The following is a 111,465-nucleotide window of genomic DNA, read 5'->3' as shown; positions in this document are numbered from 1 at the left end:
GCCGATGCCGGGGGAGCGCCGCGCGAGCGCGAAATCGGGATCGCGCAGGCGGCGCACGAGGTCGGCGACGACGGCCTGGACCTCGGGCCGGGTCGCGCGGCCGGCTCTTACTTCCGGAGACGCCGTCCGGGACGAAGGTCAGGCGCCCTGCCGGGTCCTCGGCTCAGCGCAGCCCCCCGGCTCACGGTAAAGCCGACCGGGGCCGAAGCAACGCCGCATGCGTCGACCCGGGCCATGTATCCGTAGCCCATCACCCCTGCTGCCTGATTCTTCGCGCGCCAAGCTGGGTGTTCTAGGTTGCGGATACGACGGATCAGGAAAATCACAGTTCGCATGATCTGTCGTCGCTGGGCGGGCTCCGCCTAGGGCGGCGGCCGAAGGGCCCGTGCCGGGAGTTCGCGGGCTATGAGATCCTCGACCTCGGCCCGGTTCGGGGCCGGTCTGGGGGCCATGATCGCGGCGGTGCCGTCCGGCAGCGCGGCATCCGTGATGTAGCGCGGGGCCTGTCCCTCGCCCGGCGGCACCGGAACCGGTACCGCGGGGGCTGCCGCGCCGGGCCCCGGCACGAGGTAGCGCTGCGTCTCGCCGGATTGCTCGGAGGCCATGCGGCGCGTCGAGGTCTCCGGCCGCTTCTCCGCGACGGGCCGTTCCATCGGGCCGGGCGGACGGAGCACGGTCTCCGATCCCGGCGCAGTGTCGCGGGGCGTCCCGGTCGGCCGGGCGACCGCCTCGCGCCGCCGCGGCGGCGAAGGCCGGCGGGCGATCGTCTCCGGCTGGAGGCGGGGCGCATCGGCGGGGTTGGCGAAGAGCCGCATCGACTCCACTGAGCGGGTCAGGTCGGCGAGGGTGGTCGTCGCCGTGCGGCAGAGCTTGATCCGCACCGAGGCGGCGGGTGCCGCGGACTCACTGCCGAACAGGGCGGACGGCCGCTTCCGCGCCGCCTCGCCGCCGAGATCGATCCACTGCCAGGCGTAGAGGCAGTCGTTGCCCACGGCGAGGCCCACCGGACCGTGGGCGTTGCGGTGCGCCTGGGTCACCACCCGCATGGTCTCGCCGGGGAAGCGCGCCCGCAACTCCGCCGCGACCCCCGTCCGGCTCGGCTTGGCCATGGCGAGGGCGGGACCGGAGCCCCCCTCCCCGCTGCGAACGCTCACCTCGGCGACCCCGCGCGGATCGTCTCGGAAGGTGATCCGCTGGGCATAGCCGTCGCGGTACGAGTTCTGCGCCACGTCGGAGACGGGGCCGGCGCCCGGCAGGTCGAGCGCCGCGCGACCGGGACGGGCGGCGGCGGGTAGCGCAGGCAGGATCACCAGCGCCGCCAGCGCCGCCGCAGTTCCGGAATGCCGTATCCGACTCATGGCTGCTGCCCGGCGTTGGAGCCGGCCTCGACGAAGGTGGCGCGTTGCGATCCCGGAATGCCGAAGCGGTCGGATTCCCGGCTCGAGCGGGTCTGGCCGTTGGCGCCGGCGGCCTGCTGGTCCTGCCACTGGGTGCCGGCGGGCGGATCGGACAGGGTGGAGGCCTGGGTCATGCCGTTGTAGCCCGGCAGCAGGGCGAAGCCGTAGCGCTCGTAGGGCATCGTCCCGGCGCCCGGCACCCGGCGGGCGACCAGGGGCGGTGCACCCGTCGCGGGCTCGGCCAGGAAGCCGCCGGCACTGCGCTCGGGCATCTGCCGCGCCAGGGCGGCCGGCAGGTAGCGGAACGGGTTCTCGGAGGCGACGGACAGCGGGAATTCGCTGCGCAGGACCGGAAGGGGACGCACCGCGCCGTTGGCCGAGACGTCGGGCTTCGGCACGCGGCCGTAGGCGGCAGGGGCGCGGGCGGTGTTCGCGAGCACGGCCGTCGCGGCCGGGGCTGCGGGCTGGCGTGCGCCGGCCGGTGGCGCCGCCGCGACGCTGCAGGCGAGCGGCGGACCCTCCGGCCCCTCGCGGAACAGCAGGTCCACCACCTTCGGGAACAGCCCGTCGTAGCGGTTGACGATCTCGAGGTACTCGCGCGTGCGCTTCAGGCGCTGGAGCGCCAGCGCGTAGCCGAGCACCGTCGACTCGCTCGGCAGCCAGGCGATGCCGTGCTGGAACCACTCCAGGGCGGCGTCGAACTGGCAGGAATTGTACGCGTACCAGCCCAGCGCCTGAGCGCCCTCCCCGGAACTCGAGGCCAGCGTCACCTTCGCGTAGCGGTTGATCCGGTCGAGATCGATGAAGGCGGGGTTCGCCTGGGTGAGCTTGCGCTCCAGGAGCTCGATGAACAGGATGCTGTTGCCGACGTACTTGTCGCGCCAGGCATAGGCCACCTCCTCGGCCTCGCGCGTCATGCCGACCGCGCGCAGTGAATGGGCGAGCCCGTGGGCGATCATCGCGTCGCCGCCGCGGCTGATCGCGAGCTTGAACCAGTCCAGCGCCTCGCGGAACTGCTGGCGCTTGTAGGCGTACCAGCCGAGGAGACCGGTCTCGCGCGGGTCACCGGTCTTGCGGGCCTGGGCCTGGAACGCGGCGATGTCGGTGGTGGTGGGCTCGTGCGCGGCCTCGTCGTGCAGGAAGGCGACGATCCGCGCGCGCGTGATGTCGATGGCGATGCGCCGGAACTCGGAATTGCCGTCGGAATCCGTCCGTCCGAGGGCGATGAGCTGCTCGGCCGCGGCCATGGGCAGGTTCGACATGGCCTTCTGGATGGTGGCCAGGCGGGCGCCCGTGTCGTTGCTGGTATCCAAGACGGACTTGTAGAGGTTGTAGGCCTGGGGCGTGGCCTCCTCGGCCGCCAGCGCGTCGGCGACGATCCAGATGCTCTCGACGTCGCTGGGGTCGAGGGCGCTCGGATCGGCGCGGTAGAGGGCGACCACGTCGAGGTTGCGCTTGGCGCTGGCGAGTCCCTTGAGCCGGCTCCGGAACCCGGCGCGGCGCAGCTTGCGCGCCAGCTCCTCGGAGGGTTGCCAGGCCCCGTCCACCGTGCGCCGCGCCGCGATGGCGGCGTAGAGGTCGTCGAAGCGGCCCGCGGTGAAGAGATCCCAGAGGGGGGCCTCCTCGGGGGGGCTCGGCTGCAGCGTGTCGAGGTCGGTGGGCTCGGTCCAGCCCGGGTAGAGCTGCTTCAACCGCGCGGCCTCCGCCTTCATCCGGGCGGTCTGCTTCTGCGCCGCGTAGTAGCGCAGGGCGCTCTCGTCGACCATGCCGTGGGCCGCCGATCCCGTCGGGTCGACGACGATGGCGGGCGCGCGGCTGGCATCCTCGCCGCCGGGACCCTGTGCGAGGGCCGGGAGGGTGAGCGCCGCGAGGGCGACGCCCATCGGGAGGCCGAGGGGCGCGGGGCCACGGCTCCGCCGGCGCGCTAACGCTTCAAGCATGACGGTCCCCTCATCTGCGCGGCCACCATGGCCAGGAGATGCAGCGTGGTCGGATAGTAGTTCTCGTTGCCTTGCACCTGGCTGAAGCCGTCGGGGAGCGGCGTTCCCTTGACGGTACACAGCAGCAGGCTGGAGAGGGCCGCGTAGCCGCTCTCGCCGAGCCACTCGACCGTGCGCCCGTCGCTGGTGTCCACGATGGGCAGGCGCTCGCGGTCCGGCCCGGACCAGAGGGCGACGAAGGGGTCGTAATCCTCCCGCCGTCCCACATCGGCCCAGGCCATGTAGAGGGGGATCCGGATCGCGTTGTAGGAGAAGAGCGGCGGGAAGCCGTCCGCGGGACGGGGCTGGTCGCCCTTCAGGGAGATCCATTCGGTGGGTAGGTTGGCGCTGCCGAAGCGGGCGCGGCGCAGGAGCCGCAGGCCGCTGCGCGTCAGGGCGTCCCAGTCGTATTCCGGAGCCACCAGGGGCAGGCGCGCGAAGGCCGGGAAGACCCAGTAGGACAGATTGATCAGGGGACCGTCGGCACGCTCCCCCGCCGAGAAGCCCGTGACCGCCGGCAGGAGCAGCGCCCCGTTCCGGTCCTTGAACAGGATGGCGCGGCGGCCGACCTCGACGGCGATCCGCCGGGCCGCCACGCGGTAGCCGGCGTCGTCCCAGGCCTCGGCGGCCTCCGTCAGCGCCCAGGCGACCAGGATGTCGCCGTCGGTGGCGTCGTTCAGGTCCGCCACCGCCGGGCGCTTGCCCGGCTCCCAGCGCCAGGCCAGGAGGGAATCCGGACGCACCATCAGGTTGGCGCGGGTCCAGCCCCAGAGCCGCTCGAAGGTGGGCCGGTCGTTGGCCGCCACGGCGAGCAGCATGCCGTAGCCCTGTCCCTCGCTGTGGCTGATCCCGCCATTGGCGGTGTCGACCACCCGCCCGGCCTCGGTGACGAAGCGGGACCGGTAGAGGCGCCAGCCCTCCTGGTCCTTCAGGCTCCCGACGAGCGCCTGGGTCGCGCGGGCGGAATCGTCCTTGACCTGCGGCGCCGCCGGCAGGGCGATGGCGGGGGGAACGGAGCTCGGCAGGTCCGGCATGGCGGGGTCACGGGGCTGGGGATCGCGGGCCGAGCCGGCGGGCATCAGCGCGGGCCCGCCGTTGACCCGGGCATCGGGCCCGCTCTGGGCCCGGGCCTCGGGTCCGGCGGCGAAGCCGGTCGCGAGGCCCGTGGCCAGGGCGGCCGCGAGGGCTGCGCCGCGGACGGTCCTGAGCGGGCGTCTCATGCATTCCTCCGGCCGACGTTGCGGACCATGAGCGCGGTGGTCAGCCCGAGGCAGAGCGCCAGGGTCAGCGCCAGCGTCGCGTAGACGGCGGGATTCATCGAGAGCCAGCCCGCCACCACGAGCCGGAGGTTCCAGAGCGAGGGGGCCCGGGTCTCCACGATGCGGACGGTGTCGGGCTCGACCGTGTCCAGGCGGCCGTCGGCGGCATCCAGGAAGGCGAAGCGCCCGCCGATCCGCGACCAGACTTCCGGATCGATGAGGCAGGCCACGGAGGCCTTGAGCAGGAGCGGGTTCGGCGCCGTGATCAGGGTGGTGGTGTCGTCGAGGCCGATCCCGCCGCTGGACAGGGCCTGGGCCAGGATCAGCGAGGCGCGCGGCGGCACGGCGGAGGCCCGCTCCGAGGCTTCCGCATCGATCCAGGTCCGCGTCTCGCCGAGCAGGCCGCGCACCGTGCTCGAGGCCCGCTCCACCAGGCCGTCGGCGGCCTCGAGCAGGGGATGGCGCGCGCGCAGGGTCTCGTCCCACTTCGTCACGAGGTCGCCGTCGCTGGCGGCGGCCCTGCCGGCGCGGGCCCCGGCGGAGGCGTCCGGTCCGGTGCCGCGGGGCGTCACCGGGCCGGCGACGCGGAAGCTGAGATCCGGCAGGCTGCAGCGTGCCGGCACGTTGCGGCGCAGGCGGTCGAGGGTCGGGGCCGGCACCGAGCCGGACTGGCCCGCCGGACGGGCCGTCTCGGCGCGGGCCTCCCAGATCCGCCGGATCTGCTCCGGATCGAGGCCGAGCCCGGTCAGGGTCGCGGGCGCCACGGCGCGGACCGGAGCGACCACCAGGGTCGGCCCCGTCCCGCTCTGCGCCTCGGTGGCCAGCTCGAAATCGATCACCCGCCCGGCCGCGCTCGCCAGCCGCGCGGCGATCATCGCGCCGGCCGCCACCGTGTCCCGATCGAGGACGGGCAGCACGAGGCGCGGCCGCTTGCCATCCTCCAGGAAGGGGGCGCCGCCGCTGGTGGTGGCGGCGAGATCCGGGATCCGGGCGGCGCGGGCCAGGTTCGGGACGGTCACGGTGGTCCGGTCGAGGAACAGGAAGCGCTCGCGCTTCGACTCCGCCGTGCCCGCGGCGCAGGTGGCATCGCCGGGCGTCGGCACCTGGGCGGAGATCTCGACCCGGTTCAGGCCCGGCCGCCACAGGCCCAGGGGCAGCGGGATGGTGTTGTTCTCGAAGACCTCGCCCCGCGTCTGCGGCAGGGGCACGCTGGCGGCGTTGCGGCCGTTGAGGTCGACGAGGATCCGCGCCTCGGACGAGAGGCCGGACGCGTAGGCCCCCGAGAGGTTCAGGAGCATCTTGCCGTAATCGGCGGGCAGGAAGTCCGGCGGCAGCTGGACGTCGAAACGGGTGGTCAGGAGGCGTCCGGAGAATTCCCGGGTCACCACGCCGAGGGATTGCAGCGCGATCCGGTCGCCGCTCTCCAGGGGGGCGCCCCGCAGCAGGGCCGCGGCCTTCAGGCCGCGCGGCGTGCCGTAGGGCTCGGTGCCGCGGGCCAGGGTGGCGATCGCCGACTCGATCTCGTCGTAGCTGGTGCCGCTGACGACGAGGGCGGGGGCCCGGTCCTCCCGCGGCGGCAGCATCGCCAGCTTCGGACCGGTGATCGGGCCGACGGCCTCGATGTCCGGCGTGCCGCGCAGTTCCGCCGCGGTGCCGACGATGAGGTTGATCCCGGCCCGGCCGGTCATCACCGAGCCGAACTCCACCACCGGGCGGGCGATGCGCCCGACGAGGCCGATCGCCTCGATGGCGTGGAACATCCGCTCCAGGCGGGGCAGGCTCGGCTTGTCGTTGATCACGACGCGGACCGGCAGGGCGCCGCCGTCGTCGGGTTCCAGCGCGGCGAGGTCCTTCAGCTCGATGCCCGCGGCCGCCACCGGGGCCACGACGAGGCCGGAGCGCGAGGGATCGATCTGCGTCCAGAGCTCGTAGGTCGCGTCGAGGGAGCAGTCGACCCGGTGGCGCTGGCTCGCCGACAGATCGACGGCGTTGTAGCCGAGCTTGAGGCTGCCCTCGGGCAGCTCGAACTCCACCACCTTGACGGCGCCGGGCGCCTGGATGCGGGTGCGGCCGACCACGACGCCGTTGACGCTGGCGACGAGTTCCGAGGTCTCGGGCGCCACCGAGATGGCGGAGAGGTAGGACACCCGCAGGCGGGGACGCCCGCGGCTCTGCGCCTCCGTGACGTAGACGGGGAAGCGCAGGACGTCCTCCTCGCCCTCCAGGCGGAACCCGCCGGTGGTGGCCGGCAGGCGCCGGGCGGGCCCGATGGACCCCAGGGCGCCCTCCCGGGCCGCCGGGGACGGCGTCGGGGCGACGGCGGCCGCCGGCCCGCGCGCGGGCTCGCGGCGCAGGGCGTCGCCCGCGGGGGGAACCGAGAAGCGCTCGGCGGGGCCCGCACCGATGAAGCTCTGGGGCCGGGCCTCGGTGGCGCCGCCCACCAGCGCCAGCGCGAGAAGCCCGCGGGTGATCGTCGTGACACGCATGCGAACCTCCCTCACGACCGGGCGTGCAGATCGGCGCCGCGGCCGCCGCCCGCCGCTCCGCCGAGCAGGCGATCGTTCTCGAATTCCAGCATCAGGCGGACCCAGTCGGTGCCCGGCTCGCCGTCGTTGCTGCGCGCGAAGCTCGGCCGAGCCGGCAGGGGGTTCTCGGCCGGGCGTGGCCGGGCGGCCTCCGCCCCGCCGGGGCTGCCGCCGGGCAGGAGCGGCGCCCGCGGCGCGGCGCGTGGAAGGGCCGTGTCGGCCGTGGGGGCGGCCGCTGCCCGCGGGCGCGGCTTGAACAGGTAGCTGAAGGCGCGGAACGGCTCGACCAGGCCCCACCAGATCAGCTGCAGGGTGCCCGAGACGATGTTCTTGTGCCGGCGCCGGCCCTGCTGGAAGCGCAGCAGCGCGCCGGCATCGCCGTACATCAGGCTCGCGAGGCCGGCATAGCCCTGCGCGTCGAGGGGCTGGAAGCGCAGGGTCACCACCACGTCGTCGCCCGCATGGGCGATCGTCCCGACCTCGAAGGGCAGCACGCCGCCGGCGGGGGCTCCGTCGAGGGGCTGCACCGTGAGCTGGCCGGTGCGGTAGGTGCTGCCGGTGCCGAACGGCAGGACGTCGGCCCCGAACCGGACGGTGCAGCCGACGGCCGAGGCGCGGTCCACCGCCACGTCGAGGGCGCGGCCGGCCAGCATCATCCGGCCCTGCCGGTTGATCGCCAGGGAGGGGCTCGCCTCCGTGACCCGGCGCTCGGCCACCACGCCGAGGGCGGCGCCTGCCATGAGCAGGTTGAAGAAGTTCCACAGGCCGACCACGAGCATCAGGTTGGTGACGCCGGGCTCGAACAGGTAGCGGTAGAGGGCGGTGGCGCAGCCGAGCAGCAGCAGGCCGTAGACGGCGAAGAACGGCCAGGCCAGGGCGGAGAGGTGGTCCTGCTCCAGGGTCGTGCCCTTGGCGGTGACGTTGAAGGTCGGGCGCCGGGGCGAGACGATGACCGAGGCGATGGCGCGGAACAGGAACAGGCCCTGGACGTACTCGTACAGTTCGGAGACGAAGGGCCAGCGGAACTTCCCGTAGACGTAGTTCTGCATCATCAGGTTGATGACGACGTAAGTCGCCGTATAGGCGATGGATTCATCCACGCTGGCGACGAAAATCTTCAGGTCGAAGAAGATGTGCAGCAGCGGCGAGAACATGAAGATCAGCCGCGGCACGGGGAAGAACCAGAACGTCATGCTCGACAGGTAGGCGACCTTCTGGATCGCGTGCAGGCCGCCCTTGAACAGCGGGTTCTTCAGCAGAAGGATCTGGAACATGCCCTGGCACCAGCGCGAGCGCTGGCCGATGAAGGCCTCCAGGGTCTCGGGCTGCAGGCCGGCGATCAGGGGCTTGTCGACGTAGATGCTGTTCCAGCCGCGGGAATGCAGCTCGAAGGCGGTCTCGCAATCCTCCGTGATGGTGACGCCCGAGAAGCCGCCCGCCTCGTCGAGGGCGCGCCGGCGCAGGAGCGCGGCCGAGCCGCAGAAGAACGAGCCGTTCCACTTGTCGAGGCCGCGCTGCGTCACCGAATAGAACATCTCGTTCTCGGAGGGCATGCGGTCGAAGGTGCGCAGGTTGCGCTCGATCGGGTCGGGATTCAGGAAGGCGTGCGGCGTCTGCACCAGGAACAGGCGCGGGTCCTGGGCGAAGTACCCGATCGTGTCCTGCAGGAAGGAGCGGAACGGGACGTGGTCGGCATCGAGCACCACGACGATCTCGCCCTGCGAGTGCTTGAGCCCGTTGTTGAGGTTGCCCGCCTTGGCGTGCTGGTTGCGGGCGCGGGTGCGGTACTCGACCCCGAGGGAGGCGGCCAGGGCCTGGAGCTCCATCCGCCGCCGCATCGCGGCCTGCGCCTTCACCGGATCGGGATCGGCGCATTTCTGGTCGGTGCCGCCATCGTCGAGCAGCCAGACCGTCAGCTTGTCGGCGGGATAGTCGATGAGGCGGGCGGCCGCGAGGGTGACCGAGAGGATGCCCGCATCCTCGTTGTAGCTCGGTACGAAGATGTCGACGGTGGGCAGCGCGTCGAGGGCCACCGGGTCATCGGCGGCGGCCACCGGCGGGGGGGCGCGCCGGAGCGGGTCGGCGTTGATGGTCAGGCTGACGAACAGGATGAAGACGCAGTAGAGCTCGCCCAGGAGGAGCAGGAGTCCGAAGCCGAAGCTGACCGGATCGCCGACCGAGGGCAGCGTGTTCGTCACGCGCCAGAACATGTAGCGCAGCACGACGAGGCTGCCCAAGGCGAGGAAGACGAAGCGCGCCGGCTGGTTGTCGAAGAACACCCACAGCACCACCATCGCCGCCATGGCGCAGAGGCTCATGATCAGCTGGTCCTGCGTGCTGACGGGTTGGCTCAGCAGGACGAGGACGGCAGCGGCCGACGCGATCCAGGCCATCCAACGAAATGCACTTGCCACGAGCCTGCCCTTCCGCAATCGGCGTCGCCCGCGTTCTCCCGAGGCGGACCCGGGCCCAGGGGGCCTTCAGGGTCGCGGCCTGCGCGGGAACGGGACGACGCAATACCTGTGAACCACCGGAGCGATCTGCCTGCCAACGCAGTCCCGGCCACACGTCGCAGGGATTGTGCATGGCCGGGACTGAACGTGCTCAACTGTTGTAGGATGGGACATCTGAAGAAACGTGACCGACGCGCACCCGCTCGCAATCGAACCTAACAAAGTCTGAAAACGCGTCTAAAATGCCGTCCTGGCTTCGACCGTCGAATAGTATCCGCTGCCCTGGATGCGGTCCTTCACGTAGCCGACGCCGACGGCCATCTTGATCGGGCCAAAGGAAAAGCCGGTCAGATGTCCGCCGATGCGGTACTGGTTGAAGAAATTGTCGCCGAGGAACATGGCTTCGGGACCGATATAGACCCCGTCGGCGACCATGTACCCGACGCGGAAGCGCGAATAATAGGCGTTGAACTGGGTCGAGTACGAACCGTAGGCCGAGACCATCGTGTTCTCGGTCGGCCGGGCATAGAAGTTGGCCGCGAACTTCGCGCCCACGCCGGTTCCGACGACGGGATTGCCCGGATCGAGGATCGACAGCTGGTTGCTGCGCACGTTGAAGCCGACGAAGCCGGCCAGGGCCGCATCGCGCCAGATCCACTCGTAGCCGCCCGAGAGGGCGCCCTCCTGCTGGTAGCCCGTGACCCGCTGGCCCACCTTCTGCCCGGGATAGCTGTAGGTGCCGGCGACGCCCTCGACGCGCAGGCGGGGGCCGCTCTCGAGGAGCGTGCCCTCCGTGGCGATCGTGCCCGTCGCCGAGCCGAAGGCGGAGCTGTTGGAGGTGACCGCGACCGAGGCGTCGACCGCCACCGTCCAGTTGTCGTCCAGGATCACCGGCTCCGCACCGGTGTACCAGTCCGCGGCGACGACGGCGTGCGAGGGGCCCAGGATCAGGGGCAGGGTCGAGGCGAGGAGGGCGATGCGCGACATCGAGGCGGATGATCCGTTCCGTGAGGCATTCGCGCGCGATGGATGGAAATCGACGGCGTCCGCTCGCGGTAATTCATCGACCTTCGGGGTTAATTGAATCTTAACGCGGCCACGAAAGCTGGATCTCGCAAGTCGCGAGGGCCGGCGTTGTGCTTTCCTGCAGCATACGATGTGCTTGAGGGCGGCGTCTCATCCAAGACTTGCTGATCGCAATGACCATATAAAGAGCAAGCGCACAAAGAAGCGGCTGAGGATTTGCGTTGGTCCGCGACTATTCTGACAACATCCAGGCAGTTTGAAGCTCCGGATTCTCAAGACAATGCGGCCGAAGCGCGTGGTGAGTCGGGTCTGTTGCGGGTTTCGACCGCCGGCGCGCCGCCGAGACGGGATGGTTCGTCCTTGGAACCGCGGTCGCGGCCGCCGCGCGGGCCGCCGATCCGGGACCGGATTTTTTCTGAGGATGGCCCTGTGGATTGTCCGCCCGCGGCCGCGCTCGCGCCGGGGTCACCCCCGGCTTCGCGTCGCTGCCCCCTCGGGCGGGACGCGGGCCGGGCGGCCCTCAGGGGCCCTCAGGCGGCTTTGGCGGCCGGGTCGCGGGCCGCCCGGCGCATCACGGCGGCGAGGTCCCCGTAGCGGAACGGCTTCTCGATCTGCAGGAAGGCCCGGGCGCTTTCCGGCAGGTGGCCCTGCGGGCCGGCGAGGACGATGCGGATCCCCGGATGATGCTGGACCACCGTGGCGGCGAGCTGCAGGCCGCTCATCACCGGCATGCGCTGGTCGGCGACCATGACGTCGAAGCCCTCCGGCGCATCGAGGAGCGTCAGCGCATGCTCGGCGGAGCCGGCCTGGGTGACGAGGTGACCGAGGTCGGAGAGCGCCTCGGCGAAGCTCTCGCGGACCAGGGTGTCGCTGTCGACGAGCAGGACGCGCAGGCGCGGCTGGACCGCGGCCGTCTCCTCGTGGCCGGCCTCGGCGGGGGCCTCGCTGGCGGGGATCCAGATCTCGGCCAGGAAGGCGGAATCGCCGCGCCCGTCGGCCACGAGGCGGAAGCCGCCGCCGATACCGCTGAGCAGGCTCGCCACGGCGGCCGTGGAGCGCTCCTCGCCGGCCGGCTTGACCGGGGCGGGGAGCCGCGCCGGCGTCCCGCTGGCCAGGACCAGGCGCACGTAGCGGCCCGGACGCAGGGCGATCCCGTCCTCCTCGGACAGCACCCGCTCGTCGGCGCCGATCGCGAAGCCCTCGGAGCCGAGGTCGCGGACGTGGAAGGCGAGGTTCAGCAGCACGGCCTCCAGCACGGCCTCGCTGCACTGGGCGCGCGCGAGCCCGGAGCGGACCCGGAGCTTGATCGGTGCCTGGTTCAGCACGTTGGCGCTGAGGAACGGCACGAAGGCGCTCAGGGCGGTCCCGATCTCCGTCTCCTGGAGGGTGGAGTCGTCGCGGCGCACGAACCGGACCAGGCGGCGGGTCAGGCTGGAGCCGCGCTGTGCGCCTGCGAGGGCCGCCTCGACCAGGCGCACCTGGTCCGGGTTGAGGCCGTACCGGCGCTTGAGCGTGCCGAGGTTGCCGCTGATCACGGTGAGCAGGTTGTTGAAGTCGTCGACCACCCCGTCGATGACCTGGCGCAGCATGCTCTCGCCGCGCCGTTCGGTGGCCTGGGCCCTGCCGTCGGAGGGGGCTGTCCCGTCCTGCGCGCCCGTCTCCCCGCCGGCCAGGCCGGCGGGAATCTCGCGGCTCAGGGCGTGGAGGCGGGCCGCGCCGGGGGCGGAGACCTCGGCGCTGCCGCGGATGAAGCGGACGAGGAGGCGCCGCGACTCCTGGCCGTCCGTCGTGTCGGCGCGGCGCAGGACCACGTCGTGCGGGCCCTCCCCGTCCAGGGCGGCCTGCATGGTGAAGCGCATCAGGTCGCGATCCTGCGGCTTGATGCCGTCCGTCAGGTCGGTGAGTGCGACGGCCCGGTCGGAGGTGGCCGCGACGCCCGGGGCGCTGGCATCCACCCAGGTGACGTTGCCGGCGTCGGTGTCGATCTCCCAGTAGGTCCAGCCCGACATCGCCTCGAAGGTGCGCAGGCGCTCGCGCACCCGCGCCAGGGCGGTGCGGGCCTCCTGCAGGGCGCGGGCGCGGCTGCGCTCGCGGGCCGCGAGATGCTCGGCGCTCGCCCGGAACTCGGCGATCCGCGAGGGCACGATCGCCTCGCCGTCCGCTTCCGTGATCCGGGCCAGGCGCCGCGTCAGGCGCCCGGTGAGGGCGTAGGCCAGGGCCGCCGCGAGCAGGGCGGCGGCGAGCCAGAGCGCACAGAGGCGCGGGTCCGGCAGGCCGAGACCGGCGCCGCGTGATTCGGTCGTGCGGGCGACCGCGAGCCAGCCCGACGGGCCGAGGTCGCCGTAGCCGGCGCTCGGGGTGGCGTGCTCGGCGGTGCGGGTGCCCCCGTCGGCGCCCGGCCGCGGGGCGCCGCTCACCAGAGCCCGGCCGTCGGGCGCCAGGACCGTGAGGGCGAGGGTGGAATCCGGCGTGGGCTGCGCGCGCAGGATTCCACCGCGGAGATCGGCGAGCCAGCTGTCGGCCAGGCGGGCGACGAGGTACTCGGTGTTGCGGGCGCCCGATCCGGCGACGGGGATCGCGACCTCGAAGGGGACGGGGTCACGGGGTGTCGCGGAGGCCGTGACGAGGGTCGTGGAGGCGTTCCGTGCCCCGGCGAACCAGGGCTGTCCCGAGACGTCCCGGCCGATCATCTCCTCGTGGCCGGCGGCCCGGACGCGTCCGTTGGCACCGACCAGGAGGATGTCGGCATAGGCCGGGCGCAGGTCGGACCAGGCGCGCAGCACGGCCTGGGGATCGGCATCCATCAGGCCGGTGCCGGTCTGGCGAAGGGCCACGGCCGCGGTGCGCAGGTCCTGCGACACCTCGAAGAGGCTGCGGTCGAGGGCGCCGGCGAACGCCTCGGAGGTGCGGCGGACCTGGGCGGCATCCGGCCCGGAGCCGCGCGGCGGGCTGGTCAGCGCGAGGCTGCTCCAGACCATGACGGCGCTGAGCACCACGACCGTGCCGGCCTGGACGGCGGCCACGGACTTGAGAGAAACGCGATCCAATCCCAACATGCCGCTGATCGCTCCGCTGCCTGCACTTCCCGAAACGCGACACCAGACGGACGGGCCCCGCAACCTGTGGGGATAAGATGGTTAATTTTCCTTTAAATTCAGTTGGCGCGCGGCGCTGATCAAATGTTCGACCGGCGATATTGGTCGGGCCGACCGGATGGCGGCCGGACCGATCAGGGCTCCGTCTGCAGGAAACCGTGAACCGCCTGCACCACCACCGAGCCTTCGCCCACCCCGGAGGCTACGCGCTTGACCGAGCCCGCGCGCACGTCCCCGACGGCATAGAGGCCCGGGACGGTGGTGGCGTAGGGCGACGCGGCGGGTGTCCCGTCGGGTCGGAACCCCGTCGGCACGAAGCCCTTCGGGTCGAGGGTGAGGCAGTCGGCGAGCCACCCGGTGTTCGGCATGGCCCCGATCATCATGAACACGTTCCCGACGGCCCGGGTCTCACTCCGGTCGCGCGCCCGGTCGGTCCAGGTCACCCCCGTCAGGGTGTCGTCGCCGTGGAACGCGGTGATCTCGGTCCGCGCGTGCAGCGTGATCCGCGGCGACGCGGCGATCCGGCGGACGAGGTAGTCGGACATGGTCGCGGCGAGGCCCTCGGCCCGCACCAGGAGATGGACATGGGCCACGGTGCGGGACAGGAACATCGCGGCCTGCCCGGCCGAATTCCCGCCGCCGACCACGATCACCTCCGCGCCGGTGCAGAGCTGCGCCTCCATGGCGGTGGCGGCGTAGTGGATGCCCTGCCCCTCGAAATGCGCGTAGCGCGGCAGGTCGAGCCGCCGGTAGCGGGCGCCGGTTGCGGCGATGACCGCACGGGCGGGAATGGCCGTGCCGTCCTCGAGGAGCACCCGGAAGGCCGGTCCCCGGCAGTCGAGACCGGCCGCCATGCGGGAGATCGCGAGCCGCGCCCCGAACTTCTGGGCCTGGACCTGTGCCCGGCCGGCCAGCGCCTGACCGGAGATGCCGGTCGGAAAGCCGAGATAATTCTCGATCTTCGAGGACGTGCCCGCCTGCCCGCCCGGGGCCAGGCCCTCGACCACGATGGTGTCGAGCCCTTCGGAGGCGGCGTAGACCGCTGCGGCGAGGCCCGCCGGACCGGCGCCGATCACCGCGACGTCGTAGACGCGGTCCGGATCGAGCGCCTCGGTCAGACCGAGGATATCGGCCAGGTCGGCGTTGCTCGGGTTGCGCAGGACCGCTTCGCCCGGTGCGAGGACCACCGGCAGGTCGGCCTCCGTCAGGCCGAAGCCGTCGAGCGCGTCGCGCGCCGCGCCGTCGAGGGCGACGTCGAGGATGCGGTGCGGATAGGCGTTGCGGACGAGGAAGCGCTCCAGGCGCAGGGTCTCGCGCTGGTGGCCGAGGCCGATCAGGACGACCCCGCCGCGCCCATGGCGGATCAGCCCGACCCGGCGCAGGATGAAGGCCCGCATGATGATCTCGCCGATATCGGGTTCCGCGGTGACCAGCCGGCGGAAGGCCGCGCGGTCGATCCGCACCACCCGCGCGTCGCTGGCCGCACGGCCCGAGACCAGGATCTCGCGATCGTTGAACAGGTCGAGCTCGCCCGTGAACTGGCCTTCGGTATGCACGGTGAACACGGTCGCCCGACCGGCGTGGTCGGTCTCGAACATCTCGATCCGTCCGGTCCGGACGAGGAAGAAATCCACTCGCCGCTGACCGCGCGCGAAGATCACCGTGCCCGCCGGCAGGGTTTCCTCCCGGCCGTAACCGGCGACGCGCTGTGCCATCGCGTCGTCGAGGTGCGGGAAGGTCTGCGCGGCACGCTCGTCGCCGTCGGTCCCCGTCGTCAGGGCAGTGTCGCTCATGTCGGAGCACTCCGTCACGTCGTACCGGCCGTCACCGCCGAAGCGGCCGAGCGCGCGTCCCGGGGCAGCCTCCGATCCCGCTGGGGAAGCATCGCTCCCGCCCCGCCCTCCCCCGCCGTGGCGCGGTCGTGGACCGCGGGGCGCGCAGGGCCATGGCGCTCGGAGGCGACGTTCGGGGATCAGCCCTTCACGAAGGCGAGGAGGTCGGCGTTCAGGACCTCCGCATTCACCGTGAGCATGCCGTGCGCATAGCCCGGATAGGTCTTGATCGTCCCGTTGCGCAGGAGCTTGATCGACTTCAGCGCCGCATCGGCGATCGGCACGATCTGGTCGTCCTCGCCGTGCAGGACCAGTGTCGGGACGCCGATGGCCTTGAGGTCCTCGGTCTGGTCGGTCTCGGAGAAGGCCTTGATCCCGTCGTAATGGGCCTTCGCGCTGCCCATCATGCCCTGGCGCCACCAGTTCTGGACCACCCCGGGAAGCACCGTCGCGCCGTCGCGGTTGAAGCCGTAGAAGGGGCCGCCCGCGACATCGAGGAAGAACTGCGCCCGGTTCCCGGCGGTCGCGGCCCGGAAGCCGTCGAAGACCTCCCGCGGCAGGCCCTCGGGGTTGGCCTCGGTCTTCAGCATCAGGGGCGGCACCGCCGAGACCAGCACCGCCTTGGCGACGCGCCCGGCCGGTTCGCCGTGCCGCGCGACGTATCGGGCGACCTCGCCGCCCCCGGTGGAATGGCCGATATGAACGGCGTTGCGCAGATCGAGCGCCTCGACCACCGCGAAGGCGTCGGCGGCGTAGTGATCCATGTCGTGGCCGCCGGCGACCTGGGCCGAGCGGCCATGGCCGCGGCGGTCATGCGCCACGACCCGGTAGCCCTGGTGCAGGAAGAACAGCAGCTGGGCATCCCAATCGTCGGACGAGAGGGGCCAGCCGTGATGGAACATGATCGGCTGGGCGTCCTTGGGACCCCAATCCTTGAAGAAGATTGCGACGCCGTCCTGGGTGGTGACGTAGGTCATGACGCTGGCCCCGGTCTGAGAGGGAGAGATCGTCGCGGTAACGGGCGGTCCGGCTCCACGCGCATCGGGCATTCCGGCGCGTGGTCGCGGGCCGACCGCCTCAGCGGCCTTCCGAAGTGGTGAGCATCGGCCGCGTGTCCATGAAGCCGGGACCGTCGGTGCGGCCGGCCTCGCAACGACGGCCGGGGGCTACGCGGGTCGACAGCGTGGAGACGCCGATCCGGCGCCCGGTGGGGTCGTCCGCCGGGCCGGTACCGGGCAGAGGTGTCGCGGGCAGCAGCATCGGTCGCGGCTCTCGATCATCGTGACCCGATGGCGCGCCGAAGGACCAGCGACCGCGTCGGGGACGCCATGAGCTATGGCGTCCGGTGGTCGACCGGGCTTGACGATTCGCGTCGCGATTTGGACGAATGCGGCATGGCGCCGGGACCCGGACGGCGCGCCGTACCGGCGGACCGCGTTCGGCTCCGCTCCGGCTCGGTCCATCGATGGCTCCGGTGTTCTGCAGGGCGCCTTGGGCAGGGCGCCTTGGGCAGGGCGCCTTGGGCAGGGCGCCTTGGGCAGGGCGCTTTGGGCAGAGAGCCTTGGGCAGGACGATCGTCCACGCACCATCGAGTAACGCTTGGACGGGGAGACACCGGTGCATGCACCGGGTTCCGTTCGGTTCCGATCCTCCCCGAGCCTGCTGGACGGCGTCGCGACCGGAGGCGTTGCCCCTGGCATCGGGATCGGTCGCGTGCTGTAGCGCGGCTTTCGCCTGCAGGATCCTGTCCTGCGCGATCCTGTCCTCGGATGAGAGGACGGCGGACGTGGACGCTTCAAAGTCCTTCGATGCCACGGTCGTGTTGGTCGGCTTATTCTCCGATTGTGCGCGGACATCGGCCGGCGACGCAGCGCGTGGGCGTTTCTGCGGTCCGGTGTTCGGCTGGGACACGGGGGCAGGCATGCCCACCTGGGTGCCGAGTCCGCGCCCCACCAGGGCGATGGCATCGCTGCAGGGGCCACACTCCCGGGCGAATGCCGCCGTGCCCACGAGGCCGAGGACGAAGGTTTGTGCCGTCGGACGTGTCGTGACTGGAACGCATCTGTCGATGCGCCCGGAGACGAATCCGGGCGCATCGACCTGTCAGCGCATCAGGCCGCCGGTAGGCGTCCGGTGCGGACGGTTCGAATCAGTAGCCGTACCCGTAGGCCGGGTAGCCGTAGCCACCGCCGTAGCCGTAAGCGGGCGCATAGCCGTAACCGCCGCCGTAGTAACCGACCGGACGGCCATAGCCGTAACCGTAGCCGCCGTAGCTGTTCGCCACGATGGCGCCGGCCGCGAGGCCCGCGATGCCGAGGCCGATGGCCGCGCCGGGGCCGATGCCGCGACGGTAGCCGTAGCCGCGACCATAGCCCCGGTACCCGCCGTAGCCGCCCCGGAAGCCGACGCCGCGATAGCCGTAGCCCCCGTGGCCGTAACCGTAGCCGCCATGGCCGTAACCGCCACCGTAGCCCCAGCCGCGGGCCTCGGCGGGTGCCGATGCCAGCAGGCCGAGTCCGAGCAGGGCCGTCGAAGCAAGTGCGAGCTTGCGCATGCGATCTCTCCTATCGTGTGGGATGTGGGTTCATAACAGCCCGGAGCCCGGCACGTTCCGGTGCGGGCCATGGTTCAACACGTCACAGGGTCAGTAGCCGTTTCCGCCGAGATAGGCATCGTAGCCTATAGCGGGTGCAAAGCCGTGGGAAACCGTGGGTGGTCCACCCCAGGTATAGCTCTGGCCGACCGGATAATGCGCACCGTCGCCCTGAAGGTGCAGATGAGGGCTGTGCAGGGATCGCGATGCCTTGATCGCTGTAGCCTCACGTCTGAGGCTGTTCCTGAGAAGTGAACCGGCAGATGCCAAGATGCGCATAGGGGTTCCGGGCTCCGACTTGGAAGCCGAGAACCAGATCAGGACAGAACCGTTCCTTCACTTGCGCGTCAGGCGCCACGCCAGGGCGTGATCTTCGATGCTCGGGCCGGCCCGCGCGAGCGGTCCGACCGGGGACGCTGCAGGGTTCCGACGCTCCTGCCGGCCGGGACCGAGGCGCTCCCGGCTCCGTCGGAGCGCGGTGCCCTCGACAGGGCGGAGACCCTGGGTCTCAGGAGCCCGCCAGCATGCTCGTGGACTGGAACACGACGAAGACCAGCGTCAGCAGGGCTGCGGCCGCGGCGAGGTAAGTCACCGCCTTCATGAACTTGGACATGGTTTCGGAAGGCTCCATCCGGGAAAACGTTTCGGCGCGCCGCGACCCGCAGGTCGAGCCTCAGGGGGCCGCCGCGCGTGGCCAGGCCTCGCAAGGCCCGGACGCGCGCGACGGGACCCTGGTGGCGGGTCAGGCCGGACGACCGTCGGCGGCGTAGCGGTCGATGGCCGAGGGCAGCTCGCGCGAGAGCCGGGAGAGGAGCGCGCCGCGGCTCAGGCCGGTCTGCTGGGTCAGGTGGTCGAGGGTGTCCGAGCCGATGGCCCGCTCCAGGTCCGCCTCGGGGATGTCGCGGTTGGGGCCGTGGTTGACCCAGGAATTCGCCGTCTCGCCGTGGCCGCCCTTGGTGAAGTGGTCGACGAGTTCGCTCAGGCCGCTGGCGATCAGGCCGCCGACCCCGGCGGTGCCGACGCCGCCCAGAAGCCCGGCCAGACTGCCGAGGCCGCCGCCGGAGGGGGCGCTGGACGCCGTGTTCGGGATCGGCGGGACGGTGCGCTGCGGCGCGCCGGCCTCGTGGCCCTTCAGCAGCTCGGCGAGCTTGTCGCGGTTCTGGTAGCCGGCCACGGCCAGAAGGCCCAGCAGCGCGGTCATCGAGGGGTAGCCCTTGCTCATCTTTGGTCTCCGCTTGTGAGGGTGGAACGGTGGTGGGGGGTGGAAAGGGACCGGGCCGGCACCGGCCCGGACGCGCGTCGTCAGCCCGCCGCGGCGGCCTCCGTGGAGGTCGTGCGCCCGGCCAGATCGGTCGAGTCGGCGGCATACTGGCTGGCGGCGATGGTGCGCTTGACGGTGGAGCGGGCCGCATCGATGGCGATGGCGGCCGCCGACATGGTGCGGGCCTCGGTCGGGCGTTCGAGGGCGTGCTTGGCGATGTCGCCGGCCAGGTCGTCGATCTCGCGGGCGAGCTGTTCCAGGCGCGGCGCATCGGCGCTGTCCTGCGCCTCCTGCCGGATCTCCAGCAGGCGGTCGGTGGCCTCCTCGATGCGCTCGCGGCGCAGGCGCGACAGGCGCTGCCCGACCCAGGCGACGGCCGAACCGATGCCACCGCCGAGGAAAGCGACGAGGTAGATCCAGGTCTCGTAGCGCTCGACGAAGCCCTGCTGCTCGCGCTCGAAGAAGTCGACCGCACCGGGATGGATCGGCAGCCGCGCGCTCGTCGCGCCCGCCGTGCTGTCGTAGCTCGGCGCCTGCACGTAGTCGGCCGCCGGCGTCACGTTGGCCATGCCGCTGCGCATCTCGAACAGGTGCTGGGTGACGTCGGCCGCGACCGGGCGGGAGAGGCTGGTCCGGGCCATGAGGCGGTAGGAGGCGCCCACGGTATGGACATCCTCCGCCGGCACCTTCGGATTCCCGCCGAAGGTCTCGGCCGGCATCGTCACGGCCTGGAGGCGCGGCAGGCGCGCGATGATGGCGTCGGCGTTCTCCACGTCGACGAAGGCGACCTTCCCGCTCCGGCTCACCCCCTGCACGATGCCGACGATGCGCTGGGCGGTGGGCGAGGTCGGGGCGATCACCGAGACCACCGCGTCGATCCGCTTGCGGGTGAAGGCGCCGGCGAGCTCCGCCTCGGTCATCTCCACCAGGGCCACGTGGCGCGGCGGCACCGGTCCGTCGGGCTCCTTGTCGAGAAGGGTCAGGCCGTAATGCTCGACCATCGCCTTGATCAGCGCCTGGTCGGCGTCGCGATGCGCCAGGATCGCGAGGCGCTTGCGATCGAGCTGCGGGAAGCGGGTCAGCCCGGAGCCTTCCGGCGAGGCGATGATCATCGCCTGGTCGCGCAGGATCGCTAGGGTCAGCCCGTTGTCGGGCAGGTCGACATCGGGACGCACCACGGCGAGGTCGGCCCGTCCCTCCTGGAGGGCGGCGGCGCTGTCGCGCACGTCGTCGAGGGCCAGCACCTTCAGGCGGATCTCCTTGTGGCGCTTGGCGAGGGCGTCGGCATAGGCCTGGATCAGGGCCGGCTCGGTCCCGTCCCGGGGTGCCACCGCCACGGTCAGGACCGTGGCGCGGGACACCCAGTAGGCCGCCCCCGCCGCGAGACAGAGGAGGACGGTGAGCAGCAGGAACACGAGTTCCGGGCGCAGGAGAACCTTGGCGAACTTCATCGACGGTCGTTCGCTCCCTCCCGGCCCGGGGTCCGATCCCCCGCCGCGTCCTCCGGATCCGGCATGAACGAACCTACGGGCAGGAATGCCGCGCGCCGTCGTTGCCGAGGTAGGTTCCGCTGGCCGCATCGTAGGAGCGGAAGCGGCGGGCGCAGGCGGCCACGGCCTCGGCCGGCACCCCGCGCGGAGCGGCCTGGGCCTGCGAATTCGCGATCGCCCCACCGATGATCGCGCCGGCGGCGAGCCCGGCCACACCGGCCCCGACCGCCGCGCCGACGCCGGGCCCACGGCGATAGCCGTAGCCGCGACGATAGCCGTAGCCTCGACCGTAGCCGCGTCCGCCCCGCCAGCCGTGACGGTGACCGAACCGACGATACTGCACGTACGCCGTCGGCAGGTCTCCGTGCGCCAGGGCCTCGACGGCAGGGCTGTGCGTCGTCGGGGCTGCCTGGGCCGGGAGCCCGACCAGGGCCGCGGCGACGGTGGCGGCGAGGGCGAGGGTCAGCTTCATCGTGGGGTGTCTCCTGACGGATGGTGGAGGCGTGCTCGGGGTGGGCTCAGTAGCCCCGACGGTTCGGCGGGGCGGCGGAACGCCCGCCGAAGCGGCGGCTGACGTAGGCGATAACCTTCGGCAGCAGGAAGGCGGTGAGGAGCTTGCGGATCATGGGAGGGTCTCCGGTGTGGTGGGTTCAGTGCTTGCGCCGGGACAGCCAGCCTACCGCGAACGCGACGGCGGCGAGGCCGAGGAGCGCGGAGGTGCGGTTGTCGTTGGCGTAGCGCGCGGCCTGTCGGCCGTAGGTCGTGCCGCGCTTGGCCGCGTGACGGGCGAAGTCCCGGCCGTCCGAGATGAGGGTGCCGGCGCGGTCGCGGGCCTCGTCGACGTAGTGCCGTCCGTCCTCGACCAGGTCGCCGGCGCGGTCGCGCACCTCGTGGGCGAGGTGGCGGCCGTCGTCGACGAGGTCCTCGGCCCGGTCGCGGGCGCGGCCATAGGCGTACTGGGCGCCCCCGGCCACCTGGTTCACGGCGCCGCGCACCTGGCGCGCCGGATCACCGGTGAGACCGCCGACGACGGTCTGGGCACGGCCCTTGAGGTGGCGCGAGGCGCCGCGGAATTGATCGCCGTTCATGAGGAACTCCCGTGTTCGCGGATGATGGGGGTGACGGGTGCCCGGTGGGGGCGCCCGTCACCGGCGCGGATCAGCGCTTACCGGTGACCTTGTCGACCACGGAGGCGACACCGTCCTTGGCCTCGCCGACGGTGCGCTGGGCCTCGCCCTTGAGTTCCTGGGCCTTGCCTTCGACCACGAGCCTGTCGTTGCCCGTGACCTTGCCGGCGGCCTGCTTGACGTTGCCGGCGGCCTCGTTGGCGAGGCCCTTCAGCTTGTCCGTGGTGCTGCTCATGGGATGTCTCCTTGCGTTGGGAGGATTGGGATGGGTCGACCGGCCGGTCGCGGGGACCGGCCGGGACGAGGGCTCAGGCGCGGCGGGCGTCGTAGGTGTCGGCGAGGGTGTGGCGCTTGGGGGCGCCGAGGCGGCCGCCGAGGAAGCCGGCGAGCGCGCCCAGGATCAGGGCGAGCGCGCCGTAGAAGGCGCCCTGGGTGGCGGCCGACTTGGCGGCGACGGCGGCGGCCTCCGCCTTCTGCTTGGCCGTCGCGACGGTCTCGTCGTACTGCTTGCGGTAGTCCTGGATCTGCGCCTTGGCCTGCTCGACCGGGATGCCCTGGGCCTTGGCCAGGGCGTCGGCCGCGCGGGTCTCGGCCTGGGCCTTCTGGGCCGGATCCCCGGTGAACAGGGCGCGGATGGCGGCCACCGCCGCGTCCTTGGCCGCCTGCGGGTCCTGGCCGGCGGCCTGGTTGCGCACCGACTGCTCGATGCCGTCGAGGGGATTGGAGATCTTCGACAGCGACGGCGCGGCCGCCTGGGCGGCGGTCTGCACGGTGCCGCCGACGAGCGAGCCGGCCCCGCCCAGCGTGCTGGTCACGCCCGAGAAGGCGCCCCCGATCAGGCCGCCGGCGGCGGAGGTCAGGAGGTAGAGCACCACCAGGGTGGTCACCGCCCAGGAGACGAGGCCGTGCAGGCCGGCCGCGCCGGGGACGGGCTTGCCCGAGAGGCGCCCGGCGATGAGGCCGCCGGCCAGGGAGGCGAGTACGCCCGAGCCCACGAACCAGAGGCCGGCGCTCAGCGAGAGGGTCGAGGCGGCCGGGTTGTCGGCGGCGTTCGCGCCGACGCTGGACAGGCCGACGCCGACCCCGACCATGTTGAGGATGACCTGGGTCACGAGCGCGGTGACGGCGCCGGCGAAGATGGCGCCCCAGGACACCTGGTTCAGCAGCACGGTGCGGGTGTCGGCCGAGGCGGCCGGGGTCGCGAGGATGGGGGAAGTGGACACGTGACAGGTACTCCGGGTCGTCGGTCGTCCGAGATGTTCGGTCGTTCGAGGGGTCAGTCGGGGGTGGAACTCAGGAGGCGGGGGTGGAACTCAAGGGGCCGACCACGCGGTCCCGGCGCGGTCGGACCGATCGTGGACGCGGGTCAGTCGCGGCCGTGGATGAGCAGGCCGAGGCCGTAGCCCAGCAGGCCGGCCACCAGCAGGGCGGCCACGGGATGCTCGGCGATCTGGCTGGTGGCTTCGCGGCCACCCTGGCGCAGATACCGGCCCCCGTTCTCATAGGCGTCCTCGGCCCGGTCGTAGGCCTCGCGGCCGGCGCTGCGGACCGAACGCTCGGCACGCTCGTAGGTGTCGCTGGCCGCCCCCTGGGCGCGGCGGGCGCGGTCCTCGACGTCGTCGGACCCGATCAGGTCGCCGACCGTGTCGCGGACCTTGCCGCCGATGTCGCGGGCGGTGTCGGCCACCTGCTCGGCGGCCTCGCGCACGCCGTCCTTGGCCTGGCCGTAGAGGGTCTCGGCGGCGCCCTGCGCCTCGCGGGCCCGGCCCTCGAGCGAGTCCCGCTTCGAACCGGTGAGGTCGCCCACCGCGCCCTGAACCTTGCCGCCAAGCTCCTTGGCGGTCCCCGTGATGCGATCCGTGTCGACCATGCTGATGTCTCCTGTGTTCGTGTGTGCGTGGATGGGATTCGTCGCGCGGCGCGCGGGCGAAGAGTTGGGCCGGGGGCCTACTTGGCGTCGGTCCTGGCGTCGGTCCTGGCGTCGGTCCTGGCGTCGGTCCTGGCGTCGGTCCTGGCGCCGGTCCTGGTGTTGGCCTTGGCAGGGCCCCTGTCCGACTCCGGATGCGTCGCCGGGTGATCGCCGGACACCGGGGCTTCCTGCTGGGACCGACCTTCGGCCTCGACCTGCCGGTCGCCGACCAGCTTCCCGATGGCTTCCTTGACCGAGCCCTTGATCGCGTCGGGCGAAGCGGCTGCGGAGGGCTTGGTCGGGCTCATGTGATCCTCCGGAATGGAATGAGCGGCATCGCGGCGAGCCAACGGGCGGGTGGGCTGCTGCCGCGGAAGCCCGGGCCGTTCGCTGGACCTCCAGATGGTCCCGAACGAAACCCGATCAATGGTATGGATGTACCGGTAGACCAGGTTTTTCTAACCGGACACCGTCGGTCGAACCGCGGTGCCGCGTGGGCGAGGACGGCTGCGTTCCCCTGCGAGAGGTTCGCGGGCGCCGAGCATCTCCGAGGCCCGACCTGCTTCCAGGCCGGCCCTCGTCCGTCCGCGGTCATGCTGATCGACGCCGAGTGTCACCGGAACTCCCCTGGCGCATCGCGCCGCTTGCCAAGTCCCGGTCGTAACAAGTGCGTGGGATGGCAGTTCCGCGTCCGATAAGCGATTGTCTGGTATATCTGGATCATTGACGTGAATGTGATTGCCCAATCACAAGCCTCCAGCGGCTTCGGCGTCTCGAGCCTCGACCAAATCATCGTCTCTTCCAGACCAGAGGGCGATCAACCGTGCAGACCCATGTCAGAGTGCTGAGGTCCTCTTCGGACGACGAGGGATTGTCGCGTCCGATTCAGGATTTGATCGGCCGGAGACTGAACGAGATTTTTCCTTTCCCCGGTGACGTCGTGGCGGATTCCCGTCTCGGGCAGGTTCTGGTTCGGCTTCGAAGCGCCTTGTCCGCGGCGCAGGCGGGTGGACAGGTATCCGATACGTTCCAGGCCGACCTGATCGCCGCCGTTCCGCGGCTTCGCCGTTACGCCTACTCCCAATGCCAGAACGCCGCCGAGGCCGACGACCTCGTTCAGACCACCCTTCTGCGGGCCTGGGAGAACCGGGAACGGTTCGAGCCGGGGACCCGGCTGATCGCCTGGCTCTTCACGATCCTGCGGAACACCTTCTTCAACCAGCGTAAGCGGCTCCGCCGTGAGGTCGAGGACGTCGATGGGGCCTTCGCCGCAACCCTGCGCCTGGAGCCCGAACAGGAGCATCGTGTCGGCCTGATCGAGCTTCAGGCCGCCCTGAACGGCCTGACGGTCGAACACCGCGAGACGCTGCTCCTGGTGATGGTCGATGGATTGCTCTACGACGAGGCCGCGGTCGTCCTGGGGTGTCAGACCGGCACCGTGAAGAGCCGCGTCAGCCGCGCCCGCGAACGCCTGGTCAAGGCTCTGGGGGCGGCCTGAAGCGCGCGGAGCGTCCCCGTCCGTGCCCGGTCTGGCCCGGGTCCGTGATCGGCGCAGCGATCGCCCGGCCTCACACCGTCCGAAGGGGCGCGCCGGGTTCCACCGTCTTCGCGCAATCCGTCTGCTCCTTGGCGCCCTCCCCTATCCGCAGCGTGCAGTCAGCAAGCAACGCAACGGCATTTGACCAGGTAAAATCCCAGTAAAATGATGCATCTGCATCATTGAGCACGGGAATGCCGTGCATATCTCGACGTCATCGTCGAACGCCGGCGCGACGTCTGTCGCGTTCCAGGCATTCGCAACATTATGCCGGACCTCATGTGTCCCCCCGATCGGGTTCGGCATGGCCGCAGGGCCGGGCATCGCGCCACTCCGGGCGCAAGCCCGGCCCGAAGGTCCCGGTCCGGGACCGCAGCCAGGGCATCCGGTGGCGAGGCTTCGCGAGATCAGGGCACGGGAGATGATGACAGCCATGCAGGACTTGCCCCGCGATCCGGTCGTCCCCGGGTTGGGCGCCTGACCGGTCTGCCGACCCGATATCCTGCCGCGGAATCACGGGCCCATGGCGCGCATGCCATCCGGGAAGCCGTCGAGTCCGGGATGGAACGCGCGGAACTCACCGCCCTCCTGGACGGCCGGTCCGTGACGGATCTGATTCCGCCGCAGGTCGGCGAGACGGAAGCGGCCTATGCGGTCCGGGCGACGGGCGAACTGATGGTCCTCTACCTCGCCCGAGACGCGGACGAACGCTGACGCAGCCCCTTAGGGGTGGCACGAACCAGCCCCTTAGGGGTGCACGAAGAGGAGATCATGACACGCTTTTCACGGTGGCTCGCGACGCTCCTGGCGACCGCGAGCGTCTCGGCAGCCGTCGCCGCCGCGCGGTTCGACGGCAACTGGTCCGTGACCGCAACCGTCGATGACGGTGGCTGCACGGGTCCTTACCGCTATCCCATCGTCATTCGTGACGGCGTCGTCGACGATGCAGGCGGCAGCGGTGTCGACGCCTCCGGCCGGGCCGGAGCGGACGGCCGCATCGTCGGAACCATCCGCAACGGCCCGGCGAGCGTGGCCGTCGAGGGCCGGCTGCGCGTCTCGGAGGGACAAGGCGTCTGGACCCTGTCCGGACCGGTGCCCTGCTCCGGCCGCTGGACATCCCGCAAGACCGGCTGACGAGACGAACGACAGGGTTCATCTGTCTCCGGCCGGACTTTGTCGGCCACATATGGGCTCTCGTCTGCACAATGATACAATTCGTAACACATTCCATCCAATAGAGGCGCAACCGTCCTGATGGGTGATGTGTTTATAGCCTATCGCAACAGAGGAGATGTGAATGCGACTCAAACTTGCTGGCGCAGCCATCCTTGCACTGGGCACGATTGCGGCGACCGCCGGTGCTGCCGAGGCGCGTGACGGGTGTGGGCCCGGGGGGCACCGTGGCTACTACGGATATTGCCGTCCGAACGTCGTCTATCGACCCATCCTGGCCCGGCCGATCGTCTACGGATACCGCCGCGTCGGCTGGTACGGCCCGCGTTGGCACCGCTGGGGCGGCTACCGCCACGTCGGATTTCATCGCCCCTGGGGCTGGCGCGGCGGCTATCGCCACGTGGGCTGGCACCACCGCTGGTAAGGCGCCGTACTCGTGCGCCGGGCGCCCGGTTCGCACCGGGCGCCCTCTTCGCTTGGAAGGTCGGCTCCATCGGCCTGCCCGCTGCGGGCGGGATGCGCCGGTGCCTAGCGGAGCGGCATCGCACGGCCTCGGATCGTGGCAGCGTGTCTGCGATTCCGCAGGCATCCCAGGGTCTGTGTGCCCGCGCTGCGGCCCGGACCTTGCAAAGGCCTTCCCCATCGCACGCCAAACGATGGAACGAGGCCCCGTGGCTCATCACACGATCTCGCGCAGAACCCTCCTGGGCGGTACCGCCGTTCTCGGCCTCTCGACCGTCTCCGCGACGCGGACGCGGGCGGCCGGGCCGATGACCGTCGGGGTCATCTATGTCGGCCCCAAGGACGATTACGGCTACAACCAGGCCCACGCGAAGGGCGCAGCCGCCCTGAAGGGGCTGCCCGGGGTCGAGGTGGTCGAGGAGGAGAACGTCCGCGAGACCAACGACGTCCAGAAGACCATGGAGAGCATGATCAACATGGACGGGGCGAGCCTGCTCCTGCCCACCTCCTTCGGCTACTTCGATCCCCACGTGCTGATCGAGGCCAGGAAGAATCCGAAGGTGCAGTTCCGCCATTGCGGCGGCCTCTGGACCGAGGCGAACCCCAAGAACGCCGGCTCCTATTTCGGCTACATCGCGCAGGGCCAGTACCTCAACGGTATCGTGGCCGCCCACGCCACGAAGTCGAAGAAAATCGGCTTCGTGGCGGCCAAGCCGATCCCCCAGGTCCTCAACAACATCAACGGCTTCCTGCTCGGCGCCCGCAGCGTCGATCCGTCGATCACCTGCCAAGTCATCTTCACCGGCGAGTGGTCGCTGGCGGTCAAGGAGGCGGAGGCCACCAACGCGCTGATCGATGGCGGCGCCGACGTCATCACCTGCCACGTCGACAGCCCGAAGGTGACGGTGGAGACCGCCGCGCGGCGGGGCGCCTACGTCTGCGGCTACCATGCCGACCAGTCGGCGCTGGCCAAGGACCGGTACCTCACCGGCGCCGAGTGGGACTGGGCTCCGATCTACAAGGGCTTCGTCACGGGCATGCAGGCGGGCAAGGCGCCCCCGAACTTCCTGCGCGGCGGTCTGGCGGACGGGTTCGTCCGGATGAGCCCCTACGGGCCCGCCGTGTCCGAGGCGGCGCGCAAGAACGCCGATGCGGTCAAGGCCGAGATGATGAAGGGCGGCTTCGCCATCATCCGCGGGCCGCTCAAGGACAACAAGGGCAACGCGATCGCCGAGGCCGGCAAGGGCTTCCCCGAGAACGCGCCCGAACTCGAGAGCACCGCCTACCTCGTCGAGGGCGTGAAGGGCTCGGCCTGAGGGACACGTCCGTCACGCGCGCCACCCACGGGAGGAACATCCTTGGTTGCCGAGACTGCTCCGTCGGACCTGGCCGTGGCGGTGCCGCGGCCCTCGGCGAGCCTGCCGGTGCGGGCCTGGGCCGCACGCCGGGCGGAGGCGCTCGCCATCCCGCTCGGGGCGCTGGCCCTCGGCTTCGGCCTGTTCAGCCTGTTCCTGCTGAGCCTCGGCAAATCGCCGGCGGCCTTCCTCGACCTCGTATACCGGGGCGGCTTCGGGTCCGCCTTCGCCCTGCAGAACAGCCTCCAGCGCGCCGCGCCCCTGCTGTTCGCGGCCCTCTGCGTGGCCCTGCCCGCCCGCCTCGGCCTCGTGGTCATCGGCGGCGAGGGCGCGATCGTGCTTGGAGGCCTCGCCGCGGCGGCGGTGGCCGCACCCCTGTCGGGTTCGCCCGCCGGCCTCGGCATCGCCGCCATGGCGCTGGCCGCCCTCCTGACCGGCGCGCTCTGGCTCGGGGCGGTGGGCGCCCTGCGGGCCTGGCGCGGCGTCAACGAGACCATCGCCAGCCTGCTGATGTCCTACATCGCCATCGCGCTCGCCAACCACCTGATCGAGGGCCTGCTGCGCGATCCGGGCAGCCTCAACAAGCCGTCGACGCGGACCATCGACGAGGCCTTCCGGGTCGGCCCGATGCCGGGCCTGGAGGTGCATTGGGGCCTCGGCGTCGGGGTGGTGGCCTGCCTCCTCGCCTGGCTCCTGACCGAGCGCACCACGCTGGGTTTCGCCGCCCGGATCGCCGGCGGCAACGTGCGTGCGGCGCAGATCCAGGGCCTGGCGGTCGGGCGGCTGATCGCCGGCTTCACCGCCCTCGGGGGGGCGCTGGCGGCACTCGCCGGCTTCTTCGAGGTCGCGGCCGTCCACGGCAACGCCAACGCGTCGCTGATCGCTGGCTACGGCTATACCGGCATCCTCATCGCGTTCCTGGCTCGCCAGAATCCCCTGGCGATCCCGCCCGTCGCCTTCCTGCTCGGCGGGATCGAGGCGTCGAGCGGCCTGATCCAGCGCCGCCTGCACCTGCCGGATGCCACCATCCTGCTGCTGGAGGGCCTGCTCTTTCTCCTCGTCCTCGTGGGCGAGACGCTCTACGGGCGCTTCAAGCTGTTCAGCCCGCATCTCTGGGGCGAGAAGCGCGCCGCCGCGGGGCAGGCGACGCCATGAGCGGACTCCCTATGAGCGGACTCCCCATGAGCGGACTCCCCATGAGCGACTCGCCATGACCGACCTCGGCCTCTGGAACGTCCTGATCGCGGTGATCGGCGGGGCCATCCGGGTCTCGACGCCGTTCCTGTTCGTCAGCCTCGGCGAGACGATCACGGAGCGCTCGGGCCGGATCAATCTCGGCCTCGAGGGCACCCTCGTGTTCGGGGCGATGTCGGCCTACGCCACGGCGGTGCTCACCGGCTCGGCCTGGGCCGGCGTCGCGGTGGCGGGCGCGGCGGGGGGGCTGTTCGGTCTCGTCCACGGCTGGATCTGCCGCCTGCCACGGGTCAACGACGTGGCGCTGGGCATCGCCCTGATGCTGTTCGGCTCGGGCCTCGCCTTCTTCTTCGGCAAGGCCTTCATCCAGCCCTCGGCGCCGCAGCTGCAGGCGATCCCCTTCGGCAACTGGTCCGACCTGCCCCAGGTCCGGGCCGCCCTCCAGGTCAACGTGCTGTTCCTGATCGGGGCGGTGCTCAGCGTCGTCCTCTGGTGGGCGTTCCGCAACACCCGGACCGGCCTCGTGGTGCGCATCGTCGGCGACAGCGCCGAGGCGGCTCGGGCCATGGGCTACGACGTCGACCGCGTCCGGCTGCTGGCGACCGGGGCGGGCGGGGTGCTCGCCGGCATCGGGGGCGCCTACCTGTCGCTCTACTATCCGGGGTCGTGGAACGAGGGCATCTCCTCCGGGCAGGGCCTGATGGCCGTCGCCCTGGTGGTCTTCGCCCGCTGGAACCCGCTGGCCTGCTTCGGCGCCGCGCTGCTGTTCGGCGGTGCCGGGGCGCTCGGGCCGGCGCTCCAGTCCGTGGGCGTCTCGCAGGGCTATTACCTGTTCTACGCGGCGCCCTACGTTCTCACCCTCGGCGTCCTGATCGCCACCTCGTCGCCGAACCATGCCCTGGCCGGAGCGCCGGGCGAACTCGGGCAAGCCAAGTAGGTCCCGTCAAGTAAGTCCCACCAAGGCAGGGTTCGGCAAAACCAAGCCCCAGCAAACAGGTATCGCGAATGAACGGACTTGGCGGCCTCAACAAATCCCCGAACGGCGTCGTGCTCGGGTTGGTGCAGCTGCAACTGCCGACCGTCGTCACGCCGGCGGACCTCGCCGCGCAGACCCGGCGCATCGTCGACATGGTCGGAAAGGCCCGGCGCAACCTCGCCACCATGGACCTCGTGGTCTTCCCCGAATACGCCCTCCATGGCCTGTCCATGGACACCAATCCCGACATCCTGTGCCGGATGGACGGACCGGAGGTCGCGGCCTTCGCCCAGGCCTGCCGCGACAACCGGATCTGGGGCTGCTTCTCCATCATGGAGTTCAACCCGCACGGAAACCCGTACAACACCGGCCTCATCATCGACGAGACCGGTGCGGTGAAGCTCTATTACCGCAAGATGCACCCCTGGGTGCCCGTCGAGCCCTGGGAGCCCGGCGACATCGGCATCCCGGTCATCGAGGGGCCGCGTGGGGCCAAGATCGCCCTCATCATCTGCCATGACGGGATGTTCCCCGAGATGGCGCGCGAATGCGCCTACAAGGGCGCCGAGATCATGATCCGCACGGCCGGCTACACGGCGCCGATCCGCGACTCCTGGCGCTTCACCAACCAGGCGAACGCCTTCTGCAACCTGATGGTCACCGCCAATGTCTGCATGTGCGGTTCGGACGGCTCGTTCGATTCCATGGGCGAGGGCATGATCGTCAACTTCGACGGGCGGGTCGTCGCCCACGGCACCACGGGCCGCGTCGACGAGATCATCACGGCGGAGGTCCGGCCCGACCTCGTGCGCGAGGCGCGCCTGCACTGGGGCGTCGAGAACAACATCTACCAGCTCGGACATCGCGGCTACACGGCCGTGAAGGGCGGTGCCGGGGACTGCCCCTACACCTACATGCAGGACCTCGCCGCCGGCCGCTATCGCCTGCCCTGGGAGGATGAGGTGAAGGTCGTCGACGGCACCTCCTGCGGGTTTGCCGCCCCCACCCGGTCCTACGGCGCCGGACAGACTCCGGACGCGCGGGAGGCGGCGGAATGAGCGCGGCGCCACTGGCCCTGCCGGCGGCGGATGCGGCGCGCTACGCCGCCGCCGAGCCCTATCCCTGGCCCTTCGACGGAGCGCTCCGGCCCGACAACACCGCCCTCGTCATCATCGACATGCAGATCGATTTCTGCGGTCCCGGCGGCTACGTCGACGCCATGGGCTACGATATCGGCCTGACCCGGGCGCCGATCGCGCCGATCGGGCGCCTGCTCGCGGCGGCCCGGCGCCTCGGCTACCACGTGATTCATACCCGCGAGGGCCACCGGCCGGACCTGGCGGACCTGCCCGACAACAAGCGCTGGCGCTCGCGCCGGATCGGGGCCGGCATCGGCGATCCCGGGCCCTGCGGGCGCGTGCTGGTGCGCGGCGAGCCGGGCTGGGAGATCATCCCCGAACTGGCGCCCGAGCCCGGCGAGCCGGTCATCGACAAGCCCGGCAAGGGCTCGTTCTGCGCCACCGACCTGGAACTGATCCTGGGCCGACGCGGCATCCGCAACCTGATCCTGACGGGGATCACGACGGATGTCTGCGTCCACACCACGATGCGCGAGGCCAACGACCGCGGCTTCGAATGCGTGATCGTCTCCGACGCCTGCGCGGCCACCGACCGGGGCAACCACGAGGCCGCCCTCAAGATGGTGACGATGCAGGGCGGAGTCTTCGGTGCCGTGGCGACCGCCGAGGCCCTTCTGGTGGCGATGGGATGATCCGTGATGGTGCCCTTCCCGCAATCGGTTCGTGACGTGGTGCCCTGGGACGCAGGCGCGGCGCCGGTGATGCCCGCGGACCCGCCGCCCGGCGCCATCGCGGTCGAGACCATCGGCATGACGAAGCGCTTCGGCACCTTCGCGGCCCTCGACGACGTCTCGATGAAGATCGAGGCCGGCGGCTTCCACGCGCTGCTGGGCGAGAACGGCGCGGGCAAGTCGACCCTGGTGAAGTGCATCATGGGCTTCTACGCGCCGAGCGCAGGCAGCGTCCTGGTGGATGGCCGCGAGGTCGCGATCACCAACCCGAAGGGCGCCCAGGCCCGCGGCCTCGGCATGGTCTACCAGCACTTCACCCTGGTGCCGTCCCTGACCGGCCTCGAGAACCTCGTCATCGCCCGACCCCGGGTGCCGACGGTGATCGACTGGCGCGCCGAGCGCGCAGCGCTCGCCGCCTTCATGGAACGGATGCCGTTCCGGCTGAACCTCGACCGCCCCGTCGCCGAGCTCGCGGCCGGGGAGAAGCAGAAGCTCGAGATCATCAAGCAGCTCTCCCTCGAGGCCCGATTCCTGATCCTCGACGAGCCGACCTCGGTGCTCACGCCGGCGGAGGCCGAGGAGGTGCTGGGCCTCCTGCGCGCCATGGCGGACCGGCGCGAACTGACGGTGCTGATGATCAGCCACAAGTTCCGCGAGGTCGAGGCGTTTGCCCGCAGCGTCAGCGTCCTGCGCCGCGGCACCCTCGCGGGCGGCGGGCGGGTCGGCGAACTCAGCCGCGACGACATGGCGGCGATGATGATGGGGGTGCGCCCGGTGCGTACGGCCACCAACCGCGTCGGCGGCCCCGATCCGGACCGGGTCGTCCTGCGCATCGCGGATCTGCGCGCCACCGACGCGTCCGGCCTGCGCCACATCGCCGTCGACGCCCTCGCGGTGCAGGCCCGCGAGATCGTGGGCGTCGCCGGAGTCTCGGGTAATGGCCAGAAGGAACTCGCCGACGTGCTCGGCGGCCAGATCCGCGCGGCCGGGGGCCGGGTGGAGGTCGGGGGCAAGGCCTATGACGGACGGCGCGCCCAGAGCCGGGCGCGGCGTGTGCGCGTCATCCCGGAGGAGCCGCTGCGCAATGCCTGCGCGCCGCGCATGTCGGTCGCGGAGAACCTCGCCTTCCGGGCCTTCGACCGGCGGGACGACGGCGCCCCCGTCGCCGAGGCCGCGAGGCGGCCGACCGTCTGGCTCGACACCGGCGCCATGCGGCGGCGCGCCCGGGACCTCATCGCACGCTTCGGGGTGAAGACCGCCTCCGCCGAGGCGCCGATCGCCACCCTGTCCGGCGGAAACGTGCAACGGGCCGTGCTGGCGCGCGAACTCACCGATCCGGTCGACCTCCTCGTCGTGGCCAACCCCTGCTTCGGGCTCGACTTCACCGCCGTCGCCGAGATCCGGGCCCGGATCGTGGCGGCCCGCAACGCCGGCGCGGCGGTCCTGCTGATCAGCGAGGATCTCGACGAGATCCTGGAGCTCTCGGACCGCATCGTGGTGATGTCCGACGGCCGCATCGTGCACGCGGTGAATCGCGCCGAGGCCGACGCCCGCAGCATCGGCCGCCACATGGCGGGGCATCACTGAGGGGCGGGACGGACGTGTCGGACCGCCGAGCCCGGGCGGGCGTGTCCGGTCCGCAGGTCAGGTCCGCACGGGGTCGAGGGTCACCGACCAGAGCGCGGTATCGGCGGCGTCCTTCAGGGTGACGGTCATCTGCTCCGTCGCGCCCTCGACTGCGACGTGCCCGAAGAACTGGTAGCCCGCGGCCGGCGAGAGATTGGTCCGGCCCGGCGGGGGGGCCTTCGCGAAGCGCAACTGGGGTCCGAAGGTGTCGTCGAGGGCGTTGGGACCGAAGGTGCCGGCATGGAGCGGGCCTGCGACGAACTCCCAGAACGGCTCGAACTCCTGGAATCGGGCCCGGTTCGGGTCGTAGTAATGCGCGGCCGCGTAGTGCACGTCCGCCGTCAGCCAGACGGTGTTGCGGATGCCCGCATCCCGCAGGAATCGCAGGAGGTCGGCGATCTCGAGTTCCCGGCCCAGCGGCGGCCCGTCGCCCTGCGCGACGGCTTCCGAACCGAAGGGCGGCTGGGCGTCGTAGGGCACGACCAGCCCGATCGGCATGTCGGCCGCGATCACCTTCCAGGTCGCGCGGGAGGCGAGGAGTTCCCGCTTGAGCCAGGCGATCTGCGTCGGGCCGAGGAAGTGGGCCTCCGGGCCGTAGGTGGTCTGCCGGTTCTCGCCGTTCGGCCCGCGATAGGAGCGCATGTCGAGCAGGAACACGTCGACCAGGGGCCCATGCGAGATCCTGCGGTAGACGCGGCCGGGTTCCGAGGGCGCGAAGCGCATCGGCATGTATTCGTGGAAGGCGCGCGCGGCACGGACCTGGAGCGCCAGCACGTTCGGGTCGCGATAGGCCTTCCGCAGGTGTTCGGCCCGGGTCAGAGGCTCGCCGGGCCACCAGTTGTTGGTGACCTCGTGGTCGTCCCACTGCGCGAAGATCGGGATTTCGGCGTTCATCGCCAGCACGTTCGCGTCGGTGAGATTGTAGCGGTAGCGCCCGCGGAACTCCTCCAGGGTCTCGGCCGGCTTCGACACCGCCTCGGTGACGCGGTTGCGCCAGAGGGTGCCGTCGGGCAGGCGCACCTCCGGCACGATCGGCCCGTCGGCGTAGATGGTGTCGCCGGAATGCAGGAAGAAATCCGGCCGGTTGCGCAGCATGGCCGCGTAGATCGTCATCCCGCCCCGGGCCTCGTCGATGCCCCAGCCCTGGCCGGCCGTGTCGCCGGACCAGCAGAACGAGACCGAGCGGCGCTCGGCGGGCGCCGTGCGGAAGCGCCCGACCTGCGGCGCGCCGAGGATCGTCGGGGCGGCGAGATCCTGCAGGCGGACCCGGTAGAACACGTCCTGGCCCGCCGGCAGGTCCGTCAGGGCGACCTTCACGGTGCCGTCGCTCACCGGGAGCGCATCCGCGAAGACGCCGCCGTGAATATCGGCGAAGCTTTCCGTGGTCGACCACTCGATCATCGCCCGGCAGGGGCGGTCGGCCCGCGCCCAGACCACGGCGGAGCTGCCGTCGACGTCACCGGATTGCAAGCCGTGGGTGAGGATCGGGCGGTCTGCGGCCCGGCTGAGGCCGGGCCGGAAGACGCCGGTGCCGAGACCGACGAGGCCGGCGGCGGCACCGGTCAGGAACGGGCGACGGGTCAGGCTGGAACGCGACGAGGCGGACATGGCGGCGGACTCCCTTCCGGAGGCTCCGCTATGGCGAACCTGTCTGACGCCTTGACGACGCTGCACGCGGCAGCGGCCTTTCGCGACGTCTGCCCTGCACGGGAATGGGATGCGGAGCCGTCGTCGGTGGTGATGCCGGTGCGGGTTGCGGGGCCTGTCTGCCGGGCCGAAGCCCGGCAGGAGAGCGGCACGAGGGAGGTTTCCGTCCGGGGCGCAGACCCTGCGTGCCGCCCGCACCGGACCTGTCTCGGCTTCAGGCTCTGCCGAGACCGAGCCGAGCGCCACGGCACCCGGCGCGGGCGGACGGGAAGCCGGTCTAGCGGGCCGCCTTCGCGGCACGGCGGCGCTCGGTCAGGATCCATTCCGTGTAGCCGTTCGGCTGCTCGCGGCCCTTGAAGACGAGGTCGCAGGCCGCCTGGAAGGCCGGGCCGTCATAGTCGGGGGCCATGGGGCGGTAGAGCGGGTCGCCGGCATTCTGGCGATCGACCACCTTCGCCATCCGCTTGAGCGCCGTCATCACCTGCTCCTCGCTGACGACGCCGTGATGCAGCCAGTTCGCGATGTGCTGTGACGAGATCCGCAAGGTCGCTCGGTCCTCCATCAGCCCGACATCGTGGATGTCCGGCACCTTCGAGCAGCCCACCCCCTGGTCGATCCAGCGGACGACGTAGCCGAGGATGCCCTGGACGTTGTTGTCGATCTCCTGGGCCACGTCGTCGGGGGCGAAGTTCGAGCGGGCCAGCGGAATCTCGAGGATCTCGTCGAGGGCCGAGCGCGGACGGCGGGCGAGTTCCACCTGCCGGGCCCGCACGTCGGTCTCGTGATAGTGCAGCGCGTGCAGGGTCGCGGCGGTCGGCGACGGCACCCAGGCCGTGCTGGCGCCCGCCTTCGGGTGGGCGCCCTTCTGCATCAGCATGTCGGCCATGGCGTCGGGCGCCGCCCACATGCCCTTGCCGATCTGCGCGTGGTCGAGCAGGCCGCAGACGAGGCCGACATCGACGTTGTTCTCCTCGTAGCCCTTGATCCAGGGCGTCGCCTTCATGTCGTTCTTGCGAATGACCGGGCCGGCCTCCATCGCGGTGTGGATCTCGTCCCCCGTGCGGTCGAGGAAGCCGGTGTTGATGAACACGACCCGCTCGGCCGCCGCCGCGATGCAGGCGGCGAGGTTGACCGTGGTGCGGCGCTCCTCGTCCATGATGCCCATCTTGAGGGTGTTGGCCTCGAGACCCAGCATGGCCTCGACGCGCCCGAACAGCTCGACCGCGAAGGCGACCTCCTCGGGCCCGTGCATCTTCGGCTTGACGATGTAGACCGAACCGCGCCGGCTGTTGCGCAGGCCGGAATCCCCCTTGAGATCGTGGATCGCGATCATCGCGGTGACCGCGGCGTCGAGCATGCCCTCGGGGATCTCGCGGCCCTCGGCGTCGAGCACCGCGTCGGTATCCATGTGGTGGCCGACATTGCGCACGAGCATCAGGGAGCGGCCCGGCACCACCACCTCGCCGCCGTTCGGCGCGATGTAGTGCCGGTCGGGGTTGAGGCGCCGCTCCAGGGTGCGGCCATCCTTCTGGAGGGAGGCCGTCAGGGTCCCGTTCATCAGGCCGAGCCAGTTGCGGTAGACGACGACCTTGTCGTCGGCATCGACCGTGGCCACGGAATCCTCGAGGTCCATGATCGTCGAGACGGCCGATTCCAGCAGGATGTCGGCGACGCCGGACGCATCGAAGCGGCCGATCCGATGCGTCCGGTCGAGGACGACCTCGACGTGCAGTCCATGGTGCCTCAGGAGCAGGGAGGCGGGCATGCTGGCCCGGCCGCGATAGCCCACGAAGAGTTCCGGTCGCGCGAGCGGCACGGTCTCGCCGGTGTTCATGTTGCCGACGAGCCCGCCCTGCTCGACCGCATAGGTGACCACGTCGGCATGGCGGCCGCCGGCCAGCGGCACGAAGCGGTCGAGGTAGCTGCGGGCGCGGGTCACGACCCGGGCGCCGCGGGTGCGGTTGTAGCCGCCGCTGCGGATCGCGCCGCCCTCCTCCGAGACCGCATCGGTGCCGTAGAGGGCATCGTAGAGCGAGCCCCAGCGGGCATTGGCGGCATTGAGGGCGTAGCGGGCGTTCGAGACCGGCACGACGAGCTGCGGTCCCGCGATGCGGGCGATCTCGTCGTCGACGTTGTCCGTCCGCACTGACACCGGTCCGGGATCCGGCAGGAGATAGCCGATCTCCGTCAGGTACGCCTTGTAGGCCGCCGGATCGAAGGGCTTGCCGGCCCGCTCCCGGTGCCAGGCGTCGAGCTGCGCCTGGAGCGTATCGCGCTTGGCCAGCAGGGCCCGGTTCTTCGGCGTCAGGTCGCGCACGATCGCGCCGAGGCCGCCCCAGAACACCTCGGGCGAGATGCCGGTCCCGGGCAGCGCCTCCTCCGCAACGAAGTCGTACAGCACGCGGGCGACGGCGAGGCCGCCAATATCCATTCGATCCATCTTCGATCCATTCACGGAAGGTTTGCGGTGGAATGCCACCGGCCGCGGTCGGAGCCAACCGCTGATGTCGACCGCCCGTTCTCGAATCCTCGCGCCGGGTGTTCCGGAGCCCGACAACGTCCCTGCGGCCGTCATCTCGGCGAGAGCCGCCCGCACCGGGGTACGGGCGGCTCCGAACCGGCTTCCGCAGGGGCACGCAATAGACGCGCCGAGCGATCTCGACAAACCCGGTGGGTTGCCGGCCCGGGAGGCCGTACCCCGGCTCCGGGGCGCCGATGACCGCTCAGGGGTGCGGTGGGCGATCCTCCTGATCGCGGCCCGGGCGCGACGATGCAGACCGGGATCGGCCGCGGGCGGCAGGGCGCCCCGTCGCGCCCTGCCCTGCGCCGCTCATCGGCTGCCCCGGCCGGGTGCGAGCGCGGGGTGTCGGTTGACGTCCTTGTAGAGGAGGTAGCGGAAGGGTCCGGGTCCGCCGGCGTAGCAGGCCTGGGGGCAGTAGGCGCGCAGCCAGAGGAAGTCGCCGGCCTCGACCTCGACCCAGTCGCGGTTGAGGCGGTAGACGGCCTTGCCCTCGAGCACGAAGAGGCCGTGCTCCATGACGTGGGTTTCCTCGAAGGGGATGGAGGCGCCCGGGCGCAGGGCGACGATGTTGACGTGCAGGTCGTGGCGCAGGTCGTCGGGGGGGACGAAGCGGGTGGTGGTCCAGGCGCCGTCGGTGCCGGGCATGGGCACGGGGGTGGCGGCGGTCTCGTGGGTGACGAAGGCGGGGGGCACCTCGAGGCCGGGCACGCGGGTGTAGGCCTTGCGGATCCAGTGGAAGCGGGCTGGACCGGGTCCGTCGTTGCGCAGGCTCCAGGTGGTGCCGGGGGGCAGGTAGGCGTAGGCGCCGGGGGTGAGGGCGTGGGCCTGTCCGTCGCAGACGAGGCGGGCCTGGCCCGCGACGAGGAAGAGCACGGCCTGGGCCTCGGGGTCGGGCTCGGGCCGCTCGCTGCCGCCGCCAGGGGCGAGGGTGACGAGGTACTGGGCGAAGGTCTCGGCGAAGCCCGAGAGGGGTCGGGCGAGCATCCAGACCTGGGCGTGGTCCCAGAAGGGCAGCGCGGAGGTGACGATGTCACTCATCACGCCCCGGGGGATGACGGCGTAGGCCTCGGTGAACACGGCCCGGCCGGTCATCAGCGCGGTCTGGGGCGGCAGGCCGCCGCAGGGCGGGTGGTAGGGCGAGGGGGTCATCCAGAGCGCTCCGTGTCGGGCAAGTACCAGGCGAGTATCGGGCAAGTAGCGGGCAGGTGTCGGGGGATCGCCGTCAGGCCGAACGCGGCTCCGCGACAGGGGCGTCGAGGATCGCGGCCGTGTCCGTCGTGACGTGGCCGTCGAGGACGCGCCGGGCCTGCGCCCGGTCGATGTCGCCTTCCCAGGCGGCGATCACCACCGTCGCCACGCAGTTGCCGATCAGGTTGCCGAGGGCGCGGGCGATGCCGACGAACCAATCGATCGACAGCACGAGCACCAGTCCGATGACGGGAATTTCCGGGACGGCCGACAGGGTGGCGGCCAGCACGACGATGGCCGAGCCGGGCACCCCGTGCGCGCCCTTCGAGGTCAGGAGCGCGATGCCGAGGATCAGCATCAGGTGGCCGAAGGAGAGATCCGTGTTGGTGGCCTGGGCGATGAACACCGTGGCCAGGGTCAGGTAGAGCGAGAAGGCATCGAGGTTGAACGAGTATCCGGTCGGGATCACGAGGCCGACGGTCGAATCCTTGATGCCGAGCCGCTCCAGCTTGCGCATCACCTGCGGCAGCACGCAGTCCGAGGAGGCGGTGCCGGCGACGACGGTCAGCTCTTCGCGCAGGTAGGCGAGCAGCTTGAGGATGCTGAAGCCGGCCAGACGCAGGATGCCGCCGAGCACCACGAAGACGAAGAACGCCACGCCCGCGTAGAACAGCACCACCAGCATGCCGAGCTGCTTGAGCGAGCCGACGCCGTACTTGCCCACCGTGAAGGCGACGGCGCCGAGCACGCCGAGGGGGGCGAGCCTGACGATGAAGCCGATGATCTTGAACAGGACCTCGGTGATGCGCTCCAGGCTGTCGGCCAGCGGTTTTCCGCGCTCGCCCAGGAGAGACAGACCGGAGCCGAACAGGATCGCGATGATGAGAACCTGCAGGATATCGCCCTTGGCGAAGGCGTCGACCAGCGTGGTCGGAATGAGCTTCATCAGGAAGTCGACGGTGCCGGTGACCTGGCCGACCCGCTCGGTGTAGCCGGCGATCGACTTCGCATCGAGGGTCGCCACATCGACGTTCATGCCGTGGCCGGGGGCGAACGCGTAGGCGAGGACGAGGCCGAGCACGAGGGCGAGGGTCGTCACCGCCTCGAAGTAGATCAGGGATTTGAGCCCAACGCGACCGACCTTGCGCAGGTCGCCGGCACCGACGATGCCGTGAACGACGACGCCGAAGACGAGGGGTGCGATCGCCATCTTGATCAGCTTGATGAAGCCATCGCCGAGCGGCTTCAACGTGACTGCGATGTCGGGCCAGACCATGCCCAGGACGATGCCGAGCACCAGGGCAGCGACGACCTGCCCGAACAACGACGCGAAGAACCGCTTCATCATATCCCCCGTACCTCGTCGCGCCGTTCCACGCCCCGACACAATGTCGTCCGCGCCGCAGGAGGCTTTTCAGCATTATCGTGCTTGTGCGCCTGGATATGCCGACTGCGACGGCACCATGTTGCTCGGATATTGAGACGTCAAATATTTCATATGTCTTGATTGATATTTTTTCGATATGATTGGTGTCATGGAACTCCGACACCTCCGCTACTTCGCGGCTGTCGCCCGGCATCTCAGCTTCACCGCCGCCGCCGAGAGCCTCGGTGTCGCCCAGCCGCCCTTGAGCCAGCAGATTCGCGACCTCGAGGCGGAGGTCGGCACCGCGCTGTTCGAACGGACGACGCGTCGCGTGACATTGACACGGGCGGGCACCGACTTCCTCGCGCAGGCGCTCGACATCCTGGACAAATCCGGCGAAGCCATCGGGCGGGCGCGGGCCATCGGTGCCGGTGCGGCCGGCATCGTCAATGTCGGCCTGACGGGATCGATGCTGGCCGGTCCCCTCGGGCGCGCCATCCGCGACTTCTCGGTCGCCTATCCCGACGTCGACCTGCGGATTCACGAGATGTCGCCGGACCGCCAGATCTCGATGCTGAAGGCGGGAGAGACCGATATCAGCTTCCTGCGCAGCCCACCCCCGGACCTCGACCTCGCCAGCGAACGGGCCTGGTGCGAGACCGTCACCCTCGTCCTGCCGAAGGGCCACCACCTGGCCAGGATGCCGGCGGTCGACCTCGCCGATCTGAGCCGCGAGCGGTTCGTGTTCCTGCGGCTCTCGGATTCGCTGTTCGCCAAGTACCTCTGGGAGTGCTGCGTCGCAGCCGGCTTCACCCCGAACATCACCCATCAGGTCGTCGAAGCCGCGTCGTTGACGAGCCTCGTCGCGACCGGGCTCGGGATCGCCATCATTCCCGAATTCGTCGCCCGCCTGGCGCACGCGGACGTCGTCTACAAACCCATCAGGGGGAAACCGATCCACGCCGACGTCTATGCCCTGTGGCCGAGAGAGAAGGCCGGGCCTTTGATCGGCAATTTTCTGGAACTGGTTCGCTCGGCGAGACTGTAACCTGCGGCGCATGGCTCTCGGCAGGATCGCTATCGCCGACGTCCTCGCCTCCGGATCCCGCTTGTCCCAGGGCCAGGGTTCCGCGTCGCCGCGATGGGATGGCCCCGTGCCCGGTTTCAGCGTCGGCGTGGGTGCCACTCCGATCCGGGACTGGACCGGCGTCGCGTGCTGAGCCTCCCCCAGTTCGGAGGGGCTGCAACGCAGGCCGCATACCCGGCCTGGACCCTCGAGCATCCGCGCACGGAACGGCCGCCGGTCGTTTGCCGCGATGCCTGGAGGGCGAAACGTACGACACTGACCGGGCACGCGCTGCGCGACGTGCGATCGATCCTGGAGATCCAAGACCTGCTCCGCCACCTGGCGCTGGCCAGCAGGAATCTCGAAATCTGAACGGCTTTTCCCAACCGGGCCTAGCGATTCTCGATCTGAAGAAGATTAACTGTCGTTAATTCAGTGGCTGGGGGACCAGGATTCGAACCTGGACTAGAGGAGTCAGAGTCCACTGTTCTACCGTTAAACTATCCCCCAACATCCTCGCGTGGCACGAGGCAGGATCCGGTTGTTCGTCTACGCGCTGCCGATGGCTGGCGGTGGAGACCCGTTCCGTTCCGGTGCAGGGGCGATAGCATGGCTTTCCGGACCGACGCAAGCCCACATCTGAACGCCCGCCCGTGAGGCGATTCGTGCTGCCTCAGGCGCTGCCCGGCGGTTCCGACCGGGCCTCGATCATGCCGAGGGTGCGCAGGATCGCCAGGGCGACGATCTCGCAATCGGTGTCCCCCTCGGGAGTGGCCGGGAGGATCGCCACGGTGCTGACTTCGTCGTCCGTCAGGAACCCGACCACCACCTTGTAGACATCGCCCTCCGGGGCGCCCTCGTCGTGGACGAGGCAGACCCGGCAGCCATGCGCCTCGCCGTACACGCGCTGGGTCAGGACCTGGACGCGACGGGGATCGGCTTGTTCCGTGCGGCGCGGGGCGCCGAAGGTGGGGCGAATGATGTTGTCCATTTTCGCTCCTATACCCGACCGCCCCCGCTTCGGGGAGGCCCCTGCCCGCTATCCGCCGTATGGGCTCTTCATCGGACGAGGCGGCCGGTCTGGTCTTCCTGGGCGAGCTTGAGCAGGTTCTGGCCGTAGGCGGTCTTGGCGAAGAGCTTGCCGCGGGCGATGAGCTGGTCCTTGCCGATGAAGCCCTGCAGGTAGGCGATCTCCTCCAGGCAGGCCACCTGCAGGCCCTGGCGGTGCTGGAGCGTGCGTACGAACTCGGCCGCCTCCAGCAGGCTGTCATGGGTGCCCGTGTCGAGCCAGGCATAGCCGCGGCTCATCCGCTCCACGTGCAACTGCCCGCGTTCGAGGTAGGCCTCGTTGACGCTGGTGATCTCGAGCTCGCCCCGGGCCGAGGGCCTGACCGCCGCGGCGATGTCGAGGACCTGGTTGTCGTAGAAGTACAGCCCCGTCACCGCCCAGGGGCTCTCGGGCTCGATCGGCTTCTCGACGAGCCGCAGGGGTCGCCCGTCCGGGTCGAGGGTCACCACGCCGTAGGCCGAGGGATCGTCGACGTGGTAGGCGAACACCGTGGCGCCGCTCTCGCGCGCCCGGGCCCTGCGCAGCATCTCGCTCATGCCCGAGCCGAAGAACAGGTTGTCGCCGAGCACCAGGGCGACGCTGTCGTGGCCCACGAAGTCGCGCCCGATCAGGAAGGCCTGGGCCAGGCCCTCCGGCCGGGGCTGGATCGCGTAGCTGAAGGACAGCCCGAACTGCTCGCCGGTGCCGAACAGGCGCTTGTAGTTGTCCAGGTGCTCGGGCGAGGAGATGATCAGGATCTCGCGGATGCCCGCCAGCATCAGTACCGAGACCGGATAGTAGATCATCGGCTTGTCGTAGACCGGCAGCAGCTGCTTGTTGATCGACAGCGTGGCCGGGTGCAGGCGCGTGCCCGTGCCGCCGGCCAGAACGATCCCCTTCATGCCTGTGTCTCCGTCGTTGTCCGTTCCGGGCCGACCAGCCGGTCGAGGATGTCGTCGAGGGCATCTGCCCAGGGGCGCGGCTTCAGGCCGTAGGCGGCCGTCAGGCTCGCGGTCGACAGCACCGAATGGGCCGGGCGCCGCGCCGGGGTCGGGAAGGCGTGGGTGGGGATGGCGTTGACCGGCACGGAACGGCCGCCGCGCCGGGCTGCACCCGCCATGATGGCGCGGGCAAAGCCGCACCAGGTGGTGGCGCCCGCATTGACGAAGTGATGCGTGCCCGTGGGCGCGCCGGGATCGCGGGCCAGCGCCTGGGCGATCACCGCCAGGCCGGCGGCGAGGTCGCCCGCGCTCGTCGGGCTACCGTGCTGGTCGTCGACCACGCTGAGGCGCTCGCGCTCGGCGGCGAGGCGCAGCATCGTCTTGACGAAGTTGCCCCGGTGCGGGCTCACCACCCAGGCGGTGCGGATGATGGCGTGGCGCGGGTTGGCGCTGCGCACCGCGATCTCGCCGGCGGCCTTGCTGGCGCCGTAGACGCTCTGCGGGTCGATCGGCGTATCGGGGGTGCAGGGGGCCTCGGTGCGACCGTTGAAGACATAGTCGGTGGAGACGTGGACGAGGGGGATGCCGGCCCGGGCGGTGGCGGCGGCCAGGAGCGCCGGCGCCACCGCGTTCAGGGTCCAGGCCGCGGCGATCTCGCTCTCGGCCTTGTCCACGGCGGTGTAGGCGGCCGCGTTGACCACCGCCCCGTAGGGGCGCGCGCTCAGGGCCGCCGCGATCGCGGCGGCGTCCGTGACGTCGAGCGCCGTGCGGCTCGGGGCGTGCAAGCGGGTGCCCGCCTCCCAGAGCGCGGGTGCCTGCAGCTCGGTGCCGACCTGGCCGGCGCCGCCGAGGATGAGGATGTCCATGGGCTCAGGTGCTCTGGGTGGGAGGAGCGCCTTGCGCGGGAGGAACACCCTGGCCGAGACCGAGGCGCTCGCCGGTGTAGCGGCCCTCGCGGATCGGGCGCCACCAGGCCTCGTTGGCGAGGTACCAGCGCACGGTCTCCTCCAGGGCCCGCTCGAAGTCCTTGGTCGGATGCCAGCCGAGCTCGGCCTCGGCCTTGGACGGGTCGATGGCGTAGCGCCGGTCGTGGCCGGGCCGGTCGGTGACGTAGGTGATCAGCCGGTCGTGGGGGGCCTGCTCCGGGCGCAGGCGGTCGAAGGCGGCGCAGAGCGCCTTGACGACGCCGAGGTTGTTGCGCACCGCGCGTCCGCCCAGGAGGTAGGTCTCGCCGATCCGCCCCTTCTCCAGCACCGCCACGAGGCCGCGGGCATGGTCCTCCACGTGGATCCAGTCGCGCTCGTTCAGGCCGTCGCCGTAGACGGGCAGCGGCCTGCCCTCGAGGGCGTTGAGGATCATCAGGGGGATGAGCTTCTCGGGGAAGTGCCGCGGGCCGTAGTTGTTCGAGCAGTTCGTCACCAGGACCGGCAGGCCATAGGTCTCGTGCCAGGCGCGGGCCAGGTGGTCGGAGGCCGCCTTGGAGGCCGAGTAGGGCGAGCGCGGGTCGTAGCGGCTCGCTTCCGTGAAGAAGCCGTCGGGCGGCAGCGAGCCGTAGACCTCGTCGGTGGAGACGTGCAGGAAGCGGAAGGCCGCCTTGGCCTCGCCGGCGAGCCCGTCCCAGTGGCTGCGGGCCCCGTCGAGCATGACCTGGGTGCCGACCACGTTGGTGCGGATGAAGGCACCCGGATCGGTGATCGAGCGGTCGACGTGGCTCTCGGCGGCCAGATGCATCACGGCCTCGGGCCGGAAGTCGGCGTAGAGGGCGTGCACGGCTTTTGGGTCGCAGATGTCGGCCTCGACGAGGCGGTGGCGCGGGTTGCCCGCGAGCGGCTGGAGCGAGATCGGGTTGGCCGCGTAGGTCAGCGCATCGAGCGTCGCCACGTCGTGTCCGAGGTCCTGCACCAGATGCAGGACCAGGGCCGATCCGATGAAACCGCAGCCGCCCGTCACCAAGATGCGCATGGGATGAAAGGTCTTTCGTGTGGTCGGATCGGGTGGACGATCGGATGATGCAGCGGGACCGCTCCGGTTGTATCCCACCGCAAGAGCTTCAGAAAAGTGGTGGAAGATCGGCGAGGCGCGGGGCGACCCGGTCCTTGGCCGAGAGCTGGGCCTCCGCCTCCGTCACCGGCCAGTCGATGCCGAGCGCCGGATCGTTCCAGAGCAGGCCGCCATCGTGCTCGGGGCTGTAGACCCCGCCGGCGACCTTGTAGGCCACCATGGTGTCGGGCTCCAGGGTGCAGAAGCCGTGCCCGAAGCCGATCGGGATGTAGAGCTGCTCGCCGGCTTGCGCGTCGAGGCGCACGGCCACGTGCCGGCCGAAGGTGGGCGAGGCACGCCGCAGGTCGACGGCCACGTCCAGGATGGCGCCGGAGAGCACCCGGATGAGCTTGCCCTGGGCCATGGGGGGGCACTGGAAATGCAGGCCGCGCACGGTGCCGCGCGGGGCGGAGAAGGACTGGTTGTCCTGGACGAAGACATCCGCGATGCCGGCCCGGGCCAGGATGTCCGCCCGGTACGTTTCCGAGAACCAGCCCCGCGCGTCGCCGAAGCGCGTCGGCACCACCCGCCGGACCGCCGGAATGTGCGTCTCAATCACCTGCATGGCCGGAAGACCTCAAGATCACGAAGCTGTCCCGTCCTTGGCAAGTCTAAATCCCAGGCTGTCAAGGATCGGAGGGGGATTTTCGAAAGGGCCGCGATGCGGCGGAGCCACCCGGAGCCGGCGGCCCTGTTTCCGACACAGGACTCCGCGACAGGGGACGGCGTTGGATGTTGACGGACCACCGCCTCGGCTCGGGGGAGGATCCGGACGGAAAGTATCGATGATCGCCATTCAGATCATATCCGGAACGTTCGGCGCCGGGCCGGGGTCTTACGAATTCGGCGTCTTCGGGCTGCCCGATGGAAGCCTGCGCGGGATCGAGGACCTGGAGGCCTTGACGCTCGCGCCGCCGGAGCAGGCGGTGCCGCGGCGCACCGGGATCGCCCGGGGCTTGCGGGAGGCCCTGGTGGCCACCGGTCCCCTGCCGAACCCGCTCGGCCTCGCCGCCTCCCTCATGCATGCCGGCCTCGACGTCCTCGGGGGCGACGCGCAGCCGGCCTGGTCCGTCGAGCTTCGATTCCGTGATGGCGTCCACGCCATCATCCGGACCGATGGCGAGACGGCCGCGCAGATTGAGCGGGACCGGGAGGTGGTGCGGCGCGCCAGCCTGCGCCTGTCGTCGCCCAGCCCTGCGGAATCGCCGGCCGAGACGCGGCCTCCGATGCACGAAGAGGCGGAGGGCGAGGCCGCCTCAAACGACGTGTCCGTGCCCGACGGGCAGAGCCTGGCCTCCCTCTTCGCCTACGAGAAGCGCGGAGGCCGCGTGCGCCGCCTGTCCAAGGCACTGGACGGCGCTTGATCCCCCGCGATAGGGGGGAGATCAGCCCGTGATGATGCTGACATGGGCCGCGACGACCTTCCAACCGTCGGGGAAGCGGATCCAGGTCTGACTCTGGCGTCCGATGCGGCCCGGGGCGCTCGACCGGGTGAACAGTGTCATGGCGATCCCGGTATCGGGCCCGTAGGTGGTGAGCACCGTGTCCTTCAGGTCGCGCGCTAGGCCCTCGGGTGACCGTGCCCGACGGAAGGCGCGGATTGCCTCCATGCCGTAGAGGTTCTCGGCCCCGCCGTAGCGGATCGTGCGCGGATCATCGTGGAACAGGGCCTCCAGCGTCGGAACGTCGTTGCCCACCAGGGCCGCCTCATAGGCCGCGAAGGCGGCCTCCACCTCGGCCTTCACGGCCGGATCGTCGATGATCATCGCGGTCTCGCTCACAGGTTCGCCACGGGCGCGCGGACGACGCCGTCCCGCTCCAGCTGGTGCGCCACGCGCAGGGCGTGGTCCTCGCGCCAGGGCGCGGCGATGACCTGGACGCCGAGGGGCAGGCCGTCGTCCAGGCGCACGGGCACCGCGACCACCGGCAGGCCGATGAAGGAGATCGGCTGGGTGAACACCCCGATATTGGCCCGCACCGGCAGGGTCACCCCATCGAGAACGAAGGTGGCCTGCCCCGAGCGGGGCGCGCGGCAAGGCGTGGCGGGAGCCAGGATCACGTCGACCTCGCGGAACAGCGCGAGGACGGCGGACCGGTACCAGCGGCGGAAGCGCTGCGCCCGCTCGACCAGCGGGGCCGGGATCATCGCCCCGGCAATCAGCCGGTCGCGCACCGCCGGATCGAAATCCTCTCCCCGGGTCCGCAGACGGTCCAGATGGAGCGCGGCTCCTTCGGCCGCCGTGATGAGGTAGGCCGCGGCCCGGGCGCGGGCCGCCTCCGGAATCTCGATGCTGCGTGTGACGCCGAGGGCCCGGGCGATGGCGGTCACCGCCGCGAACGCCTCGGCGTCGCCACCGCGGGCGAAGTAGCCGCCCGCCACCGCGACGCGCAGGTTCCCGAGCCCGTCGCCGAGGTGCGTCAGGGTCGGCTCAGCGGGTCGCGTCGTGGCCACTGGATCGTCCGGGTCCGGCCCCTGCATGACATCGTAGCTCAGGGCGAGGTCCGTGACGCTGCGCGCCATGGGGCCGACATGGTCGAGGCTGCCCACGAACGGAAAGCTGCCGGCCCGCGTCAGGCGGCCATAGGTGGGTTTGAGGCCGAAGCAGCCGCAGAAGGTGGAGGGGACGCGGATCGAGCCGTTGGTGTCGGAGCCGAGGGCGATCGGCACCAGCCCGGCTCCGACGGCCCCTCCCGAGCCCCCGGACGAGCCGCCGGACATGTGGCCGAGATCGTGCGGGTTCCGGGTCGGTCCATCGTGGACGTTCTCGCCGGTGAAATCGTAGGCGTACTCACCCATGTTGAGGCCGCCGACGAGGATCGCGCCCGCCGCCTCGAGGCGGCGCACCAGGGCGCCGTCGCGCTCCGCCGGGGCCCGATCGCGGTTGATCTTCGCACCGGCCCGGGTGGGCAGGCCGGCGATGTCGAACAGGTTCTTGACCGCGAAGGGGACGCCGGCCAGCGGCCCCAGGGGCTCGCCCCGACCCCGGGCCGCATCCAGGACCTCGGCGCGGGCCTGGGCACGGGCGGGGAGAATGTCCGTGAAGGCGTTCACCGCGCCGTCGACCCGCGCGATCCGCGCCAGGGTCGCGGCGACGTTCGCGCGGGCGCTGGTGGTCCCATCCCGAAACGCCGTCGCCAGCGCCTCGGCCGTCATCGTGCTCGGATCATGCATCGTGTCCGGACCGCTCATGCTTCGTAGACCGGGGCGGCATCCGCCTCGTCGGGCAGGGAAAACTCGGCCACGTGCGCGGCGGCGGCCCGCAGCACCGCGAGGTTGCTGCCGACGGCCCCGATCCAGGCCGGATCGAGGGGGATGGCGAGCAGTCCGGCCGCCGCCTCGATGTAGGCGTCGAGGCCACCGGCCGGTGGATCGTTGCGCTCCGACATGCGCTGTCTCCTGAGGATGCGGCGTATCCGCGTGAGGATGATCCCGGCCGAGAGGTCTATCGAGCCGGCCCGGCGAGACGGGGCGAGATGGACAAAGGTGCCGCGTCGTCGGGGCCGGAAGCAAGCGTCAGGCCGTACCACGGCGCAGGATTGGCGCCTTCGCCCCCCGCGCGAGACCGGGTTTTGCCGGTCGCGTCCCGTCGACGCCGGTGCGCGGGCCGGGCCGATCCTCCGGCCCTTCGGGACCGCGCGCCGCGGGCCGCGGGCCCGAACCCGATCCGTCCGGTGTCGGCCGGCCCTCAGGACGTGCCGCCCAGGGCCGCGATCACCGCCGCCGAGGAGGAGACCCAGCCGAAGATGCCGCCTTGCGCCGCGATCATCGCGAGGCCGACCCGATGGAATTCGGGGAAGTAGGAGGCGCAGCCATCCCCGATCGCGACGCAGCGATAGCCGCGGTCGTTGCCCTCGCGGATCGTGGTGTGCACGCAGACCTCGGTGGTGACGCCGCACACGAGCAGCGTCGCGATGCGGCGGGCAGCCAGGACCGCACCGAGATCCGTGGCGTAGAAGGCGCCCTTCCCCGGCTTGTCGATGACCACCTCGCCCCGCATCGGTGCCAGGGCGGGAACGATGCCGTGGCCCGGCTCGCCCCGGATCAGGATGCGGCCCATCGGGCCCGGCGCACCGATGCGTGCGCTGGGCTCGCCCCGCTCCAGCTTGGCCGGCGGCGCGTCGGACAGGTCCGGCTTGTGGCCCTCCCGCGTATGCACGACCAGAAGCCCGGCGGCCCGGGCCGCGGCGAGGACGGCCCGGATCGGCGACACGGCGGCCTGGAGCAGCGACACGTCGTTGCCCAGGCTTTCGCCGAAGCCGCCCGGCTCCAGAAAATCGCGCTGCATGTCGATCACCACCAGCGCGGTCGTCGCCGGATCGATCGTCAGGGGGGCGGGCTCGGCCGCGAGGAGGTGGGGCATGCCGGGACACCGGGCCGGAGGAGCGTCGGCGCGACGGATGCAAGGGCCGGGCGACCGCCGCGAATCTACGGAGGATGATGGCGGCGGGATCGACGATGGGCACGCCCAAATTCTTCGCGATGCTGCATCGTTCCGATGCAGGCCGGGGACCGATCGGGTGCCGTACCCCGCCTGACTCGCCAGGGTGCGATGCCTGGACCGGCGCGCGGGGCCGGTGTCCGGCCGGTGCGTTCCGGCTACCGCGCGCTCGGACCACGCAGGAAGAGGCAATGGCACGAATTTCTCTCTGCTTCCGTGCCCTTGCGCCGCCGGCCGCGCCTCTGAGTGTTGCAGAATTACGCCGGTCGCGGGAGACCCCTCCGTGGCGATCGCCCCTGGCACATCGGTTGCTGCGTGGCCGGCAACCGGGCGTCCAAGCCCCTGGGGGACGTTATGACCATCACAGCATTCCTGCGGCCCCTGTCGGCCGTCGCCCTGGGCTTTGCCGCCCTCGCGCCCGCCCTGGCCGCGGACCTGAAGTCCGAGAAGGCACCGATCGCGCCCGCGGAGGTTCCGTCGTCGTTCTTCCTGTTCTCGGACACGCAGGTGAGCTACCGCTATCAGTTCCCGGCGGCCAACCCGGGCAGCCAGGTGCAGCGGGCCGACGGCAGCTTCCGCAACCAGGACGCCCCCAAGCACATCCTCAACATCTCCCACGCCGATGCCTGGGCATACGGCACGAACTTCTTCTCCCTCGACATCCTGAAATCGGGCGCCCAGTTCCCGGCCGGCAGAACCGACGGCTTCGGTGTGCCGACCTTCTACGATTACGGGAATACCGAGGCCTACGGCCTCTATCGCGGCACCCTCAGCCTCAACGCGCTGACCGGCACCAAGGCCTTCGTCGTGCCGGGCATCATCAAGGACGTCTCGCTCGCCTTCGGCTTCGACGCCAACGCGCAGAACGACGCCTTCGGCTCCAAGAAGCGCGACGTGGTGGGTGGCCTGAACTTCGCTTTCGACGTCCCGGTGGGCTTCCTCAACGCCTCGGTTCACGCCTACAAGGAGTGGAATCGCAACGGCTTCAACGTCGCGCCCAACCGAGACGTCAGCTTCGACACGGTGCCCGAGTTCGAGATCGTCTATAACTTCCCGCTGGCCTTCACGGGCCTCCCCCTGAGCATCGCCGGCTTCAACAACATCGTGCTGCCCAAGGGGCGGGGCGTGAACGATCCGGGGGCGTTCGCCTTCAACCCGAAGACGGGCCTGGAATTCCTCTCGCGGACCAACCTGGTTCTCGATGTCGGCAAGCTGATCTACGATCAGCCCAACCGGGTCGATGTGTTCATCGGGTTCCAGTACTGGCACAACAAGTTCGGCAACATCGAGCGGGCCAACTTCAAGGGTACCGAGGAAAAGAGCTTCCTCGCCGGCGTCGCCTTCCACGTGTTCTAGGGACCGGGTATCGCGCTTCGGCCAATCCTCGGTCACGATTCATGATGCCGCCATGGGACGACAGCCCGTGGGGATCTCGGGAGATGACGGACAGAATGGCCGAGTCGAGCCCATCGAAGCGTCTCTGGATCCGCAATCCGTTGGCGATCCTGGCACCGGAAGCCGGCGGCGGCCTCGTCATCGAGGGCACCCGCATCGTCGAGCGGGTGCGGTCCGGGGCGACGCCCGCTGCGCCTGTGGACGAGACCTTCGACGCCAGCCGGCACGTGGTCATCCCGGGGCTCGTCAATACCCACCACCACTTCTTCCAGACGCTGACCCGTGCCCATCCGGTGGCGATCAACAAGCCGCTCTTCCCGTGGCTGAAGGCGCTCTACACCGTATGGGACAAGATCACCCCCGAGGCGTTCCGGCTTGCGACCCGGCTCGCCTATACCGAACTGCTGCTCTCCGGCTGCACCACGGCCGGCGATCACCATTACCTCTTCCCGAGAGGGCTGGAATCCTCCGTCGATATCCAGGTCGAGGAGGCTGGGCCGCTCGGGATCCGCGCCTTCGTCACCCGCGGCTCGATGAGCCTATCCGAGCGCGATGGCGGCCTGCCGCCGGAATGCCTGACCCAGGACGACGACACCATCCTGGCCGACAGCGAGCGGGTGCTGCGCCTGTTCCACGACCCGAAGCCCGGCGCGATGGTGCAGATCGGACTGGCCCCCTGCTCGCCCTTCAACGTGACGAAGCGGCTGATGCGCGAGAGCGCGGCGCTGGCCGAGCGCCACGATTGTCGACTGCACACCCATCTCGGCGAGACCCTGGACGAGGACCGCTACTGCGTCGAGATGTTCGGCCAGCGCCCGGTGGACTACCTCGAGGAGGTGGGCTGGATGGGCCCGCGCACCTGGCTCGCCCACGGCATCCACTTCAACGACGCCGAGGTAAAGCGCCTCGGGGCAGCCGGCGTCGGCGTGTGTCACTGCCCGACCTCGAACATGACGCTGGCCTCCGGCCAGTGCCGGACCTGCGAGCTGGAGGCGGCGGGCAGCCCCGTCGGCCTCGGGGTCGACGGTTCGGCCTCGAACGACAGCTCCAACCTGATGGAGGGCGTCCGCCACGCCCTGATGATCAACCGTCTGACCTACGGGGCCGAGGCCGTGACCCATCTCGACGCCCTGCGCTGGGCGACGGAGGGCTCCGCCGCCTGTCTCGGACGGTCCGATATCGGCCGGATCGCGGAGGGCTGCGAGGCGGATCTGGCGCTGTTCACCCTCGACGACCTGCGCTTCTCCGGTGCGCACGATCCGCTGGCCGCCCTCGTGCTCTGCGGCGCACATCGGGCCGACCGGGTGATGGTGGCAGGCGCCTGGCGCGTGATCGACGGCCAGCCCCTGGGGATCGAGACCGGACAGCTGCGCGAGGCCCACTCCCATCTCGCACGCACCCTGTTCGGAACGCTCTAGGATGACCCCGGTCGTTCCCCCGGCCCGTACGGAGGGGCCGACGCCCCTGTTCGGCGCCTACGGCATCGTCAAGCGCTTCGGCGACTTCACGGCCAATGATGGGATCGACCTGGAAATCCGGGCCGGCGAGATCCACGCCCTGCTGGGCGAGAACGGCGCCGGCAAGTCGACCCTGATGAAGATCCTCTACGGGCTTTTGGAGCCCTCCGAGGGGGTCGTGACGCATCGCGGCGACATCGTGCGGCTCGCCAATCCGGAGGCGGCCCGGGCGCTGGGCATCGGCATGGTGTTCCAGCACTTCTCCCTGTGCGAGAACCTGACGGTCGCCGAGAACATCGCCCTGGTCATGCCCCGGTCCTTGAGCGGACGAGGCCTGAAGGCACGCATCGCTGCGGTCGGCGCTACCTACGGGCTGCACCTCGACCCCGACCGGCCCGTCTGGTCGCTCTCGGCCGGCGAGCGCCAGCGCATCGAGATCATCCGCTGCCTGCTGCAGGACCCGCACCTCGTGATCCTGGACGAGCCGACTTCGGTGCTGACGCCCGGCGAGGCGGACCTGCTGTTCGGCGTGCTGGAGCGCCTGCGCGACGAGGGCCGGGCGCTGCTCTACATCTCCCATCGCCTGGACGAGGTGCGACGGCTCTGCGCGCGCGCCACCATCCTGCGCGGCGGCCGGGTTGTGGGAACCTGCGACCCGCGAACCGAGACCGCCCGGTCGCTCGCCGCCATGATGGTCGGGGTGCAGGTGGGCGAGGTGACGCCGCCCGCCGGAGAGGCAGCCGGACCGGAGCGCCTCGTCCTGTCCGGGCTCACCCTCTCCGCTCCCGGCCTGCACGGCACCGCCCTGAACCGCGTTTCGCTCAGCGTGCGCGGCGGCGAGATCGTTGGCATCGCGGGGATCGCCGGCAACGGGCAGGCGGAGCTGTTCGACGCCCTCTCGGGCGAAGCCCTGGCGCCCGAGCCCGGCATGGTGCGGTTCGACGGGGTGATGTCCGGGCGCCTCGGCATCACGGCGCGACGGCGGGGCGGCGCCGGCTTCGTGCCGGAGGAGCGCAACGGCCACGGTGCGGCCCCGACCCTGAGCCTGTCCGACAATGCGATCCTGTCGCGGCACGCCACGGCCGGACTGAGCCGCTTCGGATTCCTGCGCCGCGCTGCCGCGAGATCCCTCGCCCGCGCCGTCATCGACACCTTCGACGTGCGCAAGGCGGGGCCCGATCCCGCCGCCGGCACCCTGTCGGGCGGCAACCTGCAGAAGTACCTGATGGGGCGCGAGATCCTGGCCGAGCCCGGCATCCTCGTGGTCAACCAGCCGACCTGGGGCGTCGATGCCCTGGCCGCCGCCCACATCCGGCAGGCCCTCCTCGACCTGGCGGGGCGCGGTGCCGCCGTGCTGGTGATGAGCCAGGATCTCGACGAACTGTTCGAGATCGCCGGGCGGATCGCGGTGCTGCACGACGGCACCCTGTCGCCGGCCGTACCGACGGGCGAGACCACGCGGGAGACCCTGGGCCTGCTCATGGGTGGGGCGGAGCCGGCGGCTGTCCCGCCACAGATATCGATCGTCGCGGATGCCCCCCGGGTGCCCACCCATGCGCATTGACCTGACGCCGCGGGCCAACCGCTCGGCCCTGATGGAGGCGCTCTCGCCCGTCCTGGCCTTCCTGGCCGCCCTGGTGGTCGGCGGCTTCGTAGTGGCCGCCCTGGGCCGCTCCCCGGCTGCCGCCTTCGTCACCTACTTCGTGGCGCCCTTGAGCGAGGTCTGGTCGCTGCAGGAGGTGGCCCTCAAGGCCGCGCCGCTCGCCCTCATCGCCACGGGCCTCGCCTTCTGCTTTCGTGCCAACGTCTGGAATATCGGGGCGGAGGGGCAGTTCGTCATGGGTGGCCTGTTCGGCGGCTGGATCGGCGTCGCCACGCACGGGGCCACCGGCAACACCGCCTGGGTTCTACCCCTGATGCTGGTCGTCGGGACACTCGCCGGCCTGCTCTACGCGCTGATTCCCGCCCTGTTGAAGGTTCGGCTCGGGGTCTCGGAGATCCTGACCAGCCTGATGCTGGTCTACGTCGCCGAACTGCTGCTCGACTACATGGCGCGGGGGCCCTTGCGCGATCCGGCCGGCTTCAATTTTCCCCAGAGCGTCGCCTTCGACGAGGCCGCACGTCTGCCTTACCTGATGGAGGGCGACACCCTGCACGCCGGCGTGGCCATCGCGCTGGCGGTCCTCGTCCTCGCCTCCCTGGTGCTTGCCCGCACCCTGTTCGGCTTCACCGTACGGGTGGTGGGCGCGAGCCCGCGCGCGGCGCGCTTCGCCGGCTTCAGCGATGCGCGCCTGACCCTGGCGGTCTTCGCCGTCTCCGGCGCGGCCGCGGGCTTGGCGGGCATCTCCGAGGTCGCGGGCAGGATCGGCCAGCTCCAGCCCTCGATCTCGCCCGGCTACGGGTTCACCGCCATCATCGTCGCGTTCCTGGGACGGCTCTCCCCAGTGGGAATCCTGGTCGCCGCCCTCGTCATCGCGTTGACCACCATCGGTGGCGAGGGCGCACAGATCGACCTGAAGCTGCCCCTCGACCTCACGCGCGCGTTCCAGGGCCTGCTCCTCGCCCTGGTGCTCGGGGCCGACGCCTTGTCGCGCTACAGGGTCCGCCTCGTGCCGGGAGTGGCCGCGTGAGCCTCGACATCCTGCAGATGGTGCTCGTCACCGTCATCGCCGCGGCCACGCCCCTGATGATCGCGGCCCTGGGCGAACTCGTCGCCGAGCGGGCGGGTGTCCTCAACCTCGGCGTCGAGGGCATGATGGTGCTGGGCGCGGCCACCGGCTTCGCGGTGGCGGTGGAGACCGGGTCGACGCTGGTGGGCGCCGCGGCCGGGGCCGGGGCGGGCCTCGCCCTCTCGGCCCTGTTCGGGCTTCTCACCGTGGTCCTGAGCGCCAATCAGGTCGCCTCCGGCCTCGCCATGACGATCCTCGGCCTGGGTCTCTCGGGCCTCGTGGGTGCGTCCTATGTCGGCCTGAAGCGCGAGCCGGCGCCGCATCTCGCCCTGCCGGGCCTCTCGGACCTCCCCGGCATCGGGCGCCTGCTCTTTGGGCAGGACGCCTTCGTCTACCTCGCCTTCGCGCTGGCGGCAGGGGTATGGTGGTTCCTCTGGCGCACCCGCTCCGGCCTGGTCCTGCGGGCCATCGGCGACGACCACACCGCGACCCATGCCCTCGGGCTCCAGGTCCGCAAGGTCCGGTTCCTCGCCGTGCTGTTCGGGGGCGCCTGCGCGGGTCTCGCCGGGGCCTACCTGTCCCTGTCCTACACCCCGTTCTGGGCGCCCGCGATGACGGCCGGACGGGGCTGGATCGCCCTCGCCCTCGTGGTCTTCGCCTCTTGGCGCCCGTTCCGGGTGCTGGCGGGCGCGATGCTGTTCGGGGGCGCCACGGTGCTCCAGCTCAACGCCCAGGCCGCCGGCATCGGCCTTCCGGGACAGCTCCTCTCCGCCCTGCCCTACCTCGCCACCATCCTGGCCCTGGTCTTGCTCTCCCTCGGCAGGCGCCAGGGCGGCTCCCTCGCCCCGGCATCGCTCGGCCGGGTCTTCACCCCGCACCGGTAGGCGTGCGCACCTCGAAGGATCTCGGAACGATGCGGATTGTGCAGGGGGCCCTGGTGGCCGTTCTCGCCCTCGGACTCGGAGGCGCGCAGGCCCAGGAGAAGAAGCCCGGCGAGAAGCTGAAGGTCGGTTTCGTCTATGTCGGACCGGTGGCCGATTACGGCTACTCGTACCAGCACGACCAGAGCCGCAAGGCGCTCGCCGCGGCCCTGGGCGACAAGGTCGAAACCAGCTTCCTCGAGAACGTGCCCGAGGCCGACAGCGAGCGCTCGATCGAGAGCCTCGCCCGCTCCGGCCACGGGCTGATCTTCACCACCTCGTTCGGGTTCATGGAGCCCACCCTGAAGGTCGCCAAGAAGTTTCCCAAGGTGAAGTTCGAGCACGCCACCGGCTACAAGCGCGCGGCCAATGTATCGACCTACTCGGCGCGGTTCTACGAGGGCCGTTACGTCTGCGGCGAGATCGCCGGCCGTCTCTCGAAGACCGGCACCCTGGGGTATATCGCCTCGTTCCCGATCCCCGAAGTGGTGAGCGGCATCAACGCCTTCATGCTCGGCGCCCAGTCGGTGAACCCCAACATCAAGCTCAAGATCGTCTGGGTGAACACCTGGTTCGACCCGGGCAAGGAGGCCGAGGCCGCCAAGGCGCTGCTGGCCCAGGGCGCCGACATCCTGTCGCAGCACACCGATTCCGCCGCGCCGTTGCAGGAGGCGGAGAAGCAGGGCAAGCTCGCCTTCGGACAATCCTCCGACCAGATGCGCTTCGCGCCGAAGGCCCAGCTCACCTCCATCGTCGACGATTGGGACGGCTACGTCATCGGCGAGGCCAAGGCCGTCCTCGACGGCACCTGGAAGAGCCACGACACCTGGGGCGGCATCAAGGACGGGATGGTCGTGCTGGCCCCCTTCGCCAACATGCCCGACGACGTGAAGGCCAAGGCCGAGGCCACCAAAAAGGCGATCGCGGACGGCACGCTCCACCCGTTCCACGGGCCCGTATACAAGCAGGATGGCACAGAGGTCGTGAAGGCGGGCGAGAATGCCCCCGACCCGATGATCCTCGGCATGAACTGGTACGTGAAGGGCATCAGCGACACGCTTCCGCACTAGGCCGGGCGTCAACCGCCCCCCGGGGGAGCAAGGAATCGGCGTTCGAACACGAGAGGCCGCATGAGACACGCGATCCGCTTCCTCCTCGGCCATGACGCGCGCACGATCGAGGTCTGCGATCCGACCCTGACGGTGCTCGACTGGCTGCGCGGGTCCGAGCGGCTGATCGGCACCAAGGAGGGCTGCAACGAGGGGGATTGCGGGGCCTGCACCGTGGTGGTGGTGCGCCCCCAGGGGCCGCCCGGCGCCGAGCGCCTGCGCTACCGCACGGTCGATGCCTGCATCACCTTCCTGGGGATGCTCGACGGCTGCCAGCTCCTCACCGTGGAGCACCTGCGCGGGGCGGACGGGACCCTGCATCCGGTCCAGCGCCTGATGGTGGAGGAGCACGGCTCGCAATGCGGCTTCTGCACGCCGGGCTTCGTGATGTCGCTGTTCGCCCTGACCAAGGACCTGCCCGCCGCCGCCGGGGAGGTCTGGACCTCCGCGAGCCCCATCGACGACGCGCTCGCCGGCAATCTCTGCCGCTGCACCGGCTACGCGCCCATCGTGCGGGCCGCCGAGCGGGCGCTGGCCGCCCCCGAGGCGGACGCCTTCGATGCCGCCCACGACCGCACCCTCGCCCGGCTGCTGGCCCTGCGTGACGACGAGACCGTGGCGGTGTCCGGCCCGAAGGGTCGCTTCTTCGCACCTGCCACCCTTCCGGGACTCGTCGACCTCATGGCCGAGCACCCGGACGCGACGCTCGTGGCCGGGGCCACCGACGTCGCCCTCTGGGTGACGAAGGATCTGCGCGTCCTCGACCCGGTGATCTGGCTCGGGCGGGTGCACGGTCTGCGCGTCGTCGGCGAGGCCGTGGACCATCTTTATCTCGGGGCGGGCGTGAGCCTCGCCGAGGCCGGGCTGCACCTCGCGAGCCTGCATCCGGATCTCGGCGAGCTGTTCCGCCGGCACGGTGCCGCCCAGACCCGCAATGCCGGCACGCTCGGAGGAAACATCGCCAACGGTTCGCCGATCGGCGATGCGGCGCCGGCGCTGATCGCGCTCGGCGCGCGCCTCCACCTGATCGGCCGGGGCACCGAGCGCGAGATTCCCCTGGAGGATTTCTTCCTTGCCTACGGGCGGCAGGACCTGCGGCCGGGCGAGTTCGTCGGCGGTGTCCGGGTGCCCAAGCTCGGCCCCGAGGCGCTGTTTCGCGCCTACAAAATCTCGAAGCGCTTCGACGAGGACATTTCCGCCGTGCTCGGGGCCTTCCGGCTGACCCTCGAGGGCGGGACCATCCGCGAGGCGCGCATCGCCTATGGCGGCATGGCGGGCACGCCCCAGCGGGCGGCGCGGGCCGAGGCCGCCCTGGTGGGCCAGCCCCTCGACAGCGCCGCGGTTCCGGCCTTCAAGGCGGCGTTGGCCCAGGATTTCACGCCGCTCACCGATATGCGGGCGACGGCCGGCTACCGCCTCAAGGTGGCCGGCAACCTGATCGAGCGCCTGATCCACGAGGCCGCGCCGCGGGCGCCGGAGACCCGTCTCGCCCCCGTGGGAGCCCTGGCCCATGCTTGATCGCACGCCCCCTGCCCCGAAGGCCGAAGACCGGATCGCGGGCGGGGCCCACACCCCGCGGATCCACGACAGCGCCGCGCGCCATGTCGGCGGCACCGCGGTCTACATCGACGACATGGCCGAGCCGGCCGGCCTGCTCCACGTCTGCCTGGGGCTGAGCGAGCGCGCTCATGCCCGCCTCCTCTCGGTGGATCTCGCCCCCGTGCGGAGCGCCGAGGGCGTGGTCGCGGTGCTCACCGCCGCCGACGTGCCGGGCGTCAACGAGATCTCCTCCTCGCACCGGGACGACGAGCCGATGCTGGCCGAGGACACGGTGTCCTATCTCGGCCAGCCGATCTTCGCCGTGGCGGCCCTCACCCGCGATGCGGCGCGCCGCGCCGCCCGCCGCGCCGTCATCGCCTACGAGGATCTCGACCCCGTCCTCACCTACCGGCAGGCGCGGGCGGACGGACGACTCGTCTGGCCGCCCATGACCCTCACGCGCGGTGATTCCGATGCGGTGCTCGCCGAGGCGCCGGGCATCGTCCGCGGCCGGATGGCGATCGGCGGCCAGGAACATTTCTACCTCGAGGGCCAGATCGCCCTGGCGATCCCCGGCGAGGACGACGAGGTGACGGTCTACACCTCGACGCAGCACCCCTCTGAAGCGCAGGCGCTCGTCGCCAAGGTGCTGGGCACGGTGAATTCGGCCGTGACGGCCGAAATCCGCCGGATGGGCGGCGGCTTCGGCGGCAAGGAGAGCCAGTCGAACCTGTTCGCCTGCGTGGCCGCCCTCGTGGCCAAGACGACCGGGCGCGCCGCCAAGATCCGGCCCGACCGCGACGACGACATGGTCATCACCGGCAAGCGCCACGATTTCGAGGTCGACTACCTCGTGGGCCACGATGCGGAGGGCAAGATCCTCGCCGTGGACATGCAGCTCGCCGCCCGCTGCGGCTGGGCCGCCGACCTGTCGGGGCCGGTCACCGACCGCGCCCTGTTCCACGCCGACAACTGCTACCACTACCCGGCGGTGCACCTGACCTCGCGGCCCTACCGCACGAACACCCAGTCCAACACCGCCTTCCGGGGCTTCGGCGGCCCCCAGGGCATGGTGGCGGCCGAGCGGGTGATCGAGGAGGTGGCCTATGCCTGCGGCCTCGACCCGCTCGAGGTGCGCAAGCGCAATTTCTACGGCACCGAGACCGACAACGTCACGCCCTACCACCAGACCATTTCCGACAATTGCATCCGGAACTTGGTCGCGAAACTGGAAGTGGATTGCGATTACGCCGGGCGCCGCGCGGCCCTGCATGCGGCGAATGAAGCGAGCCCGGTGATCAAGCGCGGCATCGCGCTGACGCCGGTGAAGTTCGGCATCTCCTTCACCTCCACGGCCTACAACCAGGCCGGTGCCCTGGTCCACATCTACAACGACGGCTCGGTGGGCCTGAACCATGGCGGTACCGAGATGGGCCAGGGCCTCTACGTCAAGGTCGCGCAGGTGGTGGCGGAGGAGTTCCAGATCGACGCCGACCGCGTCCGCATCACCGCGACCACCACCGGCAAGGTGCCCAACACCTCGGCCACCGCCGCCTCCTCGGGGGCCGACCTCAACGGCATGGCGGCCCGCGCCGCCGCCCAGACCCTGAAGGGCCGCCTGGTCGCCTTCGCGGCGGAGGCCTGGAGCGTGGAGCCCGAGACGGTACTCTTCCTGCCCAACCGGGTCCGGGTGGGGAACCAGGAGATCGCCTGGGGCGAGTTGATCCACAAGGCCTACCTCGCCCGCATCCAGCTCTCCGCCACGGGCTTCTACAAGACGCCCACCATCCACTGGGACCGGGATGCGGGCCGGGGCCACCCGTTCTACTACTTCGCCTACGGGGCGGCCTGCGTGCAGGCGGCGGTGGACACGCTGACCGGCGAGTACCGGATCGAGCGGGCCGACATCCTGCACGATTGCGGCCGCTCCCTGAACCCGGCCGTGGACAAGGGCCAGATCGAGGGCGGCTTCATCCAGGGGCTCGGCTGGCTCACCACCGAGGAGCTGTGGTGGGACGGCAGGGGCGCCCTACGCACCCACGCCCCCTCCACCTACAAGATCCCGGCCTGCGGCGACCGTCCGCGGATCTTCAACGTCGCGCTCTACGCGAACGAGAACCGCGAGGAGACGATCTACCGCTCGAAGGCGGTGGGCGAGCCGCCGCTGATGCTCGGCATCGCCGGCCTGCACGCGCTCTCCGATGCGGTGGCGAGCGTCGCCGGCCATCGGCACTGCCCCCGCCTCGATGCCCCGGCGACGCCGGAGCGCGTCCTCGACGCCGTGGACCGGATGCGGGCGCTGGCGGACCCAGACCACGCGCACGCTGCGCAGCCGTGAGCCTCGACCCGTCGGAGGCGCTGTCGGAGACCCTGGGGACCGCCCTCGCGGCGGGTGAGCCGGTGGCCCTCGTCACCGTGTCCGAGGCGCTGGGCTCGACGCCGCGCGCGGCCGGGACCGCCATGCTGGTGATGCCGGACCGGTTCGCCGGCACTGTCGGGGGCGGCACCTACGAATGGGCGGGTATCGCCCGCGCCCGGGAACTCCTGGCGGCGGGCGAGGCGGAGGCGACCCTGCGCAGGCCCCTGGGACCCGAGACCGGGCAATGCTGCGGCGGCCGGGTGACCCTGTCGATCCACCGGGCCGATGCCGGTACGCTCGCCGCCCTCCGGGCCTCGGAGGCCGAATCCGCCGCGCGGGCGCCCCTGGTGATGATCTACGGCGCGGGCCATGTCGGGCGCGCCCTGGCCCTGGCCCTCGACCCGCTGCCCGTCCGCACCCGGATCGTCGACGAGCGGCCCGAGGAGATCGCGCGGGTTTCGGGTGCGCGCGTCGCGCGGGTCGTCGGCTCGGCCAGCGCCGCGGCGGAGGCCGCGCCGCCCGGGGCCGCCCACGTGGTGGTCACCCACAGCCACGCCCTCGACAGCCTGATCTGCGCCAGCCTGCTGGAGGCGAACACCTTCGCGTATCTCGGCCTGATCGGGTCCGCCACGAAGCGGGCGACCTTCCTCTCCGCCTTCCGGGCGATGAACCTCGACGAGGCGGCGCTGGCCCGCCTCGTCTGCCCGATCGGCGGGACGCGGGTGCGCGACAAGCGCCCCGCGGTGATCGCCGCCCTGGTGGCGGCCGAACTCGTCGCCGCCTTCGTGCCCTAGGGTCAGGGCGCCCTGAGGCTCAGGGGCGCCCGGGCGGCGGCGGAGGCATGTCGGTTCCGCGCACTGGGCTTTCCTCGACCGGAACGCCGCCGGCCCGGGGCGGGACCGGAACCGCGTCGCCGCTGCGGATCGCCTCCGCCTCGTTGCGGGGGCCGGCCCGGCCCTCGGTTCCTCCCGGGGCGGTGGCACCCTCCGTGCCGGCGGGGGCGCCGACGCTCTGGGCGAGGGCCGGCCCGGCGAGGCCGAGGCCGAGGGTGAGAAGGCTGAGCACACGGATCATGCGGTCTGGTCTCCTGGAAGCGGATGGGCGCGGCGGTTTCAACGGTGGCGGCGGTGATGCAGCGAACGGTGGCGGGCCTTGTGGCGGTGGCGGAGGGCGGAGCGGCCGCGCAGGCCGCCGGGGGCCGTGACCCGGGGCTGGCCTCCCGGCGCGATCAGGGTGCCCTGCGCCCGGGCGGCCGGGGCGAGGGCCAGGAGGCCCGCTGTGAGCAGCGCCGCGGCGAACCCACGCGCCATCAGGGTCCGAACCGAAAGTCGATGCGTCAAATCCCATCCTCCCTGCGGCCCGCTTGACCGGGCGTCGATCAAGTTGCACGCAAAGGACATGCCGGAGCGGACTGATATCACAAGGCTTTGTCGGGCCGTGTCGCGGTCGCGGCCACGTGCGGCTCAGCTGCCGCGATAGGTCTGGTAGCTCCACGGGCTCGCCACCAGGGGCACGTGGTAATGCCCTTCCGGATCGGCGACCCCGAAGCGCAGCGCGACGACGTCCAGGAAGGGCGGGTCGGGCAGGCCCGGACAGGTGGCGCGGAAGTGGTCGCCGATGCGGAAGCGCAGCTCGTAGGCGGCCACTGGAACGGGGCGTCCGCCGATCAGCGGTTCGTCCGTGCGCCCGTCGGCATTCGTCACCGCGCGGGCGACCAGGACGGTCTCGGTCTCCGACACCCATTCGTGGAGTTCCACCGGGATCCCCGGTGCCGGCCGACCCGCCACGGTGTCGAGGACGTGGGTGGAGATCCGGCCCGTGACGCGCGGCGCACCCGGGCCGCTCACCAGGGTGCCGAGACGAAGGGCGGCGATGCGGAACACCTCGGCGAGGGCGGTCCGGCGCTCGGCCTCCGGGTCGGCGGCGAGGCGAGCCGCGAAGGTGCGCAGCAGGGAGGCGCGACCGTGGCGCCTGACGCAGAGGATGAAGGGAAAGCCGAAGGTCCGGCCATAGGCCGCGTTCAGCGCCGCGAACCGCGCGTCTTCCGCCTCCGACAGCCGGTCGAGGCCGGCGGCGGCCTGCTCGGCGATGGAGTCGGGGGCGATCTGGCCGGCACGGGCCGCGCGCCCGGCGAGTTCGGGATGGTTGGTGAGGAGGTCGTGGCGGGCCGCCTCGGGCGCGGCCGCGACCGCCCCCTGCAGGGCGGCGAGCAGGGCCTCGACGGTGGGGAACGGCCGCTGCCCGGCGGCAGCCTCGGCGACCCAGGGCGCGTGCTCGAACACCGCCCCGAGGGTGGCGACGAATTCGTCGTGCGAGGCCTGGTTCAGGGCGTCGAGGGTCGGCATCGAAGTTCCATCCTGCGCGGGCCGGGGAGCCGTCGAAGCCATAGCAGGCCGCGGGCCATCCGGCGCGGGCGCCTCGCTGTGCGAGGATCGCCAGGCGCGTGAACGCGCAACGGATCGCCAGGCGCGTGAGCGCGCAACGGATCGCCAGGCGCGTGAAAATGTGGTCTGGCCGGCGCTCCCGCCCGATCAAGGGCTGCGGGACGGGCAGCGAGGCCAATCATGATCCGCAAGACGCACCTTCCGCCCGACGCGACGCTGCTCCAGGTCGCGGGGGAGCTCGCCGAGCCCGAGGAGTATCTGCGCCGGCTCCTCGGGAACATGCGGTTCTGCCAGAAACGGCACGGCGACGCCCTGGTGCGGATCGGGGTGACCGGAAAGGGCAAGGGCCGGGGCCTCAGCCCCTCCTACCGGATCGACTACCGGGTGGACGGGGTCGAGACCGTCTTCAACGGTTTCGGCGGCACCTCGCACAGCGCCTTCACCGAAACCAATGTCCGCGAGACGAACTGGAGCCGGGCGCACGCGACGATCCAGGAGGTCCAGCGCCTCTACGACGACCTGCGCAAGGGCCCTCCCCGCGCCCCGTGAGCCGCCGGGGTCCCGCGTCCGTCGCCGGTCGATGCGGCTTCACGGGGCAGGACGGATCGGCATCGGGCGGCACTGTATGACTTCATACAGTCGAACAATGGATTGGCGAGGTGAAAGACCTCCCTATGTTTGGTGCAATACCAAACCTTTGCCTGTTTCAGGTCGATTAAAGGTTGTGTGTCAGATGTCGCGGATAAGAAATCCGTGAGTGTGATGAGAATGGCCGGAGTGTCGCCGTCTCCGAGTGAGCCCGCAGCTGTCGAGATGTTGAGCCAGCCTGTGCCGGACCCGCAGCTGGACGCGGTATGCCGGACGGCGGCCGCGCTCTTCGGCGTCCGCTACGCCTTCGTCTCGCAACTGGACGGCGCCTGCCAGTGGTTCCTGGGCCGCGAGGGCCTGACGCTTCCGGGCACGCAGCAGGAGATCGCGTTCTGCGTCCACACGATCCGCGGCGAGGCGCATGCGCCGCTGATCGTGCTCGATACCCGTCGCGACCGACGCTTCGCCGCCAATCCGCTGGTCACGGGAGCGCCGTTCCTGCGCTTCTATGCCGGCGTGTCGATCGCGCTGGGCGACGGCACCCATGCGGGCACCGTCTGCATCGCCGACACCGTTCCGCGCACGGGGTTCAGTGCGGCCGAGGTCCAGCGCTTGTCGGACCTCGGCCTCTTCGTCGAGGCGACCCTGCGCGGGCGCGCCGCCCAGTCGGAGGCACGGCAGGCACGCCATCGGGCCGAGGCCTCGGACACCCTCCTCCGCACCACCCTGGAAAGCATGGACCAGGGCCTGCTGATGACCGATGCCGCGGACCGGATCCGAGTCTACAACCGCCGCGTGGCGACCCTGATGGGCGTGCCGGAGGCCCTGCTCTACGACGGCGCGCCCTTCGCGGCGGTCCGGGCCCACCAGGCGGCGGCCGGCGAGTTCGCCCACCTGCCCGACGCCTTGCGGACCTGGCTGGAGCACGGCGCACCGGAGGCCCGCATCTACGATTACGAGCGCGTGCGCCCCGACGGGACCGTGCTCCAGGTCCGCACCCTGCCCCTGCCGCGGGGCGGCCTCGTGCGGACCTTCACGGACGTGACGGCACGCCGGGCGGCGGAGAGCGCCCTGCGCGCCAGCGAGGGCCGCTATCGGTTGCTGGCCGAGAATGCCAACGACGTCATCGTCCTCGGCGACACCGCCATGCGCTGCCTCTACGTCTCGCCCGCCGTGCGGACGGTCCTCGGCTACGAGCCGGAGGACCTGATCGGAACCACCCAGACCGCGTTCTGCCACCCGGACGACGTCGCGGCCCTGACGGAGCACTGGGCCCAGCTGACGGCCGGTCGGGAGGGCCGGTTCATCGCCTGCCTGCGGCATCGCCACAGGGCGGGTCACTACGTCTGGATCGAGGCCTCGGTCCGAGTCCTGCCGGACGTGCCGGCCGAGGACCGGATCACCTACGTGGCGACCCTGCGCGACGTCAGCGCCCGGCATGAGGCCGAGGAGCGGGTGCGGCACATGGCGCTGCACGACGCCCTGACCGGGTTGCCGAACCGGACCCTGTTCCGCGACCGCCTGGACCAGGCGATCGCCCATGCGCGCCGGGTTCGGACCGGGTTCGCGGTGCTGGCCTGCGATCTCGATCGCTTCAAGGCCGTCAACGACAGTCTCGGCCATCCGGCCGGCGACGCCTTGCTGCGCATCGTCGCCGAGCGGATGCGGGCGGTTCTGCGGCCCTACGATACCATCGCCCGTCTCGGCGGCGACGAGTTCGCCATCGTGCTCACCTACCTCGACGACGCGCGGGAGGCGGGCTGCCTCGCGGAACGGCTGATCGCGGCGGTGAGCGAGCCGATCGATCTCGACGGGCAGAGCGTCGAAGTCGGCGTCAGCATCGGCCTGACCGTCGCGGCGGAGCCGGACTGCGACCCGGATGAATTGTTCAAGCGCGCCGACATCGCCCTGTACGAGGCCAAGGCGGCGGGGCGGAACACCCACCGGGAATTCGAACCGGATGCGGGCGCGCGCATCGCCACGCGCGGTCTCCTCGCCCTCGACATGAAGGAAGCCATCCGCCGCGATGCCTTCCATCTCGCCTACCAGCCGGTGGTCGATGCCGCGACGGGGGCGGTGGTGAGCTTCGAGGCCCTGATGCGCTGGCGCCATCCGGTTCAGGGCGAGATCGCGCCCGGCGCCTTCATTCCCCTCGCCGAGGAGACGGGGCTCATCGTGCCCCTGGGCGCCTGGGCCCTGCAGGAGGCCTGCCGGGAGGCGGCAGGCTGGCCCGCGCCGATCCGCGTCGCGGTGAACGTCTCCGCGGTGCAGTTGCGGCGCTTAGGCCTCGAGGCCGCGGTGCTGGCCGCCCTCTCCGCGAGCGGCCTCCCGGCGGAGCGCCTCAAGCTGGAGGTCACCGAGAGCGTGCTGATGCAGGATGCCGAGGCGGTCCTCGCCTGCCTGCACCGTTTGCGTAGCCGCGGCGTCCGGATCGCCCTCGACGATTTCGGCACCGGCTACTCCTCCCTGAGCTACCTGCGCCGCTTTCCCTTCGACCAGATCAAGATCGACCGGTCCTTCATCCGCGACATCGCCGATCCGGATGCCGCCGCAATCGTGCGGGCGGTGGTCGGCATCGGCGAGCGCCTCGGCATGGGCATCGTCGCCGAGGGCGTCGAGACCCAGGAGCAACTCGACCTCGTGCGCCGGGAAGGCTGTACGCAGGTCCAGGGCTTCCTGTTCAGCCGGCCGCTGCCGCCGCCCGAGGCCTCCGCCTACATCGCGGCCCGTGCCGATCGGAGCGGAGCGTCACGGGGCCCGCGCGTGGCGGCCACCCGGGGCTGAGCCTCCGCTCAGGGCTGCGCCTGCACTCAAGGCTGTGCGTCCGCCGCGCGGGCGGCCGCGACGAGGCGTTCCGCGTCCTCCTTCAGGAGCAGCCGCTCCGCCACCAGCGCGTCCGCCGCGCGGGCGACCGCCGCCGTCCGGTCGCCCCGGGCCGGGTAGCGCTCGGCCAGGGAGCGCCGCGGGTCACCCTTCGCCTCGCGCTCCGCCCGGGTCTCGGCTAGGGGCAGCCGGCTGCCCTCCCGGTCGCAGAGCTCGCCCGCCGGGAAGGGCTCGGCGTAGAGGTTCCAGCCGGTCTGGGTCGCGAGGGGGGCGGCGATGTCGGGCAAGCGGATGCCGGCGACCTCGTGGCCGTCGGCATCGACCTTGGGCACCAGGGGGCGGTATTGCGGGCCGCTCTCCGGGTGGGGGTCGACGGCGCTGGCGAAGCGGGCGATCGCGTTCGGCGCATCCGGCAGGCGCAGCCCCGGGATGTAGGGAAACCCGGTCTCGGCGGCCGGCCCCAGGGTCCCGTCCGCGAGCGTCGGCACTCGGCTGGGCGGCGGCGTGACCCCGCGGGCGACCCAGTCCTCAAGGGCGACCAGGAGGGCGCGCAGGGCCGGGGCGGGACTCAGGGTGTTGCGCGGATGGAGGCACGGTCCGCGGGCCGCGCCGAGGCCGGCGCGCCCATAGTGGAATCCGCTGGAGACGAGATAGGCCCGGGCGGTGTCCGGCAGGGCGACGTCGGTGCGGCCCAGGGGATCGGTCGTGAGGAGCGAGGCCCCCTTCTGCCAGTACTCGGTGCTGGTGTTGACCTCCATCAGAAGCGGGTCGAACCCGTCCCCGCGCAGCAGCGAGCCGGTCCGGCCCGTAACGGGATCGTGCTGGGGCGCGGCCGAGAACGGGAAGGCGTTCTCGGGGTAGAGATGGTCCTCGTGCTGGGTGTTGGTGCGCGAAGGCTGGCCGAAGCGGGCATTGAGGTAGACCCCGCCGATGCCGGAGATGTGCAGCAGCATTCCGTCGAAGACGCGCCGGCCTTCCTCGTCCTGGTTGAAGCCCTGGTGGATGTAGTCCCGCAGGAAGCGCCCGCTCTGGGAGATGCCGAGGGCGACCGCGTGCCGGATCGCGCCGCCCGCGGGGTTCCCGGACGCGGCCGGTCCACGGAGATGGGCGACGACGTCCCGGGTGGCGGCGAAGCCGATGCCGAGCACCTTCGGGTTCGCGGCCGGATAGGTCAGGGTGTAGAGCGTGCCCGGCTCCGGCTTGACGGTGTCGGGCAGGAGGCGGAGCTCGCCGGGACCGGCGAAGGTCCAGGCGCCGTCCGGGACGGGGCGCGGCGTGTCCGCCTCCCGGCGGCGCACGGTGAGGCGGGCGCCCGCCTTGTCGGTGTTCGCCGCCTTGAAGGTGAGGAAGAACGGCGCCTCGGGCGGGCCGCGGGTGGCGCTCACGAGTTCGTCACGCACGGTCTCGACGATGGGCGCCCCGCCCTGCGTCGCCACCGGCACGTCGATCGCCATGCCGCCCTGCTGGCGCAGGGCCTCCGCCTCCCAGCCCGACCAGACCACGGTGTCGCCGCGGCGCAGGACCAGGGCGGTGCCCGCATCCTGGGCGGTGCGCGGATCGTTCACCGCCTGGGCCGCCTGCGGGGGCGCGTCGAGGACCCAGTTGAACAGGAACTTCCGGCCGCGATTCAGAACCTCGTAGAGCAGCGTGCCGCTGGCGCGCGCCGGATCCTTCGGCCGGAGTATGAAAAGGTCGGTGCTGTATTCCACGAGGCCGCGCGCGTTCCGGGGCGCCCGGATGAGGTCCACGATACCGGCGTTGCGCGGATCGGCCGGATCGAGTTCCCCGCGTACGACACCGATCACCCGCTCGTAGGCGCCGGCCTCGCCGAAGCTCTGGCCGTCGGCGAAAGGCTCGACGGTCCGGATCTCCACGGCAGTGACCCGGGCCAGGGCCGGCTGGGCGAGGCCCGCGCAGAGGAGCGCCCCGACGAGAGCGGTGATCCTGACCATGTGCCTGTTCCTCGCCCAACCAGCGTCAAACCGCGCTGTTGCGCCGGATCTTACACCGGACCGCCGTGCGGTCGAGGGCGCCGGCGCCCCCGCAAGGGCGGTCCGGGGTGGCACGTGGCTTGCGGATCCCCGGACCGGCAGCCCGGCGGGGCTCGCGGGACGGGGGACCGACGCGTGGATCACGGCTCTGCTCAGACCGGCCCGGCTCAGACGGCGCCGGCCGCCCGGGTTCCCCCGGTGGCGCTCGGCCTGCTCGGCCTGCAGCACGTCCTGGTGATGTATGCCGGGGCCGTGGCGGTGCCGCTCATCGTCGGGCGCGCCCTCAAGCTGGCGCCCGAACAGGTGGCGCTGCTGGTGAGCGCCGACCTGTTCGCCTGCGGCCTCGCCACCCTGATCCAGAGCTGGGGCGTGCCCGGCATCGGCATCCGCATGCCGGTGATGATGGGCGTGACCTTCGCGGCGGTGACGCCGATGATCGCCATGGGTACCAACCCGGCCCTGGGGCTGGCGGGCATCTACGGCGCGGTCATCGTCGCCGGCCTCTTCGCCCTCCTCGCCGCGCCCCTGGTGGGGCGCCTGCTGCCCCTGTTCCCCCCGGTTGTGACCGGCACCGTCATCCTGGTGATCGGCATCTCGCTGATGCGGGTCGGGGTGAACTGGGCCGCGGGCGGGGTCGGCAACCCGCGCTACGGGGCCCTGCTCTATCTCGGCCTGGCGCTGTTCGTCCTCCTCGTCATCCTCGCCCTGACCCGGTACGCCCGCGGCTTCGTCGCCTCGGCCTCGGTGCTGATCGGCATCGTGGTCGGCATGGCGGCGGCGGGCGCCTTCGGCCTCGTCGACCTGTCGCGGGTGGCGGCGGCACCGTGGTTCGACGTGGTGCGGCCCTTCGCCTTCGGGGCGCCGAAATTCGACCTCGTGGCCAGCCTCACCCTCTGCCTCGTCATGGTGGTGGTGATGATCGAGTCCACTGGCATGTTCCTGGCACTGGCCGAGATCACCGGCGAGACCGTGGACGAGGCCCGCCTGATCCGGGGCCTGCGGGCCGACGGCCTCGGCACCGTGCTCGGCGGCGTGTTCAACACCTTCCCGTACACTTCGTTCTCGCAGAACATCGGCCTCGTCGGCGTCACGGGCGTGCGCTCGCGCTGGGTCACGGTGATCGGCGGCGTGGTGATGCTGGTCCTCGGCCTGATCCCGAAGCTCGCCGCACTGGTGGAGGCGGTGCCGCCCTGCGTCCTCGGCGGGGCCGGGCTCGTCATGTTCGGCATGGTGGCGGCCACTGGCACGCGCATCCTCGGCGCGGTGGATTTCGCCGCCAACCGCAACAACCTGTTCATCGTCGCGGTCTCGGTGGGCTTCGGCCTGATCCCCCTGGTGGCGCCCGCCTTCTTCAAGCAGATGCCCGACGTGCTGCATCCGCTGCTGGAATCCGGCATCCTCCTCGCCGCCCTGTCGGCGGTGAGCCTCAACCTGTTCTTCAACGGGCTCGGCAGCCGGGCGGGCGCCCAGGCCGCGGCGGCCCGCCTCGCCCACGCCGCCGAGGCGTGAGACCCTCGCGTCCCATCATCACCGGAGGAAACCCATCATGGCGCTGACGACGGCACGCTACGGCAAGGGCCGCGTGCGGGTGCTCCGGCTCGCCCGGGCGAGCGCCCACCACGCGGTGCGCGAACTCACCCTCACGGTGCTGCTGGAGGGCGATTTCGGCGCGGCCTGGACGGCGGCCGACAACCGGCAGGTCATCGCCACCGACAGCATCAAGAACATCGTCAACATCACGGCGGCCCAGTACGTCGAGGCCGAGACCGAGGCCTTCGTCGGCCACGTCGCCGCCCTGTTCCTGGAACGCTACCCCCAGGTCGCGTCCGTCACCATCGAGGCCCTGGAGACGCGCTGGCTGCGCCGGGAGGTGAACGGCGCGCCGCACCCCCACACCTTCACCCTCGACGGCAACGGCCAGCCCTTCGTCCGGCTGGTGGCCGACCGGGACGGGTCGGTGCTGCAATCGGGCCTGCGCGGCTACACCCTGATGAAGACCACCGAGTCCGGCTGGGCCGACTTCGTCGACGACGCGTTCCGTACCCTGCCGGACACCGACGACCGCATCTGCGCCACCAGCATGGATGCGACCTGGACCTGGACGGCGCCGCCGGACGATCCCGTGGCGGCCAACGCGGCCGTCCTCGACACGCTGATCACGGTCTTCGCCACCACCTACAGCGCCGGCGTTCAGGACAGCATGTACCGGATGGGCGAGGCGGTGCTGGCCGCGCGGCCGGACATCGCCGAGATCCACTTCGCGATGCCCAACAAGCACTACATCCCGATGAACCTCGCGCCCTTCGGCATCGCCCATGGCGGGCAGGTCTTCCTGCCCACCGACGAGCCGCACGGCCAGATCGAGGCCACCATCGGCCGCGCCGGCTGACGCGGGATCGCCCGCACCGTCCCGGCGAATCTCACCGTTCCGTCGTCGTCGCGGGCCCGCAGGCCAAGTGGCGCGGCGGCGGCTGGATGGTCGGCGTGCCGAACCGCACCCACCGGACGAGACTTATGCCAACATCGCGGGCCGCCTGCAAGAATTGTAGGCGATCGCTTACATCTTTGTAAAATATCAGGAATTTTGGGTAGTGCAGGTCCTTTTCGGCTTCAGGATCCTCGGTTACGCCTGATCTGCCTCACTTAACTGCACAGGGAGACAGCATTTTCTGTTGTTTGATGTGGCAGGCATGCACAAATTCTAGGAACTCGAACGGTGTCCCTCGCGTCTTCGCGGCAACCGTTCGTCTCCAGGATACCCGCCATGACCTCTCGCTCCATCACCGCCGCCCTTGCCGTCGCCCTCGGCCTCTCCGCCTCCGGCGCCCTCGCCCAGAGCTACAATGCGCCGGCTGGCATTCCCCCCGCCGTGGCACCGGGCGGCCTCGAAGGCCAGGCTGCGGCCCGCAACGTCCACGAACTGCGCGACAGAAGCGGCCGCGTGATGGTTCCGCAGGGCTATCAGGACGAGATCAGCACCGGCTCGGTCCGTGCCCGTCGCAGCGACCGCTGGTAAGCGCACCGTCTGCACTGCGTGCGAAAAAGGCCGGCGTTTCCCAGGCGGGAGCGCCGGCCTCTTGCGTTCGGGCCCGTTCGCGTCACGCGGGACGTGATCCGGACCGGCTCGGACCCTGTTCGGTTTTCGTCTTCGTTCGGTTTTTGTCTACGCGCCGTTCGCGCGCCCGTCTCCCTTCCCAGCGGGAGCCTGGGCCGACCGGATGCGCCGAAGCGATCCGGCGGCCGCCGCCTCAGGCGGCGGCCTCGCGGGGAGTCGCCGCGCCGAGCCGGACCGTGTGGTAGCCCCGGTCGGCGTAGACGAGCCCGTGCCCGTCGCCCGGCTCGGCGAGCGCCACGACTTCGCAGTAGAGCACGTCGTGGGTGCCCACCGGGTGGCGGGCGACGATGCGGCAATCGAAGGCCGTCAACGCGCCGACCAGGGCCGGCGCGCCGGTGACGAGGGTGGTCCAGCGCCCGGCCTCGAAGCGTGCCGCCATCGGCGTGCGCCCCCCGAAGGCGGCGGCGACCCCGGATTGATCGTGCGCCAGGGTGTTGACGCAGAGGCCCGCATTGGCGCTGACCGCCGCGTAGGCGGAGGACGACCGGTTGATGCAGACCAGCAGGGTCGGCGGCGCGTCGCTCACGCTGCACACCGCCGAGGCGGTGAAGCCCGCCCGGCCGCCCGCGCCGTCGGTGGTGACGAGGTGGACCGCGCTGGCCACGCGCGCCATGGCGCCGCGGAAGGCTTCCGCCTCGACGGGAAGGGCTTCCGCCTCGACGGGAAGGGTTTTGGCCTCGACGGAAGAGGGCGCCTCGCTCGGCCGCGTCTGGCTCACGGTGATCACTCCTGTCGGTCGAGGAACGCCGCGAGCGTCCGGTTGAAGGCGTCGGCGCGGGTGACGCTGTGCGCGTGGCCGCCGCTGGGGACCCGGTCGAGGTGCGCGTTCGGCAGGCCGCGCGCAAGGTCTTCCGAGCACAGATAGGGCACCAGGACGTCGTCGTCCGCCGCCATCAGCAGGGTCTCGTGCGGGATTTCGGGCAGATCCACCGTCAGGTCGAAGGCCTCGAGGGCGGCGATCCGGGCCAGGACGGTCTCGCGGCCGGGGAACTGCGCGAGGGCGTGCGCCTCGTCCTCGGCCACCCGGGCGGCATTCTGCGAGAGCCACGGGGCCGGGTAGAGGAAGATCGCCTGGGCCCGGACATAGGCCTCGGGGCTCTCGGCCAGCAGCACCTTCCGGGCGGCAAAGCAGCGCTTCGTGATGGAATCCGCCCTGGCCCAGCCGTTGACCACGGCGAGGCGACCGACGCGCTCCGGGTGGGTCCGGGCGAGTTCGAGCCCGATCAGGCCGCCGAGGGCGTGCCCGACGACGTCGCAGCGCGCGACCCCGCAGGCCTCCATCACCGCGAGGGCGTCCCGGGCCATGGCGGCGATGTCGTGGCCGGGCTCCAGGCTCCCGCCCGAACGGCCGGTGCCGCGGTGGTCGTAGGTGATGACGCGGAAGCGCTCGGTCAGCGCCGCCATCTGCGGCGCGAAATAGGCGGCGGAGCCGCCGAGGCCCGGCGAGAGCAGGACGGTGCGGTCGCCGGTGCCGTGGACGGCATGGTGGAGCGATCCGGCCATGCTGCCTCAGGCCCCGCCCACATGCGCCACCGAGGCGATCTCCACCAGGGCGTCGGGTTTCACCAGGCCGCACTGGATGCAGTAGCGCGCCGGCTTCCCGCCGGGGAAGTACTCGGCATAGACCCCGTTGATGGCGGCGTAGTCGGCCCAGTCCTTGAGGAAGACGTGGTTGAAGGTGACGTCGTCCATGGTGCCGCCCGCGGCGGTGACCACGCCCTTGATCGTCTCCAGCACGTGCCGGGTCTGCGCGGCGGCGTCGCCCACATGCACGACGTTGGCCTCCGCATCGAGGGGCAGCGTGCCCGAGACGTAGAGCACGCCGTCCGCCAGGGTGCCGGGGACGTAGGGCGCCAGCGGCTTGCCGGTGCCGGGTGGGATGATCACGGTCTTGGGCATCTTCGGAAGCTCCTGGGCTACCTGAGCGTAGGATCGTTGAGAATGTGTTGGTGGAACCGGGGCGAACGCTGAGGGGATGGGGCCTCGTGCGTCTCGGGGTCCCGCAGACTCGGCCGGCATCCTTGGACGCCCTGCGAGGTCTCGCCGGGGCACCGATACGTCCCTCCCCCTCCTCTGCGGGGGGAGGGAAACGGAGTGGGCCGCCTCCACGCTCGGGAACGGACAAGCCCGCGCGAGGACGGGTCGACCGCCCTACTCGGCCGCCTCCGTTCGACGAAGGTCCGGTCCGAGCGCCGCCTCGAAGGCGGCCACGTCCGAGACCCAGCCGAAGAAGGTCTCGATGTTGGCGAGCGCTCCCGCCTGCAGGGCCGGCGGGCCGGCCTGATGGGTGGCGTCGGCCAGCACGATGCCGAAATATTCGAGGAAGAAGCCGTCGCGCAGGGTAGATTCCACGCAGACGTTGGTGGCGATGCCGGTAAAGAGCAGGGTGCGGATGCCGGCCGCGCGCAGCAGGCTGTCGAGTTGGGTGTTGTAGAAGCCGCTGTAGCGCGGCTTGCCCAGCACGATGTCGCCGGGCTCGGGCTTGAGGGCGTCCACCAGGGCGTAGTCCCAGGTGCCCCGGGCGAGCAGGCGTTCGTTCATGCCGGGCCGGGCTCGCATGGTCTTCAAGGCGTTGGACTTGTGCCAGTTCGGCGAGCCCGGCCCGCCGGCCTCGACGTAGTCCGGGTCCCAGCCGTTCTGGAACCAGACGATCCGGATCCCGGCCGCCCGGGCCGTCCGCACCGCCCGGGCGATCTGCGCCACCACCGGCCCCGTGCCGGAGACGTCGAAGCCGGCGAGATCGAGGTAGCCCCCCGGCGTCGTGTAGGCGTTCTGCATGTCGACGACGATGAGCGCGGTGGCGTGCGCGTCGAAGGCGATGGGCTCGGGCCGGGCCGCCAGGGTGATGCCGCCCTGGCGGCCCTGCGGGTCGGTGTAGCCGGCGGGTTTCGTGACGCTCTCCATCACGCCACCTTCGCCATCGGCTCGGTCCCGGCCGCGATGTGCGCGCGGCTCTTCATCAGGGGCTGGATGCAAGTGCCGTAGGCGTCGAGGCCCTTGAGGAAGTCGTCGAACACCAGGAGCACGCCCTCGGTGCCCGGCACGGTGGCCACCTCGTCGAGCATGCGCGCCACCTCGGCGTAGGAGCCCACCAGCGTGCCCATGTTGATGTTCACGGCCGAGGTCGGGTCGGCCATCTGGCGCACGTTGGTGTCGGCGCCCGACCGCGTGTCGGCGGCGCCCTGGACCCCGAGCCAGGCGATGGCCTCCTGGTCGGCGCCGGCCTTGTAGTGCTCCCAGGTGGCCCGGGCCGCCTCGTCGGTCTCGTCGGCGATGACCATGAACAGCACGTAGGAGGAGACGTCGCGGCCGGTGGCGGCCTTGGCCGCCTCCAGGCGCTCCACCGTGGGGGCGAAGGCGGTGGGCGTGTTCACCCCCTTGCCGAAGCAGAAATTGTAGTCGGCGTAGCGGGCGGTGAACTCCATGCCGGCCGCGGACTGGCCGGCGCAGATGATCTTCATCCCGGCCTGCGGGCGCGGGCTGAGGCGGCAATCGTCCATCTGGAAGAATTCGCCCTTGCGGTCGCAGACCCCCGTCTCCCACAGATCGCGCAGCACCTGTGCGTATTCCGAGAGGTACTCGTATCGGCGGGAGAAGTACTCGTCCCCGGGCCACAGGCCCATCTGCGCATATTCCGGCCGCTGCCAGCCGGTGACGAGGTTGAGGCCGAAGCGCCCGTTCGAGATCGAGTCGATGGTCGCCGCCATCCGCGCCGTGATGGCGGGGGGCATGCACAGGGTGGCGGCCGTGGCGAACAGCTTGATCCGGCTGGTAACGGCCGCCAGACCCGCCATCAGGGTAAAGGATTCGAGGTTGTGATCCCAGAATTCGGTCTTGCCGCCGAAGCCTCTCAGCTTGATCATAGACAGCGCGAAGTCGAGTCCGTAGCTCTCGGCCTTCAGAACCACCTGCTTGTTCAGCTCGAAGCTCGGTTTGTACTGCGGCGCGTTCTCCGACAGGAGCCAGCCGTTGTTTCCGATCGGAATGAAGACGCCGACATTCATGGCAACCTCGTTCGCTCGGGCAGAGCCCGGTGAAAGGCAGGAATCCAACACAGACGCGGCCTGGACGAAGCCGGTCCAGGGAGCATCGGGAGGGCTGCGAAGACTGCACATCGTCTCCGGTGGCGATGATCCAATCCCATTCGGACCGGATGGTCAAACTCTCTCGGGCGGGTTTTCGGGGGCTTGCCTAAACTCTCCCCGTTCTGCCGGCCGTTTGGGCGCTTTCTGCCCAGGCCAGGAGCGGAATTCCGGGCGTCAGCGCAGGCCGAGGCCGGCCAGGATCAGGGCCTGGGTGCTGGCGACCGTGCGCTCGAAGAAGTCCGGGTCGTCGAGGCCGCGCCCCGTGACGGCATCCACCTGCACGGCGAAGTCGGCATAGTGCTGGGTGATCGCCCAGATCGAGAAGATCAGGTGGTGGGGGTCGTGCGGGCCGATCCGCCCGGCCGCGCTCCAGCCTCGGATGATCGCGGCCTTGGCCTCCACGAGGTCGCGCAGGGGGCCCTCGAGCTCCGGGCGCAGCAGGGGGGCACCCTGGACGATCTCCAGGCAGAACAGCCGCGAGGCCTGGGGCGCGTCCCGCGACAGGGTGAGCTTGGCGCGGATGTAGCTGCGGAAGGCGGCGGCCGGCTCGCTGTCGGCATCGAGCGACTGCAGCGGATCGAGCCAGACCGTCAGCACCCGGCGCAGGACCGCGACGTAGAGCGCCTCCTTCGAGGGGAAGTAGTAGAGCAGGTTGGTCTTCGAGAGGCCGGCCCGCTCGGCGATGCCCTCGACGCTCGCCCCGTGCAGTCCGAGGCCGGAGAAGAGCGCGAGCCCCGCATCGAGGATGGCTTCCCGCCGCGCCGCGCCGTCCTTCCGGAGGCGGCGGGCGGGCGGCGGCGCGGCCTCCGGTCGGATCTTTGTCATGGCGGAGCCTCAGGCCGGCGGGTGCTGCCGGATCCAGTGCTCGGCAATGTCGATGCGGCGGGCGACCCAGACGTGGTCGTGGGCGGCGATGTGGTCGAGGAAGCGCACCAGGGCACCGATCCGCCCCGGCCGGCCGACCAGCCGGCAATGCAGGCCCACCGACATCATCTTGGGCGCCTCCGCCCCCTCCGCGTAGAGCGCGTCGAAGGTGTCGCGCAGGTAGGTGAAGAGGTGGTCGCCGGTGTTGAAGCCCTGGATCGCGGCGCATTTCATGTCGTTGGCGTCCAGGGTGTAGGGCACCACCAGGCCCCGGCCACTGGGCTCGTCGATCCAGTACGGCAGGTCGTCGGCGTAGGAATCGGCGAGGTAGGTCATCCCGGCCGCGATCCCGAGGTCGAGGGTGTGGGGCGAGGAGCGCCCCGTGTACCAGCCGCGCGGGCGGGCGCCCGTGATCTCGGTGTGGATGCGGATCGCCTCGTCCATGTGCGCCTGCTCCTCGGCGCGGGTGAAGTCGCGGTAGTCGATCCACTTGAGGCCGTGGCAGGCGATCTCCCAGTCGGCCTCCCGCATCGCCGCGGCGACGTCGGGATGGCGGCCGAGCGCGGTGGCGACCGCGAAGGCGGTCACGGGGATCTTGCGCGACTGGAACAGCCGCCAGAGCCGCCAGAACCCGGCCCGCGACCCGTACTCGAACAGGGATTCCATGCTCATGTGGCGCTGGCCCGGCCAGGGCTGCGCCCCGACGAGCTCCGACAGGAAGGCCTCGGAGGCCGCATCCCCGTGCAGGATGCAGTTCTCACCGCCCTCCTCGTAGTTCAGCACGATCTGCACCGCGATGCGCGCGTTCCCCGGCCAGCGCGGATGCGGCGGATTGCGGCCGTAGCCGACGAGGTCGCGGGGATAGGTCAACGGCCGGCCCTGGGCTCGGGGTGAGGGTCGATACCGCTGTTCGGCCGGGGACCCGCATCCTGTCAACCGGCAGGCGGGCCGCGGCGCGCTTGCGCTCGTTCCCCAGGGATGCATCCATGCGCGCCGCGTTCCCGGCGCGCGGCCCCGCCGCGCACGGTCCTTGCCTTCTCGGGCCCGAGACGTCCGCGTCCCCTACGTCCGCGCCCAACCTCCGAGGTCCCCGTGCTCCTGACCCCACGCGAAAAGGACAAGCTCCTCCTCGCCATGGCCGCACAGGTGGCCCGCAATCGGCTCAGCCGCGGGGTGAAGCTGAACTACCCCGAGGCGGTGGCGCTGATCAGCGACTTCGTGGTCGAGGGCGCGCGGGACGGCCGCTCGGTCTCGGAGTTGATGCAGGCCGGCGGGCACGTGCTCACGGCCGAGCAGTGCATGGACGGCATCCCCGAGATGATCCACGACATCCAGGTCGAGGCGACCTTCCCGGACGGGACCAAGCTCGTCACCGTGCACCACCCGATCCGCGGCGCGGCGTCCGCCGAGGTGCCGGGCGCGGTGACCACCCCGCCGGGCGAGATCGTCTTCAATGAAGGCGCGCCGCGCACCCTGCTGACGGTCTCCAACGTCGGAGACCGGCCGATCCAGGTCGGCTCGCACTACCATTTCTACGAGGTCAATCCGGGCCTGACCTTCGAGCGCGAGAAGGCCCGCGGCCAGCGCCTCGACATCGCCCCCGGCACGGCGGTGCGCTTCGAGCCGGGCGTGACCCGCGAGGTCGTGCTGGTGCCGCTGGGTGGAGGCCGCACCGTCTACGGGTTCCGCGGCGACGTGATGGGAGCGCTCTGACACCATGGCCAACATGCCCCCCCGCGCCGCCCTCCCCCGCGCCGCCTATGCCGACATGTTCGGCCCCACCACCGGCGACCGCATCCGGCTCGCCGACACGTCGCTGGTGATCGAGGTGGAGCGCGACCACACCACCTACGGCGAGGAGGTGAAGTTCGGCGGCGGCAAGGTGATTCGCGATGGGATGGGGCAATCCCAGGTCACCAACCAGGACGGGGCGGTCGACACCGTCATCACCAACGCGGTGGTCCTCGATCATTGGGGCGTGGTGAAGTGCGACGTCGGGATCGTGAAGGGCCGGATCGCCAAGCTCGGCAAGGCCGGCAACCCGGACATCCAGCCGGGTGTCGACATCGTGGTCGGGCCGGGCACCGAGGTCATCGCCGGGGAAGGCAAGATCCTCACGGCCGGCGGCTTCGACAGCCACATCCACTACATCTGCCCGCAGCAGATCGACGAAGCCCTGTGCTCGGGCGTCACCACCATGCTGGGTGGCGGCACCGGCCCGGCGCACGGCACCTTCGCCACCACCTGCACCCCGGGCCCCTGGCACCTCGCCCGGATGATCGAGGCGGCGGAAGCGTTCCCAATGAACCTCGCCTTCGCGGGCAAGGGCAACGCCGCACGGCCCGAGAGCCTCGTGGAGATGATCCGGGCCGGGGCCTGCGCCCTCAAGCTGCACGAGGACTGGGGCACCACCCCGGCCGCCATCGACACCTGCCTGACGGTGGCCGACCTGCACGACGTGCAGGTGATGATCCACTCCGACACCCTCAACGAATCCGGCTTCGTCGAGGACACGATCAAGGCTTTCGCGGGCCGCACCATCCACGCCTTCCACACCGAGGGTGCGGGCGGCGGCCATGCGCCGGACATCATCAAGGTGGCGGGGCTCGCCAACGTCCTGCCCTCCTCCACGAACCCGACGCGGCCCTACACCAGGAACACCATCGACGAGCATCTCGACATGCTGATGGTGTGCCACCATCTCGACCCGGCGATTCCCGAGGACCTCGCCTTCGCCGAGAGCCGCATCCGCCGCGAGACCATCGCGGCCGAGGACATCCTGCACGACATCGGCGCCCTCTCGATGATGTCGTCGGACAGCCAGGCCATGGGCCGGGTCGGCGAGGTCATCCTCCGCACCTGGCAGACGGCGGACAAGATGAAGCGCCAGCGCGGCGCCCTGCCCGGCGACGCGTCCGGCAACGACAACCTGCGCGCCCGACGCTACGTGGCGAAGTACACCATCAACCCGGCCATCGCGCACGGCGTCTCGGCCCATATCGGCTCGGTGGAGCCGGGCAAGCTCGCCGACCTCGTCCTGTGGACGCCGGCCTTCTTCGGGGTGAAGCCCGACCTCGTGATCAAGGGCGGCGCCATCGCCACGGCGCCCATGGGCGACCCCAACGCCTCGATCCCGACGCCCCAGCCGGTGCATTACCGCCCGATGTTCGGCTCCTTCGGCCGTGTGCCCTTCGCCACCGCCCTGACCTTCGTCTCCAAGGCGGCGATCGCGGACGGGCTCGGCGAGCGCCTCGGGCTGCAGAAGCGCCTCGTCGCCGTCGAGAACGTGCGCGGCGGCATCTCGAAGAAGAGCATGATCCTCAACGACGCCACCCCGAACATCGAGGTCGATCCCGAGACCTACGACGTGCGCGCCGACGGAGAGCTCCTGGTCTGCGAGCCCGCCGAGGTGCTGCCGATGGCGCAGCGGTACTTCCTGTTTTGAGGTAGGATGTACTCTGGAGAACTGTGGAGGCTCGCCATGTCGAGGGCCATGTCGAAGGTCGCACGGACACCGCCAGCGGAGGTCGATCTGTACGAGAGGGATTTCTACGCCTGGACACGGACCCAGGCCCGAAATCTCGCGCGACGGGACGATGCCGCCCTGGACGTGTCCAATCTGCTCGAAGAGGTGGAAAGCTTGGGCCGCAGCCAGCGCAATGCGATCGCTTCGCGCCTCGAAGTGCTGGTTGCGCACCTCCTGAAATTCCGCCTGCAGCCAGAGCGAGCCGCACCCAGTTGGAGGCGGACGCTGCGCGAGCAGCGACGCCAGATCGAGCGGCTGGTCGTACGCAATCCAAGCCTCCGGCACCTGCCGCGTGAGGCCTTGCCCGACCTCTACCCGGATGCTGTCCGCATGGCCGCCGCCGAGACCCGTCTGGCCGAGGTCGCGTTTCCGCGGACCTGCCCTTTCACGACCGATCAGATTCTCGATCCCGGGTTCGAACCGTGACCCCGTTGCCGCCTGATGCCTTCTCCGTCGACTTGAGCGCCTGGGCCGAAACGCAGGCGCGTGCCCTGCGCGAGGGCCGTACCGGACGGCTTGATCACAACAACCTGTCGGCCATCGTGAGTGGTCTCGGCCTGCGCGAGCGGCGCGATCTGCGGGCACGCCTGGGCGTCATCCTGACGGGCCTGCTGCGCTGGGCCGAGCAGGTCGACCTGCGCTGCCATGGCTGGGCCGGGACTCTCGACGGCCAGCGACAGCGGGTCGACCGCATCCTTCGCGACAATCCAAGCCTGTGCCGCGAGATCCCCGAACTGATCGCGCGGATTTACCCGGTTGCGAAGGCGCGGGCGGTTCTCGAGAGCATGCTGTTCGACGAGAGTTTTCCGGATGCCTGTCCGTTTTCTGAGGGTGAGATTCTGACGGCAGGCTTCTTTCCGGATCCCCATGGGGACGATGCGGTCCGCGGCGAAGACTGGTGTAAGCCCAAGACCAACCCGTGACCTCCATTCGTGAACCTTCATCCATGATCCGCGCAACGAAAATCCTGCGCCGCGACGCCCTGTCCGGCGAGATCGTCGACCGCATCGTCCTCGACCACGGCGACCGGCACCGCCGGCGCATGACGATGCGCAGCGCGGGCGGGCTGTCGTTCCTGCTCGACCTGCCGGAACCCACCGTGCTCGACGACGGCGACGCCCTGGTGCTGCAGGACGGCCGGCTGGTCTGGGTCGAGGCCGCCCCGGAGCCGCTGCTGGAGATCCGGGCGCCGGACGACCACGCCCTGAAGCGCCTGATCTGGCACATCGGCAACCGGCACATCCCGGCGGAGATCGGAGCCGACGCGGTCTATATCGGGTTCGACCACGTTCTGGCCGAGATGGTGCGGGGCTTGGGCGGCAGCGCCGAGGCGGTGGAGCGCCCGTTCCGGCCCGAGGGCGGCGCCTATGCGGGCGAGGCCGCCGGACATCACCACCACGGTCACCACCCTCACGGCCATTCTCATGAAGGCCACGCGCACCCCGATCACGCGCACCCGCACGACGGCCGTCACCCCGATCATCCGCAGGCCCATGATTGAGGCCCTGCGCCTCATGGCGTGGCTCTCGCCGGGCTATCCGGTGGGCGCCTATGCCTACTCGCATGGGCTCGAGGGGGCGGTGGAGAGCGGCGAGGTCGGCGACGAGGCCGCGCTCACGGACTGGCTCGCCGACGTGCTCGAGCACGGCTCGGGCCGCAACGACCTCATCCTCCTCGCCCACGCCCACGCGGCGGCGCTCGCCGGGGATGGGCGGGCGCTGGCCGAGATCAACGACCTCGCCCTGGCGCTGGCGCCCTCGCGCGAGCTGCACCTGGAGACGAGCCAGCAGGGCCGCAGCTTCCTCGACGCCACCGGGGCGGCCTGGGGCACCCCCGGCCTCACTGCGCTCGCCTCCGCCCTCGATGGCGCTGTGGCCTATCCGGTGGCCTTCGGCCTCGCGGCCGGTGCGCATCGCATGGCACCCGTTCCGGTGCTCGCCGGCTTCGGCCTCGCCTTCCTGCAGAACCTCGTCTCGGCGGCCCTGCGCTGTGCACCCATCGGCCAGAGCGCCGGCACCCGGATCATCGCCGCCCTGACGCCGCGGGTGACGGCGCTGGCCGCCGCGATCCCGGCCCTCGGGCTCGACGATCTCGGCAGCGCCACGCTGAACCTCGATCTCGGCTCGTTCCGGCACGAGACCCAGTATTCCCGCATCTTCCGCTCCTGAGACGTTCTCGCGAGGACCCTTCGATGACCTCTCCCAACGGCCCGCTCCGCGTCGGCATCGGTGGCCCCGTCGGCTCCGGCAAGACCGCCCTGATGGAGCAGCTCTGCAAGCGCTTCCGCGACACCTACGAGATCTGTGCGATCACCAACGACATCTACACGAAGGAGGATGCCCGCCTGCTCACCGTGGCGGGCGCCCTGCCGGAGGAGCGGATCATGGGCGTCGAGACCGGCGGCTGCCCGCACACGGCGATCCGCGAGGACGCCTCGATCAACCTCGCGGCGGTGGCGGAGATGCGACGGCGCTTCCCCAGGCTCGACCTCATCCTGATCGAGTCGGGCGGCGACAACCTCGCGGCCACCTTCTCGCCGGAGCTCGCCGACATCACCCTCTACGTCATCGACGTGGCGGGAGGCGAGAAGATCCCCCGCAAGGGGGGGCCCGGCATCACCCGCTCGGACCTCCTGATCGTCAACAAGACCGACCTCGCGCCCCTGGTGGGCGCCGATCTCGGCATCATGGAATCCGACACCCAACGCATGCGCGGCGCCCGGCCCTACGTCTTCTCGTCGCTCCGCGACGGCCACGGGGCGGACGCCATCGCGCGCTTCGTGGTGGAGGCGGGCGGCTTGAGCTAGCCGGTCCGGAAACGACGAAAGGCCCGGATCGCTCCGGGCCCTTTCTCGATCCGTTCCCCCGCGTCGCCGTTCAGGCGGCGCGCACGGTGGCGAGGAAGCGCTGGACCTCGGCGCTGAGATGCTCGGACTGGCGCGAGAGCTCGGAGGCGGCGCCCAGCACCTGGCTCGCCGCCGCACCGGTCTCCTCGGCCGCCCCCGCCACGCCCGCGATGTTGGTCGTCACCGCCCCCGTGCCCATCGCCGCCTGGGCCACGTTGCGCACGATCTCCTGGGTCGCCGCCCCCTGCTCCTCCACCGCCGCCGAGATCGAGGTGGCCACGCCGCTGATCTCGCGGATGCGCGCCGCGATCCCGTCGATGGCCGCCACCGCCTGGCCCGTCGAGCCCTGGATCTGGCTGATGTGCTCGCCGATCTCCTGCGTGGCCCGCGCCGTCTGGTTGGCCAGCTCCTTGACCTCCGCGGCCACCACCGCGAAGCCCCGCCCGGCTTCCCCGGCCCGGGCCGCCTCGATGGTGGCGTTCAGCGCCAGCAGGTTGGTCTGGCCGGCGATCGAGGTGATCATCGTCACCACGTCGCCGATGCGCGCCACGGCCGTGTTGAGGGTCTGCACGAAGCTGGCGGTCTGGGCGGCCTCGGCCACGGCCGTCTGCGCCATGGCGGCCGAGCTGCCGACCTGGCGGCCGATCTCCTGCACGGAGGAGCCGAGCTCCTCGGCCGCGGCCGCCACCGTGTTGACGTTGGCGGCGGCCTCGTCGGCGGCGGCGGCCACGCTGCTGGACTGGTTGGCGGTCTGGGTGGCGGTGCCGGCCATGCTCTGGGCGGTGGCCTGCAGCTCGGTGGCCGAGCTCGTCACCATGCTGATGATGCCCCCCACCGCCCCCTCGAAGCTGTCGGCCATCGCCCGCATCGCCGCCTTGCGCTGCGCCTCCGCCCCCGCCCGCGCCAGCACCGTCTCCTCCTCGAGCTTGCGGGTCTGGAGCAGGTTGTCCCGGAACACGCTCACGGCGGCGGCCATGTCGCCGATTTCGTCGCGGCGGGTCCGGGACGGAATGTCCACCCCGGTGTCGCCCCCGGCCAGCCTGCCCATGGTACGCGTCATGCGCTCGATCGGACGCGCGACGCCGAACAGGCTGAACAGCATCGCGCCCAGGGCCGCCACCACCGAGATCGCCATCGCGATCCAGGCCGTCAGCATGGCCGAGCCGGCGCTCGCCATGCTGAGCTCCGTGCTGCGCTGGGCGCCCTCCCGGTTGAAGTCGACGGCCCGCTGCAGGGCGCGGATGGCGCCGTTGTTCAGGTCGGCCATCGCGGCGCTGGTGGTGAGCCCCAGGGCGTCGGCCTGGCGGCCCGCCTTCATGAGGTCGATGACCTTCTGCTGGCCCTCGATGTAGCGCGTCCACAGGGGCGTGAAGGTGTCGTAGAGCGCCTTCTCCTCGGGGGAACTGATCAGCGGCTCGTAGGTCCGGCGCAGGCCGTCGAGGGTCTTGAGGGCGGTGTTCAGGCCCGCCTCGTTCTCGGCCAGCGCCTGCGGCGTCTCGGAGGCGACGACGAAGCGGTACAGCTTCACCCGCACGTCGCGCGTCGCCGTGCTGATCGTGTTCACGACGTTGACGGAGGGAAGCCAGTTCGTCGCGACCTCGTTCACCTCGCGCTCGATCGCCTTGAGCTTCACGACGCTGACCACGCCCTGCCCCGCTGCGGCGACGCCGAGCAGAGTTACCGAACCGATCAGGATGGATTTCAGAGACACACGCATCGTTGTGGGACCGTCCGGATTTGCATTCCGACCGGAGGAAACAACTGCATGCTTAACACGGCGTTATCGGATTGACGAAGATCGTAACGATAACTGTTTTGTTATGTTTCCGATGGGCGTTGCCACCTCAGTGATGACGTACAGGGCTGTCCATTCGACGCTCCGGGCAACTCGCTATACGGTCCAGTGGTACGCGGATACACGCGGTGGGTGAGGTCAAATCCCCGCGTACCAGGGAAATCCGAGCTCGGCGACCATGCTGCCGCGCCCCTTGCCGAGACCGTTGACGCGCTCCACCGCCTCAATGGCACTGATGTACTTGAGGCTCTTGTAGCCGAGCTGGCGCTCCACCCGCAGGCGTACCGGCGCCCCATGCGCCACCGGCAGGGCGCCGCCGTTCATGCCGTAGGCCAGGAGGGTCTGCGGATGCAGGGCGTCGAACAGGTCGTAGCTGTCCCACCAGCCGTCGACGCTGCGCACCACGATGTAGCGCGCCTCCGGCCGCAGCCCGACCTGCGTCAGCAGGTGGGCCAGGGGCACGCCGGTCCAGCCGCCGATGGCCGACCAGCCCTGTTCGCAGGCATGGAGCGTGATCTGGGTGCGAGCCGGCATCGCCTTCAGGTCGGCCAGGGAGAAGGCCCCCGGGCGCGTCACCAGGCCGGTGACCGGGAGTTTCCAGTCCGAAAAGCCCAGCGCCTTCGAGCGCTGGTAATCGGGGTTGTCCGGGTCGGTGGTGTTGATGGTCGGGAACACCGCCGAGATCGCCTCCGACCCGAACTCGCGCACCAGGGGCTGGTGGCGCTGGAGCCAGCGCTGGACCGCGAAGGTCAGGCCGTTGCTCCAGTCGTAGGGGCTCGCGAGCCGCGAGAGGGCCGGGGCGTCGCAGCCGCCGAGGAGGCCGGCGCCGATCAGGCTGCCCGAGCCGGTGAGGAGGCGACGGCGCGAGAGGTCACGCATCGGGAGGCTCCGCGAAGGGTGTTCGAGCCGTCTCCGGGGGGACCCGGAAGCGTCCGGTGATCATCGAGCGCATCAGGTTGCCCGCCCCGCCGACGAAGACCTGGGCCACGTGGACGACGAGGAAGAGCACCAGCAGGCAGGCGACGAGGAAGTGCAGGGTCCGCGCCGATTGCCGGCCACCGAACAGGGCGAAGAGTTCCGGATAGGCCGCCGTGACCCCCGGCGACATGGTGAGCCCGGTGAGCACCATCAACGGAAACAGCACGAACAGGACGACGAGATAGGCGAATTTCTGCAGGGCATTGTAGCGCAGGGCCTCGCGCCCGCGGGCCGGCTTGAGGCGGGCGTGATCGGCGATCTCGCGGGCGAGGTGGCCGGGGGCCAGCTGATCGCGGTCCGGCACGAGGTCGCGGGCGAAGTGACCGCCCACGAAGGCCACGATGAGGTAAACGATCCCGTTGAGGACGAGCACCCAGGCGGCGAGGAAGTGCAGGTTGCGGCCCCAGCCCGTCTGTTCGAGGTTCACCGGCAGCGGCAGGTTGAGGGCCGCCGGCGCCCCGTTGGCCCCGGTCTCGCCCCAGAACAGCCGCGGCAGGGCGAGCAGGATCGCGATGCCGCTGACCAGGAGCGCGAGGAACGCGACGGTGTTGAGCCAGTGGGTCAGGCGCACCCAGGCGGCGTGGCGGTGGACCAGGGAGGGACCCGGCTCCTCCATCGGCGGCGGCCGGCTCACGCGGGCGCCCGTAGCACGTCGAGGCGATAGCGCTCGGTGCGCCCCCTGCGGTCGGGTTCGAGGACGCCGCCGGTGAGATCGATCAGCGTCTCCACCGCCGCATCGGCGCTCAAGGGGAAGTTGGTCTCGCCGAGCCAGTGGACCAGGATGACCTCGCCCCCCGGCTTCAGGGCCGCCACCAGGCGCTCGGCGATGCGGGCTAGATCCTCGGGCGTGAAGAAGTACAGCACCTCCGAGAGCACCACGAGGTCGAACCGGCCGGGGGGCCACTCCGCCGGCACCGCGGCGCGCCGGAACGCGACGTGGGGGCAGGCCGCGCAACGGATGCGGGCGGCATCCAGGGCCGTCTCGGCCACGTCGAGGGCGAGCAGCGTCGCGCAGCGGTCGGCCAGCCGACGGGTCAGAACGCCGATCGAGCACCCGACCTCCAGGGCCTCCGGGTAGGTCTCCCGGCCCAGCGCCGCCAGGGTGGCGTCGTACTTGGCGTGCTCGTAGGGACTGGTGGTGAAGTCCCACGGATCGGGGTTCGTGGCGTAGAGTTCGGTGAAGTAATCCGGCGGCAGCGTCTGCGGGGAGCGTGTCATCACCGGCACCGCTAAAGGTCGACCGGAACTTCGTCGGGGCTCGGCGCCCCGGCGGAGTCGCGCCAGAGCCGGTCCGCCGGTCGCGCATCGCCCAGGACGTGAGCCGCCGCGCTGGTCAGGGCTCGGTCGGGTCCGGGCTGGCGCAGGTAGGTGGCGAGGTCGCGCGCCAGGCGCTCCAGGGGATGCGGACTGAGGAAGCCCGCCAGGCCCACGGAGCGATGGGCCCGCTCCAGCACGTCGAGGCCGGCCCGCTCCACCGCGAGACGGGTGAGATTGACGTAGGCGATCACCCGGTCCGGCTCCGCCTCGGGGTCGGCGGCGAGCCGGGCGGCCTGGGTCACGAAGAGACGCGCGCCCTCCACCGCGATCGCGGCCTCGCCGAGGCGGGCCGCCTGATGCGGGTCTCCGCCGCGCCCGGTGGTCCGCAGATGCGCCCGCAGGACGTCGAACACCGCCTCGATGCCGCCGAGCTGCACCGCCGCGAAGCGCCAGGCGCCGCCGGAGAAGTGCGGCTCGGCGAAGTAGTCGTCCGGGCCACCGACGAAGCAATCGGGGCCGGCGGGCAGGCCGGTGAAGTCGAGGAGACCGGAGGTCGAGGCCCGCATGCCCTGCGCCCGCCAGCCGGACAGGTCCGCCCGGGTCCCGGCCTCGAGATCCGCGACCAGCATCTGCTGGCGGCCGTCGGGCCGGCGCGCCGTGACCAGGGGGCGGGTGACCGAGCCGGCCCCGGAGGCGAAGGATTTGACGCCCGTCAGCATCCAGGGGTCCCCGGCCTGTGCGAGGCCGCCGGCCTTCTCGAGGCTGAGGCCGCCGGCCTTCTCGAGGCTGAGGCCGCCGGCCTTCTCGAGGCTGAGGCCGCCGGCCTGGGGCTGGGTATTCCACACGCCGAACAGGTGTCCGGCCCGGACATCCCCGGCCAGCCGCTCGATCACCGTCGGCGCCGCATAGCGCAGGACCAGGGACAGGGCGTTGACGTGCCCTTCGTAGAGGCGACCGAGGGCGAGGCTGCCCCGCCCGACCTGGGCGAGGACATCGGCAAGAACCGGTGCCAGCGCGGGGGCGTCGAGGCCGGCACCGCCCAGGGCCACGGGTAGCGGCGCGGCGAGCAGCCCGGCCCGATGCGCGTCGGCGATGTCCTCGGCCGGAAAGCCGCCGTCCCGGTCCAGGGCGTCGGCGCGTTCGCCCGCGCGGTCCGCGACCGCGCGGGCCGCGGCCCGGATGCGGGCGGCGTGGGTCTCCGAGCAATCCTGAAGATGCCGATGCGGTGGGATGAAGTTCATACCCAGCACATGGATCACGCCCGCGCGATCTCCAGACGGTGTTCGCGTACAGAAGGCGGGTTTTCCCCTGTATCCCAGGGCGCGGGGGCGTCCCCCGGATCAATCCGCCGCGGACGTCCGGGCCCGTTCGGCGCGCCCGGCCCGCAAGTCGGCCAGCATGTCCCGCAGGGTCCAGCCTACGGTCAGCAGGGTAAAGGCGCCGATGGCCACCACCAGGGCGGCCCCCACCAGCATCTTGGCGGTCTCGATATCCACGGTCCGGGTTCCCGAATACAGTTTCGCTGCGTCGTATCCCGCGACGAAAACCATGATCACTGTCTTAAAGATGCGTCTTGCGCCCGGGTCCGAGCAGGCCCGCCCGGCGAAACGCTGTCATGCATTAGCCCGTGTCCGGTTGGTGCGACCGCACACGGGTGTCCGGTGTGGCCGCGGATGGATCTCGCGGTCCCGCCCCGGAGCCGGCGACGCGGGCAGGGCTTCTCCACCGGTATCGCGGCGCGCAGGCCCGCTTATGGGGAGGAGGTTGCCCGGCCGAGTATCGCGGCGCAAGCTTCTCCGGAGGTGGGTCGAGCGCCCCGGGGTATCGTCGTTAAAGGTCTGGCGGCAATCCCTCCGGTAAAGGAAGGCCTCGGCGAGGCGTGTTGAACCAAGGCTGCTCTGATGTTCGTCCTCATCCTGGATGATGCGCCCCTCAACAACATGCTCATGGTGGAGGCCCTTCGCGACCTTCCCGGCTGCACGGCCCGTGATTTCCTTCGGCCCGCCGAGGCCCTGGCGTTCGTCCGTGAGAATCCGGCTGGGATCGGCGTTGCCATCTCGGACTTCGAGATGCCGGACATGAACGGCATCGAGTTCATCCGCGCCGCCCGCGACATCCCGGGCTTCGAGCATGTGCCGGTAATCATGGTGACGAGCCTGGACCAGCGCGCATTGCGCCGGGACGCCCTGGCCGCCGGCGCCACCGACTTCCTCGCCAAGCCCTTCGATCCGGTCGAAGTGCGCGCCCGCGTCACGAACCTGCTCGCCCTCAACCAGGCGCGCCTGGCGCAGATCGACCGCGCGGCCTGGCTCGATCGCGAGGTGAAGGCCGCCACCGCCCTCATTGTCGCCCGCGAGCGCGAGATCATCAACCTGCTGATGAAGGCCGTCGAACATCGCGACTCGGAGACCGGCAACCACGTGGCGCGGGTCGCCGAATACGTGGCCCGGATCGCCGAGGGTCTTGGCCTGGAAGCGGAGGAGGTGGAGCAACTCAGCCTGGCCTCCACCATGCACGACATCGGCAAGCTCGGCGTTCCGGACTCGATCCTGCTGAAGCCCGGGCGGCTGTCCGCGGACGAGCGCCGGACGATGGAGGCCCATGCCGAGCGGGGCCGTCGCATTCTCGAAGGCAGCGATTCGCGCCTGGTCCGCCTCGCGGCGGAGATCGCCGCCACCCATCACGAGCGCTGGGACGGCGGCGGCTATCCGGCCGGGCTCCGCGGGGAGGCCATTCCCCTGTCGGGCCGGATCGTGGCCGTGGCGGACGTCTACGATGCCCTGACCTCCGACCGGCCCTACAAGACGGCTTGGTCGCACGCGGAGGCGTTGGCCCTTCTGCAGGCCGAGGCCGGACGTCATTTCGATCCGGCTTGCGTGGACGCCTTCCTGAAGTCTCGCACCCGGTAGACCAGGCCGGTCGTGGTGCGGCGCTGACCTTGAGGACAACTCCAGGTTCGTGCTCCGTGATCTTAACCGTGATCCTGTCTTCGGCTGAACACGGTGATTTTTCCGGGCCGCCTACAGGAGGTCGGTAACCCACCCCCTGTAGGCGTAAGGGCATGACTGCCCGCCACGCCGCCACGCTTGGAGCCGGTTTCCGCACGGACCAACGTGGCGGCGTCCTGGTTCTCGTCGCCCTGCTGTTTCCGATCCTCACCGGCCTGAGCGCCGTGGCGATCGACTACGCCTCCCTGGTCAAGCGGCGGGCCGAGCTCCAGCGCGCCGCCGACAGCGGCAGCATCGCGGGCGTCAACCAGTTCAAGCTCGCCAATGCCGACGACGCGGCCGCGATCCGCACCGCCAAGGCCATGGCCCTGGCTCAGGCGCGCAACGGCAACGCGGCGCCTCCTGCCGTGACGGCCGAGGTGCTGAACAACCATTCCGGCGTTCGCCTCACGCTCACCGAGCAGGTCGCCCTGTCTTTCGGCAAGCTCCTCAACACCCCGAGCCTTGAGGTGAGCGTCTCCTCGACGGCGAAGCTCGCCGGCACCACGCGGCTGTGCCTGCTCGCCCTCGACCGCCAGGCGATGGGCGCCTTCCACCTGGAGAGCGCGGCCCGCATCACCGCCTCCGATTGCTCGCTCTACTCGAACTCCGCCAACCCGGAGGGCATCCAGGGCGAGAACGCGGCGGTGGCCACCGCCCTCTCCACCTGCTCGGCCGGCGGCTATTCCGGGTCGGGCGCCAACTTCACGCCGCCGCCGGCCACCGGGTGCCCCGCCCTGCGCGATCCCCTGATCGACCGGCAGGGTCCGACGCCGGGCTCCTGCGTCAGCCTCGGGTTCTTCGTCGATCCGAAGAAGTTCATCGACGGCATCGACGACCCGACCTACGGCGTCAACGTGGTGAGCGGGACCGTCACCCTGCAGCCCGGCACCTATTGCGGCGGCCTGCACATCACGAAGGGCGCCGTCGTGCGGCTGCAGCCCGGGATCTACATCCTCAAGGACGGCCCCCTGGTGGTCGACAAGGACGCCAGCCTCAGCGGCGTCAACACCGGCTTCTACTTCACCGGCGTGCGCGGCGGCCTGCTCTTCGACGAGAAGAGCATCATCAGCCTCACCGCACCGAAGGACGGCCTGCTGGCGGGGCTGCTGTTCTTCGAGGACCGCAACGCGACCATCCCGGCCGCCCTGCCCCTGCCCCTCAGCGGCAAGGGAAAGCCTAAGCCCGCCCCCGGCGGCTTCGTCGCCCTGCGCGAGTACCGCATCATCAGCGACAACGCGCGCACGCTCCTGGGGACGATCTACCTTCCGGTCGGCCGCCTGATCATCGACTCCAAGAAGCCGGTCGCCGACCAGTCGGCCTACACGGTGATCATCGCCCGGACGATCAACCTCTATGACGGCCCGAACCTGATGCTGAACGCCCGCTACGGCAGCACCGACGTGCCCGTGCCGGCCGGCGTCGGACCGAGCTCGGCCGACACGCAGCTCACGCAGTAGGTCGAGCACCCCGACGCATGGCCGCGGGCCCGCGGCCGGGGCCCGCCGCTCAGCGCGGCGGGCAGGAGGTGCCGCTGCCCAGGACGACCTCGGGGCTCATGCTCGCGTAGCGCCGGCCGTACCGGACCGGCCACAGGGTCTTGCGGGTGATGAGGAAGCCCGGGCCGCCATCCCCGAACAGGGACGAGCCGGTCACCGGCTTGTAGGGGGCACTGATCTCCACGAGCAGCAGGCGCGTCCCCTTCGGCTGCAGGCTGTCGGCATTGGCGACGGGGGCCGGCGCCCCGGCGGCACGGACCGGCGATCCCACCGCGGCCACGCTGGAGCAGATCTGCAGCGGGCCCGTCTCGGCGTCGCCCACCACCCCGACCGCGCTCACCGTCATCTGCACCCCGGTGCCGTCGAAGGGCGCGAGCACGATGGGCGCCACCTGGAACACGTCGTTCACCTCGTCCGCCGTCGCCATCGTGCGCTGGGACAGCGTGTCGCCGATGGTGCGGGACAGGATGTCGACCTTGCGCACGTTGCGCATCACGCTCGTGATTTCCACGGCCCCGAAATAGATGATCAGCAGCACCGGCACGATCAGGGCGAATTCGACGATCGCGACCCCGTCCTCGGCCCGCGCGAAGCCCGCGACGGCCCGTTCACCCCTCCGACGGATCGCGATCACGGAGCGGAGACGCGCGGCCGGCATGGCTCAACAGCCGCTGCCGCCGGTGGAGTTACCCTCCAGCTGCAGCACCGACGTGGCGTTGATGAGCCAGCTTCCGTCCTGGAACTGGGTCTTCACGACGCCGAACTTCTGGAACGTGTGCTGCGCGAAGGCGGCCTGGACCACCACCACACTGCCCTTCGTGAGACAGCCGTGCTGGATGCCGAAATCCGCCCGCCAGGTCCCCGAGGCGGGGTCGATGGGGCTTGTTCGCTCGATCCGGGTGAAGCTGTCGTAGACCCCGATATCGATCTTCAGGTTCTCGCAGCGGACGAACGGATTGACCTGGCGGCAGACCTCGCTGCGCACGGCGTCGAGGAGCGAGGTCGCCGAGGCGCCGGACTGGACGTAGAACTGCCGCATCGAGGCATCCAGGCCGTTGTCCAGCGCGGAGGTGACCCAGAACACCAGCGCGTTCTCCAGGACAAAGAAGATCAGGATGCAGAGGGGAAACAGGACCAGGGCGAATTCGACCGCCATGGCCCCCGATTGATCCTGCCGGAACCGCTGCGCAGCCGATCGCGCCGGGCCGGGGCGCAGGCGCCTTCCGACCCTGACGCCGGGTAGGCTGCCGGAACCCGCGACGACAGGTTCGGACTTTGCGAGTTCGGGATTGGCGGGATCGCACATGGGTACGGGCGGCACAGGGAGCGGGCGGCCGATCGGAACGCGTTCGTGGGGGCGTCGGCTACCCTGTCCGGATCTAGCACCGAGCGCTTAAGATTCCGGCAAGCCAGACCAGAAGCTGTCCCGCCGCGAAGGCATCGACGCATTCGCCGCCGGGCCACCGGAAGTTTGCGCGACGTCGTCTCCACCGAAAGTCGTGCCCGGAAGCAGAGGTTCAGCGTCTGATCGCAGTTAAGCTTTCGATGCACGCATCGAGTGCGGATGACGGTGATCGAATTCGTGCCTCTGGGCTCGTTCCCCCGCACAGCGACTGCGCGTGGGGGGACGATTAAGACCCTTCCAACCAACACCCGCTACGCTGGCGCGACCATGACCGATCCCCGGCGCGCGCCCGACCCATCCCGCCAAACCCCTCCGCCCGCCCGGCATCCGGGTCGGCAGCGCACTCTGGCCGGACGCCTGGCGCTGGCGATGTGCACCTCCGTGGCGATCGCCTTCCTGGCCGGAACGCTGCTCTCCCTCTGGCAGGAGGTGAACCGCTACGCCGACGACAAGCGGGACGCCCTCGTCGCCATCGCCAACGTGCTCGCGGCGGCGAGCGCGAGGGCCACGGCGGCCGGGGACGAGGCGGCGGCGGCTCGCGTCCTGAACGCCATCGGCAGGATCCGCGACGCCAGGATCCTCAGCGGCGCGACGCGCGCGGGCGATTCGACGGACGACCGGACCGGGGAAGGAGACCGGAGCGAGCTCGTCTACGCGGCCATCGAGCGGCCCGACGGCTCGATCCTGGCGGACCGGGGCCTCACGGCCCGCCTCACCGATGATTTCGACTTGCGGAAGGGGCAGTCGCCTCTGGCCCTCCTCACCAGCCGGACCGCCCTGGTGGCGGTGACCGTCGAGGAGGCGGGCCGGACGGTGGGCAATCTCATCCTCGTCTCCGACCTGGCCGACCTCAACGACCGCCTGCTGGCGCTGCTCCGGACCTCGGCCCTGATCTCGAGCCTCGTCATGGTCCTGGGCTTCGCGATCTCCTACGCGATTCAGCGGGCGATCACCCAGCCGATCGCGGCGCTCGTCGGCACCATGGACCGCCTCCGAATCGAGCAGGACTACACGCAGGGCGCGGTGATCGCGCGGGACGACGAGGTCGGCGTGCTGGCGCGTTCGTTCAACGCGCTCCTCGACACCGTGCGGGAGCGCGATGCCCGCCTGGCGCAGCACATGCAGCGCCTGGAGGCCGATGTGGCGGAGCGCACGGCCGATTTGCACGAGGCCAAGCAGGCGGCCGAGGCCGCCAACGCGGCCAAGTCGACCTTCCTGGCCACCATGAGCCACGAGATCCGCACGCCCCTCAACGGCATGCTGGTGATGGCCGAACTCCTGGCGGCCTCCGCCCTGCCGCAGCGGCAGCAGCGCTACGCCGAGGTAGTCGCCCGCTCCGGGCAGAGCCTGCTGGCGATCATCAACGACATCCTCGACTTCGCGAAGGTGGAGGCGGGCAAACTCGATCTGGAGCGCATCGCCGTCGACCCGTCCGAGGTCGTCGACACCGTGGTCGCGCTCTTCGCCGAGAAGGCCGTCGAGAACGGCCTCGACCTCGCAGCCTACGTGGCGCCAGACGTGCCGCGCCGGGTGATCGGCGATCCGGTGCGCCTCGGCCAGATCCTCGGCAACTTCGTCAACAATGCCCTGAAGTTCACCCCGTCCGGCTCGGTCCTGGTGCGGCTGGAGCGCGGCGCGGCCGGCACGCTGCGCCTCAGCGTCCGAGATACCGGCGTTGGGATTCCGGCCGACAAGGTCGGCACCCTGTTCTCGGCCTTCGCGCAGGCCGACCAGTCGACCACCCGGCGCTTCGGTGGCACGGGCCTCGGCCTCTCGATCGCCCATCGCCTCGCCCTCGCCATGGGGGGGCGCATGGGCGTCGAGAGCGTGCTCGGCATCGGCTCGACCTTCTGGGCGGAGCTGCCCCTGGAGGCGATCGACGCCGAGGCGCCGACCCTCGTTCGGCGCACCGACGCGGTGAGAGCCGGGATCGTGCTCGCGCTGTCGGGCGAAGCCACGCGAGAGAGCCTCGGGTTCCGCCTCGCGGAGGCCGGGTTCACGTGCCTTTCGGCGGAAGCGGCCGAGGCCGGGGCGGCGCACTGGATCGCGGATGCGGCCGCGATCCTGGCCCTGGGCCGGCGCCCGACCGGGCCGGGCCGGGTCCTGGCCCTGGCGCGCCTCGGCGATGCCGCCGCGGCGCCGGTCCTGGAGGCGGGCTGGGCCGACCACCTTATCAGCTGGCCGGTGGTCCAGGAGGAGTGGCGTGGGGCCCTGGAATCCCTGGCCGGCGGGACGCCGTTCACCTCCGCTCCCGGCCCCCGCCTGTCCGCCCGCACGCGCCTGCCGCAATTCCCGGCCGCGCGCATCCTCGTGGCCGACGACAGCCCGGTGAACCGCGAGGTCGCCCGCGAGGCCCTGGCCCGCTGCGGCGTCACAGCCCTCACCCTGGTCGAGGATGGCCGCGCGGCGCGCGACGCCTGTCGCGACGGGGCGTTCGACCTCATCCTGATGGACGGCAGCATGCCGGTCCTCGACGGCTACGCGGCGGCCGAGGCCATCCGGGCCGAGGCCATCGCCCAGGGCCGCGCCCGCACGCCCATCGTCGCCCTCACGGCCCACGTCGTCGGGGCCGATGCCGAGGCGTGGCGCGAGGCCGGGATGGATGCCAAGCTCGCCAAGCCCTTCACCCTGGCGGCCCTCGCCGACACGCTGGCGGCCTTCCTCGAGCCCGAGGCCGAGACCGCGCCCGGGCCGATCCGTCCCGCGGACGCGCCGAGTCTTCCCGCAGGGGCGCCGAGTCTTCCCGCAGGGGCGCCGAGACTTCCTTTGCCCGACGCCCTGCCCCGGCCGGAGGCGGACGGCCTCCTCGACGAGGAGGTGCTCGCGGGGCTGGTCGACATGGCGGCCCGGGCCGGCGGGGATTTCAGCGCCCGCGTGCTCGGCCTCTATCGGGACCACGCGCCGAAGGCCCTCGCCGACCTCCGGGCGGCGGCGGGCCGCGGCGACGCCGACGCGACCGCGCGCGCCGCGCACGGCCTGAAGTCCATGAGCCTGAACATCGGCGGTCGAGCCCTGGGCTCGGTGCTGGGAGAGATCGAGGGCGGAGCCCGGGCCGGCGCCGTCCTCCCGACGGACGCGGAGATCGCCGGTCTGTCGCCGCTCCTGGACCGAACCCTGGAGGCCCTGGAAGCCCGCCTCGGGGCCCTGCCCGATCCGGCGGAGACCCGCGCGGTCCGGCATTCGGCCTGAGGGACCCCGCCCCCGGAACGGACGATCTCCGTACGGGCACAGGCGGGCTTGGGCTTCGTCGGGAGGTTTTCGGAGTCAGCTCCAGGCGTGGAAGGGCGGGTTCACGCCGTTGAGGGCGTAATTGCCGACGATCGCGTATTTCCAGCGCACGGGGTCGTGGAGTGTGTGGGTGCGGGCGTTGCGCCAGTGCCGGTCGAGGTTGTGCTCGGCCAGCGTCGAGCGGGTGCCGGCGAGCTCGAACAGGGTGTTGCTGGCGCGGAGGGCGACCTCGGTGGTGAGCACCTTGGCTTCCGCCACTGCCAGCTGCGCGGTCGCCACCGTCTCGGCGTCGGGGGCGGCCACGGCGGCGTCGAGGGCGAGGCCGGCCCGGTCGAGCAGCGCCTCGGCCGCATGCAGCCGGATCGTCAGGTCGCCGACGATGCGGATGGTGTGGGGATCGTCGGAGGCGCGCTCCAGACCGCTGTCGATCCAGGGGCGGGACTTGGTGCGCACGAAATCGATGGTCTCGGCGAGCGCCGCACGAGCGATGCCGGCATCCACGGCCGCCTGAATGATCTGGAAGATCGCCCCGTCGGCGCTCGGTTGTGCGTAGCCCTTCCAGGCCGGCACCAGATGGGTCTTCGGCACGCGCACGCCCTCGATCCGCACGGTGCCGCTCGCGGTGGTGCGCTGGCCGAAGCTCGACCAGTCGTCGATCACCGTCAGGCCGGGCGCGTTGCGCTCCGCGATGGCGTACCAGGCCCGGCCCTCGGCATCGAGAGCCACGATGGGCACGAGGTGGGCGAGGAGCGCGCCGGTGGCGTAGAACTTGGTGCCGTGCACCACCACGTGGTCTCCGTCCTCCACGAAGTGGGTCCTGAAGTCGGCGGCGCGCGGCGTGCCGATCTCCGAGAAGGCGTTGCCGAACCGGGTGCCGGCCAGGACGAGGCCGAACAGCAGGGCCTTCTGGGCCTCGTCCGACACCGTGTCGATGGCGGCCACGATGCCGAGGTGGTTCTGGGCGATCTGGCCGATCGACGGGTCGGCGGCCGAGACGATGGCGATGACCTGCGCCAAGGTCGCGTAGGACAGCCCCGGCCCGCCATGGGCTCGCGGCACGTTGATCGACCACAGGCCGCTCTGCGAGAACGCGTCGAGCTCGGCCAGGGGACGGCGCCCGGTGCGGTCCCGCTCGGAGGCGCCCGTCCGGAAGGTCGCTGCCAGGGCGTGGGCGATGCGCAGGGCCTCGGCCGCGTCGCCGATGACATGGGCCGGCGCGGCCGGCCGCTTAGGGCCGGGCGCGCCGGGGGGCCAGCGCTCGGTGTCCCGCTGGGGCGGGCTGACGGCGATGTTCATGGGCTGTCTCCGGATCGGATGGCGGGTTTTCGGGGACGGGCGCGGCTCAGGCCGCCTCCGCCCGCTCGCGGCGGGCGGCCTCCAGGGCGCGGACCCGCGGGATGACGTGCTCGCCGAAATACGCGACCTCCTCCTGGAAGTGCAGGAAGGCCAGGAGGGCGAGGTCGACGCCGACGTCCTTCAGGCCCACGATGCGCTCGGCGATCTGGTCGGGCGTGCCGATCAGGTTGGTCTTGAAGCCGTCATTGTACTGGACGAGATCCTCGAAGCTCGATTTGGCCCAGTTGCCCTCGCCCTCCGGCGAAGCCTTGCCGGCGTTCTTGGCCTCGTGCCCGAAGGCCTTCACGGCGTCCGGATCGGCGTGGTCGATGATCTCCTGGAGGACGGCGCGGGCCTCTTCCTCGGTATCGCGGGCGATGACGAAGGCGTTGACCCCGACCTTCACCGCGTGGCCGTTGGCGCGCGCCTTGGCCTGGACGTCGTCGACCTGAGCCCGGATGCCCTCGGGCGTGTTGCCATTGGTGAAGTACCAGTCCGAGACCCGGGCCGCCATGTCGCGCGCCGCCCGGGACGAGCCGCCCTGGAAGATCTCCGGCTGCGGATCGGCGGGTTTCGGCTTCAGGGTGTAGTCGCTGTAGCGATAGAAATCGCCCCGGAAGGTGAAGTTATCCTGGGTCCAGATCCCCCGCAGGGCGCGGATGAACTCCTCCGAGCGGCGATAGCGCTCGTCGTGGTCGAGCCACGGCTCGCCGATGGCGCGGAACTCGCCCGAGAACCAGCCCGAGACCACGTTGATGGCGATGCGCCCCTCCGTGATCTGGCTGATGGTGGCGATCTGCTTGGCGGCGAGCGTCGGGTTCCAGGGCCCGGGCAACAGGGCGGCGATCACCTTCAGCTTGGAGGTGGCCGCCAGCAGGGCATGGCTGAAGGCGACGGACTCGTGCTGGTACTCGGCGCCGTAGCCGGCGGTGAAGCGGATCTGCGTCAGCGCGTAGTCGAACCCGGCCTCCTCCGCGATCTGGGCGAGGCGCCGGTTATAGGGCGCGTCCCAGCTCGTCCGCTGGGCGATCTTGCTGATGACCAAGCCCCCCGAGACATTGGGCACCCAGTAGGCGAAGCGGATCGGCTCGCTGCCGTCGCGAAGTCCCGTTTGATAGGCCATGGTTCCACCCCTGCATTGATCCAGCCACGCGATCCGGCAGGGCGCACGGGATGCGCGCGCCGATACCGATCGGTTGCGGACTGAATACAAAAATCAATCTACTCACGGGCTTGTGAAGACTGATAATTTTTTGGACTGTGTTTCGGTTTGTCGTTCTGTTCTTAGGATTGCGCGAAGTCGTTCTTGGGTCAAAGGAAGCAAACGGCTTTTTTCGGCCCGTACGGGAAAGCTCCTTCCCCGATCGCGGGCGCTGGCCGAAGGTTTGCTCCATCGGCCGAGACGCGGGGCGGGATCGCCCGCCCGGCCTCGATCCGGAGGATGCGAAGGCCTGCAAGGAGCCGCTCGGTGTGATTTTTATCCAGGGGGTGCCCTGATTCCGGGCGGCTAGCGGGGGCGAAATCCAGTCCAATCGGGCTGCCTGCTTGAAGCGCTACCTTTTCAGGCAGGTCGATGCTGATAAGGTGGGCATCTTCCGCAAATTGCCGATCTTGTGTGCTTGTAGATCGAATGGGTGTTGCCTCGTGAAACCGGTCGTTTAAGGACGCGTTAACTGGTCGATCCTACGGTCGCGCCACCGTCCACTTGAAAGCCGAAGCGCGCGAGATCGGTTTACCCAGGAAGTTCACGCATGATGGCCGCGTCCCGCCAACCGCTCGTGGTTCTCCTCGCCGGAGACGAGTTGACCCGCTCCATCACCACGAGCTGCCTGGAGATGTCGGGCTACGCGGTGCTCGGCGCGCGCACGGCCGGTGAGGTCGAGAGTCTGCTCCTCGCCCAGACCGGCGAGCGCCGGGTCGACGTGCTGGTGACCGATGCCGACGTGCGCGACACGGTGGACGGCCTCTCGCTCGCCGGCGTCGCCCGCTGTCTCGATCCGACGGTCGGTGTCGTCTACACCGCCCGCTCACTGCGCCGGCTCGACGCCGAGGTCCTGGAGCCGGGGGCCCTGCGCCTGCGCACGCCCTATCACGGGCATCAGCTCGTCGCTTTAGTCGCCGAGCTTCTGGCCTCGGCCGTCGACCGGACCGATACCGATTACGACCGCGCGGCGGCCTGATCCGCCGAACGGCGGCGTGGATTGAGGATGCGCGGCCCAGGCCCGGCAGTGTATCAGGCGGGGCGCCGCCTCCCGGCCGGCGCCCCGCCCGCATCGTGGCAAGCGGTGGCGCGGTTCCTGCCCGGGCGTCAGTCCCATCCGGAACGCGAGAGCCGATGATCAGCGCCTTCGACCTCTTCAAGATCGGGATCGGCCCATCGAGTTCGCACACCGTCGGCCCGATGGTGGCGGCGCTCCGCTTCCGCACGCGGACGGCGGAACTGCCCGGGCTCGCCCGTATCCAGGCCGAGATCTTCGGCTCCCTGGCCTGGACGGGACGCGGGCACGGCACCGACACGGCGATCTTCCTCGGACTCCTCGGCCACGACCCCCGATCCGTCGACCCGGACGGAGTGGCCGGCCTCGTCGCGACGCTCGCCGCCGAGCGGCGGCTGGCTCCCACGGGCCCGGCCTTCGACCCGGCCGCGGACCTCGCGTTCAACTTCACCGACGTGCTGCCCCTGCACACCAACGGCCTGCGCTTTCGCGCCCTCGATGCCGCCGGCGCGATCCTCGACAGCGAGATCTACTACTCCATCGGCGGTGGTTTCGTGGTGACGGAGGCCGAGGCGCAAGGGGCGGCGGGTGCGGAGGCGAATTGCCCCTTAGCCTATGCCAGCGCCGCCGGCCTCCTCGCCCTCTGTGTCGGCGAGGGCCTGACCATCGCCGAGGTGCAGTTCGCCAACGAGTGCGGCACCCGCACCCCGGAGGCGGTGGAGACCGGCCTCGATGCCATCCGCGACGCGATGTTCGCCTGCATCGACCGGGGTCTGCGCCAGGACGGGGAGCTGCCCGGCGGCCTCAAGGTGCGCCGCCGCGCCAAGCGGCTGCACGACGACCTCACCGCCGGGCGCCTGCGCAACGCGCGCGCCGCCCACGAGATCGTGGACTGGATCAGCCTCTACGCCCTGGCGGTGAACGAGGAGAACGCGGCGGGTGGTCGGGTCGTGACGGCGCCCACCAACGGCGCGGCCGGGATCGTTCCGGCCGTCCTGCGCTACGCCCGGGACTTCTGCCCCGACTGGTCGGAGGCCCGCGCCCGCGAATTCCTGCTCACCGCCGCGGCGGTGGGCGGCCTGATCAAGACCCGTGCGTCGATCTCGGGGGCCGAGGTCGGCTGTCAGGGGGAGGTCGGCTCGGCGGCCGCGATGGCGGCGGCGGGCCTCGCGGCCTTCCTCGGCGGCAGTCCGGCCCAGGTGGAGAACGCCGCCGAGATCGCGATGGAGCACCATCTCGGCATGACCTGCGATCCCATCGGCGGGCTCGTGCAGATCCCCTGCATCGAGCGCAACGCCTTCGGGGCCAACAAGGCGGTGGTGGCCGCCTCCCTGGCCCTGCGGGGCGACGGCATTCACCGCGTCACCCTCGACGAGGTCATCGAGACCATGCGCCAGACCGGCCACGACATGCAGGCGAAGTACAAGGAGACCTCCCTCGGCGGCCTCGCGGTGAACGTCGCCGCCTGCTGAGGCTGCCGAGAAAAGGAACGATCTGGTTTCCTAGCTGCGTGGGATTCGCTTCAAGGGCAGTCCGACCCGCGGCACATGCCGTGACCTGACGGCCAAGGTCCTGTCGCGACCAGCTGCGCTCACGCGTGAGCTTGGCAATTCGTCGCTGGTACGGACGGAATGCACCGCGAAATCTATGGAACGCAGCGGTTCCGATACGGTTGTAACGCCCGAGGGGTCTACCGGACGGCGGAGGCGGCCAGCGCATGCGGGCCGCATTCGGTCCGTCCTGCCAAGACGCGGGACCGTGCTACCATGACCTTCGCCGCCCTGACCTGCCCATCGCCGAGCATCGGAACCGCTGGCTTCCGGCCGGATCGCGCCCGGGCGCTCCTGCAGGACGCTGCCCCGTCCTGAGCGGGCCGCACTCCGCCGCCTTCGGGCGTGCGCCGCTCCCGCGTCGGCACCGCCACGCGTCCGGCGGGCGCAATCCGAGCGCTTTATCGCCCCGCGCTTTCCCGACCCCATTCCCTGACCGGAGACCCGCCATGCGGACCCTGACGCTCGCCCTTCTCCTCGGAGCCGTCACCCTCGCCACGCCCCTCGCCGCCCAGGACCTGACGGGTCCGGGTCAGACGCCGCGCCCGACCCTTCTCATGCACGGGCACTATTGCGGCCCCGGCAACGACGGCATGGATGTGGCCCCGATCGATGCGCTGGATGCCGCGTGCCGCAGGCACGACGCCTGCACGCCCGACGGAGGCCTGCCCTCCTGCGGCTGCAACCGCGCCCTCAAGCGCGATGCCGGCCGGGTGGCGGCGAGCCCGCGGGAGCCGCAGGACCTGCGCGCCCTCGCGGGTCTCGTGGCGGGCGCGACCGACCTGATGCTCTGCAGCGACGACGTCGCCGGGCTTCGGCCCTGAGGCCCGACCGCGCTCCGCGCCGGAGCGCGGTGCGCGGGTGGTCCGGCTAGCGGGCGTCGATGCGCTCGCCGAGCAGCGCGATGGCGCGCTGGTAGACGGAGGCGGCGTTCCAGCCTTGGATCGCGGCGAAGTTCGGCTCGCCCGGCTGGTAGCCGGCACCCGCGCGCCAGCCATGGCCCTTGAGGAAGTTCGCGGTGGAGTTCAGGGCGTTGGCGCTGCTGTCGAGGCTGCCGCCGACGCCGTAGTTCAGGACGTTCTTGGGCAGGAACTGGGTGTGGCCGACCTCGCCGTGGGCCGCGCCCCGGGTGCTCGCGGTCAGCACGCCGCGATCCACCAGGGTGAGGGCGGCGTAGAGCTGGTCGGTGAAGTAGGCCGAGCGGCGGCAATCGTAGGCCAGCGTCGCCACCGCCGAGAGCGTGTTCACGTTGCCCTTCACCGCGCCGAAGCCCGTCTCCATGCCCCAGATCGCCAGGAGCGGGCCGGGCGGCACGCCGTAGCGCTGCTCGATCGAATCGAACAGGGCGGCGTTCTGCGCCTTCAGGGCCCGGCCGCGGGACACGATGGTGTTGCCGCCGCGCTTGGCCAGGAACTGGTCGAGGGAGAGCTTGAAGCTCTTCTGGCCGCGATCGGCCGAAATCGTCGCCGTCGAGTAGGACGTGCCCATCAGGGCGGCGAGGCTCGCGGCGCTGGCCCGTCCGCGCGCCTCCTCGGCGAATTCGCGCTTCCAGGCCTCGAAGCCGGCCGCGTTGTTGCCGCACTGCGCCGCGTTCGCCCCGCCCGTCGCACAGACGAGCGCCGCGAAGGCCGCCGCGATCCACGGCGTCCGATACCCACGTCCGATCATGTCAAAACTCCCTGGCCGCGCGACGCCGCCCCGGGGCCGCACGGATCGATGGTGACCCCTTGCGCGGAGCAAGGCGGCAAACGCGGCCGTGAGTCGAGCCTCATTGCGGCAATTTTGCTTGCGAACCGGGCCACAGAGATCACTTCCCCGCGTTTGGTTACGCAGAGGTGTCCGAATGTATCGCCCAGCCTCGCGTCGGCCTCGCTGACGGGACGGTCCGGACCCTGCAGTTCAGCCCAAGACGAACGTCGAACTGTCCCGGGCCGCATCGATCATGTTCCGCTTCAAGACACGCCGTCCTGGTTCGAACCGGCGCCCGCCCCTGGCGCTGGTGCTCGTTCTCTGTGCGACGGCCCTTCTCCTGTGGTGGCCGATCTTGGCGCTCAGCGAGACGCCGGTCTGGTTCTGGTGAAGCCGTCGCGCGGTCAGGGGTCGTCGGAGCGGACGCGCAGATAGGCGCCGAGCACGTAGCCCGCCTGCAGGGCGCTGAGATGGGCGAGCAGGACGAGCCCGCCGACGGCGGAGGCATCCCCCCCGGGCGATCCGGACCGCGACCGACAGGACGACCACGAGGCAGGATAGGCCGATGGCGGTCATGACCCGGCTGTAGAAACCGACCGCGATCCCGCTCACGAACAGGATCAGCGCAATCAGCATCGGCCGCCTCGTGCTCGATCACGCCGGGTCCGGCAACGCATAATGGTCCTCCCTCGCCCGATCATCGACGCGCAGCGCCGGCTGCGCAACGGTCGGTTGATGCAGCCGCCACGCCAGTGCCCCCGCTCACCAGGCGGCCCGCGAAGGGCGAGGCGTCGCCAGGGGACGCTTCCGCCCTCCGATCGGCGACGCTAGGCTCCCGGCGGAACGAGGAAGGGAGACGACCCGCATGTGGTGCTGCCAGCGACGCTCCGGGGGTTTGCTCGGGCCTGCCGCCGCGATCTCACTCATGGCCGCCCTGTTCCTGCTTTCGGGCGCGGGTCGTACCGCGTCGGCCGAAACCGCGGCCCCCGCCGCGGGTGCCGCATCCGGGGGCGAGGCGCAACCCCTCCCCTTCACGCTGTGCACCGGCGCGATCGCCGCCGAGGCCGAGGCGCGCGGGGTTCCCGCGCGGGTGGCGGACGGCCTGCGCGCGCTCGCCCCCGATGCCCAGGTGACCGCCGCGCCCCAGGGCCAGGCAGAATTCGTGACGCCGATCTGGTCCTACCTCGATGCCAACCTCACGGAGGCGCGGATCGCCGAGGGCCGGCGCAAGCTGGCGGAGTGGTCCGCGACCTTCGACGCCATCGAGGCCCGATACGGCGTCGACCGCTTCATCCTGGCGGCGTTCTGGGGGGTCGAATCGACCTACGGCAGCGTTCTTGAGAATCCCGGGATCGTCCGGCCGGTCCTGCGCTCCCTGGCGACGCTGGCCTGCACCGAGACGGCGCGGGCGCCCTACTGGCGCGCGGAGCTGATCGCCGCCCTGGAAATCCAGGCCCAGGACAAGGCCCCGCCCGAGCCGCTCACCGGCTCCTGGGCCGGGGCCATGGGCCACACCCAGTTCATGCCGACCATCTACCAGACCTACGCGGTGGATTTCGACGGGGACGGCCGGCGGGACATCTGGACTTCGGTGCCGGACGCCCTCGCCTCGACGGCCAACTACCTGGTGGCGATGGGCTGGCGCTCCGGCGCGCGCTGGGGCAGCGAGGCGCGGCTGCCGGAGGGGTTCGACCTCGCCCTGGCCGACGAGACCACGGAGCGAACCCTCGCAGACTGGCGCGAACGCGACGTGATCCCGGTTCAGCCGCTGGCGGAGGCGGGCGGTCCGGCGACGCTGATCCTGCCGGCGGGCGCGCGCGGTCCGGCCTTCCTGCTCCAGCCAAATTTCCGGGTCATCCTGCGCTACAACACCGCCCTCGCCTACGCGCTCAGCGTGGCGCACCTGTCCGACCGCCTGCGCGGTGAGCCGGGCTTCACCAGGGACTGGCCGCGCGACGCGGTGATGCCGAGTGCCGGCGACGTCCGGGCGCTGCAACTGCGCCTCGCCGAGCGCGGGTTTCCGGCCGGCGGCGCCGACGGCAAGATCGGTCCCCGGACGCGGGCGGCGATCCGTGCCTACCAGGCCGCCAACGGCCTGCCCCCCGACGGCTACGCCGATGCCCCGCTGCGGGAGCGGATCCTGGCCTCTCCGTGACCCGGATCGGATTTAGCGGTGGTCGCGCCGGAGGGGTCGCGATAGAGCAGCCCCGGGGAACCGAGGCCGCGCCGCGGCGAGAGGGAAGGCTTTAAGAGGGAATGAGTCGATCCGCGGCCATGCCCGTTGCGCCCGAGCGAACGCCACCGAGGACCATCGTCACTTACTGGGAAGGGCCGGTGACCTGGCTCGAGCGACTCAGTGCGGCCTCGATCGTCGCGGCCGGGCACCCGCTCCACATCTACGCGCACGATGTCGCCGCCCTGCGCGCGCAGGGGCTGCCCGGCACGGTGATCGATGCCCGCGAGGGGATCGGCCCGAATTACATGGCGGATCTCTATCGTAGCCGCGGGGTCCTCGCCTTCTACGCCGACTATCTGCGCCTGAGCCTGATCCGCGACGGCAAGGGCATCTGGTCTGACCTCGACTGCGTTTTCCAGTGCCCCCTCGAGACGCCCGCCGGGGCGGCCGAGTACCTGTTCGGCTGGCTCAACGCGAGCCGCCTCAACAACGCGATCCTGTCGGCCCCTCCGGAGTCCGAGCTCGTCACCCGCTACTGGGACGCGATCTCGACGGTGCCGATCCGGGCGCCGTGGGCCACCGGACACATCCGGGTCAAGCGCCGCCTCGAACTGCTGGTCGGCAAGCGCATCCCGTTCCACCCGGAGCGCCTGGCGATCGGCCCGCGCGCCCTCACCTACTTCGTGCGCAAGCTCCGCCTGGAGGGCCATGCCCGGGCGCGGTCGGTGTTCTATCCCCTCGGCGACGACGACGCCCACCTCCTGACCGAGGCGGACGACCGGGCGGCGCGCGCGCGCATCGGGCCCGAGACGGTTTCGGTACATGCCTGGCGCGGCAAGCTCTGGTCGATCGGCCGGGATGCGCCCCCGCCGCCCACCTCCTGGCTCGGCCAGCAGGCCCGGAGCCTCGGCCTCTGACCGGCCGGACACGCGATCCCTGGAGAAGTCGATGCGTCGGGTCCTGTTCATCTGCGCGACGCCGGTGGCCTTCGGCCTCGACACGCCGCCCGAGATCGGCCTCGGCGGGATCGAGAGCACGAACATCGCGCTGTCCCGCGCCCTGGCCCGGCGCGGCTGGGCGGTGACCCTGGCCACGCGCCGAAGCGGGACCGTGGAGCGGGACGGCGTCCGCAACATTCCCCTCGGCGAGGCGGCGGCCTGCGAGGCCGACGCGGTGGTCACCAGCAACGATCCCCGCCCGCTCCGTGCCCATCCGGGCCGGCGCGGCATCGTCTGGGTCCACAATCCGCTGAACCTCGAGAAATCCGTGCGCAAGGGCTACCTCCTGCCCTTCCTGTCGCTGCGGCCCGAAGCGGTCTTCGTCGGAACCCTCGCGGCGCGGATCATGTCGCCGCTCTATCCCTTCCGGCGCCGCCACGTCGTCCCGCACGGTGTCTCGCCCGTCTTCCTGACGCCCGAGCCGACCCGGGGCGGCAGCCGGGACTTCGTCTACGCCTCCCAACCCCAGCGCGGCCTCGACCGCATGCTGCGGCTCTGGCGCAACGCCGCGCCCCTGATTGCCTCGGGCGCGAAGCTCCACGTCTTCGGATCCGAACAGCCCGACTCGCCCGACGATCGCGGCCCGGTCGTGTTCCATCCCCGTCGCGGTGCCGCCGCTCTTGCGGCGTTCTACGGCACGGCACGCGCCATGGTCTGCCCCGGCTCCCCCGACGAGACCTTCTGCCTCGCGGCGGCGGAGGCCCAGGCCATGGGGCTGCCGGTGGTGACCGCCGGCATCGGCGCCCTCGCCGAGCGGGTCCAGCACGGGGTGAACGGCTGGATCGCCGGGACGGATGCGGCCTTCGCCGAGGCCGTCGTGAGCCTCGCCACCCAGGACGATCTCTGGTCGGAGCTCAGCGCCGGCGCGCTCCTGCAGCGCCAAGCCCTGACCTGGGAGCGGGCGGCCATCCTGTGGGAGGCGGTCCTGCAGCGCCCGGCCGGGTGACAGATCCGGGTCGGCGACACGCCTCCCTCCCACCGCGACTGGACGCCTCCCCGCGGGGCGCGAATACTGTGTTCAAGACGCGGTCGACAAGACCGGACGACATCGGGAGGAAAGCATGAGGCTTCGGCTTGGTCTGGCCGCGCTCGCGGTCGCGTGGGCGGGTGTGGCGTGTTCGGATCCGCTGACCTTCCAGGTCGATCCGGCCTGGCCGAAACCGCTGCCCAACCAGTGGATCATGGGTCAGGCCTCGGGCGTCGCCGTCGATGCGCAGGACAACATCTGGGTGGTGCAGCGCCCGCGCACCCTCACCGACGACGAGAAGGCCGCGAGCCTGTCGCCGCCGCGCACCAAGTGCTGCCGCCCCGCGCCGCCCGTGCTGGTCTTCGACCAATCCGGCACCCTGATCCGCAGCTGGGGTGGCGCCGGCGAGGGCTACGACTGGCCCCAGAACGAGCACGGCATCCACATCGACCACAAGGGCTTCGTCTGGCTGGCCGGGAACGGCGACACCGACGGGCAGATCCTTAAGTTCACCGCCGACGGCCGCTTCGTCCTGCAGATCGGCAAGCAGGGCCCGCAGACCAACAGCCTCGACACCACGCGGCTCGGCAAGCCGGCCGCGATGCAGGTCGACCCCGAGACGAATGAGCTCTACGTCGCCGACGGCTACTTCAACCACCGGGTCATCGTGTTCGATGCCGAGACGGGGGCGTTCAAGCGGATGTGGGGCGCCTACGGCAAACCGCCCACGGACGAGACCCTGCCGGCCTACGATCCGGCGGCGGCTCCGGCCCAGCAGTTCCGCAATCCGGTCCACTGCGTGCAGATCGCCCGCGACGGCCTGGTCTACGTCTGCGACCGCACCAACGACCGGGTCCAAGTCTTCCGCCGCGACGGCAGCTTCGTGAAGGAGTTCTTCGTCGAGAAGAACACCCGCGCCAACGGCTCCGTCTGGGAGCTGGCGCTCTGGCCCGATGCCGAGCAGAGCTACCTCCTCAATGCGGACGGGGCCAACAACGAGGTCCGTACGCTCAGCCGCGAGACCGGCGAGGTGCTTGGCGCCTTCGGTCGCAACGGTCGCATGGCGGGCGACTTCCACTGGGTCCACAACCTCGCGGTGGACAGCCACGGCAACGTCTTCACCACCGAGGTCGACACCGGCAAGCGCGCCCAGAAGTTCCTGTTCCGGGGCGACATGATCCTGCGCAAGCGCGCCGCCCTGCCCTGATCCCTCGGGGACGGCGGATCTGGGCTTCGGTCAAGCGCCGCGCAGGCTTGAGCACTGCGCAATCTTGCCGATCCGGGCCCCGCTTTGATCAAGCGAAGCCCGAATGCGTTCGTCCGGCGGGCTCTATCCGAATCCCCCGGCATCGCCCGATGCCGCATCGGCATTGGCCTCGCAGCTCTGGATCGGGTTCAGTCCCGGGCGCGTTTTCCGTTTGAACCCAGTCCCGCCGAGCCCGAGAGGCGATCGATGCAGGCCCGCACCCTCTACGACAAGCTGGTGGACGCCCACACCGTGTGCCGCCTCGACGACGCCGAGGGCCCCGGGGCCAGCGTTCTTCTCTACGTCGATCGCACCGTGCTCAACGAGTACACCAGCCCGCAGGCCTTCAGCGGCCTGCGGGCCGCCGGCCGCGGGGTCTGGCGGCCGGAGGCCGCCCTGGCGGTGGTCGACCACGTCAACCCCACGGCGGCCCAGCGCGTCGCCGCCATGCCCGATCCCGGCGGGGCGCGGCAGGTCGCCTATTTCGACGAGAACTGCCGGGATTTCGGGATCGAGCTCCTCGACGTGCTGCACCCGCTCCAGGGCATCGAGCACGTGGTCGCCCCCGAGCAGGGCTTCGTCCTGCCGGGCATGATCGTGGCCGCGGGCGACAGCCACACCACCACCTACGGGGCGCTGGGCGCCCTTGGCTTCGGCATCGGCACCTCGGATATCGAGCACTACCTCGCCACCCAGACCCTGGTGTACCGCCGGATGAAGACCCTGCGGGTCACGGTCTCGGGCTCCCTGGCGCCGGGCGTCACCGCCAAGGACGTGGTCATGGCCCTGATCCGCCGGATCGGCGCCGATGGAGCGACGGGCTACGCCGTCGAGTTCGCGGGCCCCGCCGTGGAGGCGCTGTCCGTCGAGGGACGCATGACGATCTGCAACATGGCCGTCGAGTGCGGCGCCCGCGGCGTCGTCATGGCGCCCGACCGGACCGTACTGGACTACTTGGCGGACAAGCCCCGCGCGCCGAAGGGCGCGCTGTGGGAGGCCGCCGCGGCCCATTGGCTGACGCTGTGCAGCGACGACGGGGCGGCGTTCGACCGCGAGGTCGCCCTCGACGCCGCCGCGATCGAGCCGATGGTGACCTGGGGCACCAGTCCGGACCAGGCCGGCCCGGTCAACGGCTATGTGCCCGATCCGGCGGCCGAGCCCGATCCGGCCCGGCGCCGGGACATGGTCCGGGCTTTGGCCTACATGGACCTGGTCCCGGGCACGCCCCTCGAGGCCATCCCGATCCAGCGCGCCTTCATCGGCTCCTGCACCAACGCCCGGCTCTCCGACCTGCGGGAGGCCGCCGCCCTGGTGCGCGGCCGGCGGGTCGCGCCCGGGGTCCAGGCCATGGTGGTGCCGGGCTCCTCCAGCGTGCGCCGGGACGCGGAGGCCGAGGGGCTCGACCGGATTTTTCGCGATGCCGGCTTCGAGTGGCGCCAGTCCGGCTGCTCGATGTGCCTGGCCATGAACGACGACGTGCTGGCGCCGGGCGAGCGCTGCGCCTCCAGCACCAACCGCAACTTCGAGGGACGTCAGGGCGCGGGCGGGCGCACCCACCTGATGAGCCCCGCCATGGTGGCGGCCGCGGCCATCGCCGGCCACCTCACCGACAGCCGCCGCCTCGCCCCGGAGAGCTGAGCATGGAGCCGTTCACGATCGTCTCGGGCCCGGCCGCCGGCCTGCCCGGGGCCAACATCGACACCGACGTCATCATGCCCAAGCAGTTCCTCAAGGGGATCGACCGCGCGGGCCTGGGGGCGGCCACCTTCCACGACCTGCGCTATGCCGGCCTCGGCCGGCCGCGCCCGGACTTCGTCCTCAACCGGCCCGAATGGCAGGGCGCCTGCACCCTCGTAGTCGGCCCGAATTTCGGCTGCGGCTCGTCGCGCGAGCACGCGGTCTGGGGCCTGCTCCAGGGCGGCATCCGCGCGGTCGTCGGTACCAGCTTCGCCGGGATCTTCGCCGACAACGCCGCCAACAATGGCCTGTTGCTGATCGAGCTGGCGCCCGCAGCCGTCGCCGAACTGGCGGCCCGGGCCGCCGATCCCGCCCGCAACTGCATGACGATCGACCTGCCGGCCCAGACCATCACCACCGCGGACGGCGCGGTGCAGGGCTTCGACATCCCGGCCCGG

Annotated in this window: 101 protein-coding genes, 1 tRNA gene and 1 pseudogene (1 of these 103 cut by a window edge); 47 read left to right on the top strand and 56 right to left on the bottom strand. The window is 71.0% G+C overall.

Translation table 11 applies throughout. The annotated features are described in order from the left end of the window. Positions 1–362: 362 nt before the first annotated feature. The 19 genes from bcsN to AC1MGR_RS13085 all read right to left on the bottom strand — a co-directional run bounded on the left by bcsN (position 363) and on the right by AC1MGR_RS13085 (position 24,254). Positions 363–1,358 carry a cellulose biosynthesis protein BcsN gene (gene bcsN / locus AC1MGR_RS13175; RefSeq protein ID WP_480231882.1) on the bottom strand — a complete coding sequence of 332 codons (996 nt, stop codon included), beginning with the start codon at positions 1,356–1,358 and terminating at the stop codon, positions 363–365. Further along, a complete protein-coding gene (locus AC1MGR_RS13170) occupies positions 1,355–3,337 on the bottom strand; it encodes a hypothetical protein (RefSeq protein WP_480231881.1) in 1,983 nt (660 codons plus the stop codon). Before AC1MGR_RS13170 ends, bcsN begins: the two co-directional genes overlap by 4 nt. Beyond that, positions 3,322–4,455 carry a family 8 glycosyl hydrolase gene (locus AC1MGR_RS13165; protein ID WP_480234789.1) on the bottom strand — a complete coding sequence of 378 codons (1,134 nt, stop codon included), beginning with the start codon at positions 4,453–4,455 and terminating at the stop codon, positions 3,322–3,324. The genes AC1MGR_RS13170 and AC1MGR_RS13165 overlap by 16 nt, the downstream gene beginning before the upstream one ends. A gap of 137 nt (positions 4,456–4,592) precedes the next feature. Next, positions 4,593–7,121 carry a cellulose biosynthesis cyclic di-GMP-binding regulatory protein BcsB gene (locus AC1MGR_RS13160; protein ID WP_480231880.1) on the bottom strand — a complete coding sequence of 843 codons (2,529 nt, stop codon included), beginning with the start codon at positions 7,119–7,121 and terminating at the stop codon, positions 4,593–4,595. An 11-nt stretch (positions 7,122–7,132) separates the two neighbouring features. After that, entirely contained in the window at positions 7,133–9,553 is a 2,421-nt protein-coding gene (bcsA, locus tag AC1MGR_RS13155; RefSeq protein WP_480231879.1) for a UDP-forming cellulose synthase catalytic subunit, read from the bottom strand. Positions 9,554–9,850: 297 nt separating this feature from the next. Beyond that, on the bottom strand, positions 9,851–10,600 hold the full coding sequence (gene bcsS, locus AC1MGR_RS13150) for a cellulose biosynthesis protein BcsS (protein ID WP_108040694.1): 750 nt from the start codon (positions 10,598–10,600) through the stop codon (positions 9,851–9,853). Positions 10,601–11,169: 569 nt separating this feature from the next. Then, on the bottom strand, positions 11,170–13,695 hold the full coding sequence (locus AC1MGR_RS13145) for a response regulator (RefSeq protein ID WP_480231878.1): 2,526 nt from the start codon (positions 13,693–13,695) through the stop codon (positions 11,170–11,172). A gap of 173 nt (positions 13,696–13,868) precedes the next feature. Next, positions 13,869–15,527 carry an FAD-dependent oxidoreductase gene (locus AC1MGR_RS13140; RefSeq protein ID WP_480231877.1) on the bottom strand — a complete coding sequence of 553 codons (1,659 nt, stop codon included), beginning with the start codon at positions 15,525–15,527 and terminating at the stop codon, positions 13,869–13,871. Between the two features lie 179 nt (positions 15,528–15,706). Further along, the gene (locus AC1MGR_RS13135; protein ID WP_480231876.1) at positions 15,707–16,543 is read right to left on the bottom strand and encodes an alpha/beta fold hydrolase; all 837 of its coding nucleotides are present in this window, start codon (positions 16,541–16,543) and stop codon (positions 15,707–15,709) included. 100 nt (positions 16,544–16,643) lie between these two features. Further along, on the bottom strand, positions 16,644–16,826 hold the full coding sequence (locus AC1MGR_RS13130; protein WP_480231875.1) for a hypothetical protein: 183 nt from the start codon (positions 16,824–16,826) through the stop codon (positions 16,644–16,646). A gap of 889 nt (positions 16,827–17,715) precedes the next feature. Next, positions 17,716–18,120, bottom strand: coding sequence for a hypothetical protein (locus AC1MGR_RS13125; RefSeq protein WP_108040687.1), 405 nt, complete (start codon positions 18,118–18,120; stop codon positions 17,716–17,718). Between the two features lie 781 nt (positions 18,121–18,901). Beyond that, positions 18,902–19,381 (bottom strand): YidB family protein, encoded by a 480-nt coding sequence (locus AC1MGR_RS13120; protein ID WP_480231874.1) that lies wholly within the window; start codon positions 19,379–19,381, stop codon positions 18,902–18,904. A gap of 80 nt (positions 19,382–19,461) precedes the next feature. Next, complete coding sequence (locus AC1MGR_RS13115; protein WP_108040931.1) at positions 19,462–20,871, bottom strand: TAXI family TRAP transporter solute-binding subunit; 1,410 nt, start codon at positions 20,869–20,871, stop codon at positions 19,462–19,464. A gap of 73 nt (positions 20,872–20,944) precedes the next feature. Next, positions 20,945–21,382 (bottom strand): BA14K family protein, encoded by a 438-nt coding sequence (locus AC1MGR_RS13110; protein ID WP_108040933.1) that lies wholly within the window; start codon positions 21,380–21,382, stop codon positions 20,945–20,947. A gap of 178 nt (positions 21,383–21,560) precedes the next feature. Beyond that, positions 21,561–21,998, bottom strand: coding sequence for a CsbD family protein (locus AC1MGR_RS13105; protein ID WP_480231873.1), 438 nt, complete (start codon positions 21,996–21,998; stop codon positions 21,561–21,563). 70 nt (positions 21,999–22,068) lie between these two features. After that, complete coding sequence (locus AC1MGR_RS13100; protein ID WP_480231872.1) at positions 22,069–22,272, bottom strand: CsbD family protein; 204 nt, start codon at positions 22,270–22,272, stop codon at positions 22,069–22,071. A gap of 73 nt (positions 22,273–22,345) precedes the next feature. Then, positions 22,346–23,260, bottom strand: a complete 915-nt coding sequence (locus AC1MGR_RS13095) for a PhnA-like protein (protein ID WP_480231871.1) — start codon at positions 23,258–23,260, stop codon at positions 22,346–22,348. A 143-nt stretch (positions 23,261–23,403) separates the two neighbouring features. Beyond that, a complete protein-coding gene (locus AC1MGR_RS13090) occupies positions 23,404–23,907 on the bottom strand; it encodes a CsbD family protein (protein WP_480231870.1) in 504 nt (167 codons plus the stop codon). 77 nt (positions 23,908–23,984) lie between these two features. Next, on the bottom strand, positions 23,985–24,254 hold the full coding sequence (locus AC1MGR_RS13085; RefSeq protein WP_480231869.1) for a hypothetical protein: 270 nt from the start codon (positions 24,252–24,254) through the stop codon (positions 23,985–23,987). Positions 24,255–24,934: 680 nt separating this feature from the next. On the opposite strand from AC1MGR_RS13085, the gene AC1MGR_RS13080 reads away from it, so the two are divergent. Then, positions 24,935–25,444 carry a sigma-70 family RNA polymerase sigma factor gene (locus AC1MGR_RS13080; protein WP_480231868.1) on the top strand — a complete coding sequence of 170 codons (510 nt, stop codon included), beginning with the start codon at positions 24,935–24,937 and terminating at the stop codon, positions 25,442–25,444. 70 nt (positions 25,445–25,514) lie between these two features. Here AC1MGR_RS13080 and AC1MGR_RS13075 read toward each other — a convergent pair whose 3' ends face one another. Next, the gene (locus AC1MGR_RS13075; RefSeq protein WP_480231867.1) at positions 25,515–25,688 is read right to left on the bottom strand and encodes a hypothetical protein; all 174 of its coding nucleotides are present in this window, start codon (positions 25,686–25,688) and stop codon (positions 25,515–25,517) included. A gap of 356 nt (positions 25,689–26,044) precedes the next feature. Here AC1MGR_RS13075 and AC1MGR_RS13070 point away from each other — a divergent pair, with 356 nt between their 5' ends. From AC1MGR_RS13070 to AC1MGR_RS13030, 9 genes are all read left to right on the top strand, one after another. After that, on the top strand, positions 26,045–26,197 hold the full coding sequence (locus AC1MGR_RS13070) for a hypothetical protein (protein ID WP_181259789.1): 153 nt from the start codon (positions 26,045–26,047) through the stop codon (positions 26,195–26,197). 57 nt (positions 26,198–26,254) lie between these two features. After that, positions 26,255–26,617 (top strand): hypothetical protein, encoded by a 363-nt coding sequence (locus AC1MGR_RS13065; RefSeq protein ID WP_480231866.1) that lies wholly within the window; start codon positions 26,255–26,257, stop codon positions 26,615–26,617. Between the two features lie 163 nt (positions 26,618–26,780). Further along, positions 26,781–27,080, top strand: a complete 300-nt coding sequence (locus tag AC1MGR_RS13060) for a GCG_CRPN prefix-to-repeats domain-containing protein (RefSeq protein ID WP_108040861.1) — start codon at positions 26,781–26,783, stop codon at positions 27,078–27,080. A 232-nt stretch (positions 27,081–27,312) separates the two neighbouring features. Continuing rightward, positions 27,313–28,434, top strand: a complete 1,122-nt coding sequence (locus AC1MGR_RS13055; protein WP_480231865.1) for a BMP family ABC transporter substrate-binding protein — start codon at positions 27,313–27,315, stop codon at positions 28,432–28,434. 42 nt (positions 28,435–28,476) lie between these two features. Beyond that, positions 28,477–29,628 carry an ABC transporter permease gene (locus AC1MGR_RS13050; protein WP_480231864.1) on the top strand — a complete coding sequence of 384 codons (1,152 nt, stop codon included), beginning with the start codon at positions 28,477–28,479 and terminating at the stop codon, positions 29,626–29,628. Positions 29,629–29,683: 55 nt separating this feature from the next. Next, positions 29,684–30,604, top strand: coding sequence for an ABC transporter permease (locus AC1MGR_RS13045; protein WP_480231863.1), 921 nt, complete (start codon positions 29,684–29,686; stop codon positions 30,602–30,604). 68 nt (positions 30,605–30,672) lie between these two features. Continuing rightward, a complete protein-coding gene (locus AC1MGR_RS13040) occupies positions 30,673–31,701 on the top strand; it encodes a formamidase (protein ID WP_480231862.1) in 1,029 nt (342 codons plus the stop codon). Next, the gene (biuH, locus tag AC1MGR_RS13035) at positions 31,698–32,414 is read left to right on the top strand and encodes a biuret amidohydrolase (protein ID WP_108040872.1); all 717 of its coding nucleotides are present in this window, start codon (positions 31,698–31,700) and stop codon (positions 32,412–32,414) included. Before AC1MGR_RS13040 ends, biuH begins: the two co-directional genes overlap by 4 nt. A 69-nt stretch (positions 32,415–32,483) precedes the next feature. Then, positions 32,484–34,040 carry an ABC transporter ATP-binding protein gene (locus AC1MGR_RS13030; RefSeq protein ID WP_480234788.1) on the top strand — a complete coding sequence of 519 codons (1,557 nt, stop codon included), beginning with the start codon at positions 32,484–32,486 and terminating at the stop codon, positions 34,038–34,040. Positions 34,041–34,097: 57 nt separating this feature from the next. Here the strand turns inward: AC1MGR_RS13030 and AC1MGR_RS13025 are convergent, their stop codons facing one another. The 4 genes from AC1MGR_RS13025 to AC1MGR_RS13010 form a co-directional block, all read right to left on the bottom strand. Further along, entirely contained in the window at positions 34,098–35,687 is a 1,590-nt protein-coding gene (locus AC1MGR_RS13025; RefSeq protein ID WP_480231861.1) for an alkaline phosphatase D family protein, read from the bottom strand. A gap of 316 nt (positions 35,688–36,003) precedes the next feature. Next, positions 36,004–38,166 carry a malate synthase G gene (locus tag AC1MGR_RS13020; protein WP_480231860.1) on the bottom strand — a complete coding sequence of 721 codons (2,163 nt, stop codon included), beginning with the start codon at positions 38,164–38,166 and terminating at the stop codon, positions 36,004–36,006. A gap of 390 nt (positions 38,167–38,556) precedes the next feature. After that, the gene (locus AC1MGR_RS13015) at positions 38,557–39,396 is read right to left on the bottom strand and encodes a bifunctional allantoicase/(S)-ureidoglycine aminohydrolase (protein ID WP_480231859.1); all 840 of its coding nucleotides are present in this window, start codon (positions 39,394–39,396) and stop codon (positions 38,557–38,559) included. Positions 39,397–39,469: 73 nt separating this feature from the next. Then, complete coding sequence (locus tag AC1MGR_RS13010; protein WP_108040483.1) at positions 39,470–40,780, bottom strand: dicarboxylate/amino acid:cation symporter; 1,311 nt, start codon at positions 40,778–40,780, stop codon at positions 39,470–39,472. Positions 40,781–40,970: 190 nt separating this feature from the next. Between AC1MGR_RS13010 and AC1MGR_RS13005 the strand changes: the two genes are divergently transcribed. Both AC1MGR_RS13005 and AC1MGR_RS13000 read left to right on the top strand, forming a co-directional pair. Next, positions 40,971–41,849 (top strand): LysR family transcriptional regulator, encoded by an 879-nt coding sequence (locus tag AC1MGR_RS13005; protein WP_480231858.1) that lies wholly within the window; start codon positions 40,971–40,973, stop codon positions 41,847–41,849. Between the two features lie 165 nt (positions 41,850–42,014). After that, entirely contained in the window at positions 42,015–42,239 is a 225-nt protein-coding gene (locus AC1MGR_RS13000) for a hypothetical protein (RefSeq protein ID WP_480231857.1), read from the top strand. A 64-nt stretch (positions 42,240–42,303) separates the two neighbouring features. Here the strand turns inward: AC1MGR_RS13000 and AC1MGR_RS12995 are convergent. The 6 genes from AC1MGR_RS12995 to rfbC all read right to left on the bottom strand — a co-directional run bounded on the left by AC1MGR_RS12995 (position 42,304) and on the right by rfbC (position 46,461). Next, positions 42,304–42,377, bottom strand: a tRNA-Gln gene (locus AC1MGR_RS12995). A 163-nt stretch (positions 42,378–42,540) separates the two neighbouring features. Further along, positions 42,541–42,858: a hypothetical protein gene (locus AC1MGR_RS12990; protein WP_108040412.1), complete on the bottom strand. Its 318-nt coding sequence runs from the start codon at positions 42,856–42,858 to the stop codon at positions 42,541–42,543. Positions 42,859–42,926: 68 nt separating this feature from the next. Next, complete coding sequence (gene rfbA, locus AC1MGR_RS12985; RefSeq protein ID WP_480231856.1) at positions 42,927–43,817, bottom strand: glucose-1-phosphate thymidylyltransferase RfbA; 891 nt, start codon at positions 43,815–43,817, stop codon at positions 42,927–42,929. Next, entirely contained in the window at positions 43,814–44,722 is a 909-nt protein-coding gene (gene rfbD / locus AC1MGR_RS12980; RefSeq protein WP_480231855.1) for a dTDP-4-dehydrorhamnose reductase, read from the bottom strand. The genes rfbA and rfbD overlap by 4 nt, the downstream gene beginning before the upstream one ends. Before the next feature lie 4 nt (positions 44,723–44,726). Next, on the bottom strand, positions 44,727–45,818 hold the full coding sequence (rfbB, locus tag AC1MGR_RS12975) for a dTDP-glucose 4,6-dehydratase (protein WP_108040418.1): 1,092 nt from the start codon (positions 45,816–45,818) through the stop codon (positions 44,727–44,729). Positions 45,819–45,906: 88 nt separating this feature from the next. Continuing rightward, positions 45,907–46,461 carry a dTDP-4-dehydrorhamnose 3,5-epimerase gene (rfbC, locus tag AC1MGR_RS12970; RefSeq protein ID WP_480231854.1) on the bottom strand — a complete coding sequence of 185 codons (555 nt, stop codon included), beginning with the start codon at positions 46,459–46,461 and terminating at the stop codon, positions 45,907–45,909. A gap of 220 nt (positions 46,462–46,681) precedes the next feature. On the opposite strand from rfbC, the gene AC1MGR_RS12965 reads away from it, so the two are divergent. Further along, complete coding sequence (locus tag AC1MGR_RS12965) at positions 46,682–47,260, top strand: hypothetical protein (protein ID WP_480231853.1); 579 nt, start codon at positions 46,682–46,684, stop codon at positions 47,258–47,260. A gap of 21 nt (positions 47,261–47,281) precedes the next feature. On the opposite strand, the gene hpxZ is transcribed toward AC1MGR_RS12965, so the two are convergent. From hpxZ to AC1MGR_RS12945, 4 genes are all read right to left on the bottom strand, one after another. Beyond that, entirely contained in the window at positions 47,282–47,662 is a 381-nt protein-coding gene (gene hpxZ / locus AC1MGR_RS12960) for an oxalurate catabolism protein HpxZ (protein ID WP_480231852.1), read from the bottom strand. Positions 47,663–47,673: 11 nt separating this feature from the next. Beyond that, positions 47,674–49,068 (bottom strand): AtzE family amidohydrolase, encoded by a 1,395-nt coding sequence (locus tag AC1MGR_RS12955; RefSeq protein WP_480234787.1) that lies wholly within the window; start codon positions 49,066–49,068, stop codon positions 47,674–47,676. A gap of 14 nt (positions 49,069–49,082) precedes the next feature. Next, on the bottom strand, positions 49,083–49,283 hold the full coding sequence (locus AC1MGR_RS12950; RefSeq protein WP_480231851.1) for a DUF4089 domain-containing protein: 201 nt from the start codon (positions 49,281–49,283) through the stop codon (positions 49,083–49,085). Between the two features lie 299 nt (positions 49,284–49,582). Continuing rightward, positions 49,583–50,257 carry a cysteine hydrolase family protein gene (locus AC1MGR_RS12945; RefSeq protein ID WP_480231850.1) on the bottom strand — a complete coding sequence of 225 codons (675 nt, stop codon included), beginning with the start codon at positions 50,255–50,257 and terminating at the stop codon, positions 49,583–49,585. 432 nt (positions 50,258–50,689) lie between these two features. Between AC1MGR_RS12945 and AC1MGR_RS12940 the strand changes: the two genes are divergently transcribed. The 9 genes from AC1MGR_RS12940 (at position 50,690) to xdhC (ending at position 62,577) form a co-directional block, all read left to right on the top strand. Next, complete coding sequence (locus AC1MGR_RS12940; protein WP_108040428.1) at positions 50,690–51,691, top strand: hypothetical protein; 1,002 nt, start codon at positions 50,690–50,692, stop codon at positions 51,689–51,691. A gap of 83 nt (positions 51,692–51,774) precedes the next feature. Further along, positions 51,775–53,148 (top strand): 8-oxoguanine deaminase, encoded by a 1,374-nt coding sequence (locus tag AC1MGR_RS12935; protein ID WP_480231849.1) that lies wholly within the window; start codon positions 51,775–51,777, stop codon positions 53,146–53,148. A gap of 1 nt (position 53,149) precedes the next feature. Beyond that, positions 53,150–54,751: an ABC transporter ATP-binding protein gene (locus AC1MGR_RS12930; protein ID WP_480231848.1), complete on the top strand. Its 1,602-nt coding sequence runs from the start codon at positions 53,150–53,152 to the stop codon at positions 54,749–54,751. Next, positions 54,741–55,817, top strand: coding sequence for an ABC transporter permease (locus AC1MGR_RS12925; protein ID WP_480231847.1), 1,077 nt, complete (start codon positions 54,741–54,743; stop codon positions 55,815–55,817). The genes AC1MGR_RS12930 and AC1MGR_RS12925 overlap by 11 nt, the downstream gene beginning before the upstream one ends. Continuing rightward, positions 55,814–56,740: an ABC transporter permease gene (locus tag AC1MGR_RS12920; RefSeq protein ID WP_480231846.1), complete on the top strand. Its 927-nt coding sequence runs from the start codon at positions 55,814–55,816 to the stop codon at positions 56,738–56,740. The genes AC1MGR_RS12925 and AC1MGR_RS12920 overlap by 4 nt, the downstream gene beginning before the upstream one ends. A gap of 29 nt (positions 56,741–56,769) precedes the next feature. Continuing rightward, positions 56,770–57,846, top strand: a complete 1,077-nt coding sequence (locus AC1MGR_RS12915) for a BMP family ABC transporter substrate-binding protein (RefSeq protein WP_480231845.1) — start codon at positions 56,770–56,772, stop codon at positions 57,844–57,846. A 60-nt stretch (positions 57,847–57,906) separates the two neighbouring features. After that, positions 57,907–59,403, top strand: a complete 1,497-nt coding sequence (gene xdhA / locus AC1MGR_RS12910; RefSeq protein WP_480231844.1) for a xanthine dehydrogenase small subunit — start codon at positions 57,907–57,909, stop codon at positions 59,401–59,403. Beyond that, complete coding sequence (xdhB, locus tag AC1MGR_RS12905) at positions 59,396–61,762, top strand: xanthine dehydrogenase molybdopterin binding subunit (protein WP_480231843.1); 2,367 nt, start codon at positions 59,396–59,398, stop codon at positions 61,760–61,762. Before xdhA ends, xdhB begins: the two co-directional genes overlap by 8 nt. Beyond that, positions 61,759–62,577, top strand: coding sequence for a xanthine dehydrogenase accessory protein XdhC (gene xdhC, locus AC1MGR_RS12900; RefSeq protein WP_480231842.1), 819 nt, complete (start codon positions 61,759–61,761; stop codon positions 62,575–62,577). The genes xdhB and xdhC overlap by 4 nt, the downstream gene beginning before the upstream one ends. A 19-nt stretch (positions 62,578–62,596) precedes the next feature. On the opposite strand, the gene AC1MGR_RS12895 is transcribed toward xdhC, so the two are convergent. From AC1MGR_RS12895 to uraD, 3 genes are all read right to left on the bottom strand, one after another. Continuing rightward, positions 62,597–62,857, bottom strand: a complete 261-nt coding sequence (locus AC1MGR_RS12895) for a hypothetical protein (RefSeq protein WP_108040443.1) — start codon at positions 62,855–62,857, stop codon at positions 62,597–62,599. Between the two features lie 38 nt (positions 62,858–62,895). After that, positions 62,896–63,093, bottom strand: a complete 198-nt coding sequence (locus AC1MGR_RS12890) for a hypothetical protein (RefSeq protein ID WP_480231841.1) — start codon at positions 63,091–63,093, stop codon at positions 62,896–62,898. 153 nt (positions 63,094–63,246) lie between these two features. Beyond that, the gene (gene uraD / locus AC1MGR_RS12885) at positions 63,247–64,128 is read right to left on the bottom strand and encodes a 2-oxo-4-hydroxy-4-carboxy-5-ureidoimidazoline decarboxylase (RefSeq protein ID WP_480231840.1); all 882 of its coding nucleotides are present in this window, start codon (positions 64,126–64,128) and stop codon (positions 63,247–63,249) included. Positions 64,129–64,347: 219 nt separating this feature from the next. Between uraD and AC1MGR_RS12880 the strand changes: the two genes are divergently transcribed. Together AC1MGR_RS12880 and AC1MGR_RS12875 are read left to right on the top strand one after the other, a co-directional pair. Beyond that, positions 64,348–64,716 (top strand): hypothetical protein, encoded by a 369-nt coding sequence (locus tag AC1MGR_RS12880; protein WP_108040449.1) that lies wholly within the window; start codon positions 64,348–64,350, stop codon positions 64,714–64,716. Between the two features lie 264 nt (positions 64,717–64,980). Then, on the top strand, positions 64,981–67,539 hold the full coding sequence (locus AC1MGR_RS12875) for a sensor domain-containing phosphodiesterase (protein WP_480231839.1): 2,559 nt from the start codon (positions 64,981–64,983) through the stop codon (positions 67,537–67,539). Positions 67,540–67,565: 26 nt separating this feature from the next. Here AC1MGR_RS12875 and AC1MGR_RS12870 read toward each other — a convergent pair whose 3' ends face one another. Further along, complete coding sequence (locus AC1MGR_RS12870; protein ID WP_480231838.1) at positions 67,566–69,530, bottom strand: alpha/beta hydrolase domain-containing protein; 1,965 nt, start codon at positions 69,528–69,530, stop codon at positions 67,566–67,568. 174 nt (positions 69,531–69,704) lie between these two features. On the opposite strand from AC1MGR_RS12870, the gene AC1MGR_RS12865 reads away from it, so the two are divergent. The 3 genes from AC1MGR_RS12865 (at position 69,705) to AC1MGR_RS12855 (ending at position 72,585) form a co-directional block, all read left to right on the top strand. Further along, a complete protein-coding gene (locus AC1MGR_RS12865) occupies positions 69,705–71,078 on the top strand; it encodes a nucleobase:cation symporter-2 family protein (RefSeq protein ID WP_480231837.1) in 1,374 nt (457 codons plus the stop codon). Positions 71,079–71,115: 37 nt separating this feature from the next. After that, positions 71,116–71,958: a factor-independent urate hydroxylase gene (gene pucL, locus AC1MGR_RS12860; RefSeq protein WP_480231836.1), complete on the top strand. Its 843-nt coding sequence runs from the start codon at positions 71,116–71,118 to the stop codon at positions 71,956–71,958. Positions 71,959–72,333: 375 nt separating this feature from the next. Then, entirely contained in the window at positions 72,334–72,585 is a 252-nt protein-coding gene (locus AC1MGR_RS12855; RefSeq protein ID WP_108040457.1) for a hypothetical protein, read from the top strand. Positions 72,586–72,817: 232 nt separating this feature from the next. Here AC1MGR_RS12855 and AC1MGR_RS12850 read toward each other — a convergent pair whose 3' ends face one another. From AC1MGR_RS12850 to puuE, 7 genes and pseudogenes are all read right to left on the bottom strand, one after another. After that, a complete protein-coding gene (locus AC1MGR_RS12850) occupies positions 72,818–73,297 on the bottom strand; it encodes a flavin reductase (protein WP_480234786.1) in 480 nt (159 codons plus the stop codon). 110 nt (positions 73,298–73,407) lie between these two features. After that, on the bottom strand, positions 73,408–74,187 hold the full coding sequence (gene rutD / locus AC1MGR_RS12845) for a pyrimidine utilization protein D (RefSeq protein ID WP_480231835.1): 780 nt from the start codon (positions 74,185–74,187) through the stop codon (positions 73,408–73,410). A gap of 6 nt (positions 74,188–74,193) precedes the next feature. Beyond that, the gene (gene rutC, locus AC1MGR_RS12840) at positions 74,194–74,583 is read right to left on the bottom strand and encodes a pyrimidine utilization protein C (protein WP_480231834.1); all 390 of its coding nucleotides are present in this window, start codon (positions 74,581–74,583) and stop codon (positions 74,194–74,196) included. Positions 74,584–74,835: 252 nt separating this feature from the next. Beyond that, positions 74,836–75,588 (bottom strand): pyrimidine utilization protein B, encoded by a 753-nt coding sequence (rutB, locus tag AC1MGR_RS12835; protein ID WP_480231833.1) that lies wholly within the window; start codon positions 75,586–75,588, stop codon positions 74,836–74,838. Then, a complete protein-coding gene (rutA, locus tag AC1MGR_RS12830; protein ID WP_108040465.1) occupies positions 75,588–76,688 on the bottom strand; it encodes a pyrimidine utilization protein A in 1,101 nt (366 codons plus the stop codon). Before rutA ends, rutB begins: the two co-directional genes overlap by 1 nt. A 255-nt stretch (positions 76,689–76,943) precedes the next feature. Further along, positions 76,944–77,594, bottom strand: coding sequence for an HTH-type transcriptional regulator RutR (gene rutR / locus AC1MGR_RS12825; protein WP_480231832.1), 651 nt, complete (start codon positions 77,592–77,594; stop codon positions 76,944–76,946). Positions 77,595–77,612: 18 nt separating this feature from the next. Beyond that, positions 77,613–78,503 (bottom strand): annotated as a pseudogene (gene puuE, locus AC1MGR_RS12820) (allantoinase PuuE); the annotation flags it as partial. A 222-nt stretch (positions 78,504–78,725) separates the two neighbouring features. On the opposite strand from puuE, the gene AC1MGR_RS12815 reads away from it, so the two are divergent. The 7 genes from AC1MGR_RS12815 to ureG are packed head-to-tail and all read left to right on the top strand — an operon-like array spanning position 78,726 to position 83,965. Next, positions 78,726–79,346, top strand: a complete 621-nt coding sequence (locus AC1MGR_RS12815; RefSeq protein WP_480231831.1) for an urease subunit gamma — start codon at positions 78,726–78,728, stop codon at positions 79,344–79,346. A 4-nt stretch (positions 79,347–79,350) separates the two neighbouring features. Next, the gene (ureC, locus tag AC1MGR_RS12810; protein ID WP_108040473.1) at positions 79,351–81,078 is read left to right on the top strand and encodes an urease subunit alpha; all 1,728 of its coding nucleotides are present in this window, start codon (positions 79,351–79,353) and stop codon (positions 81,076–81,078) included. A gap of 48 nt (positions 81,079–81,126) precedes the next feature. After that, positions 81,127–81,585: a DUF29 domain-containing protein gene (locus tag AC1MGR_RS12805; protein WP_480231830.1), complete on the top strand. Its 459-nt coding sequence runs from the start codon at positions 81,127–81,129 to the stop codon at positions 81,583–81,585. Continuing rightward, positions 81,582–82,082, top strand: coding sequence for a DUF29 domain-containing protein (locus tag AC1MGR_RS12800; protein ID WP_480231829.1), 501 nt, complete (start codon positions 81,582–81,584; stop codon positions 82,080–82,082). The genes AC1MGR_RS12805 and AC1MGR_RS12800 overlap by 4 nt, the downstream gene beginning before the upstream one ends. A gap of 23 nt (positions 82,083–82,105) precedes the next feature. After that, entirely contained in the window at positions 82,106–82,660 is a 555-nt protein-coding gene (locus tag AC1MGR_RS12795; protein WP_480231828.1) for an urease accessory protein UreE, read from the top strand. Continuing rightward, the gene (locus AC1MGR_RS12790; protein WP_480234785.1) at positions 82,653–83,327 is read left to right on the top strand and encodes an urease accessory protein UreF; all 675 of its coding nucleotides are present in this window, start codon (positions 82,653–82,655) and stop codon (positions 83,325–83,327) included. Before AC1MGR_RS12795 ends, AC1MGR_RS12790 begins: the two co-directional genes overlap by 8 nt. A 23-nt stretch (positions 83,328–83,350) precedes the next feature. Further along, positions 83,351–83,965 (top strand): urease accessory protein UreG, encoded by a 615-nt coding sequence (gene ureG / locus AC1MGR_RS12785; protein WP_108040481.1) that lies wholly within the window; start codon positions 83,351–83,353, stop codon positions 83,963–83,965. 70 nt (positions 83,966–84,035) lie between these two features. Here ureG and AC1MGR_RS12780 read toward each other — a convergent pair whose 3' ends face one another. The 6 genes from AC1MGR_RS12780 to AC1MGR_RS12755 form a co-directional block, all read right to left on the bottom strand. Further along, complete coding sequence (locus AC1MGR_RS12780) at positions 84,036–85,721, bottom strand: methyl-accepting chemotaxis protein (protein ID WP_480231827.1); 1,686 nt, start codon at positions 85,719–85,721, stop codon at positions 84,036–84,038. A 216-nt stretch (positions 85,722–85,937) separates the two neighbouring features. Next, entirely contained in the window at positions 85,938–86,678 is a 741-nt protein-coding gene (locus AC1MGR_RS12775; protein WP_480231826.1) for a molybdopterin-dependent oxidoreductase, read from the bottom strand. After that, positions 86,671–87,393: a cytochrome b/b6 domain-containing protein gene (locus tag AC1MGR_RS12770; protein WP_480234784.1), complete on the bottom strand. Its 723-nt coding sequence runs from the start codon at positions 87,391–87,393 to the stop codon at positions 86,671–86,673. Before AC1MGR_RS12770 ends, AC1MGR_RS12775 begins: the two co-directional genes overlap by 8 nt. 14 nt (positions 87,394–87,407) lie before the next feature. Further along, entirely contained in the window at positions 87,408–87,995 is a 588-nt protein-coding gene (locus tag AC1MGR_RS12765) for a class I SAM-dependent methyltransferase (RefSeq protein ID WP_480231825.1), read from the bottom strand. An 11-nt stretch (positions 87,996–88,006) separates the two neighbouring features. Next, positions 88,007–89,293, bottom strand: a complete 1,287-nt coding sequence (locus AC1MGR_RS12760) for an acyl-CoA dehydrogenase family protein (RefSeq protein ID WP_480231824.1) — start codon at positions 89,291–89,293, stop codon at positions 88,007–88,009. A gap of 81 nt (positions 89,294–89,374) precedes the next feature. Beyond that, on the bottom strand, positions 89,375–89,530 hold the full coding sequence (locus AC1MGR_RS12755; RefSeq protein WP_480231823.1) for a hypothetical protein: 156 nt from the start codon (positions 89,528–89,530) through the stop codon (positions 89,375–89,377). 405 nt (positions 89,531–89,935) lie between these two features. Here AC1MGR_RS12755 and AC1MGR_RS12750 point away from each other — a divergent pair, with 405 nt between their 5' ends. Next, positions 89,936–90,943 (top strand): HD-GYP domain-containing protein, encoded by a 1,008-nt coding sequence (locus AC1MGR_RS12750; protein ID WP_480231822.1) that lies wholly within the window; start codon positions 89,936–89,938, stop codon positions 90,941–90,943. A gap of 152 nt (positions 90,944–91,095) precedes the next feature. After that, entirely contained in the window at positions 91,096–92,481 is a 1,386-nt protein-coding gene (locus AC1MGR_RS12745; RefSeq protein ID WP_480231821.1) for a pilus assembly protein TadG-related protein, read from the top strand. Between the two features lie 49 nt (positions 92,482–92,530). Here AC1MGR_RS12745 and AC1MGR_RS12740 read toward each other — a convergent pair whose 3' ends face one another. After that, positions 92,531–93,178 carry a TadE/TadG family type IV pilus assembly protein gene (locus AC1MGR_RS12740; RefSeq protein WP_480231820.1) on the bottom strand — a complete coding sequence of 216 codons (648 nt, stop codon included), beginning with the start codon at positions 93,176–93,178 and terminating at the stop codon, positions 92,531–92,533. A gap of 3 nt (positions 93,179–93,181) precedes the next feature. Then, the gene (locus AC1MGR_RS12735; protein ID WP_181259745.1) at positions 93,182–93,676 is read right to left on the bottom strand and encodes a TadE family protein; all 495 of its coding nucleotides are present in this window, start codon (positions 93,674–93,676) and stop codon (positions 93,182–93,184) included. A gap of 516 nt (positions 93,677–94,192) precedes the next feature. Between AC1MGR_RS12735 and AC1MGR_RS12730 the strand changes: the two genes are divergently transcribed. Beyond that, complete coding sequence (locus tag AC1MGR_RS12730) at positions 94,193–97,114, top strand: ATP-binding protein (protein ID WP_480231819.1); 2,922 nt, start codon at positions 94,193–94,195, stop codon at positions 97,112–97,114. A 75-nt stretch (positions 97,115–97,189) separates the two neighbouring features. Here the strand turns inward: AC1MGR_RS12730 and AC1MGR_RS12725 are convergent, their stop codons facing one another. Together AC1MGR_RS12725 and sfnG are read right to left on the bottom strand one after the other, a co-directional pair. Then, positions 97,190–98,449 carry an SfnB family sulfur acquisition oxidoreductase gene (locus AC1MGR_RS12725; RefSeq protein WP_480231818.1) on the bottom strand — a complete coding sequence of 420 codons (1,260 nt, stop codon included), beginning with the start codon at positions 98,447–98,449 and terminating at the stop codon, positions 97,190–97,192. 46 nt (positions 98,450–98,495) lie between these two features. Then, complete coding sequence (sfnG, locus tag AC1MGR_RS12720) at positions 98,496–99,611, bottom strand: dimethylsulfone monooxygenase SfnG (protein WP_480231817.1); 1,116 nt, start codon at positions 99,609–99,611, stop codon at positions 98,496–98,498. Between the two features lie 628 nt (positions 99,612–100,239). Here sfnG and AC1MGR_RS12715 point away from each other — a divergent pair. From AC1MGR_RS12715 to AC1MGR_RS12705, 3 genes are all read left to right on the top strand, one after another. Then, a complete protein-coding gene (locus AC1MGR_RS12715) occupies positions 100,240–100,668 on the top strand; it encodes a response regulator (protein ID WP_108039393.1) in 429 nt (142 codons plus the stop codon). A 155-nt stretch (positions 100,669–100,823) separates the two neighbouring features. After that, a complete protein-coding gene (locus AC1MGR_RS12710) occupies positions 100,824–102,176 on the top strand; it encodes an L-serine ammonia-lyase (RefSeq protein ID WP_480231816.1) in 1,353 nt (450 codons plus the stop codon). Positions 102,177–102,703: 527 nt separating this feature from the next. Continuing rightward, a complete protein-coding gene (locus AC1MGR_RS12705; protein ID WP_108039397.1) occupies positions 102,704–103,078 on the top strand; it encodes a phospholipase A2 family protein in 375 nt (124 codons plus the stop codon). Between the two features lie 46 nt (positions 103,079–103,124). Here the strand turns inward: AC1MGR_RS12705 and AC1MGR_RS12700 are convergent, their stop codons facing one another. Next, positions 103,125–103,922: a lytic murein transglycosylase gene (locus AC1MGR_RS12700; RefSeq protein WP_108039399.1), complete on the bottom strand. Its 798-nt coding sequence runs from the start codon at positions 103,920–103,922 to the stop codon at positions 103,125–103,127. A 274-nt stretch (positions 103,923–104,196) separates the two neighbouring features. Here AC1MGR_RS12700 and AC1MGR_RS12695 point away from each other — a divergent pair, with 274 nt between their 5' ends. From AC1MGR_RS12695 to leuD, 7 genes are all read left to right on the top strand, one after another. Continuing rightward, positions 104,197–104,334: a hypothetical protein gene (locus AC1MGR_RS12695; RefSeq protein WP_181259746.1), complete on the top strand. Its 138-nt coding sequence runs from the start codon at positions 104,197–104,199 to the stop codon at positions 104,332–104,334. A 534-nt stretch (positions 104,335–104,868) separates the two neighbouring features. Further along, positions 104,869–106,098, top strand: coding sequence for a lytic murein transglycosylase (locus AC1MGR_RS12690; protein ID WP_480231815.1), 1,230 nt, complete (start codon positions 104,869–104,871; stop codon positions 106,096–106,098). Between the two features lie 179 nt (positions 106,099–106,277). Next, complete coding sequence (locus AC1MGR_RS12685; protein WP_480231814.1) at positions 106,278–107,036, top strand: glycosyltransferase family 32 protein; 759 nt, start codon at positions 106,278–106,280, stop codon at positions 107,034–107,036. Positions 107,037–107,067: 31 nt separating this feature from the next. After that, positions 107,068–108,063, top strand: a complete 996-nt coding sequence (locus tag AC1MGR_RS12680; protein WP_480231813.1) for a glycosyltransferase family 4 protein — start codon at positions 107,068–107,070, stop codon at positions 108,061–108,063. A gap of 115 nt (positions 108,064–108,178) precedes the next feature. Beyond that, positions 108,179–109,291, top strand: coding sequence for an NHL repeat-containing protein (locus AC1MGR_RS12675; protein WP_480231812.1), 1,113 nt, complete (start codon positions 108,179–108,181; stop codon positions 109,289–109,291). Between the two features lie 246 nt (positions 109,292–109,537). After that, positions 109,538–110,968, top strand: coding sequence for a 3-isopropylmalate dehydratase large subunit (gene leuC, locus AC1MGR_RS12670; protein WP_480231811.1), 1,431 nt, complete (start codon positions 109,538–109,540; stop codon positions 110,966–110,968). A gap of 2 nt (positions 110,969–110,970) precedes the next feature. Beyond that, on the top strand, positions 110,971–111,465 hold the 5' portion of the coding sequence (leuD, locus tag AC1MGR_RS12665) for a 3-isopropylmalate dehydratase small subunit (protein WP_480231810.1). The gene runs 114 nt beyond the window's last position; the window shows 495 of its 609 coding nt (coding positions 1–495); the start codon lies at positions 110,971–110,973; its stop codon lies off the right edge, out of view.

It is taken from the genome of Methylobacterium sp. BI1 (assembly GCF_056680125.1).
The sequence above is the reverse complement of the archived record's forward strand: the minus strand, read 5'-3'. Positions and strand labels throughout refer to the sequence as shown.

What these genes read in the sequence shown, in the direction of transcription:
- AC1MGR_RS12695 (WP_181259746.1), top strand. Translation starts at nt 104,197, where the DNA reads ATGTTCCGCTTCAAGACACGCCGTCCTGGTTCGAACCGGCGCCCGCCC.
- AC1MGR_RS12790 (WP_480234785.1), top strand. Translation starts at nt 82,653, where the DNA reads ATGATTGAGGCCCTGCGCCTCATGGCGTGGCTCTCGCCGGGCTATCCG.
- AC1MGR_RS13125 (WP_108040687.1), bottom strand. Translation starts at nt 18,120, where the DNA reads ATGCGCAAGCTCGCACTTGCTTCGACGGCCCTGCTCGGACTCGGCCTG.
- bcsN (WP_480231882.1), bottom strand. Translation starts at nt 1,358, where the DNA reads ATGAGTCGGATACGGCATTCCGGAACTGCGGCGGCGCTGGCGGCGCTG.
- AC1MGR_RS13015 (WP_480231859.1), bottom strand. Translation starts at nt 39,396, where the DNA reads ATGACCCCCTCGCCCTACCACCCGCCCTGCGGCGGCCTGCCGCCCCAG.
- AC1MGR_RS12940 (WP_108040428.1), top strand. Translation starts at nt 50,690, where the DNA reads ATGACCATCACAGCATTCCTGCGGCCCCTGTCGGCCGTCGCCCTGGGC.
- sfnG (WP_480231817.1), bottom strand. Translation starts at nt 99,611, where the DNA reads ATGGCCTATCAAACGGGACTTCGCGACGGCAGCGAGCCGATCCGCTTC.
- AC1MGR_RS12675 (WP_480231812.1), top strand. Translation starts at nt 108,179, where the DNA reads ATGAGGCTTCGGCTTGGTCTGGCCGCGCTCGCGGTCGCGTGGGCGGGT.
- AC1MGR_RS12930 (WP_480231848.1), top strand. Translation starts at nt 53,150, where the DNA reads ATGACCCCGGTCGTTCCCCCGGCCCGTACGGAGGGGCCGACGCCCCTG.
- rutD (WP_480231835.1), bottom strand. Translation starts at nt 74,187, where the DNA reads ATGGCCGGATCGCTCCACCATGCCGTCCACGGCACCGGCGACCGCACC.
- AC1MGR_RS13135 (WP_480231876.1), bottom strand. Translation starts at nt 16,543, where the DNA reads ATGACCTACGTCACCACCCAGGACGGCGTCGCAATCTTCTTCAAGGAT.
- AC1MGR_RS12945 (WP_480231850.1), bottom strand. Translation starts at nt 50,257, where the DNA reads ATGCCCCACCTCCTCGCGGCCGAGCCCGCCCCCCTGACGATCGATCCG.
- AC1MGR_RS12795 (WP_480231828.1), top strand. Translation starts at nt 82,106, where the DNA reads ATGATCCGCGCAACGAAAATCCTGCGCCGCGACGCCCTGTCCGGCGAG.
- rfbB (WP_108040418.1), bottom strand. Translation starts at nt 45,818, where the DNA reads ATGCGCATCTTGGTGACGGGCGGCTGCGGTTTCATCGGATCGGCCCTG.
- AC1MGR_RS12805 (WP_480231830.1), top strand. Translation starts at nt 81,127, where the DNA reads ATGTCGAAGGTCGCACGGACACCGCCAGCGGAGGTCGATCTGTACGAG.
- AC1MGR_RS12710 (WP_480231816.1), top strand. Translation starts at nt 100,824, where the DNA reads ATGATCAGCGCCTTCGACCTCTTCAAGATCGGGATCGGCCCATCGAGT.
- AC1MGR_RS12890 (WP_480231841.1), bottom strand. Translation starts at nt 63,093, where the DNA reads ATGGCGCGTGGGTTCGCCGCGGCGCTGCTCACAGCGGGCCTCCTGGCC.
- AC1MGR_RS13020 (WP_480231860.1), bottom strand. Translation starts at nt 38,166, where the DNA reads ATGGATCGAATGGATATTGGCGGCCTCGCCGTCGCCCGCGTGCTGTAC.
- AC1MGR_RS13005 (WP_480231858.1), top strand. Translation starts at nt 40,971, where the DNA reads ATGGAACTCCGACACCTCCGCTACTTCGCGGCTGTCGCCCGGCATCTC.
- rutB (WP_480231833.1), bottom strand. Translation starts at nt 75,588, where the DNA reads ATGGAGAGCGTCACGAAACCCGCCGGCTACACCGACCCGCAGGGCCGC.
- AC1MGR_RS13070 (WP_181259789.1), top strand. Translation starts at nt 26,045, where the DNA reads ATGGAACGCGCGGAACTCACCGCCCTCCTGGACGGCCGGTCCGTGACG.
- AC1MGR_RS12770 (WP_480234784.1), bottom strand. Translation starts at nt 87,393, where the DNA reads ATGGAGGAGCCGGGTCCCTCCCTGGTCCACCGCCACGCCGCCTGGGTG.
- AC1MGR_RS12705 (WP_108039397.1), top strand. Translation starts at nt 102,704, where the DNA reads ATGCGGACCCTGACGCTCGCCCTTCTCCTCGGAGCCGTCACCCTCGCC.
- rfbD (WP_480231855.1), bottom strand. Translation starts at nt 44,722, where the DNA reads ATGGACATCCTCATCCTCGGCGGCGCCGGCCAGGTCGGCACCGAGCTG.
- hpxZ (WP_480231852.1), bottom strand. Translation starts at nt 47,662, where the DNA reads ATGATCATCGACGATCCGGCCGTGAAGGCCGAGGTGGAGGCCGCCTTC.
- xdhB (WP_480231843.1), top strand. Translation starts at nt 59,396, where the DNA reads ATGCTTGATCGCACGCCCCCTGCCCCGAAGGCCGAAGACCGGATCGCG.
- AC1MGR_RS13165 (WP_480234789.1), bottom strand. Translation starts at nt 4,455, where the DNA reads ATGCCCGCCGGCTCGGCCCGCGATCCCCAGCCCCGTGACCCCGCCATG.
- xdhA (WP_480231844.1), top strand. Translation starts at nt 57,907, where the DNA reads ATGAGACACGCGATCCGCTTCCTCCTCGGCCATGACGCGCGCACGATC.
- AC1MGR_RS12855 (WP_108040457.1), top strand. Translation starts at nt 72,334, where the DNA reads ATGACCTCTCGCTCCATCACCGCCGCCCTTGCCGTCGCCCTCGGCCTC.
- leuC (WP_480231811.1), top strand. Translation starts at nt 109,538, where the DNA reads ATGCAGGCCCGCACCCTCTACGACAAGCTGGTGGACGCCCACACCGTG.
- AC1MGR_RS13090 (WP_480231870.1), bottom strand. Translation starts at nt 23,907, where the DNA reads ATGGTCGACACGGATCGCATCACGGGGACCGCCAAGGAGCTTGGCGGC.
- AC1MGR_RS13140 (WP_480231877.1), bottom strand. Translation starts at nt 15,527, where the DNA reads ATGAGCGACACTGCCCTGACGACGGGGACCGACGGCGACGAGCGTGCC.
- AC1MGR_RS13120 (WP_480231874.1), bottom strand. Translation starts at nt 19,381, where the DNA reads ATGAGCAAGGGCTACCCCTCGATGACCGCGCTGCTGGGCCTTCTGGCC.
- rutC (WP_480231834.1), bottom strand. Translation starts at nt 74,583, where the DNA reads ATGCCCAAGACCGTGATCATCCCACCCGGCACCGGCAAGCCGCTGGCG.
- rutA (WP_108040465.1), bottom strand. Translation starts at nt 76,688, where the DNA reads ATGAATGTCGGCGTCTTCATTCCGATCGGAAACAACGGCTGGCTCCTG.
- AC1MGR_RS12700 (WP_108039399.1), bottom strand. Translation starts at nt 103,922, where the DNA reads ATGATCGGACGTGGGTATCGGACGCCGTGGATCGCGGCGGCCTTCGCG.
- AC1MGR_RS13115 (WP_108040931.1), bottom strand. Translation starts at nt 20,871, where the DNA reads ATGAAGTTCGCCAAGGTTCTCCTGCGCCCGGAACTCGTGTTCCTGCTG.
- AC1MGR_RS12895 (WP_108040443.1), bottom strand. Translation starts at nt 62,857, where the DNA reads ATGATCCGTGTGCTCAGCCTTCTCACCCTCGGCCTCGGCCTCGCCGGG.
- AC1MGR_RS12735 (WP_181259745.1), bottom strand. Translation starts at nt 93,676, where the DNA reads ATGGCGGTCGAATTCGCCCTGGTCCTGTTTCCCCTCTGCATCCTGATC.
- AC1MGR_RS13030 (WP_480234788.1), top strand. Translation starts at nt 32,484, where the DNA reads ATGCCCGCGGACCCGCCGCCCGGCGCCATCGCGGTCGAGACCATCGGC.
- AC1MGR_RS13040 (WP_480231862.1), top strand. Translation starts at nt 30,673, where the DNA reads ATGAACGGACTTGGCGGCCTCAACAAATCCCCGAACGGCGTCGTGCTC.
- uraD (WP_480231840.1), bottom strand. Translation starts at nt 64,128, where the DNA reads ATGCCGACCCTCGACGCCCTGAACCAGGCCTCGCACGACGAATTCGTC.
- AC1MGR_RS13105 (WP_480231873.1), bottom strand. Translation starts at nt 21,998, where the DNA reads ATGAACGGCGATCAATTCCGCGGCGCCTCGCGCCACCTCAAGGGCCGT.
- AC1MGR_RS13060 (WP_108040861.1), top strand. Translation starts at nt 26,781, where the DNA reads ATGCGACTCAAACTTGCTGGCGCAGCCATCCTTGCACTGGGCACGATT.
- AC1MGR_RS12740 (WP_480231820.1), bottom strand. Translation starts at nt 93,178, where the DNA reads ATGCCGGCCGCGCGTCTCCGCTCCGTGATCGCGATCCGTCGGAGGGGT.
- AC1MGR_RS13160 (WP_480231880.1), bottom strand. Translation starts at nt 7,121, where the DNA reads ATGCGTGTCACGACGATCACCCGCGGGCTTCTCGCGCTGGCGCTGGTG.
- AC1MGR_RS12850 (WP_480234786.1), bottom strand. Translation starts at nt 73,297, where the DNA reads ATGGCGCGCGTGGCCAGCGCGGTCCACCTCGTCACCACCGACGGCGCG.
- rfbA (WP_480231856.1), bottom strand. Translation starts at nt 43,817, where the DNA reads ATGAAGGGGATCGTTCTGGCCGGCGGCACGGGCACGCGCCTGCACCCG.
- AC1MGR_RS13130 (WP_480231875.1), bottom strand. Translation starts at nt 16,826, where the DNA reads ATGCTGCTGCCCGCGACACCTCTGCCCGGTACCGGCCCGGCGGACGAC.
- AC1MGR_RS12950 (WP_480231851.1), bottom strand. Translation starts at nt 49,283, where the DNA reads ATGTCGGAGCGCAACGATCCACCGGCCGGTGGCCTCGACGCCTACATC.
- AC1MGR_RS12680 (WP_480231813.1), top strand. Translation starts at nt 107,068, where the DNA reads ATGCGTCGGGTCCTGTTCATCTGCGCGACGCCGGTGGCCTTCGGCCTC.
- ureG (WP_108040481.1), top strand. Translation starts at nt 83,351, where the DNA reads ATGACCTCTCCCAACGGCCCGCTCCGCGTCGGCATCGGTGGCCCCGTC.
- AC1MGR_RS12870 (WP_480231838.1), bottom strand. Translation starts at nt 69,530, where the DNA reads ATGGTCAGGATCACCGCTCTCGTCGGGGCGCTCCTCTGCGCGGGCCTC.
- biuH (WP_108040872.1), top strand. Translation starts at nt 31,698, where the DNA reads ATGAGCGCGGCGCCACTGGCCCTGCCGGCGGCGGATGCGGCGCGCTAC.
- AC1MGR_RS13010 (WP_108040483.1), bottom strand. Translation starts at nt 40,780, where the DNA reads ATGAAGCGGTTCTTCGCGTCGTTGTTCGGGCAGGTCGTCGCTGCCCTG.
- AC1MGR_RS12880 (WP_108040449.1), top strand. Translation starts at nt 64,348, where the DNA reads ATGATCCGCAAGACGCACCTTCCGCCCGACGCGACGCTGCTCCAGGTC.
- ureC (WP_108040473.1), top strand. Translation starts at nt 79,351, where the DNA reads ATGGCCAACATGCCCCCCCGCGCCGCCCTCCCCCGCGCCGCCTATGCC.
- AC1MGR_RS13065 (WP_480231866.1), top strand. Translation starts at nt 26,255, where the DNA reads ATGACACGCTTTTCACGGTGGCTCGCGACGCTCCTGGCGACCGCGAGC.
- AC1MGR_RS12730 (WP_480231819.1), top strand. Translation starts at nt 94,193, where the DNA reads ATGACCGATCCCCGGCGCGCGCCCGACCCATCCCGCCAAACCCCTCCG.
- AC1MGR_RS13100 (WP_480231872.1), bottom strand. Translation starts at nt 22,272, where the DNA reads ATGAGCAGCACCACGGACAAGCTGAAGGGCCTCGCCAACGAGGCCGCC.
- AC1MGR_RS12715 (WP_108039393.1), top strand. Translation starts at nt 100,240, where the DNA reads ATGATGGCCGCGTCCCGCCAACCGCTCGTGGTTCTCCTCGCCGGAGAC.
- AC1MGR_RS12935 (WP_480231849.1), top strand. Translation starts at nt 51,775, where the DNA reads ATGACGGACAGAATGGCCGAGTCGAGCCCATCGAAGCGTCTCTGGATC.
- bcsA (WP_480231879.1), bottom strand. Translation starts at nt 9,553, where the DNA reads ATGGCCTGGATCGCGTCGGCCGCTGCCGTCCTCGTCCTGCTGAGCCAA.
- AC1MGR_RS12725 (WP_480231818.1), bottom strand. Translation starts at nt 98,449, where the DNA reads ATGAACATCGCCGTCAGCCCGCCCCAGCGGGACACCGAGCGCTGGCCC.
- AC1MGR_RS12775 (WP_480231826.1), bottom strand. Translation starts at nt 86,678, where the DNA reads ATGCGTGACCTCTCGCGCCGTCGCCTCCTCACCGGCTCGGGCAGCCTG.
- AC1MGR_RS13025 (WP_480231861.1), bottom strand. Translation starts at nt 35,687, where the DNA reads ATGTCCGCCTCGTCGCGTTCCAGCCTGACCCGTCGCCCGTTCCTGACC.
- AC1MGR_RS12780 (WP_480231827.1), bottom strand. Translation starts at nt 85,721, where the DNA reads ATGCGTGTGTCTCTGAAATCCATCCTGATCGGTTCGGTAACTCTGCTC.
- rutR (WP_480231832.1), bottom strand. Translation starts at nt 77,594, where the DNA reads ATGACAAAGATCCGACCGGAGGCCGCGCCGCCGCCCGCCCGCCGCCTC.
- bcsS (WP_108040694.1), bottom strand. Translation starts at nt 10,600, where the DNA reads ATGTCGCGCATCGCCCTCCTCGCCTCGACCCTGCCCCTGATCCTGGGC.
- AC1MGR_RS13145 (WP_480231878.1), bottom strand. Translation starts at nt 13,695, where the DNA reads ATGTTGGGATTGGATCGCGTTTCTCTCAAGTCCGTGGCCGCCGTCCAG.
- AC1MGR_RS12915 (WP_480231845.1), top strand. Translation starts at nt 56,770, where the DNA reads ATGCGGATTGTGCAGGGGGCCCTGGTGGCCGTTCTCGCCCTCGGACTC.
- pucL (WP_480231836.1), top strand. Translation starts at nt 71,116, where the DNA reads ATGGCGCTGACGACGGCACGCTACGGCAAGGGCCGCGTGCGGGTGCTC.
- AC1MGR_RS13075 (WP_480231867.1), bottom strand. Translation starts at nt 25,688, where the DNA reads ATGCACGGCATTCCCGTGCTCAATGATGCAGATGCATCATTTTACTGG.
- AC1MGR_RS12875 (WP_480231839.1), top strand. Translation starts at nt 64,981, where the DNA reads ATGTTGAGCCAGCCTGTGCCGGACCCGCAGCTGGACGCGGTATGCCGG.
- AC1MGR_RS12750 (WP_480231822.1), top strand. Translation starts at nt 89,936, where the DNA reads ATGTTCGTCCTCATCCTGGATGATGCGCCCCTCAACAACATGCTCATG.
- AC1MGR_RS12690 (WP_480231815.1), top strand. Translation starts at nt 104,869, where the DNA reads ATGGCCGCCCTGTTCCTGCTTTCGGGCGCGGGTCGTACCGCGTCGGCC.
- AC1MGR_RS13045 (WP_480231863.1), top strand. Translation starts at nt 29,684, where the DNA reads ATGACCGACCTCGGCCTCTGGAACGTCCTGATCGCGGTGATCGGCGGG.
- rfbC (WP_480231854.1), bottom strand. Translation starts at nt 46,461, where the DNA reads ATGCAGGTGATTGAGACGCACATTCCGGCGGTCCGGCGGGTGGTGCCG.
- AC1MGR_RS12955 (WP_480234787.1), bottom strand. Translation starts at nt 49,068, where the DNA reads ATGCATGATCCGAGCACGATGACGGCCGAGGCGCTGGCGACGGCGTTT.
- AC1MGR_RS12990 (WP_108040412.1), bottom strand. Translation starts at nt 42,858, where the DNA reads ATGGACAACATCATTCGCCCCACCTTCGGCGCCCCGCGCCGCACGGAA.
- AC1MGR_RS13055 (WP_480231865.1), top strand. Translation starts at nt 27,313, where the DNA reads ATGGAACGAGGCCCCGTGGCTCATCACACGATCTCGCGCAGAACCCTC.
- AC1MGR_RS13110 (WP_108040933.1), bottom strand. Translation starts at nt 21,382, where the DNA reads ATGAAGCTGACCCTCGCCCTCGCCGCCACCGTCGCCGCGGCCCTGGTC.
- AC1MGR_RS12765 (WP_480231825.1), bottom strand. Translation starts at nt 87,995, where the DNA reads ATGACACGCTCCCCGCAGACGCTGCCGCCGGATTACTTCACCGAACTC.
- AC1MGR_RS12925 (WP_480231847.1), top strand. Translation starts at nt 54,741, where the DNA reads ATGCGCATTGACCTGACGCCGCGGGCCAACCGCTCGGCCCTGATGGAG.
- AC1MGR_RS13170 (WP_480231881.1), bottom strand. Translation starts at nt 3,337, where the DNA reads ATGCTTGAAGCGTTAGCGCGCCGGCGGAGCCGTGGCCCCGCGCCCCTC.
- AC1MGR_RS12745 (WP_480231821.1), top strand. Translation starts at nt 91,096, where the DNA reads ATGACTGCCCGCCACGCCGCCACGCTTGGAGCCGGTTTCCGCACGGAC.
- AC1MGR_RS12965 (WP_480231853.1), top strand. Translation starts at nt 46,682, where the DNA reads ATGATCGCCATTCAGATCATATCCGGAACGTTCGGCGCCGGGCCGGGG.
- AC1MGR_RS13085 (WP_480231869.1), bottom strand. Translation starts at nt 24,254, where the DNA reads ATGAGCCCGACCAAGCCCTCCGCAGCCGCTTCGCCCGACGCGATCAAG.